Origin of the sequence: Streptomyces sp. NPDC015032 (assembly GCF_043080425.1) — a bacterium.
Taxonomy (GTDB): Bacteria; Actinomycetota; Actinomycetes; order Streptomycetales; family Streptomycetaceae; genus Streptomyces.
Window position 1 is genome coordinate 342,720 of sequence record NZ_JBIBVN010000002.1, and the last position, 113,303, is coordinate 456,022.

General features: G+C 71.0%; 103 protein-coding genes and 2 riboswitches (1 of these 105 only partly in view). Of the genes, 50 read left to right on the forward strand and 53 right to left on the reverse strand.

The window, feature by feature from the left end; genetic code table 11:
* The 3 genes in view from ACF08M_RS04425 to rsmH are tightly spaced (at most 49 nt apart) and all read right to left on the reverse strand, a layout consistent with a single transcriptional unit that may run on beyond the window.
* On the reverse strand, positions 1 to 1,496 hold the 5' portion of the coding sequence (locus ACF08M_RS04425) for a peptidoglycan D,D-transpeptidase FtsI family protein (RefSeq protein ID WP_392183718.1). 496 nt of this gene lie to the left of the window's left edge; 1,496 of the gene's 1,992 nt are visible here — the first part of the coding sequence; the start codon lies at positions 1,494 to 1,496; its stop codon lies beyond the left edge, outside the window.
* 4 nt (positions 1,497 to 1,500) lie between these two features.
* Positions 1,501 to 2,082 carry a septum formation initiator family protein gene (locus tag ACF08M_RS04430; protein WP_392183719.1) on the reverse strand — a complete coding sequence of 194 codons (582 nt, stop codon included), beginning with the start codon at positions 2,080 to 2,082 and terminating at the stop codon, positions 1,501 to 1,503.
* A 49-nt stretch (positions 2,083 to 2,131) separates the two neighbouring features.
* Entirely contained in the window at positions 2,132 to 3,097 is a 966-nt protein-coding gene (gene rsmH, locus ACF08M_RS04435; protein WP_392183720.1) for a 16S rRNA (cytosine(1402)-N(4))-methyltransferase RsmH, read from the reverse strand.
* Positions 3,098 to 3,474: 377 nt separating this feature from the next.
* Between rsmH and ACF08M_RS04440 the strand changes: the two genes are divergently transcribed.
* From ACF08M_RS04440 to ACF08M_RS04455, 4 genes are all read left to right on the forward strand, one after another.
* Positions 3,475 to 4,038, forward strand: a complete 564-nt coding sequence (locus tag ACF08M_RS04440; protein WP_392183721.1) for a beta-class carbonic anhydrase — start codon at positions 3,475 to 3,477, stop codon at positions 4,036 to 4,038.
* 244 nt (positions 4,039 to 4,282) lie between these two features.
* Positions 4,283 to 5,323, forward strand: a complete 1,041-nt coding sequence (locus tag ACF08M_RS04445; RefSeq protein ID WP_392183722.1) for an AAA family ATPase — start codon at positions 4,283 to 4,285, stop codon at positions 5,321 to 5,323.
* Positions 5,323 to 6,717, forward strand: a complete 1,395-nt coding sequence (locus ACF08M_RS04450) for a DUF58 domain-containing protein (RefSeq protein WP_392183723.1) — start codon at positions 5,323 to 5,325, stop codon at positions 6,715 to 6,717. The genes ACF08M_RS04445 and ACF08M_RS04450 overlap by 1 nt, the downstream gene beginning before the upstream one ends.
* Entirely contained in the window at positions 6,714 to 9,134 is a 2,421-nt protein-coding gene (locus tag ACF08M_RS04455) for a DUF3488 and DUF4129 domain-containing transglutaminase family protein (RefSeq protein ID WP_392183724.1), read from the forward strand. Before ACF08M_RS04450 ends, ACF08M_RS04455 begins: the two co-directional genes overlap by 4 nt.
* A gap of 808 nt (positions 9,135 to 9,942) precedes the next feature.
* On the opposite strand, the gene ACF08M_RS04460 is transcribed toward ACF08M_RS04455, so the two are convergent.
* The 3 genes from ACF08M_RS04460 to ACF08M_RS04470 form a co-directional block, all read right to left on the reverse strand.
* Positions 9,943 to 10,335 carry a DUF3040 domain-containing protein gene (locus ACF08M_RS04460; RefSeq protein WP_362204555.1) on the reverse strand — a complete coding sequence of 131 codons (393 nt, stop codon included), beginning with the start codon at positions 10,333 to 10,335 and terminating at the stop codon, positions 9,943 to 9,945.
* 322 nt (positions 10,336 to 10,657) lie between these two features.
* A complete protein-coding gene (locus tag ACF08M_RS04465) occupies positions 10,658 to 11,416 on the reverse strand; it encodes a class I SAM-dependent methyltransferase (RefSeq protein ID WP_392183725.1) in 759 nt (252 codons plus the stop codon).
* Positions 11,417 to 11,518: 102 nt separating this feature from the next.
* Positions 11,519 to 12,046 (reverse strand): SAV_6107 family HEPN domain-containing protein, encoded by a 528-nt coding sequence (locus tag ACF08M_RS04470; protein WP_392183726.1) that lies wholly within the window; start codon positions 12,044 to 12,046, stop codon positions 11,519 to 11,521.
* Between the two features lie 167 nt (positions 12,047 to 12,213).
* Between ACF08M_RS04470 and ACF08M_RS04475 the strand changes: the two genes are divergently transcribed.
* From ACF08M_RS04475 to ACF08M_RS04495, 5 genes are all read left to right on the forward strand, one after another.
* Positions 12,214 to 13,002: an ATP-binding cassette domain-containing protein gene (locus ACF08M_RS04475; RefSeq protein WP_392183727.1), complete on the forward strand. Its 789-nt coding sequence runs from the start codon at positions 12,214 to 12,216 to the stop codon at positions 13,000 to 13,002.
* A complete protein-coding gene (locus ACF08M_RS04480; protein ID WP_392183728.1) occupies positions 12,974 to 15,061 on the forward strand; it encodes a YhgE/Pip family protein in 2,088 nt (695 codons plus the stop codon). Before ACF08M_RS04475 ends, ACF08M_RS04480 begins: the two co-directional genes overlap by 29 nt.
* 29 nt (positions 15,062 to 15,090) lie before the next feature.
* Entirely contained in the window at positions 15,091 to 15,702 is a 612-nt protein-coding gene (locus ACF08M_RS04485; RefSeq protein WP_392183729.1) for a TetR/AcrR family transcriptional regulator, read from the forward strand.
* 378 nt (positions 15,703 to 16,080) lie between these two features.
* On the forward strand, positions 16,081 to 16,698 hold the full coding sequence (locus ACF08M_RS04490) for a DUF4126 domain-containing protein (protein WP_392183730.1): 618 nt from the start codon (positions 16,081 to 16,083) through the stop codon (positions 16,696 to 16,698).
* A 30-nt stretch (positions 16,699 to 16,728) separates the two neighbouring features.
* A complete protein-coding gene (locus ACF08M_RS04495) occupies positions 16,729 to 18,240 on the forward strand; it encodes a phytoene desaturase family protein (RefSeq protein WP_392183731.1) in 1,512 nt (503 codons plus the stop codon).
* Positions 18,241 to 18,307: 67 nt separating this feature from the next.
* On the opposite strand, the gene ACF08M_RS04500 is transcribed toward ACF08M_RS04495, so the two are convergent.
* The 5 genes from ACF08M_RS04500 to ACF08M_RS04520 all read right to left on the reverse strand — a co-directional run bounded on the left by ACF08M_RS04500 (position 18,308) and on the right by ACF08M_RS04520 (position 22,816).
* Complete coding sequence (locus ACF08M_RS04500) at positions 18,308 to 19,258, reverse strand: hypothetical protein (protein ID WP_392183732.1); 951 nt, start codon at positions 19,256 to 19,258, stop codon at positions 18,308 to 18,310.
* Between the two features lie 50 nt (positions 19,259 to 19,308).
* A complete protein-coding gene (metF, locus tag ACF08M_RS04505) occupies positions 19,309 to 20,226 on the reverse strand; it encodes a methylenetetrahydrofolate reductase [NAD(P)H] (RefSeq protein ID WP_392183733.1) in 918 nt (305 codons plus the stop codon).
* 99 nt (positions 20,227 to 20,325) lie between these two features.
* A complete protein-coding gene (gene thiE / locus ACF08M_RS04510) occupies positions 20,326 to 20,979 on the reverse strand; it encodes a thiamine phosphate synthase (protein ID WP_392183734.1) in 654 nt (217 codons plus the stop codon).
* 137 nt (positions 20,980 to 21,116) lie between these two features.
* Entirely contained in the window at positions 21,117 to 21,482 is a 366-nt protein-coding gene (locus tag ACF08M_RS04515; protein WP_392183735.1) for an Rv2175c family DNA-binding protein, read from the reverse strand.
* 71 nt (positions 21,483 to 21,553) lie between these two features.
* Positions 21,554 to 22,816: an NAD(P)/FAD-dependent oxidoreductase gene (locus ACF08M_RS04520; RefSeq protein WP_392183736.1), complete on the reverse strand. Its 1,263-nt coding sequence runs from the start codon at positions 22,814 to 22,816 to the stop codon at positions 21,554 to 21,556.
* A 138-nt stretch (positions 22,817 to 22,954) separates the two neighbouring features.
* Positions 22,955 to 23,068, forward strand: a riboswitch (TPP riboswitch).
* Between ACF08M_RS04520 and thiO the strand changes: the two genes are divergently transcribed.
* The 5 genes from thiO (at position 23,066) to ACF08M_RS04545 (ending at position 28,193) form a co-directional block, all read left to right on the forward strand.
* Entirely contained in the window at positions 23,066 to 24,247 is a 1,182-nt protein-coding gene (thiO, locus tag ACF08M_RS04525; RefSeq protein WP_392183737.1) for a glycine oxidase ThiO, read from the forward strand. (Overlaps the previous riboswitch by 3 nt.)
* Positions 24,244 to 24,510 (forward strand): sulfur carrier protein ThiS, encoded by a 267-nt coding sequence (thiS, locus tag ACF08M_RS04530; protein WP_392183738.1) that lies wholly within the window; start codon positions 24,244 to 24,246, stop codon positions 24,508 to 24,510. Before thiO ends, thiS begins: the two co-directional genes overlap by 4 nt.
* Before the next feature lies 1 nt (position 24,511).
* Positions 24,512 to 25,306: a thiazole synthase gene (locus tag ACF08M_RS04535; RefSeq protein WP_392183739.1), complete on the forward strand. Its 795-nt coding sequence runs from the start codon at positions 24,512 to 24,514 to the stop codon at positions 25,304 to 25,306.
* 112 nt (positions 25,307 to 25,418) lie between these two features.
* On the forward strand, positions 25,419 to 27,335 hold the full coding sequence (gene pknB, locus ACF08M_RS04540) for a Stk1 family PASTA domain-containing Ser/Thr kinase (RefSeq protein WP_392183740.1): 1,917 nt from the start codon (positions 25,419 to 25,421) through the stop codon (positions 27,333 to 27,335).
* A 6-nt stretch (positions 27,336 to 27,341) separates the two neighbouring features.
* Positions 27,342 to 28,193 carry a deoxyribonuclease IV gene (locus tag ACF08M_RS04545; RefSeq protein ID WP_392183741.1) on the forward strand — a complete coding sequence of 284 codons (852 nt, stop codon included), beginning with the start codon at positions 27,342 to 27,344 and terminating at the stop codon, positions 28,191 to 28,193.
* Positions 28,194 to 28,347: 154 nt separating this feature from the next.
* On the opposite strand, the gene ACF08M_RS04550 is transcribed toward ACF08M_RS04545, so the two are convergent.
* Positions 28,348 to 28,980: a sulfite oxidase-like oxidoreductase gene (locus ACF08M_RS04550; protein WP_392183742.1), complete on the reverse strand. Its 633-nt coding sequence runs from the start codon at positions 28,978 to 28,980 to the stop codon at positions 28,348 to 28,350.
* 154 nt (positions 28,981 to 29,134) lie between these two features.
* On the opposite strand from ACF08M_RS04550, the gene bfr reads away from it, so the two are divergent.
* Positions 29,135 to 29,614: a bacterioferritin gene (gene bfr, locus ACF08M_RS04555; protein ID WP_392183743.1), complete on the forward strand. Its 480-nt coding sequence runs from the start codon at positions 29,135 to 29,137 to the stop codon at positions 29,612 to 29,614.
* A gap of 82 nt (positions 29,615 to 29,696) precedes the next feature.
* On the opposite strand, the gene ACF08M_RS04560 is transcribed toward bfr, so the two are convergent.
* The gene (locus ACF08M_RS04560) at positions 29,697 to 30,005 is read right to left on the reverse strand and encodes a (2Fe-2S)-binding protein (RefSeq protein WP_392183744.1); all 309 of its coding nucleotides are present in this window, start codon (positions 30,003 to 30,005) and stop codon (positions 29,697 to 29,699) included.
* A 169-nt stretch (positions 30,006 to 30,174) separates the two neighbouring features.
* The gene (locus ACF08M_RS04565; protein ID WP_392183978.1) at positions 30,175 to 31,521 is read right to left on the reverse strand and encodes a class II 3-deoxy-7-phosphoheptulonate synthase; all 1,347 of its coding nucleotides are present in this window, start codon (positions 31,519 to 31,521) and stop codon (positions 30,175 to 30,177) included.
* Positions 31,522 to 31,624: 103 nt separating this feature from the next.
* Between ACF08M_RS04565 and ACF08M_RS04570 the strand changes: the two genes are divergently transcribed.
* The gene (locus ACF08M_RS04570; RefSeq protein ID WP_107408160.1) at positions 31,625 to 31,681 is read left to right on the forward strand and encodes a trp operon leader peptide; all 57 of its coding nucleotides are present in this window, start codon (positions 31,625 to 31,627) and stop codon (positions 31,679 to 31,681) included.
* Positions 31,682 to 31,775: 94 nt separating this feature from the next.
* The gene (locus tag ACF08M_RS04575; RefSeq protein WP_392183745.1) at positions 31,776 to 33,716 is read left to right on the forward strand and encodes an anthranilate synthase family protein; all 1,941 of its coding nucleotides are present in this window, start codon (positions 31,776 to 31,778) and stop codon (positions 33,714 to 33,716) included.
* Between the two features lie 35 nt (positions 33,717 to 33,751).
* Here ACF08M_RS04575 and ACF08M_RS04580 read toward each other — a convergent pair whose 3' ends face one another.
* The 4 genes from ACF08M_RS04580 to ACF08M_RS04595 form a co-directional block, all read right to left on the reverse strand.
* Complete coding sequence (locus ACF08M_RS04580) at positions 33,752 to 34,780, reverse strand: 6-phosphofructokinase (protein WP_392183746.1); 1,029 nt, start codon at positions 34,778 to 34,780, stop codon at positions 33,752 to 33,754.
* 111 nt (positions 34,781 to 34,891) lie between these two features.
* On the reverse strand, positions 34,892 to 35,584 hold the full coding sequence (locus tag ACF08M_RS04585; protein WP_392183747.1) for a response regulator: 693 nt from the start codon (positions 35,582 to 35,584) through the stop codon (positions 34,892 to 34,894).
* 75 nt (positions 35,585 to 35,659) lie between these two features.
* Entirely contained in the window at positions 35,660 to 36,910 is a 1,251-nt protein-coding gene (gene macS / locus ACF08M_RS04590) for a MacS family sensor histidine kinase (RefSeq protein WP_392183748.1), read from the reverse strand.
* A gap of 50 nt (positions 36,911 to 36,960) precedes the next feature.
* Entirely contained in the window at positions 36,961 to 37,704 is a 744-nt protein-coding gene (locus ACF08M_RS04595) for a lysophospholipid acyltransferase family protein (RefSeq protein WP_392183749.1), read from the reverse strand.
* A gap of 279 nt (positions 37,705 to 37,983) precedes the next feature.
* On the opposite strand from ACF08M_RS04595, the gene ACF08M_RS04600 reads away from it, so the two are divergent.
* Positions 37,984 to 38,763, forward strand: coding sequence for an alpha/beta hydrolase (locus ACF08M_RS04600; RefSeq protein WP_392183750.1), 780 nt, complete (start codon positions 37,984 to 37,986; stop codon positions 38,761 to 38,763).
* A complete protein-coding gene (locus ACF08M_RS04605) occupies positions 38,756 to 39,442 on the forward strand; it encodes a hypothetical protein (protein ID WP_392183751.1) in 687 nt (228 codons plus the stop codon). The genes ACF08M_RS04600 and ACF08M_RS04605 overlap by 8 nt, the downstream gene beginning before the upstream one ends.
* A gap of 29 nt (positions 39,443 to 39,471) precedes the next feature.
* Here the strand turns inward: ACF08M_RS04605 and ACF08M_RS04610 are convergent, their stop codons facing one another.
* The 6 genes from ACF08M_RS04610 to ACF08M_RS04635 all read right to left on the reverse strand — a co-directional run bounded on the left by ACF08M_RS04610 (position 39,472) and on the right by ACF08M_RS04635 (position 44,567).
* Entirely contained in the window at positions 39,472 to 40,254 is a 783-nt protein-coding gene (locus ACF08M_RS04610) for an endonuclease/exonuclease/phosphatase family protein (protein ID WP_392183752.1), read from the reverse strand.
* 80 nt (positions 40,255 to 40,334) lie between these two features.
* Positions 40,335 to 41,276 (reverse strand): ROK family glucokinase, encoded by a 942-nt coding sequence (locus ACF08M_RS04615; protein ID WP_392183753.1) that lies wholly within the window; start codon positions 41,274 to 41,276, stop codon positions 40,335 to 40,337.
* A gap of 74 nt (positions 41,277 to 41,350) precedes the next feature.
* Positions 41,351 to 41,809: a DUF5304 domain-containing protein gene (locus ACF08M_RS04620; protein WP_392183754.1), complete on the reverse strand. Its 459-nt coding sequence runs from the start codon at positions 41,807 to 41,809 to the stop codon at positions 41,351 to 41,353.
* 82 nt (positions 41,810 to 41,891) lie between these two features.
* The gene (locus ACF08M_RS04625) at positions 41,892 to 43,199 is read right to left on the reverse strand and encodes an ArsA family ATPase (RefSeq protein ID WP_392183755.1); all 1,308 of its coding nucleotides are present in this window, start codon (positions 43,197 to 43,199) and stop codon (positions 41,892 to 41,894) included.
* A 4-nt stretch (positions 43,200 to 43,203) separates the two neighbouring features.
* Entirely contained in the window at positions 43,204 to 43,653 is a 450-nt protein-coding gene (locus ACF08M_RS04630) for an SRPBCC family protein (RefSeq protein ID WP_362204460.1), read from the reverse strand.
* A gap of 107 nt (positions 43,654 to 43,760) precedes the next feature.
* Positions 43,761 to 44,567, reverse strand: coding sequence for a metallophosphoesterase (locus tag ACF08M_RS04635; protein ID WP_392183756.1), 807 nt, complete (start codon positions 44,565 to 44,567; stop codon positions 43,761 to 43,763).
* Between the two features lie 287 nt (positions 44,568 to 44,854).
* On the opposite strand from ACF08M_RS04635, the gene ACF08M_RS04640 reads away from it, so the two are divergent.
* Positions 44,855 to 46,651 (forward strand): AMP-dependent synthetase/ligase, encoded by a 1,797-nt coding sequence (locus ACF08M_RS04640; protein WP_392183757.1) that lies wholly within the window; start codon positions 44,855 to 44,857, stop codon positions 46,649 to 46,651.
* 205 nt (positions 46,652 to 46,856) lie between these two features.
* On the opposite strand, the gene ACF08M_RS04645 is transcribed toward ACF08M_RS04640, so the two are convergent.
* A complete protein-coding gene (locus ACF08M_RS04645; protein ID WP_392183758.1) occupies positions 46,857 to 47,999 on the reverse strand; it encodes a glycosyltransferase family 4 protein in 1,143 nt (380 codons plus the stop codon).
* A 143-nt stretch (positions 48,000 to 48,142) separates the two neighbouring features.
* Between ACF08M_RS04645 and ACF08M_RS04650 the strand changes: the two genes are divergently transcribed.
* Complete coding sequence (locus ACF08M_RS04650; RefSeq protein WP_392183759.1) at positions 48,143 to 49,390, forward strand: glycosyltransferase 87 family protein; 1,248 nt, start codon at positions 48,143 to 48,145, stop codon at positions 49,388 to 49,390.
* Positions 49,391 to 49,404: 14 nt separating this feature from the next.
* On the opposite strand, the gene ACF08M_RS04655 is transcribed toward ACF08M_RS04650, so the two are convergent.
* From ACF08M_RS04655 to ACF08M_RS04675, 5 genes are all read right to left on the reverse strand, one after another.
* Entirely contained in the window at positions 49,405 to 50,661 is a 1,257-nt protein-coding gene (locus ACF08M_RS04655; protein WP_392183760.1) for a hypothetical protein, read from the reverse strand.
* An 83-nt stretch (positions 50,662 to 50,744) separates the two neighbouring features.
* Entirely contained in the window at positions 50,745 to 51,776 is a 1,032-nt protein-coding gene (locus ACF08M_RS04660) for an NlpC/P60 family protein (protein WP_392183761.1), read from the reverse strand.
* A gap of 236 nt (positions 51,777 to 52,012) precedes the next feature.
* Positions 52,013 to 53,041, reverse strand: coding sequence for an NlpC/P60 family protein (locus tag ACF08M_RS04665; RefSeq protein ID WP_392183762.1), 1,029 nt, complete (start codon positions 53,039 to 53,041; stop codon positions 52,013 to 52,015).
* Between the two features lie 286 nt (positions 53,042 to 53,327).
* The gene (locus tag ACF08M_RS04670) at positions 53,328 to 54,689 is read right to left on the reverse strand and encodes an NYN domain-containing protein (protein WP_392183979.1); all 1,362 of its coding nucleotides are present in this window, start codon (positions 54,687 to 54,689) and stop codon (positions 53,328 to 53,330) included.
* A gap of 37 nt (positions 54,690 to 54,726) precedes the next feature.
* The gene (locus tag ACF08M_RS04675; protein ID WP_266745708.1) at positions 54,727 to 54,969 is read right to left on the reverse strand and encodes a hypothetical protein; all 243 of its coding nucleotides are present in this window, start codon (positions 54,967 to 54,969) and stop codon (positions 54,727 to 54,729) included.
* A gap of 161 nt (positions 54,970 to 55,130) precedes the next feature.
* Between ACF08M_RS04675 and ACF08M_RS04680 the strand changes: the two genes are divergently transcribed.
* A complete protein-coding gene (locus ACF08M_RS04680) occupies positions 55,131 to 55,883 on the forward strand; it encodes a rhomboid family intramembrane serine protease (protein ID WP_392183763.1) in 753 nt (250 codons plus the stop codon).
* Positions 55,880 to 56,161 (forward strand): Lrp/AsnC family transcriptional regulator, encoded by a 282-nt coding sequence (locus ACF08M_RS04685; protein WP_093543818.1) that lies wholly within the window; start codon positions 55,880 to 55,882, stop codon positions 56,159 to 56,161. Before ACF08M_RS04680 ends, ACF08M_RS04685 begins: the two co-directional genes overlap by 4 nt.
* 81 nt (positions 56,162 to 56,242) lie before the next feature.
* Here the strand turns inward: ACF08M_RS04685 and ACF08M_RS04690 are convergent, their stop codons facing one another.
* The 6 genes from ACF08M_RS04690 to ACF08M_RS04715 form a co-directional block, all read right to left on the reverse strand.
* Positions 56,243 to 57,619, reverse strand: coding sequence for an aminotransferase class V-fold PLP-dependent enzyme (locus ACF08M_RS04690; RefSeq protein ID WP_392183764.1), 1,377 nt, complete (start codon positions 57,617 to 57,619; stop codon positions 56,243 to 56,245).
* Between the two features lie 175 nt (positions 57,620 to 57,794).
* Positions 57,795 to 57,912: riboswitch (SAM riboswitch) on the reverse strand.
* Positions 57,913 to 58,020: 108 nt separating this feature from the next.
* Positions 58,021 to 59,085 (reverse strand): anthranilate phosphoribosyltransferase, encoded by a 1,065-nt coding sequence (gene trpD, locus ACF08M_RS04695; RefSeq protein ID WP_392183765.1) that lies wholly within the window; start codon positions 59,083 to 59,085, stop codon positions 58,021 to 58,023.
* 126 nt (positions 59,086 to 59,211) lie between these two features.
* Positions 59,212 to 60,837 (reverse strand): cytochrome bc complex cytochrome b subunit, encoded by a 1,626-nt coding sequence (locus tag ACF08M_RS04700; protein ID WP_392183766.1) that lies wholly within the window; start codon positions 60,835 to 60,837, stop codon positions 59,212 to 59,214.
* Complete coding sequence (locus ACF08M_RS04705; RefSeq protein ID WP_392183767.1) at positions 60,834 to 61,886, reverse strand: Rieske 2Fe-2S domain-containing protein; 1,053 nt, start codon at positions 61,884 to 61,886, stop codon at positions 60,834 to 60,836. Before ACF08M_RS04705 ends, ACF08M_RS04700 begins: the two co-directional genes overlap by 4 nt.
* Complete coding sequence (locus ACF08M_RS04710; RefSeq protein WP_392183768.1) at positions 61,883 to 62,692, reverse strand: c-type cytochrome; 810 nt, start codon at positions 62,690 to 62,692, stop codon at positions 61,883 to 61,885. Before ACF08M_RS04710 ends, ACF08M_RS04705 begins: the two co-directional genes overlap by 4 nt.
* A gap of 62 nt (positions 62,693 to 62,754) precedes the next feature.
* Positions 62,755 to 63,375, reverse strand: coding sequence for a heme-copper oxidase subunit III (locus ACF08M_RS04715; RefSeq protein WP_362204414.1), 621 nt, complete (start codon positions 63,373 to 63,375; stop codon positions 62,755 to 62,757).
* A 187-nt stretch (positions 63,376 to 63,562) separates the two neighbouring features.
* Between ACF08M_RS04715 and ACF08M_RS04720 the strand changes: the two genes are divergently transcribed.
* Positions 63,563 to 63,964: a hypothetical protein gene (locus tag ACF08M_RS04720; protein WP_392183769.1), complete on the forward strand. Its 402-nt coding sequence runs from the start codon at positions 63,563 to 63,565 to the stop codon at positions 63,962 to 63,964.
* Between the two features lie 69 nt (positions 63,965 to 64,033).
* Here ACF08M_RS04720 and ACF08M_RS04725 read toward each other — a convergent pair whose 3' ends face one another.
* From ACF08M_RS04725 to coxB, 4 genes are all read right to left on the reverse strand, one after another.
* Positions 64,034 to 65,293, reverse strand: a complete 1,260-nt coding sequence (locus ACF08M_RS04725; RefSeq protein WP_392183770.1) for an Ig-like domain-containing protein — start codon at positions 65,291 to 65,293, stop codon at positions 64,034 to 64,036.
* Between the two features lie 118 nt (positions 65,294 to 65,411).
* Entirely contained in the window at positions 65,412 to 65,810 is a 399-nt protein-coding gene (locus ACF08M_RS04730) for a cytochrome c oxidase subunit 4 (protein WP_392183771.1), read from the reverse strand.
* Positions 65,807 to 67,543, reverse strand: a complete 1,737-nt coding sequence (ctaD, locus tag ACF08M_RS04735) for a cytochrome c oxidase subunit I (RefSeq protein ID WP_392183772.1) — start codon at positions 67,541 to 67,543, stop codon at positions 65,807 to 65,809. Before ctaD ends, ACF08M_RS04730 begins: the two co-directional genes overlap by 4 nt.
* The gene (coxB, locus tag ACF08M_RS04740; protein WP_392183773.1) at positions 67,540 to 68,502 is read right to left on the reverse strand and encodes a cytochrome c oxidase subunit II; all 963 of its coding nucleotides are present in this window, start codon (positions 68,500 to 68,502) and stop codon (positions 67,540 to 67,542) included. The genes ctaD and coxB overlap by 4 nt, the downstream gene beginning before the upstream one ends.
* 263 nt (positions 68,503 to 68,765) lie before the next feature.
* Between coxB and ACF08M_RS04745 the strand changes: the two genes are divergently transcribed.
* On the forward strand, positions 68,766 to 70,160 hold the full coding sequence (locus ACF08M_RS04745; RefSeq protein WP_392183774.1) for a cysteine desulfurase/sulfurtransferase TusA family protein: 1,395 nt from the start codon (positions 68,766 to 68,768) through the stop codon (positions 70,158 to 70,160).
* A 39-nt stretch (positions 70,161 to 70,199) separates the two neighbouring features.
* On the opposite strand, the gene ACF08M_RS04750 is transcribed toward ACF08M_RS04745, so the two are convergent.
* On the reverse strand, positions 70,200 to 71,174 hold the full coding sequence (locus ACF08M_RS04750; protein ID WP_392183775.1) for a carbohydrate kinase family protein: 975 nt from the start codon (positions 71,172 to 71,174) through the stop codon (positions 70,200 to 70,202).
* A gap of 160 nt (positions 71,175 to 71,334) precedes the next feature.
* Between ACF08M_RS04750 and ACF08M_RS04755 the strand changes: the two genes are divergently transcribed.
* Positions 71,335 to 71,532: a hypothetical protein gene (locus ACF08M_RS04755; protein ID WP_392183776.1), complete on the forward strand. Its 198-nt coding sequence runs from the start codon at positions 71,335 to 71,337 to the stop codon at positions 71,530 to 71,532.
* A gap of 154 nt (positions 71,533 to 71,686) precedes the next feature.
* Positions 71,687 to 73,153 carry a hypothetical protein gene (locus ACF08M_RS04760; protein ID WP_392183777.1) on the forward strand — a complete coding sequence of 489 codons (1,467 nt, stop codon included), beginning with the start codon at positions 71,687 to 71,689 and terminating at the stop codon, positions 73,151 to 73,153.
* A 138-nt stretch (positions 73,154 to 73,291) separates the two neighbouring features.
* On the opposite strand, the gene ACF08M_RS04765 is transcribed toward ACF08M_RS04760, so the two are convergent.
* Entirely contained in the window at positions 73,292 to 73,648 is a 357-nt protein-coding gene (locus ACF08M_RS04765) for an iron-sulfur cluster assembly accessory protein (RefSeq protein WP_030933606.1), read from the reverse strand.
* Between the two features lie 234 nt (positions 73,649 to 73,882).
* Between ACF08M_RS04765 and nadA the strand changes: the two genes are divergently transcribed.
* The 3 genes from nadA (at position 73,883) to ACF08M_RS04780 (ending at position 76,534) form a co-directional block, all read left to right on the forward strand.
* Complete coding sequence (gene nadA, locus ACF08M_RS04770; RefSeq protein WP_392183778.1) at positions 73,883 to 75,091, forward strand: quinolinate synthase NadA; 1,209 nt, start codon at positions 73,883 to 73,885, stop codon at positions 75,089 to 75,091.
* Between the two features lie 473 nt (positions 75,092 to 75,564).
* Positions 75,565 to 75,855 (forward strand): hypothetical protein, encoded by a 291-nt coding sequence (locus ACF08M_RS04775; protein WP_392183779.1) that lies wholly within the window; start codon positions 75,565 to 75,567, stop codon positions 75,853 to 75,855.
* A 49-nt stretch (positions 75,856 to 75,904) separates the two neighbouring features.
* Positions 75,905 to 76,534, forward strand: coding sequence for a hypothetical protein (locus ACF08M_RS04780; RefSeq protein ID WP_392183780.1), 630 nt, complete (start codon positions 75,905 to 75,907; stop codon positions 76,532 to 76,534).
* 220 nt (positions 76,535 to 76,754) lie between these two features.
* Here the strand turns inward: ACF08M_RS04780 and ACF08M_RS04785 are convergent, their stop codons facing one another.
* Positions 76,755 to 77,087 (reverse strand): hypothetical protein, encoded by a 333-nt coding sequence (locus tag ACF08M_RS04785; protein ID WP_392183781.1) that lies wholly within the window; start codon positions 77,085 to 77,087, stop codon positions 76,755 to 76,757.
* A gap of 148 nt (positions 77,088 to 77,235) precedes the next feature.
* Between ACF08M_RS04785 and ACF08M_RS04790 the strand changes: the two genes are divergently transcribed.
* Both ACF08M_RS04790 and ACF08M_RS04795 read left to right on the forward strand, forming a co-directional pair.
* Positions 77,236 to 78,081 carry a Scr1 family TA system antitoxin-like transcriptional regulator gene (locus tag ACF08M_RS04790; protein ID WP_392183782.1) on the forward strand — a complete coding sequence of 282 codons (846 nt, stop codon included), beginning with the start codon at positions 77,236 to 77,238 and terminating at the stop codon, positions 78,079 to 78,081.
* On the forward strand, positions 78,060 to 78,254 hold the full coding sequence (locus ACF08M_RS04795; RefSeq protein WP_392183783.1) for a DUF397 domain-containing protein: 195 nt from the start codon (positions 78,060 to 78,062) through the stop codon (positions 78,252 to 78,254). The genes ACF08M_RS04790 and ACF08M_RS04795 overlap by 22 nt, the downstream gene beginning before the upstream one ends.
* An 88-nt stretch (positions 78,255 to 78,342) precedes the next feature.
* Here ACF08M_RS04795 and ACF08M_RS04800 read toward each other — a convergent pair whose 3' ends face one another.
* The 5 genes from ACF08M_RS04800 to ACF08M_RS04820 all read right to left on the reverse strand — a co-directional run bounded on the left by ACF08M_RS04800 (position 78,343) and on the right by ACF08M_RS04820 (position 84,956).
* On the reverse strand, positions 78,343 to 81,486 hold the full coding sequence (locus ACF08M_RS04800; RefSeq protein ID WP_392183784.1) for an efflux RND transporter permease subunit: 3,144 nt from the start codon (positions 81,484 to 81,486) through the stop codon (positions 78,343 to 78,345).
* 164 nt (positions 81,487 to 81,650) lie between these two features.
* Positions 81,651 to 82,346: a response regulator gene (locus tag ACF08M_RS04805; RefSeq protein ID WP_392183785.1), complete on the reverse strand. Its 696-nt coding sequence runs from the start codon at positions 82,344 to 82,346 to the stop codon at positions 81,651 to 81,653.
* Entirely contained in the window at positions 82,343 to 83,617 is a 1,275-nt protein-coding gene (locus ACF08M_RS04810; RefSeq protein ID WP_392183786.1) for a histidine kinase, read from the reverse strand. The genes ACF08M_RS04805 and ACF08M_RS04810 overlap by 4 nt, the downstream gene beginning before the upstream one ends.
* 268 nt (positions 83,618 to 83,885) lie before the next feature.
* The gene (locus ACF08M_RS04815; protein ID WP_392183787.1) at positions 83,886 to 84,164 is read right to left on the reverse strand and encodes a hypothetical protein; all 279 of its coding nucleotides are present in this window, start codon (positions 84,162 to 84,164) and stop codon (positions 83,886 to 83,888) included.
* A 9-nt stretch (positions 84,165 to 84,173) separates the two neighbouring features.
* The gene (locus tag ACF08M_RS04820; RefSeq protein ID WP_093893567.1) at positions 84,174 to 84,956 is read right to left on the reverse strand and encodes a PspA/IM30 family protein; all 783 of its coding nucleotides are present in this window, start codon (positions 84,954 to 84,956) and stop codon (positions 84,174 to 84,176) included.
* Positions 84,957 to 85,252: 296 nt separating this feature from the next.
* Between ACF08M_RS04820 and ACF08M_RS04825 the strand changes: the two genes are divergently transcribed.
* The 3 genes from ACF08M_RS04825 (at position 85,253) to ACF08M_RS04835 (ending at position 87,898) form a co-directional block, all read left to right on the forward strand.
* Entirely contained in the window at positions 85,253 to 85,852 is a 600-nt protein-coding gene (locus tag ACF08M_RS04825) for a DUF3043 domain-containing protein (RefSeq protein WP_392183980.1), read from the forward strand.
* 119 nt (positions 85,853 to 85,971) lie between these two features.
* Positions 85,972 to 86,706 (forward strand): class I SAM-dependent methyltransferase, encoded by a 735-nt coding sequence (locus tag ACF08M_RS04830; RefSeq protein ID WP_392183981.1) that lies wholly within the window; start codon positions 85,972 to 85,974, stop codon positions 86,704 to 86,706.
* A gap of 115 nt (positions 86,707 to 86,821) precedes the next feature.
* Complete coding sequence (locus ACF08M_RS04835) at positions 86,822 to 87,898, forward strand: S1C family serine protease (RefSeq protein WP_392183788.1); 1,077 nt, start codon at positions 86,822 to 86,824, stop codon at positions 87,896 to 87,898.
* Positions 87,899 to 88,051: 153 nt separating this feature from the next.
* On the opposite strand, the gene ACF08M_RS04840 is transcribed toward ACF08M_RS04835, so the two are convergent.
* Positions 88,052 to 88,261, reverse strand: a complete 210-nt coding sequence (locus ACF08M_RS04840) for a hypothetical protein (RefSeq protein ID WP_392183789.1) — start codon at positions 88,259 to 88,261, stop codon at positions 88,052 to 88,054.
* A gap of 128 nt (positions 88,262 to 88,389) precedes the next feature.
* Between ACF08M_RS04840 and ACF08M_RS04845 the strand changes: the two genes are divergently transcribed.
* The 5 genes from ACF08M_RS04845 (at position 88,390) to ACF08M_RS04865 (ending at position 94,357) form a co-directional block, all read left to right on the forward strand.
* Entirely contained in the window at positions 88,390 to 89,592 is a 1,203-nt protein-coding gene (locus tag ACF08M_RS04845; protein WP_392183790.1) for a bifunctional adenosylcobinamide kinase/adenosylcobinamide-phosphate guanylyltransferase, read from the forward strand.
* A 60-nt stretch (positions 89,593 to 89,652) separates the two neighbouring features.
* Complete coding sequence (locus ACF08M_RS04850) at positions 89,653 to 90,492, forward strand: class I SAM-dependent methyltransferase (protein WP_392183791.1); 840 nt, start codon at positions 89,653 to 89,655, stop codon at positions 90,490 to 90,492.
* Between the two features lie 95 nt (positions 90,493 to 90,587).
* Entirely contained in the window at positions 90,588 to 91,700 is a 1,113-nt protein-coding gene (cobT, locus tag ACF08M_RS04855) for a nicotinate-nucleotide--dimethylbenzimidazole phosphoribosyltransferase (protein WP_392183982.1), read from the forward strand.
* A gap of 84 nt (positions 91,701 to 91,784) precedes the next feature.
* Entirely contained in the window at positions 91,785 to 93,590 is a 1,806-nt protein-coding gene (locus ACF08M_RS04860) for a phosphatidylglycerol lysyltransferase domain-containing protein (RefSeq protein WP_392183792.1), read from the forward strand.
* On the forward strand, positions 93,587 to 94,357 hold the full coding sequence (locus ACF08M_RS04865) for a hypothetical protein (protein WP_392183793.1): 771 nt from the start codon (positions 93,587 to 93,589) through the stop codon (positions 94,355 to 94,357). Before ACF08M_RS04860 ends, ACF08M_RS04865 begins: the two co-directional genes overlap by 4 nt.
* Here ACF08M_RS04865 and ACF08M_RS04870 read toward each other — a convergent pair.
* Positions 94,264 to 95,025: a hypothetical protein gene (locus ACF08M_RS04870; RefSeq protein ID WP_392183794.1), complete on the reverse strand. Its 762-nt coding sequence runs from the start codon at positions 95,023 to 95,025 to the stop codon at positions 94,264 to 94,266. The two genes, ACF08M_RS04865 and ACF08M_RS04870, sit on opposite strands and share 94 nt — an antisense overlap.
* 88 nt (positions 95,026 to 95,113) lie before the next feature.
* Between ACF08M_RS04870 and ACF08M_RS04875 the strand changes: the two genes are divergently transcribed.
* A complete protein-coding gene (locus ACF08M_RS04875) occupies positions 95,114 to 95,893 on the forward strand; it encodes an adenosylcobinamide-GDP ribazoletransferase (RefSeq protein ID WP_392183795.1) in 780 nt (259 codons plus the stop codon).
* Between the two features lie 83 nt (positions 95,894 to 95,976).
* Here the strand turns inward: ACF08M_RS04875 and ACF08M_RS04880 are convergent, their stop codons facing one another.
* A complete protein-coding gene (locus ACF08M_RS04880) occupies positions 95,977 to 96,807 on the reverse strand; it encodes an endo alpha-1,4 polygalactosaminidase (RefSeq protein ID WP_392183796.1) in 831 nt (276 codons plus the stop codon).
* A 259-nt stretch (positions 96,808 to 97,066) separates the two neighbouring features.
* On the opposite strand from ACF08M_RS04880, the gene ACF08M_RS04885 reads away from it, so the two are divergent.
* From ACF08M_RS04885 to ACF08M_RS04915, 7 genes are all read left to right on the forward strand, one after another.
* Positions 97,067 to 98,623, forward strand: coding sequence for a leucyl aminopeptidase (locus tag ACF08M_RS04885; RefSeq protein WP_392183797.1), 1,557 nt, complete (start codon positions 97,067 to 97,069; stop codon positions 98,621 to 98,623).
* 326 nt (positions 98,624 to 98,949) lie between these two features.
* A complete protein-coding gene (lpdA, locus tag ACF08M_RS04890) occupies positions 98,950 to 100,338 on the forward strand; it encodes a dihydrolipoyl dehydrogenase (RefSeq protein ID WP_392183798.1) in 1,389 nt (462 codons plus the stop codon).
* Positions 100,339 to 100,398: 60 nt separating this feature from the next.
* Positions 100,399 to 102,201 carry a 2-oxoglutarate dehydrogenase, E2 component, dihydrolipoamide succinyltransferase gene (gene sucB, locus ACF08M_RS04895; RefSeq protein ID WP_392183799.1) on the forward strand — a complete coding sequence of 601 codons (1,803 nt, stop codon included), beginning with the start codon at positions 100,399 to 100,401 and terminating at the stop codon, positions 102,199 to 102,201.
* A 356-nt stretch (positions 102,202 to 102,557) separates the two neighbouring features.
* Positions 102,558 to 103,181, forward strand: coding sequence for a GntR family transcriptional regulator (locus ACF08M_RS04900; protein WP_392183800.1), 624 nt, complete (start codon positions 102,558 to 102,560; stop codon positions 103,179 to 103,181).
* Between the two features lie 326 nt (positions 103,182 to 103,507).
* Positions 103,508 to 106,177 (forward strand): pyruvate dehydrogenase (acetyl-transferring), homodimeric type, encoded by a 2,670-nt coding sequence (gene aceE, locus ACF08M_RS04905; RefSeq protein ID WP_392183801.1) that lies wholly within the window; start codon positions 103,508 to 103,510, stop codon positions 106,175 to 106,177.
* 137 nt (positions 106,178 to 106,314) lie between these two features.
* Entirely contained in the window at positions 106,315 to 107,286 is a 972-nt protein-coding gene (locus ACF08M_RS04910; RefSeq protein ID WP_392183802.1) for a helix-turn-helix transcriptional regulator, read from the forward strand.
* A 61-nt stretch (positions 107,287 to 107,347) separates the two neighbouring features.
* On the forward strand, positions 107,348 to 107,869 hold the full coding sequence (locus ACF08M_RS04915) for a DUF4240 domain-containing protein (protein WP_392183983.1): 522 nt from the start codon (positions 107,348 to 107,350) through the stop codon (positions 107,867 to 107,869).
* A 269-nt stretch (positions 107,870 to 108,138) separates the two neighbouring features.
* On the opposite strand, the gene ACF08M_RS04920 is transcribed toward ACF08M_RS04915, so the two are convergent.
* Entirely contained in the window at positions 108,139 to 108,666 is a 528-nt protein-coding gene (locus ACF08M_RS04920) for a GNAT family N-acetyltransferase (RefSeq protein WP_392183803.1), read from the reverse strand.
* A 135-nt stretch (positions 108,667 to 108,801) separates the two neighbouring features.
* Between ACF08M_RS04920 and ACF08M_RS04925 the strand changes: the two genes are divergently transcribed.
* Complete coding sequence (locus ACF08M_RS04925; protein WP_392183804.1) at positions 108,802 to 109,701, forward strand: TIGR01777 family oxidoreductase; 900 nt, start codon at positions 108,802 to 108,804, stop codon at positions 109,699 to 109,701.
* Between the two features lie 226 nt (positions 109,702 to 109,927).
* Positions 109,928 to 111,238, forward strand: coding sequence for an FAD-dependent oxidoreductase (locus tag ACF08M_RS04930; protein WP_392183805.1), 1,311 nt, complete (start codon positions 109,928 to 109,930; stop codon positions 111,236 to 111,238).
* A 105-nt stretch (positions 111,239 to 111,343) separates the two neighbouring features.
* On the opposite strand, the gene ACF08M_RS04935 is transcribed toward ACF08M_RS04930, so the two are convergent.
* Positions 111,344 to 113,158 (reverse strand): regulator, encoded by a 1,815-nt coding sequence (locus tag ACF08M_RS04935; RefSeq protein WP_392183806.1) that lies wholly within the window; start codon positions 113,156 to 113,158, stop codon positions 111,344 to 111,346.
* Positions 113,159 to 113,303: the final 145 nt, after the last annotated feature.

A 113,303-nucleotide genomic window follows, 5' to 3' on the forward strand; every position in this document is an offset into this window, starting at 1 on the left:
GCCTGCATGGCGTTGAGCGAGAGGCCCTGTCCGAACGGGATCGTGTACTGCTGCGAGGTCGACCAGTCCCCGGGCTTGGCGAGGATGCCGGGGGTCTCGCCCGGGTAGTCGAGACCGGTCGGCGAGCCGATCCCGAACTTGCGCAGGTAGGAGTAGAGAACGCGGTTGGCCTCGGCCTGGGTCCTGCCGAGCTCTCCGGTGGCCAGGATGGTGCCGATGTTGCTGGATTTGGCGAGTACGCCGTTGAGTGTCAGGTACCAGGTGGGGTGGTCGATGTCGTCCTTGAAGAGCCGGTCGCCTCGGTGCAGCCGGTTGGGGACGGTGACGTGGGTGCCGGGGGTGGCAACGCCCTCCTCCAGCACGGCGGCCATGGACATGACCTTGCTGGTGGAGCCGGGCTCGTACACGTCCTGGAGGGCCGCGTTGCCCAGCGACGCCGCGTCGGCCCGCGAGAGGTCGTTGGGGTCGAAGCCGGGTGCGTTGGCCATGGCGAGGACCTCGCCGGTCCTGGTGTTCTGCACGACCACGTAGCCGCGGTCCGCCTTGGACTTCTTCACCTGGTCGGTGATGGCCCGCTGGGCGGCCCACTGGATGTCGCGGTCGATGGTCAGCTCGATGTCGGACCCGGCGACGGCCGGGACCTCCTGGGTGCCCGCGGTGGGCACCCGCCGGCCGCCGGACTGGGCGTACTTGATCTTGCCGTCCTCGCCCGCCAGCTCCTTGTCCAGCTGCGATTCGAGGCCGCCCGCGCCCTTGCCGTCGGCGTTGACATAACCCAGTATTCCGGCGGCGAGCTCTCCGTTGGGGTAGACGCGTTTGGTGGTCGACTCCTGGAAGACCCCGGCCAGCACGTTGGCTCCGGGACCGCCGGCCGCCTTGTCCTTCGCGGCCTTTTCGGCGAAGACGGACTTGAGGTCCTTGATCTGGTTCCAGACCTGCGGGGTCTGGCGACGGGCCAGGACGGTGTACCGGCCCTTCTTGGACAGTTTCGCGGTCAGCCCGGCGGCGTCGGTGCCGAGGATCGGGGCGAGGAGCGCCGCCGCCTGCCGGGGCGCGTCGGGGGCCTTGCTGAATTCGGGCGTGAACATCGACGGGTCGGCGGTGATGTCGTACGCGTCGACGCTCGTGGCCAGCGCGATGCCGCTGCGGTCGGTGATCTGGCCGCGCTCGGCCGAGATCGTGTAGCTGAGGTAGCGGTTCTTCTCGGCCTTGGCCGCGTACGCGTTGGCGTCGACGGCCTGGACCTGGAGGAGCCGGACGACGAACACCAGCATGACGAGGGTCAGAGCGAAGCTGACCAGCCGGAGCCGGGGGCGCGGGTTGCCGAGGCGGAGGACGCGCGCGGGACGGTTGCGGGGCGCACGGGGCGCCGGGCGCCGGGGTGCCGGGGAGGAGGGGCGGCGGGCGGCGGGCCGGGGGCGGGCCTGGCCGCCGGCGGCGCCGCGGGGGCGCGCGGGGCCGGGGACCCGGCGGCGCGGTGGTTCCTTGGGAGACACTGCGTCACCTGCCGGGGCTGGTCGGGGGCTGGTCTGCCGGGGTACGCGGCCCGGCGGGCGGGGCCGCGGAGGTGCTGGGTTTCACGGACCCGCCCGAGAGGGCGGACGGTGCCGCGGAAGAGTGCGAGGGCGAGCCGGTGGCCGGAGCAGGGGCGCCGGCGGACGGTGCGGTCGCGGGGGGACCGGACTTCCGCCGCGGCGGCGCCGGGGCCGGCTCGGCGGTGGACTCCGCCGGTACACCGCGGACCGTACCGTCCGGGCCGAGGAAGACGGGGCTGCCGCCGGGCACCATGCCCAGTTCACGGGCGCGCCGCTCCAGGGCATCCGGCTTGGAGTAGTTGTCGACGTCGTTCTGGAGGGCCTGCTGCTCGTCGGTGAGCTCGGTGGTCCGCTTCTTCAGCTCGCTCAGCCTGAACGATCCTTCGTTCAGGGCCGAGTTGAGCACCAGGAGCGTGATCAGACCGCCGCCGAGGAGCAGCACGACCAGCAGCACGAAGGGGGTACGGGCCGCGTTGCTGGGCCCGGACGGCATCAGCCGGGCGAGCCGCGCCGCTCGCCCTCTCAACTGCCCGGCCGCTCTGTTCACCGCGCCGCCCCGGGCGTCACCGGTGTCCGGACTCCCGGACGCCGGACCCTCATCGTTCCTCCTCGCGGATCCGCTGGGCGCCGCGCAGCCGGGCGGGAGCGGCGCGCCGGTTCTCGGCGACCTCCTCCTCCGTGGGCAGCTCGGCGCCGCGGGTCAGCAGCTTCAGCCGGGGCTGGTAGCGCTCGGGGACCACCGGCAGTCCGGGCGGCGCGGTCGTGGCGGCGCCCGCCGCGAAGACCTGCTTGACCAGCCGGTCCTCCAGCGAGTGGTAGGAGAGGACGGCGATGCGGCCGCCGACCGCGAGGCTCTGCACGGCGGCCGGAATGGCCCGCTCCAGAACGGCGAGCTCGCCGTTGACCTCGATGCGCAGTGCCTGGAAGGTGCGCTTGGCGGGGTTGCCGCCGGTGCGCTTGGCGGCCTGCGGCAGCGAGTCGCGGATCAGCTCGACGAGCCGGGCGCTGTTGCTGAACGGCTCCTTCTCGCGCTCGCGCACGATCGCGGACACGATCCGCTTGGCCTGCTTCTCCTCGCCGTACGCCCGCAGGATCCGCACCAGTTCGCCCGGCGGATAGGTGTTCAGCACCTCGGCCGCGCTGATGCCGGCCGTCTGGTCCATGCGCATGTCGAGCGGGGCGTCCTGGGCGTACGCGAATCCGCGGTCGGCCTCGTCCAGCTGCATGGAGGAGACGCCGAGGTCGAAGAGGACGCCCTGGACCTTCGGGACGCCGAGCCGGGCGAGCACCTCGGGCAGTTCGTCGTAGACCGCGTGCACCAGGGTGGCCCGGTCTCCGTACGGGGCGAGCCGCTCGCCGGAGAGCCGCAGCGCCTCCTTGTCCCGGTCCAGCGCGATCAGGTGCGCGGAGGGGAAGGAGGAGAGCAGCGCCTCGCTGTGTCCGCCGAGGCCGAGGGTGCAGTCGACGACCACGGGCCGCTGCGGTCCCGGCGCCTCCAGAGCCGGAGCCAACAGATCCAGGCACCGCTGGAGCATCACCGGGACGTGTCGGGTCTGGCTCATGCGCCCTCTCAGGCTCAGGTCCCGTGCGGTGGCACGTACGGCCTGGTCCCCGCCCGCTCGGAAGGGGAGGACGGCCGGCGCCGGGGAAGAGGCGTCGGCCGACCGGCGAGCGGGAGAGGGCCGGACCGTACGTACGCCGCACACGGGGGAAATCTACGGAATGTGCAGGGTGTCAGTACTTCCCGTCACTTTAGTCCACCCTGCCATTCGATCGATTCCCGATCAATCAGCCGGACAGCGCGTCGCCCCGCCCCCGGTTCACCCGGCCGGATGAACAACTGCGAAGCTTGTGGGTTACCTCACAACAAGCCTCGTTGACGTTCTTTGTCCCTTCCCACAGCACGACGCGGCCACCGCCGGGAGCTAACGTCATATCCATGTCGACTTCCGCACACTCTTCCACCGGGCCTTCCGCGCCCCCCGCCGACCGGGCGCGCCCGGGAGGCACGGTCACCGACCGCCTCGTCGAGGCGAACACCCGGTACGCCGCCGGATTCGAGGACCCCGGCATGGACGCCAAGCCGGTGCTGCGCGTCGCCGTGGTCGCCTGCATGGACGCCCGGCTCGACCTGCACGACGCGCTCGGCCTGTCGCTCGGCGACTGCCACACCATCCGCAACGCGGGCGGTGTGGTCACCGATGACGTGATCCGTTCGCTGACCATCAGCCAGCGGGCCCTGGGCACCCGCAGCGTCATACTCATTCATCACACGAACTGCGGCCTGGAATCGATCACCGAGGAGTTCCGCCAGGAACTGGAGGTGGAGGTCGGCCAGCGTCCGGTCTGGGCGGTCGAGGCGTACAAGGACGCGGACCAGGACGTACGGCAGTCGATGCAGCGCGTACGCACCTCGCCGTTCCTGCTGCACACCGACGACGTCCGCGGCTTCGTCTTCGATGTGACCAGCGGACTGCTGCGCGAGATCCTTCCCGTCTCCTGACCGTCCGGGTGCCCCCCACAAGGAGTCGACAACTCCACCGAACCCGACATATCGCCCCGACTTATCCACAGGCGAGTGACACGAAGCGGTAACGGCAACAAGAATGCGCGTGTGGCATTGCGCCGGGACGTTCCCGGCGGGGTGTCCGTGTTTCGGGGTGGGCCGGGCCGCTGCGCGCGCGACGGCCCGTGACTGGGGAATCCCCTGCTCCTGGTGAGCGCGGGACAGGGCCGAGGAGGGCCGGGTGACGACCTATGACGATCGAGCGAGCCTCACAGATCTGACCACGACTGCGGAGCGGGTGCGCAGGTCGGTGGAGAGCGTGATCGAGGGCAAGCCCGAGGTCGTACGGCTTTCGCTGACCGTACTGCTGGCGGAGGGGCATCTCCTCATCGAGGATGTCCCCGGCGTCGGCAAGACGATGCTGGCCAAGGCGCTGGCACGGTCCATCGACTGCTCGGTGCGGCGCATCCAGTTCACGCCGGACCTGCTGCCTTCGGACATCACCGGTGTGTCCGTCTTCGACCAGCAGCGACGCGACTTCGAGTTCAAGCCTGGCGCGATCTTCGCCCAGATCGTGATCGGCGACGAGATCAACCGGGCCTCGCCGAAGACCCAGTCGGCGCTGCTGGAGTCGATGGAGGAACGCCAGGTCACCATCGACGGGCACACCTACGAGCTGCCCGATCCGTTCATGGTGGTGGCCACCCAGAACCCGGTGGAGATGGAGGGCACCTATCCGCTGCCCGAGGCCCAGCGTGACCGGTTCATGGCGCGGGTGTCGATCGGCTATCCGAGTGCGGACGCCGAGCTTCGGATGCTCGATGTGCACGGCGGGATCCCGCCGCTCGACGATCTGCAGCCGGTGGCCCACGCCCACGACATCGTGAAGCTGATCGACGCGGTACGGACGGTCCATGTGGCCGACGCCGTACGACGGTACGCGGTGGAGCTCGTCGCGGCCACCCGCAGCCACCCCGATCTCAGGCTCGGCGCCTCGCCGCGGGCCACCCTTCATCTGCTGCGCGCGGCGAAGGCGTCCGCCGCACTGGGCGGCCGGGACTACTGTCTGCCGGACGATGTGCAGGCGCTGGCGGCCCCGGTGCTCGCGCACCGGCTGCTGCCGACGGCACAGGCCCAGCTGAACCGCCGTACCGCCGAGCAGGTCGTCCTGGAGATCCTCCAGCAGACACCGGTGCCGACCGCCGGTGCCCAGGTGCACCCCCAGCACCACCCGGGCCGACCGGCGTACGGCCGGCCGCAGTCCGGCGTACGGCGGGTGTGATGGCTGCCGGGGGGCCGGCCGCGGGGGACGACGGCGACGACAGGGGTGATCTGCGGGCCGCTCTGAGCGGCCTGACCACGCGTGGGCGGTCCTTCCTCGCGGCCGGTGTCGCCGCGGCGGTCTGCGCCTATGTGCTGGGCCAGGCGGACCTGCTGCGGGTCGGGCTGCTGCTCGCCGCGCTGCCGCTGGTCTGTGTGGTGGTGCTCATCCGTACCCGCTACCGGGTCGCCGGCACCAGGCGGCTCTCGCCGTCCAGGGTTCCCGCGGGCACGGAGGCGAGGGTCCATCTGCGGATGGAGAATGTGTCCCGGTTGCCGACCGGGCTGCTGATGCTGCAGGACCGGGTGCCCTATGTGCTCGGGCCGCGGCCCCGGTTCGTGCTGGACCGGGTGGAGTCGGGCGGCCGTCGCGAGGTGTCCTACCGGGTGCGGTCGGATCTGCGTGGGCGTTATCCGCTGGGACCGCTGCAGCTGCGGCTGAGCGATCCGTTCGGGATGTGCGAGCTGACCCGTTCGTTCAGCGCGTACGACACCCTCGTCGTCATTCCGCGGACCGAGCCGCTGCCGCCGGTGCGGCTGGCGGGCGAGGCCTCGGGGTACGGCGAGGGGCGGCAGCGCTCCCTGGCGCTGGCCGGTGACGACGACGTGATTCCGCGCGGATACCGCCACGGCGACGATCTGCGCCGCGTCCACTGGCGGTCCACCGCGCGCTACGGCGAGCTGATGGTGCGCCGCGAGGAGCAGCCGCAGCGGGCCCGGTGCACGGTGCTGCTGGACACCCGGCGGATCGCCTATCAGGGGTCGGGGCCCGACTCCGCCTTCGAGTGGGCGGTGTCCGGGGCCGCGTCCACGCTGGTGCACATGCTGGAGCGCGGCTTCGCCGTCCGGCTGCTGACCGACGACGGGAACGCGGTTCCGGGCGAGGGCGAGGGAGGCTTCGCCGGGTCGACGCAGGAGTCGGCCGACTCCGCGGGGCTGATGATGGACACCCTGGCAGTGGTCGACCACTCCGACGGAGGCGGCCTGTCGCGCGCGTACGACGTGCTGCGCGGCGGCAACGAGGGACTGCTGATCGCGTTCTTCGGCGATCTGGACGAGGAGCAGGCGGCGGTGGCGGCCAGGATGCGGCAGCGCAGTGGCGGTGCCGTCGCGTTCGTACTGGGCAGCTCGGCCTGGGTGTACGACGACGCCCCGCCCACGGGGGCGGACGCGGCGTTCGAACGGCGGCTCCGGATGCTGCGCGAATCGGGCTGGACGGCGGTGGCGGTGACGCCCGGGACGGGTCTCACCCCCTACTGGCAGCAAGCGGCGGGACATCCCGGCGTGACGACTCCGTCCGCCGCCGTCGGCGGCGCCACAGGTGACACGACAGGTTTCTCCGGGGGATGGTCATGAGCGGTCGCGGTCGGCTGACGCTGTGCGCCTTCGCGGCGACGCTGATGGCGGCGGGCTCGCTGCTGCCACTGGTCGAGCCCGCCGGGTGGATCCTGCAGGCGGCGTTGCTGCTGGGGGTCCAGAGCGGGATGGGCGCGCTCGCCCGCCGGGTGCCCATGCCCCGGATGCTGATCGTCGCGACGCAGGCGGTGGTCACGCTGGTCCTGCTCACGGTGGTCTTCGCCAGGGGGCAGGCGCTGATCGGTGTCCTGCCCGGTCCGGAGGCCGTCCAGCAGCTCGCACATCTGCTGGCGTCGGGCGCCGATGATGTCAGCAGGTACGCGGCTCCGGCGCCCGTGACGGACGGCATCCGGCTGATGCTGATCGGCGGTGTCCTGCTGGTCGGCCTGGTCGTGGACGCCCTCGCTGTGACGTTCCGCAGCGCGGCCCCGGCCGGTCTGCCGCTTCTCGCCCTGTACTCGGTCGCCGCGGGACTCTCCGAGGGCGGAGCGGACTGGCTCTGGTTCCTGCTCGCGGCCGGTGGCTATCTGCTGCTTCTGCTGGCCGAGGGCCGGGACCGGCTCTCCCAGTGGGGGCGGGTCTTCGGCGGAGCGACCGGCTCCCGGGGCGGTCCGGCGGCCGGTGCGGCGATCTCCGACGGCCGCCCGACGGCCCCGGTCCGCACCGGACGCCGCATCGGTGCGCTGGCGCTGGGGATCTCTCTGTTCGTACCGGCGGCGCTGCCCGCACTCGACAGCGGTCTGCTGGCCGGTACGGGCGGCGAGGGCGGCAAGGGGGGCGGCGGCACCATCTCCGCGGTGAACCCCCTGGTCTCGTTGCAGGACAACCTGAACCAGCCGGAGAACCGGGAGGTGATGTCCTACCGCACCAATTCCGCCGACCCGCAGGACTTCTATCTGCGGATCCTGGCCCTGGACCAGTTCAACGGGAACGAGTGGCGGCCCTCCACACGCCGGCTGAAGAGTGTGCCGAAGCGGCTCCCGGACCCGGAGGGGCTCGACCCGGATGTCATGGTCACGGAAGTCAGCTCGAACATCTCCGCGTCCCGCTCCTACCAGCAGACCTATCTGCCGCTCCCCTACCCCGCGACCGAGGTCAGGATCGGCGGACGCTGGCGGTACGAGCCGACGGGACGGACCCTCGTCGGTGACGGCGGGGAGACGACCCGTGGTGCGCAGTACGAGGTCTCCAGTCTGGTGGTCCGGCCGACCGCCGATCAGCTCGCCGCGGCGGGAGCCGCACCGGCCGCTCTGCAGCGCGAGTACACCCGCGTTCCCGACTCCCTGCCGAAGGTGGTCGGACAGACCGCGGACCAGGTGACAAGGGGTGCGAGCAACGACTACGAGCGGGCGGTGAAGCTGCAGAACTTCTTCGCCTCGGAGGGCGGCTTCAGCTACGACACGTCGGTGAACTCGGGCACCGGGAGCACGGCGATCGGCCGGTTCCTGAAGGAGAAGCGGGGCTTCTGTGTCCACTTCTCGTTCACGATGGCCGCGATGGCGCGGACGCTGGGCATTCCGGCCCGGGTCGCGGTGGGCTTCACACCCGGCACCCAGCAGTCGAACGGTTCGATGTCGGTGGGGCTGCGCGACGCGCACGCCTGGCCGGAGCTGTACTTCGAGGGTGTCGGGTGGACCCGTTTCGAGCCGACCCCGACGCGGGGCAGCGCCCCGTCCTACACCCAGCCGGACGCCCCGACGGGCGACACGGCCGACCCGGCTCAGCCGGAGGAGGGCCCCTCGGCCGCTCCGACGGTCGGCCCGTCCGTCGAGGAGAGCTGCCCGGCCCAGATGCGCAAGCAGGGCGAGTGCGGCAGCTCGGCGGCGCCGGGGGTGGTGGCCCCGACGGATTCCGGGACGCCCCCGGGCACCATTCTCGGGGTGGTTCTGGGAGCGTTGGTGATCCTGATACTGCCGCTGCTGCCGCTGCTGTGGCGGCTTCGGGTGCGCAAGCACAGGCTGAACTTCTCCGCAGGGCGCACGCCGGCGGATGCAACGGCCAGAACGCTGGCGGCCTGGCAGGAGATCATCGACACGGCGTGGGACCACGGCATCGGGCCGGACGACTCCCTGACGCCGCGCAGGGCGGCGGCCCGGGTGGTGCGGCTGGGGCAGCTCGAACCCGACGGGGCCGCCGCGGTGCACCGGGTGGCGGGGGCGGTGGAGCAGGTGCTCTACGCCCCGGAGCCCCGGTCGGGTACCGGGCTCACGGAGGATGTGGAGGCGGTACGGGCGGGCCTGCGGGCGTCGGCCGGCCGGTTCGCCCGGGCCCGCGCGGTCGTGGCACCACGCTCGGCTGTTCGGGTGATCTGGGCGGCAGCCGACCGCTGGACGGCGTTCACCGGCAGGTGGGCGGCTCGGTGGGGCCGGGTGCGGTGGACGGGTTGGCTGCGACGGCCGTCCCGGCAGCAGGGGTGAGCGGGAGGAACATGCACAGGGCGCCCGCAAGGACGGCGCTGTCCGCCCCGTTTCGGCAGGGGGAGTAACGGGATCCGGGCGGGACGGCCGCGAGGATGGTGCGGCCGTTCCGCCCGGGGCGAATGGAGGAAGACGTCAGCAGGGTGCCCGCAAGGATGATGCGGCCGTCCCGCCGGCAAGGCTGACGGGACAGGCATGGGCCTGCGGCCCGCCTCCGTCCTCGATCCCCGACCGGGCCGGCCGGCAGGCAGGCGCCCTGGTCCGCCCGGCACCCGCACGCCCTCCGTACACCGGTGAGTGGACGGGCCGGGCCCGGCGCTCCCCGTACCTCGCCGGCAGCCCTCACGGCCCCGTGGGCCGCTCAGCGGGCCCGGCGAAGGGAGGACGGCGAGCGGCCGACGGGACCAGCCTTCCCCTGTGCCCGCCCACTCGTCCGCTCCCCCACCCGCCTCGGCGGCGAATCAACGCGAATCGCCCTGGCCCTCTCCCTGGCCGCCCGGCACCCGCTCGCTCCCGACAGCAAGCAGGCCCAGCCCTCCCCTGCACCGCCCGCCGACGTTCCGCCGCCCTCTCGCCTTTGGTCCTCCCGCCCCCGGCAACGGACAAGGCCCGGCCCCACCGCAAGGCCCGGTCACGGCAGCCCCCTGTCCCCCTGCCCCCTGGATGGCCGTACGGGCTGGAGGATTTCCCGGGCCTGCCCGGGGCCGAAGGCAAAGCCGGGGAGGACGGCCGGCCCGGCCTTACCCGGGCACGCGTGAGGGGCGGCTGCGAAACCGCGGCCGCCCCTCACCCGAAGACTGTCCGGGCCCTATTGGCCCTGCTCGTCACGGCGGCGCTGCCACCGCTGCTCGATCCGGTTCATCACGGTCCGGCGCTGCCTGGGCCGACGGCTGTCGCCACCGCCTCCGGCTGCCTGTCGCTCGCCCGGCTTGGGCGCCTTGCGCCAGCCCGTGACCGCAAGGACCGCACAGCCGAGCATGACGAGAAACCCCACCACGCTGATCCAGATCTGCTGGGCGACCATTCCGGCCATGAGGAGCGCGATACCCACCAGGAAGCCTGCGACCGCCTGGTAGACCCGTCGCCGGGTATACGTACGCAGCCCGCTTCCCTCGAGCGCTGTAGCGAACTTGGGATCTTCGGCGTACAGCGCTCGCTCCATTTGCTCGAGCATTCGCTGCTCGTGCTCCGAGAGCGGCACGGAGTCCTCCTCGTTGTCGGCCGCGGGGGGCGGCCGGTATGCGGCCCTTCCAGGATAGGCAGGGAATCGCCCCCGTGAAACCCGCCCTCTTTTTGCCAATCAGCCAGTCCGGGCCGCCACGACGGCTCGGCTGCTGAGGCGTAGATTCCCCAACCTCCGATCCGTCATGCCGGATGGTGTCCCCCGATCATACGGGGCGCAGCCCCCGATCGGGGGTCCTGGGCCGTACTCCATCTGCGGCTGCTTCCCTGATCAGCCGTGCTACAGCCGCGCTACCACTCGCCCGCGGCCACGCCCGGCCGCGCTGCGTGCCCGGAATGCCTCAGGCGCGCTTCGTGCCCAGTACATGCAGCTGCGTCGCGACCGCGTGGAAGGCGGGCAGCTCGGCCGCCGCCGCCTCCAGCTTGAGCAGGGCATCCATGGCACCGGGCTCGGTGTCCACCAGGACCCCCGGTACGAGGTCGGCGAAGACCCGTACGCCGTGGACCGCACCGACCTCGACATCGGCCGCGGAGACCAGCTCGGTGAGCTGCTCCACGGTGTAGCGCCGGGGTACCGGGTCGCCCGCGCCCCAGCGGCCCGCCGGGTCGCCGAGCGCCTGCCGGGCCTCGGTGAAGTGCCCGGCGAGCGCCCGGGCCAGGACGGCGCCGCCCAGCCCGGCGGCGAGCAGGCTGAGCGCACCCGCCGGACGGAGCGCCTCGACCGCGTTGCGCACGCCCTCGGCGGGGTCGTCCACGTACTCCAGGACTCCGTGGCACAACACCGCGTCGTAACCACCGCGCTCGACCACGTCGAACAGGCCGTGGATGTCGCCCTGGACTCCGTGGACCCGGTCGGCGACCCCGGCCTCGGCGGCGCGGCGCTCCAGGGCGAAGAGCGCGTTCGGGCTGGGGTCGACGACGGTGACCCGGTGGCCGAGGCGGGCCACCGGGACCGCGAAGTTGCCGGTGCCGCCGCCGGTGTCCAGAACATCCAGGGCGTCCCTGCCGGTCGCCTTGACCTGATGGTCGAGGGCGTCCTTCAGCACCTCCCAGACCACGGCGGTACGGAGGGAGGCGCGGGGGCGCAGCTGGTCCGACACGGCAGATGACTCCTCGGCACGGTGCCGCCGCTGACGGCGGAGCGTGAACAGTGCAGGTGGTGCAGGTGCTGTCCACCCTATTGCCTCGCGCCGCCGTCGCCGTCATCCCGCGTCGGGCCGCTCCTTGCGGGCCTGTGGGAGCACCGGCTGAAGCACCAGCAGCCGCTCGACCAGGCGCAGGAACATCCCCGCGTCACGCAGCAGGTCGTCGGCGTCCCGTCGGCTGGCCGCACCCGGTATGCCGGCTTCCGCGCGGGCCCTGCGGCGGGCACCGGAGGCGAACAGCGCGCTCCATTCGGTCAGTTCGGGAGCTATTTCCGGGAGGACCTCCCAGGCGCTGCGGATCCGCTCCCGGCGGCGCCTGGAGGTCTCGGGGCGGCCCCGCGCGGCGAGCACGGCGGCGGCGGTGCGCAGCGCGGCGAGGTGGGCGGTGGCGTACCGCTCGTTCGGAACATCGAGAACGGCGGCCTCGTCGAGGCCGGCGCGGGCCTGGGCGAGCAGATCGAGTGCGGCGGGCGGCGCCGTGGTGCGGCGCGGAACGGGATGGAGATCGCTTGCCGGGCCGGTCAGTGAGGGGGCAGGGCCGTCTGCGCGGCGCCGCGGTGCGGCTGCTGCGGACGAGTGGGCCATGACGAAACCTCCTGTCTCGTGTAACGGCTCCGTGGCCGTATGCATCCATCGTGGCGGGCACCACTGACAATCGACCTAGCCCACCCCCTGACCTGCGCTTTTGCTTCGATTGCGAGTTCGGGCTACATTTTTGGACTGACTGGTCAGTTCAAAACAAGGGAGAGTCTGTGGACAGCCCGCACGGGGCAGCTGTCACCGCCGAGGATCTCGGGCTCAAGGGACCGCGCGGCTGGGCCTTCCGGGGCGTGGACATCAAGGCCGGGCCCGGCGCGCTGGTGGCCGTCGAGGGCCCGTCCGGCTCCGGCCGTACCTGCCTGCTGCTCGCCCTCACCGGCCGGATGCGCCCCACCGAGGGCCGGGCGGAGATCGGCGGACTGCGCCTGCCGCGCAAGATGGCCGCCGTACGCCGCATCAGCGCACTGGGCCCGGTGACCGGGGTCAGCGAGCTCGACCCCGCCTTCACCGTCGCCGAGCACCTGCGCGAGCGAGCCCTGTTGCAGCGCCGCTTCGACGGTTCGCTGCGCGCTCTGCTGCGTCCCCGCGCCGAGCGCGTCGCCGCCGCACGGGGGCGGATCGACGCGGCGCTGGAAGCCGCCGGACTCGACCTCGCCACCCTGCCCAGGGCCGAGCGGACCTCCGTACGGGATCTGGAACGGCTGGAGGCGCTGCGGCTGTCCATCGCCCTCGCGCTGATCGGCCGGCCCCGGCTGCTCGCGGTGGACGACACCGATCTCAAGCTCTCCGACGCCGAACGCGCCGAGGCCTGGGAGCTGCTGCGGTCCGTCGCCGATGGCGGCACGACCGTGCTGGCCGTGTGCAGCCAGGCGCCCGAGGACGCCATCACCGTACGTACCGACACCACTGCCGCGCCGGCGGACACACAGGATGCCGCGGCCGCGGAGACCACGACCGAGGAGGGACCGGCCGATGCGTTCGCCGAGACTGGCCGCGCTTGAGCTGAGGCGCTTCGGCAGGGGAAAGCTGCCGGTCGCCGCACTGATCGCGCTCCTGCTGCTGCCGCTGCTCTACGGCGCCCTGTACCTGTGCTCCTTCTGGGACCCGTACGGCCGCCTCGACAAGATCCCGGTCGCACTCGTCAACAACGACAAGGGCGCCTCCGCCGCCGGTAAGCGCATCGCGGTCGGCGACGAGATCACCGGCAAGCTCCTCGACTCCAAGACCTTCGAGTGGCACGAGGTGAGTTCCGCCGAGGCCCACAAGGGCGTCGAGGACGGTACGTACTACCTCTCGCTCACCATGCCGTCGGACTTCAGCGAGCGGATCGCCTCCAGTTCGGGCGACTCCCCGGAGACCAGCGCGCTCCAGGTGCGGACCAACGACGCCAACAACTACATCGTCGGGCAGATCTCCCGGTCGGTCTTCTCCGAAGTGCGCACCGCCGCGTCGACCAACACCTCACGCAACTTCCTCGACCAGATCTTCATCAGCTTCTCCGACCTCCACGACGCCACGGCGAAGGCGGCCAAGGGTGCCGACGACCTCAAGGGCGGCATCGGCAAGGCGAAGAAGGGTTCGCAGGATCTCGCGGACGGGCTGAAGAACGCCAAGGACGGCAGCAGCAACCTGGCCGGTGGGATCGTCAAACTGGACAAGGGCGCCGACGACCTGGCAACCGGCTCCCGGCAGGTCGCCGACGGCACCCAGCTGCTCGCCGACAAGGTCAACGGCGTGGCGGCCGACGTCCGCCCGTTCCTGAAGGACAACGGCAAGTCCATCGGCGACACCGCCCGGCTGGTCTCGGACTCCACGCAGACCGTGCGGGACAACCTCGACCTGTTGGTGAAGGCGGCGCCCACCGCGGCCACCACCGCCCACACGGCCTCCGGCGAACTGACCGAGGTCTACCGCACCAGCTGCACGGAGCAGCCGCCCGCCGACCCCACCGTCTGCCCGCCGCTGAAGCGCGCGAAGACAGCGGCGGCCGACGTCGCGAAGGTCGCCGACGAGGTGAATACGCTGGTCACGAACCAGAACGGCGACCTGAAGAAACTGCGCGCCCAGCTGACCACGCTGCAGCAGCAGGCCAACGACCTGGCCGGGAGCGCACCGCGCCTGGACAAGGACCTGAAGTCCGCCGTGGAGAAGGTCAACGCGCTCAACACCGGTGCCCACAAGGTCGCCAAGGGAGCCAACGAACTGCACACCGGCCTGGCCACGGCCAGGACGGGCTCCGCCGACCTGGACAGCGGCGTGAGCAACCTCAAGAAGGGCGCGGCCGACCTGGACGGCGGGCTGATCCGGCTCGGTGACGGCTCGACCACCCTCGCCGAGGGACTCAACGACGGCGTCGGCCAGATCCCCGACTACGACAAGAAGGACCGCGACGCGCGTACGGAGGTCATGGCCGATCCGGTGCAGCTGGCCTCCAAGTCGCTGCACGCGGCCCCCAACTACGGCACCGGCTTCGCCCCTTACTTCATCCCGCTCTCCCTCTGGGTCGGCGCGATGGTGGCGTACATGCTGATCCAGCCGCTCAACCGGCGCGCGCTCGCCGCAGGGGCCTCCGCCTGGCGGATCGCCTTCGCGGGATGGCTGCCGGTGGCCGCGATCGGACTGCTGCAGGTGGCCGCCCTGATGTCCGTACTGCACTGGGGACTCGGGCTGCAGATGACCCGTGCCGCCGGGACGATCGGCTTCCTCGCGCTGGTGACCTGCTGCTTCGCTGCGATCGTGCAGTGGCTCAACGCCCGGTTCGGAGCTGCGGGACGCATCCTCGTGCTCGCGGTGCTGATGCTCCAGCTGACTTCGGCCGGGGGTACGTATCCCGTCCAGACCAGCCCCGGATTCTTCAACGCGATCCACCCCTACCTGCCGATGAGTTACGTCGTCGAGGGGCTGCGCCGGCTGATCACGGGCGGCGGCCTCGGCCCGGTCTGGCAGGCCGTCGCGGTGCTGCTGGCCTTCACGGCGGGGGCGCTCGCCCTGACCGCGGTCGCCGCACGCCGCAAGCAGGTGTGGACCCTGGACCGGCTTCATCCGGAGCTGAGCCTGTGAGCGGGTCCAAACCTGTGAGAATCAGGGGCATGGAAAGCAGTAGCACCACGCGCCGCCAGGCCACCCGGCAGAAGCTCTACGAGGCGGCCGTGACTCTCATCGCCGAGAAGGGCTTCTCGGCGACCACGGTGGACGAGATCGCCGAGCGCGCCGGGGTCGCCAAGGGCACGGTCTACTACAACTTCAAGAGCAAGACCGAACTCTTCGAGGAGTTGCTGCGCCACGGCGTCGGGCTGCTCACGGCATCGCTGCGCTCCGCGGCCGAGGAGACCGGGGAGCACGGCGGCAGCAGGGTCGAGGCCCTGGACGCGATGATCAGGGCCGGTCTGGCCTTCATCGACCGCTACCCGGCCTTCACCCAGCTGTACGTCGCCGAGCTGTGGCGCACCAACCGGGCCTGGCAGGGCACCCTCCTGGTGGTGCGTCGGGAGGCCGTCGCCGTGGTCGAGGGGGTGCTGCGCGAGGGGGTGGAGAACGGCGAGCTCAGCGAGGAGATCGACATCCCGCTGACGGCGGCCGCCCTGGTCGGCATGGTGCTGGTGGCCGCCCTCGACTGGCAGGCGTTCCAGCCGGAGCGGTCGATCGACGATGTGCACTCGGCGCTGTCGCTGCTGCTGCACGGGCGGGTCAGCGGACGCTGATCCCGGCGGCGGGGTGCCGCTCCTGCGGTTCCCCGTCCGGACATGCGAAGGCGCCGGTCCGGTGAGGCTCGATCCCCCCGAGCCTGCGCCGGACCGGCGTCTTCCGTGCTGCCGGAGAGCATTCCCCCGCGACCCCCGTTTCCCCCTGGTCCCGGGCTCTCCGTCGTACTCCCCCGTTCAGGAGAAGTGCCGCATCCGTTCCGCCGCCCCGTGCCGGCGGTGCCGGTGCCGCGCCCCTCTCCGTGGGCTCCACTCTCCCGTCCGCGCAGGTCGGAACCCATCCGCACAGCTACTCATCTCCTTGCCTAGGTACGGATACTCAGAGCTGAGCACCGATCCCCGCCCCGGGCCGCACACCATCTGGTTACGATCGCGTCCGTGTCCGTACTCCCTCTGGTGTTCACAAGCGGCTGGGCGAGCGGGATCAACGCCTACGCGGTGGTCCTGCTGCTCGGTGTCTTCGGCGCGACCGGTCTGAGCGACGAGGTGCCCGCGTCGCTGCAGCGCACCGATGTCCTGGTCGTGGCCGCGGTGCTCTTCCTGTGCGAGGCGGTGGCGGACAAGATCCCGTATGTCGACTCTGTCTGGGACTCGGCGCACATCGTCATCCGGCCGGTCGCCGGGGCCGTCGTGGCGGCGCTGCTGGCCGGGGAGAGCGGTTCGCTGCCGGAGCTCGCGGCCGGGGCCGTCGGTGGTTCCACCGCGCTGATGAGTCATCTGGTGAAGGCGGGCACCAGGATGGCGGTCAACACCTCCCCCGAACCGTTCAGCAATGTCGTGGTGAGCACGGCCGAGGACCTGGGCGTCGCGGGGATCGTCACCTTCGCGATTTTCCATCCGCTGGTGGCAGCGGTCATCGCCGGGACGTTCCTGCTGCTCGGCATGGTGGTACTGGCCTTCCTGGCCTCCAAGATCCGCCGCTTCCTGCGCCGCAGGGCGCAGCGCCGCGAGGAGAAACGCCTGGCCGGAGCCGCTTCGCACTGGCCACTGGACTGAGTGTCGGAGGTGGCCGTTAAGGTCACTGACATGGCACGTATTGCGGTGATCGGCGCCGGGATGGGCGCGATGGCGGCGGCCGCCCGGCTCGCCGTGGCAGGCCACCGGGTGACGGTGTACGAGCGGTCCGGGACCTTCGGCGGCTCGGTCGGGCGGTACGCCCATGAGGGCTTCGCCTTCGACACCGGCCCCGCGCTGCTGCATCTGCCCGCGGTCTACCGGGACTTGTTCGTGAAGACGGGCAAGGAACCGCTGGAGCGGTGCGTCACCATGACCCAGGTCGATCCGGCGAGCCGCCACGTCTTCGCGGACGGCACGGCGGTCTCGCTGCCGAACGCGTCACGGGCCGGGGTGGTCTCCGCCCTGGACAGCGCGCTCGGCGGCGGGGCGGGCGCGGCCTGGGGCGAGTTCCTCGACCGGGCGCGCGATGCCTGGGACCGCTCCCGGCGTCCGCTGCTCGAAGAGCCGCTGCGCTCCGACTGGCAGGTGCTCGGCCGGGATCCGTATCCGGCGCTCCGGCAGCGCCGCCTGCTGCGCGCCGCCCGGCAGGCGGGCACGGTCGCCGAGATCGGCGCCTGGGAGCTGCCGGACCCCCGGCTGGCCACGCTTCTCGACGGGTACGCCCTGTCGTACGGACTCGACCCGCTGCGTGCGCCGGCGGCGGCCGCCCTGCTGCCGTACATGGAGGAGACCTTCGGCAGCTGGTACGTCTCCGGTGGGATCCGGGCCCTGGCACAGGCGGTGTACGAGCGGTGTCTGGCCAGGAAGGTGGAGTTCGTCTTCGGCGCCGAGGTGGCCCGGGTCGTCGAGAAGGACGGCCGGGCGGCGGGCGTCGAGCTCGTGGACGGGACGGTTGCCGAGGCCGGTCATGTGGTGCTGGGAGCCCGTCCGCGTCCGGGCCTGGTACCCGGTCAGGAACTGTGGCGGGACGGCGACGTGGGGGTGCGGCCGGGCCAGGGGGTGGTGCCGGGTCGGTTCCTGGTCCTGCTGTCGCTGCGCGGCGCCCGGCCCGCGGATGCCGTGCACCGGACCCTGGTGCATCCGGCGGACGGCGCGGCGGAGCGCGAGGCGGTGTTCGGTGGCGGGCTCGCCGGCCGTCCCACGGTGACGGTGCTGCGCCCGGACGACCCGTCGACCCGCCCCGACGACGCGCACGAGGCGGTGACGCTGATGGCGACGGTCGCCCCGCACGGTGCGGTCGACTGGACGGACCCGGCGTTGCGCGAGCGGTGCGCCGACACGCTGATCGAGGTGGCCGGCGCCGCCGTGCCCGGCATACGGGAGCGGCTGCTCCACGCCGAGGTGCGGACCCCTGCTGAGACGGCGGCGGCCACCGGGACCGAGGGCGGCTCGGTACCCGCCCCCGCGCTCGCCGGGGCGCAGGGCGCGTATCTGCATCCGGGCAACCGCACCCGGCTGCCGGGGCTCTACGCCGCGGGCGGCTGGTCGCACCCGGGCGGTGGGCTCGCCCATGCGGGAATGTCGGGGGCGCTGGTCGCCGGGCTGATCGTCGAGGGGGACGGGTTCCGGGGCTCCCAGTGAGGGAGAAGCGGGCGGACGCACCGCCCGCCGTCTCCTCAGCGGCCCTCCGCCCCCTGCCGGACCGTCGTCAGTAGCGGTGCTGCTGCTCGTCGTAGCCGTTGCCGTTGCCGTTGCCGTTGCCGTTGCCGTAGCCGTTCGGGTACGGGGTGGGCTGCGCGGGCTGCTCCGCAGGCGTGGACGGGTACTGCTCGCCCTCGCGCTGCTGCGGCACCCAGACACCACCGGGCGGTGTCTCGGGGTGCTGCTGGGCGTGCGGGTCCGCGGCGTACTGCTGGGGGCCGTCGTAGCCGTTGCCGTAGCCGTCGTACGGGGCGTACTGCGTGGAGCCACCGGTGGCGCCGGTCCCGATGTACGGGTCGGAGTACGCGGCGTACTGCTGCTCGCCGGTGCCGTAGTCGTACTGCCCCTGCCCCTGCCCCTGTCCGGCGAAGGAGTCCTGGCCGCCGAAGGAGTCCTGCCCCGGCGCCGGGTACGAGGGGTTGGCATAGGGGTCGTACGCGGCGTACTGCGGCTGCTGATCCATCTGTCCGCCCGGGCCCTGCTGCGACCGCTGATGAGCGTGGTAGACGCCGTACTGCCCGGTGTCGTCCGGCAGCGGCTCCGGCGCGTAGACCGCGGCCCCGGGTGCCTCGGACGACGCTGCGGTGGTGTCGGCACGCTCCGGGATCCGCTCGTCGTGCTCCATCTCCAGGCCCGACACCTCGAGTTTGGGCTCTCGGCTCTCCCGGCCGCCCCCGCCCCGGCGGCGACGGCTCGCGCCGGGCCTGCCCCCTATCGCCCAGCCGGTGGAGAAGCCGCGCCGGAAGGACAGCGTGACGTACGTCTGACCGGTCGCGAACGCGATCGCGCCGACGGCGATGACGATCACGGACGGTATCAGCACGCCGACGACCACACAGCCGAAGCCCGCGAAGGCGAGCAGACGCCAGCGAAGCCGCGCCTTGTACTGCAGAAGCACCTCGCCCAGCAGCCACAGCGCGACTATTCCGAACGCGATGTAGAGGACCGTCCAGCCCATGCCCGCCCCCTCCTACGGCCACCGCCCCGGATCGCGGCGGGTACGGCCGGTCACGACTGCTTGTGCAGTCCGAGATTCTCGTAGATTTCGAGCGTCGCGGTCGAGTTGTTGAGCGTGATGAAGTGCAGTCCGGGCACACCCTCGGATCGCAGCCTCGCGCAGAACTGCGTTGCGAAGTCGATGCCAATGGAGCGTACAGCGGCGGGGTCGTCCTTGGCTGCGAGGATGCGTTCTTTCAGAGAGGAAGGGAAAGAAGCGTTGCTGAGCTGCGCAAACCGGTCCAACTGCTTGACGCTGGTCAGCGGCATGACCTCGGGGATGATCGGGGTTTCGCAACCCGCAGCGACCACGCGGTCACGCATCCGCAGATAGTCCTCCGGATTGAAGAACATCTGCGTGATCGCATAGTCGGCTCCGGCCCGGCACTTGTCCACGAAATGCCGGATGTCGGTGTCCCAGTCGGTCGAGCGCGGGTGCATCTCGGGAAATGCGGCGACGCCGACACAGAAATCGCCGGATTCCTTGATGAGCCGGACCAGATCGGCGGCGTACCGCACGCCCTGCGGGTGCTTGACCCACTCACCCATCGGGTCGCCGGGCGGGTCGCCGCGCACGGCGAGGATGTTCCGGATCCCGGCGTCGGCGTACTGCCCGATCATGTTGCGCAGCTCGGCGACGGAGTGGTTGACCGCCGTGAGGTGCGCGACCGGGGTGAGCGTGGAATCGGCGGCGATCTGCTGCGTGGCCTTGACCGTCCCTGCCCGGGTGGAGCCACCGGCCCCGTAGGTCACGGAGACGAAGCTCGGCCCCACCGCCTCGACGCGCCGCAGCGCGTTCCAGAGATTCCGTTCGCCCTTCTCGGTCTTGGGCGCCCAGAACTCGAACGAATACGAAGTCTTGCCGGACGCGAGGAGCTCACGCACCGTGCGCGCGTGATCCGTCCTGGTAGAAGGTGTGCCAAGGGCCATATGGGCAGGTTAACCAGAGCGCGACGGCCACAGGACCAGACCAGCACTAATTGCCCGAATTGACTGGTTGTTTGTCCATCCTTCGGACATCTGGCCGGATCACGCTCCGGCGCGCGCCCGGATTCGCCCGGCCAGCCCGGCGGCGGCCGCCGCCGGATCGTCGGCCTCGGTGATCGCCCGTACGACGACCACCCGGCGCGCTCCGGCGTCCAGCACCTCGTCGAGGTTGCCCGCGTCGATACCGCCGATGGCGAACCATGGGCGCCGGGTGCCGAGCGAGGCGGCGTAACGCACGAGGTCCAGGCCCGGGGCATGGCGGCCGGGCTTGGTCGGCGTGGGCCAGCACGGACCGGTGCAGAAGTAGTCCACGCCCGGTTCGGCGACGGCCGCGTCGACCTCGGACTCGGAGTGCGTGGAGCGGCCGATCAGCACGTCCTCGCCGATGATGGCGCGCCCGGCGGGGACCGGCAGGTCGCCCTGGCCGAGGTGCAGCACATCGGAGCCGATGGCGTGGGCGACATCGGCCCGGTCGTTCACCGCGAGAAGCTTCCCGTGGCGCCTGCAGGCGTCGGCGAAGACCTCCAGGTGTCCGAGCTCCTCCGCCGCCTCCATGCCCTTGTCGCGCAGCTGGACGATGTCCACCCCATGGGACAGGACGGCGTCGAGGAACGCGGGAAGGTCGCCCTGGCGCTTGCGGGCGTCCGTGCACAGATACAGCCGGGCGTCGGACAGCGGCGCGCTGGGCGTGGGCATGGTGCGAGTCCCCCTGGAGAGCATTGCGGAACGGGAAGGCGGTGGAACAGGAAGGCATGGTGGAGCGGACGCCGGATCCGGCGCGGGGTGCGGGCCGCACGGTGCTGCGCGGCCCGCACCTCACGGACGGCCGGCGGTCAGACGGCGAGCGCCTGGGCGCGGCGCTTCACCTCTGTGCCGCGGTTCTCACTCAGTGCCTGGGCAGGGGTGCCCGGCAGGGTCGGGTCGGGGGTGAAGAGCCATTCCAGCATCTCTTCGTCGTTGTAGCCGTCGTCCCTCAGGAGCGTCAGGGTGCCGGAGAGGCCCTTGACCACCTTGTCGCCGTCGATGAAGGCGGCAGGCACCTGGAGCGCCCGGTTCTCACCACGGCGCACGGCGATGAGCTGGCCCTCCTTGACCAGCTGCCGCACGCGCGTCACCTCGACACCGAGCATTTCGGCGATGTCGGGGAGGTGGAGCCAGGCGGGGACGAGAGCATCGATCTTTGCGTCAATCTCGGTCACAGGGACAAGCGTGCCATCCCGGACCGACAGTCGGTAGCCGGGCCGACCGTACGGGGCGCCGGGGTACGCCGTCAGAGGGTCGCCGACTTGAGGGGTACGGAGGGGTCGGCGGCGCGCGCCGGATCGAGGCGGGCGCCGGCCTCGATGAGTCTGCGTCCCTGCGCCAGGTCGCGCGGCCGGCCGACGGCGAGAACCGCGACCAGGACGCCGTCGCGCAGCCAGCACACCGACCAGGCGGGGCCGGTGGGTTCACCGCGCCACAGCAGGGTGTCGGCGCCCCTGTGGTGGCCCGCGTACTGCACGAACCGGTCGAACTGCTCGGACCAGAAGTACGGGACGGGGTCGTACGTCCGCGGCGCCGGGTCACCGCCGGTCGCGGCGGCGATGATGTTGGCGGCGGCGGTCCGGGGACCCTGGAGGGCGTTGTCCCAGTGGTGGACGAGCAGGCGTTCGCCGTACCGGGCGGAGGGGAACGAGGCGCAGTCGCCGACCGCGTACACATCGGGCAGCGAGGTGCGCAGCGCACTGTCGGCGGTCACCGATCCGTCGGTGCCGAGCGCGATGCCGGAGCCGGCCAGCCAGCCGGTGGCGGGCCGTGCGCCGATTCCGACGACGACCGCTCCGGCCAGGATCTCGCGGCCGTCCGCGAGGATCACCCGGCCCGGCTCGATGCGGGCGACCCGGGCTCCGGTGAGGAGTTCGGCGCCGGTCTCGGCGTACCAGGCGGTCATCGGGGCGGCGACCTCGGCCGGCATCGCGCCCGCGAGGGGCCGGTCGGCGGCCTCGACGACGGTGACCGCGCAGCCCGCGGCGCGGGCCGCGGTGGCGAACTCGGCGCCGATCCAGCCCGCTCCGACGACCACGACGCCGTGCTGCTCGTCGAGGACGGGGCGCAGTCGTGCCGCGTCGTCGAGGGTACGCAGCAGGTGGACTCCGGGAACGCCTTCGGTACCGGGCAGGACGACCGGTTCGGCACCGGTCGCGATCACCAGGAAGTCGTAGGGCACGGGTCCCGACGGGGTGTCCAGCTCATGCGCGCCGGGGCGCACGCCGGTGACTTCCCGGCCCAGTCGCAGATCGATGTCCAGCGCCTCGAAGTCGACGTCGAACGCCGAGTTCTCGGCCTTGCCGAGCAGTACCGCCTTGGACAGCGGGGGCCGGTCGTAGGGCTGGTGCGGTTCGGCGCCGATCAGGGTGACGGGGCCGGCGAAGCCCTGTTCCCGCAGGGCCACCGCCGTCTGTACGCCGGCCATGCCCGCGCCGACCACGACGACACGGTGCTCTGCCGACAGGACGGGGCGCTCCGGCCGCTGCGACTGCTGCTGCTCGCTCACCCGTACACCATAAGCACCTGACGATTCATCAGGACAGGGGGACCTCTTCCATGGCGCCCGTCCCGCTCCCCCGAGCGAACGGGCCACGGTGGCTGCTCCCTTACCGGGTCCGGCGGGCGGGGTTTAGGGTGGCCGACGTAAAACACTCGCGGGAGCCCGGACGCACCGGGCTGAGAGGGAGGCTGGGGCGGCCTCCGACCGTACGAACCTGATCCGGGTCATGCCGGCGAAGGGAGGGGCTGGACGCCCATGCGTTCTTCTCGGAACGGAAACGGATCCGACGTCCTGGTCATCGGGGGCGGGATCATCGGTCTGGTGACCGCCTGGCGGGCCGCGCAACGCGGACTGCGCACCGCGGTCGTCGACCCCGAACCCGGCGGCGGAGCCGCTCAAGTGGCGGCCGGCATGCTGGCCGCCGTCACCGAACTCCACTACGGCGAGCAGATGCTGCTGGGCCTCAATGTCGCCTCGGCCGCGCGCTATCCGGCCTTCGCGGCCGAACTGGAGGCGGCGAGCGGGCGGGAGACCGGCTTCCGTGCCTGCGGCACCCTGGCCGTCGCGCTGGACTCCGACGACCGTGCCCATCTGCGGGAGCTGCACGCCCTGCAGCGGCGTTCGGGCCTGGAGTCGGAGTGGCTCAGTGGCCGCGACTGCCGCCGCCTGGAGCCCATGCTCGCGCCCGGTGTCCGCGGCGGTCTGCGGGTCGACGGAGACCACCAGATCGATCCGCGCCGGCTGGCCGCCGCGCTGCTGACCGCCTGCGAGCGGGCCGGGGTGGTCCTCCACCGCGGCTGGGTGGAGCGCCTGACGGTCGTCCACGACCGGGCCGCCGGAGCCGTGCTCGCCGGGGGTACGGAGCTCGGCGCCGACCAGGTCGTACTCGCCGCGGGCAGCCTCAGCGGCCGGCTCCCGGGGCTGCCGGACGAGGCCGTGCCGCCGGTCCGGCCGGTGAAGGGGCAGGTGCTGCGGCTGACCGTGCCCGCCCCGTACGCGCCCTTCCTCACCCGGACCGTCCGGGCCGTGGTCCGGGGCAGTCATGTCTATCTCGTCCCACGCGCGAACGGCGAACTGGTCGTCGGCGCCACCAGCGAGGAAATGGGCTGGGACACCACCGTCACCGCGGGCGGCGTCTACGAACTGCTGCGGGACGCCCACGAGCTGGTGCCCGGCATCACCGAGCTGCCGCTCACCGAGACCCGGGCCGGACTGCGCCCCGCCTCCCCCGACAACGCCCCACTGCTCGGCCCCACCCCCCTGCCCGGCCTCCACCTCGCCACCGGCCACCATCGCAACGGGGTGCTGCTCGCGCCCGTCACCGGTGACGCCATGGCCGCCCTGCTGGCCGACGGCGAACTGCCCGAGGTGGCCCGCCCCTTCACCCCGCACCGTTTCCTGCCCGCCGCCCCCGTACGTCAGGAGCAGCCCGCATGACCGAGCCCGCACCGCTCTCCGCGCCCGGCTCCCCCTCCCCCTCCCCCGCCGGGCCCGCGCCCCTCTCCGTGTCCGTGAACGGCGAGGTGCGCGTGCTCCCCGCGGGCACCACCCTCGACGCCCTCGTCGCCACGCTGACCGCCGCGCACTCCGGCGTCGCGGCCGCGGTCAACGAGACCGTCGTCCCGCGCGGCCGGTGGTCCACCGCCACGCTCGGTGACGGTGACCGCGTCGAGGTCCTGACCGCGGTCCAGGGAGGCTGACGTGTCCGACGACCTCTTCGCCCTCGGCGACGCCGCCTTCGGCTCCCGGCTGATCATGGGAACCGGCGGGGCGCCCAGCCTCGACGTGCTGGAACGCTCGCTGACCGCCTCCGGCACCGAGCTGACCACCGTGGCGATGCGTCGCCTCGATCCGACCGTGCAGGGCTCGGTGCTCTCCGTCCTCCGGCGCCTCTCCATCCGCGTCCTGCCGAACACGGCGGGCTGCTTCACCGCGGGCGAGGCGGTGCTGACCGCCAGGCTGGCCCGCGAAGCGCTCGGCACCGACTGGATCAAGCTGGAGGTGGTGGCCGACGAGCGGACCCTGCTGCCCGACCCGATCGAGCTGCTGGACGCCGCGGAGACCCTGGTGGACGACGGGTTCACCGTGCTGCCCTACACCAATGACGACCCGGTCCTGGCCCGCAGGCTCCAGGACGTGGGGTGCGCGGCGGTCATGCCGCTCGGCTCCCCCATCGGCTCCGGCCTCGGCATCCGCAATCCGCACAATTTCCAGCTGATCGTCGAGCAGGCCCGGGTGCCGGTGATTCTCGACGCGGGCGCCGGGACGGCCTCGGACGCGGCGCTCGCGATGGAGCTGGGGTGCGCGGCGGTGATGCTGGCGTCCGCGGTGACCCGGGCCCAGGAGCCCGAGCTGATGGCCGCAGCGATGCGGCACGCGGTGGCGGGCGGGCGGCTGGCGTACCGCGCGGGCCGGATCCCGCGCCGGCACTTCGCCGAGGCCTCGTCGCCGGTGGAGGGGCGTGCGGCGCTGGACCCGGAGCGCCCGGCCTTCTGACCCACCGGGCCGCCGGCGACCGCATGTCCCTGTCACGGCTCGGCTGCAGTACGGCCCCGGGGCCGCTCCGGCCCGTCGGACGTGTCCCGTGGCGACTCGTAGACTCGCATGCGTGGATACGACCCTCCAGGACCCTCTCGTCGGGCAGCTGCTCGACGGCCGCTACCGCGTCGATGCCCGCATCGCCGTGGGCGGCATGGCCACGGTCTACCGGGCCATGGACACCCGGCTCGACCGGGTGCTCGCCCTCAAGGTGATGCACCCGGCGCTCGCCACCGACGCCTCGTTCGTCGAGCGCTTCATCCGCGAGGCCAAGTCCGTGGCCCGGCTCGCGCACCCCAATGTGGTCGCGGTCTTCGACCAGGGCGCCCAGGGGCAGTACGTCTACCTCGCGATGGAGTACGTCGCGGGCTGCACCCTGCGCGACGTGCTGCGCGACCGCGGCGCCCTGCAGCCGAGAGCCGCACTGGACATCCTGGAGCCGGTCCTCGCCGCCCTCGGCGCCGCGCACCGGGCGGGCTTCGTGCACCGCGACATGAAGCCGGAGAACGTCCTCATAGGGGACGACGGCCGGGTCAAGGTCGCCGACTTCGGTCTCGTACGGGCGGTGGGCACCGTCACCAACACCACCGGGTCCGTCCTGGGCACCGTCTCCTATCTCGCCCCCGAGCAGATAGAGAACGGCACGGCGGACACCCGTACCGATGTGTACGCCTGCGGTGTCGTCCTGTACGAAATGCTGACCGGTTCCAAGCCGCGCGCCGGCGACACCCCCGCCCAGGTCATCTACCAGCACCTCAACGAGGACGTCCCGGCCCCGTCGGCCGCCGTCCCGGGGCTCCCGGTCGCACTCGACGACCTGGTGGCGAGCGCCACCGCCCGTAACCCCGAGGTCCGCCCGTTCGACGCGGTGGCACTGCTCGCCGAGACCCGCGAGGCCCGCTCCGGCCTCACCGACGCCCAGCTCGACGCCGCACCGCCGCAGGCCCTGGCCGAGGCGCACGACGCCGCCGAGGACCGTACGAGTGTGATCCCGCGGCTGCTCCCGGCCGGCCAGGGCGTCGCCCATCACACCAGCCGGCTGGAGCTGCCCCCGCCGGTACCGCCGCGGCCCGCACGGCGCGGACGGTGGTTCCCCGGCCCACGGCGCTCCGTCCTGGCCGCGGTCGTCGCCGTACTGCTGGTACTGGGGGTCGGCACCGGTGTCTGGTACATCAATTCCGGGCAGTTCACCCGGGTCCCCTCCCTGCTCAACCAGACCGAGAAGACCGCCCAGCAGCGGCTCTCGGACGCGGGTCTGGAGCTCAAGGACGTCAAGCGGTCCTACAGCGACACCGTGGAGCGCGGCAAGGTCATCAGCAGCGACCCGAAGTCCGGCGCCCGTATCCGGGGGAACGACGCGGTGACGCTCGTCGTCTCGCGCGGCCCCGAGATCGTGAAGGTGCCCGATGTCCAAGGCCTCGCGCTCGCCGATGCCAAACGTGATCTGAAGGAGGCCGGCCTGGTGCCCGGCATGGTCACCAAGGAGTTCAGCGAGGAGACGGCACGGGGCGAGGTGATCCGTACGGAACCCGCGGCGGGCACCGAGCGTCACACGGACTCCGCGGTCGCCCTGGTGGTCAGCAAGGGTGCACCGGTCGACGTCCCCGATGTCACCGGGCTGTCCGTCAAGGACGCCACCGCCGCGCTGGACGAGCAGGGTCTGAAGGCCGAGGTGCTGCCCGACCGGGTCAACTCCCCCGAGGTCGCGGGCGACATCGCCCATCAGTCACCGGGCCAGGGCAGCCGGGCCGCCGAGGGCGACACCATCACGCTCACGGTCTCCAAGGGGCCGCGGATGATCGGCGTCCCGGACGTCACCGGCAAGAATCTCGACGACGCCAGGAGCGAGCTGGAGGACGCGGGCTTCGAGGTCAAGGTCGACCGCCCGTTCCTCTCCTTCAGTGACACGATCGCGAGCCAGTCCGTCGAGGGCGGCAAGCAGGCCCCCGAGGGCAGCACCATCACCATCACGACCAAGGGACTCTAGATCCACATGCGCAACCCCGTCGGCGGCCATGTTCCCGTGGCCGGCGGCCTCGCCAAGGTCGGCCTTCCCTACGCCCGCGAGATGGGGGCGGAGGCCGTCCAGGTCTTCGTCGCCAACCCGCGCGGCTGGGCGACGCCCGTCGGCAGCCCGGCCCAGGACGAGCAGTTCCGCGCCGAGTGCGCCGCCGCATCCCTACCCGCCTACGTCCACGCCCCGTATCTGATCAACTTCGGCTCCCACACCGAGGCCACCGTCGAGAAGTCCGTGGAATCGCTGCGCCACTCACTGCGCCGGGCCCGGGAGATCGGTGCCCTGGGCGTCGTGGTGCACACCGGTTCGGCGACCGGCGGCCGCCCGCGCGAGCAGGCCCTCGCACAGGTACGTACACACATGCGGCCGCTCCTGGACGAGCTGACGCACGACGACGACCCGTATCTGCTGCTGGAGTCGACCGCCGGACAGGGATCCTCGCTCTGCTCGCGGACCTGGGACTTCGGGCCGTACTTCGAGGCACTCGATGCCCACCCCAGGCTCGGCATCTGCCTCGACACCTGCCACATCTACGCGGCCGGCCACGATCTGGCGGGCCCGTCGGGGATGCACCGGACGCTGGACCTGCTGGTGGACACGGTCGGCGAAGGCCGGCTGAAACTGATCCATGCCAATGACTCCAAGGACGTGGCGGGGGCCCACAAGGACCGCCACGAGAACATCGGCGCCGGGCACATCGGCGAGGAACCGTTCCGGGAGCTGTTCTCGCACCCGGCGACCGTCGGCGTACCGCTGATCATCGAGACTCCGGGCGGCAAGGAAGGTCATGCGGCGGACGTGGCGCGGCTGAAGGGACTGCGCGGCTGAAAGAGCTGCGCGCCGGGGGGCGAGCGCGCCTCGCCCCACACCGAATTCCTCATGGAGAAGTACCCCATGGGGGTATACGGTCGCCCGGGGCAAGGGCCACGCGATGGTGCACCGGTTCCACCGCTGAGGACGGACCGGCACGCAAGCGCCCAGGTCAGAGCTCGGGACCGTCCCCGGGCCCCTCCTGGTACGAGTAACGCTGCTCGCGCCACGGATCGCCGATGTTGTGGTAGCCGCGCTCCTCCCAGAAGCCGCGGCGGTCGGCCGTCATGTACTCGACACCGCGGACCCATTTGGGGCCCTTCCAGGCGTAGAGGTGCGGCACGATCAGCCGGAGCGGGAAGCCGTGCTCGGCGGTGAGCAGCTCACCACCCTTGTGAGTGGCGAAAAGTGTTCGGTCCGAGGCGAAGTCGGAGAGCCGCAGATTCGAGCTGAACCCGTACTCGGCCCAGACCATCACATGGGTGACGCTCGGCGCGGGGGGCGCGAGTTCCAGGATCGTACGGGCGAGCACGCCGCCCCATTCGGCGCCGAGCATGCTGAATTTGGTGACGCAGTGCAGGTCGGCGACGACCGAGGAGAACGGCAGCACCGAGAATTCCTCGTGATTCCAGCAGTGCTTCTCACCGTCCGCCGTGGCACCGAAGACCCGGAACTCCCAGCGGTCGGGCTTGAACTTGGGCACGGGCCCGTAGTGGGTAACCGGCCAACCACGCTGGAGTCGCTGTCCCGGCGGAAGCTCGGACTGCTCTGACGCGCGGTTTTCCCGGCTTTCCGGCTGACCCATGCCTCCATGGTGACAGACAGGCAGGGGTGGTCCCGACCAAGGCAGGGGCAATCCGGGCAACTCATACTAAGCATGCACTTACTGGACGATCACCGGGTGCGGTGCGAGGATGCGGCCAACTTGCCCCGTTCACCGGTTGGAAGGAGCCTCTGCGATGCAGGGCGACCCCGAGGTCCTTGAGTTCCTGAACGAGCAGCTGACCGCCGAATTGACCGCCATCAACCAGTACTTCCTGCATGCGAAGATGCAGGACAACTTCGGCTGGACGAAGCTCGCGAAGTACACCCGCTCCGAGTCGTTCGACGAGATGAAGCACGCGGAGATCCTCACGGACCGCATCCTCTTCCTCGATGGACTGCCCAACTATCAGCGGCTGTTCCATGTGCGGGTGGGGCAGACCGTCACCGAGATGTTCCAGGCCGACCGCCAGGTCGAGGTGGAGGCCATCGACCGCCTCAAGCGCGGGATCGAGCTGATGCGCGGCAAGGGCGACATCACGTCCGCAAACATCTTTGAGTCGATCCTGGCCGACGAGGAGGAGCACATCGACTACCTCGACACCCAGCTGGAGCTGGTCGAGAAGCTCGGCGAGCCGCTCTACATCGCCCAGCAGATCGAGCAGCCGGACAGCTAAGGGCTGTCCCGTGATCCCTGGTGGATCAGACCCCGCGAGTCCCGTGCAATCCGGGTGAAACGCCCTGGGACTGCCGCGCGGATCAGGCCGCTTCGGAGAACCGGGGGCCTGGGCCCACGCCCGGGGCGCTGCCGGGAGCGACGCCCGGGCCGGTCCCGGCAGCGGCCTCCGTACCGGCTTCGCCGGTGGTGCCGGGCACCCGCTTCCGGTCGAGCAGCTCGCGGCGCGGGCAGGCGCCACGGCCGAGCACGGCCTGGATGGCGCGGACGCAGCCGCCGCAGTCCGTGCCCGCCTTGCAGGCGGAGGCGATCTGCCGGGGCGTACAGGCCCCGGCGTCCGCATGCTCCTTGACCTGCTTCTCCGTGATGCCGAAGCACGAGCAGACGTACATGCGGTTCACCTCCCGGCGGGATGGGTCGTTACTGCCACCCCGTTGATCGGTGAGGCTAACCTAACCTTACCCGGCGCCGCAGGTGCTTGAAAGCCTCCGAACGCCCTGTGGGGCACGGATCACATCGATCCGTGCCCCACAGTCGTATGCGTGCCACCTGCGGTGACGGCTACTGGTCCCGGTACATCTCGGCGACCAGGAACGCCAGGTCGAGGGACTGGCTGCGGTTGAGCCGCGGGTCGCAGGCCGTCTCGTAGCGCTGGTGCAGATCGTCCACGAAGATCTCGTGTCCGCCACCGACGCACTCGGTGACATCGTCACCAGTGAGCTCGACATGGATGCCGCCCGGGTGCGTACCGAGGCCCTTGTGGACCTCGAAGAAGCCCTTGACCTCGTCCAGGACGTCGTCGAAGCGACGGGTCTTGTGGCCGGAGGCGGCCTCGAAGGTGTTGCCGTGCATCGGGTCGGTCACCCACACCACGGTGGCGCCGGAGGCAGTGACCTTCTCGACCAGATCGGGCAGCTTGTCGCGGACCTTGTCGGCACCCATGCGGACGATGAAGGTCAGCCGGCCGGGCTCGCGCTCGGGGTCGAGGCGTTCGATGTAGCCGAGCGCCTCGTCGACGGTGGTCGTCGGACCGAGCTTGACACCGATGGGGTTACGGATCTTCGAGGCGAACTCGATGTGCGCCCCGTCCATCTGCCGGGTGCGCTCACCGATCCAGACCATGTGCCCGGAGGTGTCGTACAGCCGGCCGGTGCGCGAATCGGTGCGGGTCAGTGCCGACTCGTAGTCCAGCAGCAGGCCCTCGTGCGAGGAGTAGAACTCCACCGCCTTGAACTCGCCCGGGTCCGTACCGCACGCCTTCATGAAGTTCAGCGCGTTGTCGATCTCGCGGGCGAGCGCCTCGTAGCGCTGGCCGGAGGGCGACGACTTCACGAAGTCCTGGTTCCAGGCGTGCACCTGGCGCAGGTCGGCGTAACCGCCGGTGGTGAAGGCGCGGACCAGGTTCAGCGTGGAAGCGGATGCGTGGTACATCTGCTTCAGCCGCTCCGGGTCCGGGACGCGGGCCTCCTCGGTGAAGGCGAAGCCGTTGACCGAGTCGCCGCGGTAGGTCGGCAGGGTGACGCCGTCGCGGGTCTCGGTCGGCTTGGAGCGCGGCTTGGAGTACTGCCCGGCGATCCGGCCCACCTTGACGACGGGCACGGAGGCCGCGTAGGTCAGGACGGCGCTCATCTGGAGCAGCGTCTTCAGCTTGGCCCGGATGTGCTCGGCCGACACGGCGTCGAAGGCCTCGGCGCAGTCACCGCCCTGCAGCAGGAACGCCTCGCCCTTGGCGACGGCTCCCATGCGGGCACGCAGCTGGTCGCACTCGCCCGCGAAGACGAGCGGCGGATACGACGCGAGGTCCGCGAGTACATCGCGCAGAGCCTCGGCATCGGGGTACTCGGGCTGCTGCGCCGCGGGAAGGTCTCGCCAGGTGTGGCCACCGGCGACGGAGGTATTGGCGTTCACGGTCACACGGACAACATTACGGGGTCCGGCGGTTCGTCCATCCGTAAGCTCAATAGTTGAGACGCGCGCTCGGATGACGAGCTCATCCGTTAGGGTTCGGAACATGTTCGCGCAGACAAACCAGAACTGGTGGTGGACCGCTCATCCGGCGGCCCACTGATCGATCGCGCGCAACAGACCACGCGAAGGCCGCCCGAGGGGCGGCCTTCTCTGCGTTCCGGAAGCCGTTCCTCCCTCCGGAAGGAACACCCCCGATGTCTCAGCCTCACCGCACCGACCTCGTCATCGAGAAGCTCCTGAGTGACGACTGCCCGCCGTTCGCGCTGCTGCGCAGGCGCACCCCCGGCCGCGACCACGGCACCGTCGAGGTGCTGATCGGCCGGGTACGGGAGGCGGACCGGCTCGCCGACCTCCCGGTCGGCGCGCTGCCGTCTCTCGCCCTGGTGCCGTTCCGGCAGATCGCCGAGCGCGGATTCGATGTGCGCGACGACGGGACGCCCCTGTCCGTGCTGGTCGCCGAGGAGACGTACGAGCTGCCGCTCGCCGAGGTGCTGGACCGCCTGCCGGGCCATGACGTGCGGGTCGAGGGCGGCGAATTCGACGTCCCGGACGAGGAGTACGCGGGGATCGTCCGGCGGGTCGTCGAGGACGAGATCGGGCAGGGCGAGGGCGCGAACTTCGTCGTCCGGCGGACCTTCCGGGGCGAGATCCCCGGCTTCGGCCGGGCGGACGCGCTGGCCCTCTTCCGGCGGTTGCTGGCCGGTGAGCGGGGCGCGTACTGGACGTTCGTCGTCCACACGGGCGACGGCGGGCCCGAAGGGTCCTCCGCATCGGGGCGGCGGGCCTCGGGCGGGCGCACGCTCGTCGGCGCGAGCCCCGAGGTGCATGTGCGGATGTCCGGCGGGACGGTCGTGATGAACCCGATCAGCGGCACGTACCGCTACCCCGCCGGGGGCCCGACCGCCGAAGGTCTGCTGGCCTTCCTCGCCGACCGCAAGGAGCGGGACGAGCTCTCCATGGTGGTCGACGAGGAACTCAAGATGATGTGCACCGTCGGTGACATGGGCGGGGTGGTGGTCGGACCGCGGCTCAAGGAGATGGCCCATCTCGCGCACACGGAGTACGAACTGCGCGGGCGCTCCTCGCTGGATGTGCGGGAGGTGCTGAAGGAGACGATGTTCGCGGCGACGGTCACCGGCTCCCCGGTGCAGAACGCCTGCCGGGTGATCGAACGGTACGAGCCTGGCGGGCGCGGCTACTACGCGGGCGCGCTGGCGCTGCTGCGGCAGGAGCCGGGCGGGGCGCAGACCCTGGACTCGCCGATCCTGATCCGTACCGCCGACATCGCGGCCGACGGGCGGTTGCGGGTAGCGGTCGGGGCGACGCTCGTACGCCATTCCGACCCGGACAGCGAGGTCGCCGAGACCCACGCGAAGGCAGCCGGGGTGCTGGCCGCACTGGGGGTGCGGCCGGGCCGGCCGCGGGAGGGGGCGACGCGTGCGCAGCTGGCCGGGGACCCGCGGGTGCAGGCGGCGCTGGAATCCCGGCGGGACGGCCTGGCGCCGTTCTGGCTGCGGATGCAGGAGCGCACCCACGAGCTGTCCGGCCATGCGCTGGTGATCGACGGGGAGGACACCTTCACCGCGATGCTGGCGCATCTGCTGCGCTCATCGGGTCTGGAGGTGTCGGTGCACCGCTTCGACGAGCCGGGGCTGCGCGAGCGCGTACGGGCGCACGCGGGTCCGGTCGTACTGGGCCCCGGGCCCGGGAATCCGGGTGACACGGCCGATCCGAAGATGCGGATGCTGCGCGAGTTCGCCGCGGAACTGGTCCGTGACCACCGGCACGGTCTGCTGGGGGTCTGTCTCGGCCACGAGCTGATCGCGGCGGAGCTGGGTCTGGAGATCGTCCGCAAGACCGTGCCGCACCAGGGCGCCCAGACCCGGATCGAGCTGTTCGGACGGCCCGAGACGGTCGGCTTCTACAACAGCTTCACCGCGCGCTGCGACGACGGCGCGGCCACCGAGCTGGCGGCGCACGGGGTCGAGGCGAGCCTGGACGCGGCGACCGGGGAGCTGCACGCGCTGCGCGGACCGGGCTTCGCCTCGGTGCAGTTCCACCCGGAGTCGGTGCTGACCCTGCGCGGCGCGACGATCGTGGCCGAACTGCTGGCGGGGCTGCCGGTCGTCGGCTGACCGGGACGGACGGACCCCGGAGGAGCTCCGGGGTCTCAGCCGAAGAAGACACCGGCCTCCGCGTAGAGGGCCGGATCGACCGTCTTGAGCCGGGCGGTCGCCTCCGCGATCGGCACCCGCACGATGTCGGTGCCCTTCAGGGCGACCATGGCGCCGAAGTCCCCGTCGTGCACGGCGTCGATGGCGTGCAGGCCGAAGCGGGTGGCCAGCCAGCGGTCGAAGGCGCTGGGGGTGCCGCCGCGCTGGACATGACCGAGGACGGTCGTTCTGGCCTCCTTGCCGGTCCGGCTCCCGATCTGCGCGGCCAGCCATTCGCCCACGCCGGAGAGCCGGACATGACCGAAGGAGTCGTGCGATCCGTCCTTGAGAATCATCTCGCCCCGCGCGGGCACGGCCCCTTCGGCCACCACCACTATCGGCGCGTAGCTCGCTCCGAACCGGGAGGTCACCCAGGAGCAGACCTGCTCGATGTCGAAGCGCTGTTCCGGGATGAGGATGACGTTCGCACCGCCGGCCAGCCCCGCGTGGAGCGCGATCCAGCCCGCATGACGGCCCATCACCTCGACGACGAGGACGCGCATATGGGACTCGGCCGTGGTGTGCAGACGGTCGATGGCCTCGGTCGCGATGGAGACGGCCGTGTCGAAGCCGAAGGTGTAGTCGGTGGCGGAGAGGTCGTTGTCGATGGTCTTGGGAACGCCGACGCACCTGATGCCGTGCTCGCCGGCCAGGGTCGCCGCCACGCCGAGGGTGTCCTCGCCGCCGATCGCGATGAGTGAATCGACGCCGTACGCGGCGAGGTTGTCCCTGATCCGGCGGACGCCGTGCTCCGCGCCGAGCGGATTGGTGCGCGAGGAACCGAGGATGGTGCCGCCGCGCGGCAGGATGCCGCGCACCGCCGGGACGGAGAGCGGCACCGTCACACCCTCCAGCGGGCCGCGCCAGCCGTCCCGGAATCCGATGAAGTCGTAGCCGTACTCCTGCACGCCCTTGCGGACGATGGCGCGGATGACCGCGTTGAGCCCGGGGCAGTCACCGCCGCCGGTCAGTACTCCGACCCGCATGGAAGCGTCCCTTCGCCGAAGTGAGCCCCCCGGCAACCACGCTAAGGGTGATTCAGGTCACTCAGGAATGGAGTGGAGGGAGCAGATTCGGCGCAGTCCGGGCGCGTTGGGTCAGGCGTCGTCGAGGCCGCGCTCGATCGCGTACCGCACGAGCTCCACCCGATTGTGCAGCTGGAGCTTGCCCAGGGTGTTCTGGACATGGTTCTGGACGGTGCGGTGCGAGATGACCAGACGTTCGGCGATCTGCTTGTACGAGAGCCCCTTGGCGACCAGCCGCAGCACCTCGGTCTCGCGCTCGGTGAGCTGCGGTGCCTTGGGTTCGTCGGACGCGACGGGAGCGGGGTCCGAGGCGAGCCTGCGGTATTCGCCGAGGACCAGTCCGGCCAGGCCGGGGGTGAAGACGGGGTCGCCGGCGGCGGTGGACCGCACGGCCTCGGTCAGCTCCTGCGTACTGGCCGACTTGAGCAGATATCCGGTGGCGCCGGACTTGACCGCCTCCAGTACGTCGGCGTGCTCGCCGCTCGCGGAGAGCACCAGCACCCGCAGTCCGGGGTGGGAGCCGACGAGCTCCTTGCAGACCTGTACGCCGGGCATGCCGGGCAGATTGAGGTCGAGCACGAGGACATCGGGGGTGGCGGCCTTCGCCCTGCGGACGGCCTGCGGTCCGTCACCGGCGGTCGCCACCACCTCGAAACCGGACTCGGAGAGATCGCGGGCCACCGCGTCGCGCCACATCGGGTGATCGTCGACCACCATCACCCTGATGGCCCGTTCCCCGGTGTCCAAGATGTTCTCCGTGCTCATCTGCCTGACCCTGCCTTCCCCCGCGAAACCTGTGAAATCTGTCAATCTGCGAATCTGTGAAATCCGTGGAACCTTCTAGGCTCTTGAAGCCCTGGAGGCCTTCGGGACCTTCAACTCGACCTCGGTGCCCTGGCCGGGCACCGAAATCAACTCTGCCGTGCCGCCCAGGTCACGCAGCCGCCCCCGGATCGACAGGGCCACCCCCATCCGCCCCTCCCCCTCCGCCTGGGCGAGCCGCCCTTCCGGAATGCCGGGGCCGTCGTCCCGGACCGTCACGATCACCTCGTCCGGCCAGTCCTCGACGAGGATCCAGGCCTGGGCGTTCTCCCCCGCATGGACCCTGACATTGTCCAGGGCGGCACCGACAGCGGCCGCCAGCTCCTTCGCCGCCGCCGGAGCGAGCAGCACCGGGGCACCGGGCTCCGCGAAGCTGACCCGGGAGCCGGCGCGCGGGGCGAGCAGGGAGCGCAGATCGCACTCGGCCCGCCCGGCCCGCCCGGCCGCCCCGGCCGCCCCGGCCGCCCCGTCCTCTTCGTCGTCGACCTCGACGCTGCGGACCACGGCGCCCTCCGCGGCGTCCTCGGAGACCCGGGTGGTGGCCACGAGCCCGCTGGAGACCAGGGTGCGCAGCGCGACTTCCTGCTCGCCCGCCATCCGGCCCAGCTCGGCGGCCTCGCCGCCCAGCGCCGTGCCACGGCGCTGCACCATCGCGAGCACCTGGAGCACGCTGTCGTGGATGTCGCGGGCCAGCCGTTCCCGTTCGCGGGTGGCGGCCTCGATCTCCAGGGCGCGGGCGAGGGTGCGCTCACTGGCCCGGGCCACCTCGACGACGTAACCGATGGCGATGGAGGCGACCCAGACCAGCAGGACGTTGTGGAAGGTGTCCCGGCTCGGCTCGCCGCGCTCGATGATGTTGACGACGGCGACGAAGGTGGAAGCCACGGCCGCCCAGCGCCAGCCGCCCTTGATGGCGAAGGCCAGCACGGAGCCCGCCGTCCAGATGGACGGCAGCGTCGGGCCGTCGACGTGCTGGGCTTCGAAGTCGGCGAGCGGGGTGAGGAGGATGCCGGTGAGGGCGAGCGCCAGGTCGGCGACGAGGAAGCGCTTGGTGCAGGCGACGGCGCCCGCGACCTTCGGAAGGGTGCCGAGCGTCCAGGCCGCCATCACCGCCAGGAAGGCGATGGCCACCCACGGCCGGTCGTACCGGTCCCGGCCGAAGACGGCGAGCAGAACCGCGTAGAGCATCGTCAGAATGCGGTACGCCGTCAGCGCACGCCACAGCGGCTGCTCGACCGACATCCGTACGACCCGCTCGCGCCTGGCCACTTCCCCACCCCCCGGACGGAAACGACGCGGTTACCCGCCGAACCGTTCCGTCACTTCCGCGTTCCGGATTCTCCGCCCGCGCGCTTCTCCTCCTCGGCGCGGCGCTTCGCCTCGTCCGCGATCTGCCGCTTGGCGGCGGTCGCGTAGATGTCGACGTACTCCTGGCCGGAGAGCTTCATGATCTCGTACATCACCTCGTCGGTGACCGAGCGCAGGATGAAGCGGTCCCCCTCCATGCCGTGGTAGCGGCTGAAGTCGAGCGGTTTGCCGATCCTGATCCCCGGGCGCATCAGCTTGGGCATCAGCTGGCCGGGCGGCTGGATCTTCTCCGTGTCGATCATCGCGACGGGGATGACGGGAGCTCCGGTGGCCAGCGCCACCCTGGCGAGTCCGCCGGGCTTGCCCCGGTAGAGGCGGCCGTCGGGCGAGCGGGTGCCTTCCGGGTAGATACCGAAGAGCCCGCCGCTCTCGATGACCTCGATGCCCGCCTTGATGGCCGCCTCACCGGCGCCGCGGGCACCCGAGCGGTCCACCGGGAGCTGGCCGACGCCCTTGAAGAAGGCGGCGGTCAGTTTGCCCTTCACGCCCGGTCCGGTGAAGTACTCGGACTTGGCGATGAAGGTGACCTTGCGGTCCAGGACGGCCGGCAGGAAGAAGGAGTCGGAGAACGACAGGTGGTTGCTCGCGAGGATCGCCGGTCCCTGCGCGGGGATGTTCTCCAGGCCCTCCACCCATGGCCGGAAGGCAAGCTTCAGGCCCCCGCCGATGGAGAACTTCATTGCGCCGTAGATCAACTCGGGTGCCTCCTGTGTGCTGTCGCACTGACCTTAACCCGTGCGGTCGTCCGCGCTCCCGCCCGGCGTGGAAGCGAATCGGTGCCCCGGGCCGTACGGGCACCGGTCGGTGACGACGTCCCCGGTCGGTGTCGGTGGCGTCCTCGGTCGGTTTCAGTGACGGCCCTGGCCGGTGTCGGTGACGGCCCTGGTCGGTGTCAGTCCGGTCGCGTACGGTGAAGTAATCCTTCTGCGCTCCCCCTTTCGCTCCCCTTCGAGCCTCACGAACAGGAGACCCCGGTGCCGGTCCTGCCTGGAGCCGAGCCGTTCCGCCACGAGGGCGGAGAGGTCGGCGTCCTTCTCTGTCACGGATTTACCGGCTCCCCGCAGTCGCTGCGCCCCTGGGCCGACTATCTGGCGGAGCGCGGGCTCACCGTGTCGCTGCCGCTGCTGCCCGGTCACGGCACCCGCTGGGAGGACATGCAGATCACCGGCTGGCAGGACTGGTACGCGGAGGTGGACCGGGAGCTGCGCGCCCTGCTGGAGCGGTGCGCCCAGGTCTTCGTCTTCGGCCTCTCCATGGGAGGCGCGCTGACGTTGCGGCTGGCGGCGAAGCACGGGGACGCGATCAGCGGTCTGGTGCTCGTCAATCCGGCGAACAAGGTGCACGGCCTGTCGGCGTACGCGCTGCCGGTCGCCCGCCATCTGGTCCGGACGACGAAGGGGCTGGCCAGCGACATCGCCCTGGCGGGCTCCGCCGAGATCGGATATGACCGGGTGCCGCTGCACGCGGCGCATTCGCTGCGGAAGTTCTTCCGTCTGGTCGACGCCGAGCTGCCGCAGGTCACCCAGCCGATCGTCCTGCTGCACAGCCCGCAGGACCATGTCGTGCCGCCCGCCGACTCGGCCCGGATCCTCAGCCGGGTGTCCTCGACGGACGTCGAGGAGATCCTGCTGGAACAGAGCTACCACGTGGCGACGTTGGACCACGATGCGGAGCGGATCTTCGACGAGAGCCACCGGTTCATCGGCCGCCTCGCTCCGAGCGTCGGAAAGAAGGGGAGCACGTCAGGTGGCTGAGCACGACGCGGAGCGCGCGGGCAGCGAGGAGGGGCGCGAGCCCCTTCCCACGGAAGGAACGCCCGTTCCCGAGGACGGTACGGGCACGGGCCCGCAGGATGCCGCTGCCGCCCGGACGGCGCCGGGTGCCGACGGCGACCGGCCCGAGCCGTCGGTCGACGAGAACGCCGCGTGGGAAGCGATCGTCGCGGGATACGGCGATGAACCGCCGGACCCGCCGGGCGCCAAGCCGTTCAGGTCGATCGAGGACCTCGCGCTGCTGGAGGACGGTCAGCCGGGCGCCCCGGACCCGGACAAGGGAATCGGAAAGAAACCCCCGAAGCCGCCGGAGAAGCCGCTCGGCAGCTCGATCGTGTTCGCGCCCGGCGTCGCCGGCCCGCGCGACTACGAGGTCACCGAGCCGAAGGACGGCGGTCTCGACGACAGCGACGAGGGGCATTTCGTCCCCCCGGAGCCGCCGCCGCTGCCGGAGGCCGATGTCACGACGAAGTTCGCCTGGCTCGCGGTCGTGGGCGGTCCGGTGCTGATGCTGGTCGCGGTGCTGCTGCGGTGGGACATGACCTGGTGGCTCACGACAATCTGCATCGGCGGCTTCCTGGGCGGCTTCGTCACGCTGGTGGCGCGCATGGACGACGACGACGAGGACGGCGACGACCCGGGCCGCGGCGCGGTGGTCTGAGGCGGACAGGCTCTGAGGCGGACAGGCTCTCAGGCCGCTGCGGCGCCGCGCGGCCCGGACCCGGCCGCGGGCACCCGTAGGGCCGCCAGCACCGGCAGATGGTCCGTGGCCGTCCGCAGGTCCGCGTCGGTGACACCGGGCAGTCCCGCGGGGACACCGCAGCCGAGCACCTCGATCCCGCCCGTCGCGAACACCGCGTCGATGCGCCGCTGCGGGCGGTCCGTCGAGAAGGTGTTCCCGGCGCCCCACGGCCGTACGGCCCAGCAGTCCTGGAGCCGCCCGGCCAGCCGCCGGAACGCGACCCCGGTCGGTACGTCGTTGAGGTCTCCGGCCGCGATGGCGTGCTCGACACCCATCGCGTCCAGCTGTTCCAGCAACAGCTCGGTCTGGGCCAGGCGTTCGTCGCGCCGCAGGCTCAGATGGAAGCTCAGCAGGCCGAGCCGGGTGCCCGCGATCCGTACCACCGACGTGGCGAAGCCCCTGCGGTGCAGTCCGGGGGTGAGCGGCAGCAGGACGTCCTCCGTGCGCTCCACCGTGGCCCGCAGCGAGCAGAGCAGCAGCGGCCCGGCCGCCGTGGCGCCGCCGCCGAGGACGACCAGGCCGGTGCGGGCCGCGAGCCAGGCGGCGCGCTTGCGCCAGCGGAAGAATCGCGGTGCTTCCTGGATGAGGACGAGGTCGGGGGCGCAGGCGCCGATGACGCGGGCCAGCGCCTCGCAGTCGTCGCGCATCGACCGGATGTTGTAACCGAGCACTCTGATGACGGCCGAACCATCCGGCTCGGTACGGGAGTCGGGCAATGGCGTCAGGACCATACGTCTCACGATACGACGGACGCCCGTCGTGCCCCTGCGGGGCGCGACGGGCGTCCGGTTCTGTCCGGTTCCGGGGAGGCTCAGCCCTGGCGGGCCAGGTCCGCCGCTCCCACCAGCCCGGCCTTGCCGCCCAGTTGGGCCGCGAGCACCTGGGCGTGCGGGCGCCACTCGCCGCCGATCAGCCAGCGCCGGAACGACTTGCGGATCGGGTCGAGGACGAGGTCGCCCTCGTCCGACACCCCGCCGCCGACGATGAACGCGGACGGGTCGAACAGCGAGGCGAGGTCGGCGAGTCCGGCGCCGGCCCAGCGGGCCAGCTCGCGGAACGAGTCGATCGCCACCGGGTCGCCCTGCCGGGCGGCCGCGCTGATGTGCTTGCCCTCGATGCCGTCCACCGTGCCGTCGCCCAGCGAGAGCAGGATCGTGGCGCTCGAAGGGGTGGCGTTGGCGCGCTGCTTCGCATACCGGACGAGTGCCCGCCCGGACGCGTACTGCTCCCAGCAGCCCTGGCTGCCGCAGCCGCAGAGCAGCCCGTCCGGGACGACCCGGACGTGACCGAACTCGGCGGCCACGCCGAAGCGTCCGCGGCGCAGCTTGTTGCCGATGATGATGCCGCCGCCGAGCCCGGTGCCGAGCGTGATGCAGATGACGTCGTCGTGGCCCTGTCCGGCGCCGAAGCGGTACTCGCCCCAGGCGGCGGCGTTGGCATCGTTCTCGACGACGACCGGAAGGCCGACGCGCTGTTCGACCTTGTCCTTGAGCGGCTCGTGCCGCCAGTTGATGTTCGGTGCGAACAGCACGGTGGCGCGCTTGTCGTCGACGTATCCGGCGGCGCCGATGCCGACGGCCTCGATCTGGTGGCCCTCGCTCGCGCCGGACACGGCCGCCGCGATCGCGTCCACGATGCCTTCGGCCGTCGGCGGGGTCGGCACCTTGAATGTCGAGAGGATCCGGCCCTCTTCGTCGACCACTCCAGCTGCGATCTTCGTGCCGCCGATATCGACGCCGATGGTGAGTCCCATGAATCCCTCAGTTCCGGTCGAGCCCCGCTGCGGCCAACGGTACCCGAGCCGGGGACCCGGCCCCTCCGCGCAGATCAGTCCAGGTCGATGTGTTCGCCGGTGGCCGGTCCCTCGTCGCGGGGGTCGGTGGGGTCGCCGGCCTTCTTCTCCGTGCCTGCGGGATCCCCTGCGCCCCGCGTCCAGCGGCGTTCCTGGCCTTCCACCGCGGAGCGGTAGGCGGCGAGGAGTTCGCTGCCGGCCGCGGCGATGTGGTCGAAGACATCCGGATTGCGTTCGATGACGGGCTCGACGACGGACTTCGCCTGCTTGATGATCTGCTGCACGGTGCCCTGGGCCGCCGCGCCGAGGAGCGGCGTCTGGAGGGACGAGACCTTGTCGGCCACGGCGTCGACCAGCTTGCGCAACTCATCGGCGGCGGTGCCGGGCGGCGGGCCGTGCTGGGCACGGCGGCGGGCCTTCTCCGCTTCGAGGTCCTCGGCGCAGGCCTTCGCCCACGCGTCGTCGTCGGCGGGACGATCGGTGGCTTCGCTCATGGCGGACTCCTGCGACGTGGTTTGCCTGCGGTGCGCATACGGGGCACGTAATACCGACGTTACCCGAACCGTGACGCGCCGTTCAGCTCGTCCGGGGCCAGAGACCGGGGTCCGGTGTGAACCTGACGCGGAGCACGCCGTCGGTGAGGGCCGCTCCGGAGACGGTGCAGCGGCGCAGCCCGGACTCCAGGGGGACGATCCGGTGGAACGGGCCCACGGTGAGGAGCAGTTCGTCGCCGCGGCGCACCAGCTGGAGGTCCTTCTTGGCGGCGCCGGGCAGCGGCAGGCACCAGACGAGGACCGGGTCGCCGTCGCCGGACCGCGGGGCGGCCACCGTCCGGGCGCCGGGCCGCAGTCCGTCGAGGGCGTCCGGGGCCTCGATCCACCACGGGTCGTCGGCCCGGCCGGGACCGCGGTCGTCCAGTTCCGCGGCGAGCCCGTCGCCCTCGAAGGGGCCGCCGCCGGTGCCCGCTCCCTCGAAGACGGTGCGGCCGGCCCCGGTGTCGAGGAGGGCGAGGTCGTCCGGGCCGCGCGGGTCGCGGCCGAGGTGGGGCACTTCGCACAGGGCCGCCGCGGGCACCCATTCCTCGTACCAGTGGTCGATGGTCTTCTCCTGCTGTGCGGCGAGGGCGGCGAACCAGGGGTCGCCGGAGTGCCGGGGCAGTACCCGGTTCGCCACGAGGGTGTCGACGCGCAGTCCGTGCAGGGCGAGCCCGGTGCGGGCGGTGCGCAGGGCGTCCTCGGCGGCGGGGCCGGGCTCGGCGACCAGCCGGAGCGTGGTGCCGCGGTCCTCGATCAGCGCCTGGACGGCGGCCAGCTCCGTGTCCTTGCGGGCGGCGGCCTCGTACAGCCACTGGGCGGGCATGGGTACACCGGCGAGCTGGGCGAGCATCGGGCGCAGGGCGCGTGCGGCCTGGCGTTCCTGGGGCAGGAGGCGGCGCAGATAACGGCGCAGCTGTTCGGGCAGGGCGAGCACGGCGAGCGCTTCGCGCAGCGGCGGCAGGTCGACGACGAGGAGGTCGTGGCCGCCTTCCGGCCAGTCGCCCTCGGCGGCGCGGCGCAGGGTGTGCAGGAGGGCGAGCTGGGCGCTGCCGGGGAGTTCGGTGAGTTCCTCGCCGTCCAGGCGGTTCCCGCCGAGCAGGTCGAGCACGCCGGAGGCCCGCTCCTGGAGTGCGAGGAGTTCGCCGCGGAAGTGCTCGCCGGAGTCGATACGGGCGGACCACAGACCGTCGGCGACCTCGGCCGGTTCCGTGTCCGCGGGGAAGCCGGGTATGGCGTCGGCGGAAAGGAGCAGGGTGCGGCGGCCCCGGCGGGCCGCTGCCAGCGCGGTCGCCGCCGCGACGGTGGTACGGCCCGCGCCGCCGGGGCCGGTGACGAGAACCGTACGCACCGGGTCAGGCCTTCGGGACGGACTCGACGCGCTTCTTCAGACCGGCCAGGGCACGGTCGATGATGACCTTCTCCGCCTTGCGCTTGATCATGCCGAGCATCGGGATCTTGACGTCGACGGTCAGCCGGTAGGTGACCTCGGTGCGGTCGCCGTCGCCGAGCGGGGCCAGTGCGTAGGAGCCGTCGATGGCACGCAGCATCTGGGACTTGACGAGGGTCCAGCTGACCTCGTAGTCGCCGATCCAGGTGTACGCGAGAGTGTGGTCGTCCTTGATCGCTCCGGCGTCGAGGACGAGCCGGACCTTCTCGGCGCGGCCCCGGTCGTCGGTGGCGAGGATCTCGGCCTCCTTGACCTCGCCGGTCCACTCCGGATAGCGGGCGAAGTCGGCGATCACTCCCATGACGTCGGCCGGCGCCGCCTCGATCGTGATGCTCGAGCTGGTGTGTTCAGCCATCGCCGTGGCTCCTCCAGTGCGGTGTACCGGTGCGTCGGCAGAAGACTGCCGTCAGAAGGCTATCGCGTGTGCGCGGCGTCCCGGCCCAGGGTCCGGCGCCGGTGCGGTCACCACTCCAGGGCCCAGGGCCTGCCGGTGGACGCGAAGTGGCCGACGTTCACGCACTCGGTGGCACCGATCCGCATCCGCCGGACCAGGGGCTGGTGGACGTGGCCGAAGAGCGCGTACCGGGGGCGGGTCCGGCGGATGGCGTCGAGCAGGGCCCGGCTGCCTCGTTCGAAGCGGCGTGCGACCGTGTCGTACGTCAGCTCCGGCACATCGGGCGGGATGTGGGTGCAGAGCACGTCGACCGGGCCGATCGCCTCGATCTTGGCCGCGTACTCCTCGTCGCTGATCTCGTACGGGGTGTTCATCGGGGTCTTCAGGCCGCCGCCGACGAAGCCGAGGACGCGGCCGCCGATCTCGACGCGGTCGCCGTCGAGGACCGTGGTGCCCGGGCGTGCGTACTCGGGCCACAGGCCGGGGATGTCGACGTTGCCGTAGGTGGCGTACGTCGGGGTGGGGAAGGCCGGGAAGAGCTCGGCGTACTGCTTGCGCACCGCCGAGACGATCGCGGCGTTGCGGTCCATGCCCGCCCACAGGCCGCGGCCGAACTCCCGGGCCTCCTCGAAGCGGCGGGCGGTGCGCAGTTCGACGATCCGGTCGGCGTTCTCCACACCGAAGAGATCGGGGAAGATGCCGCGCGAGTGGTCGGCGTAGTCGAGGAAGAGCACCAGGTCACCCAGGCAGATCAGGGCATCGGCGCCGTTCCCGGCACGGGCCAGGGCCTCGGTGTTTCCGTGCACGTCACTGACCACATGAACACGGGTGCGCCGCGCGGTCGGGATTCCTTCGCTGTTCGGTCCGGCTGGCATGCCGATCACCCTAGGACTCCGCCGTCCACCTGGGTAGAGGCCGCCGGACCTGCGGCTGCCTCCGGCCGAAAACGGCGGTGGACTACTGTGCGCCCAAGGATCACGGTGGTGTGTGACGCACAAGACATCTGGCCGGAACCCCTGTCGGGAACCGAGTACTGGTGGGTAACGTCCGGGCAGTCCGGCAGTCCAGTCGTGCTCACCCCACTGAGCACCTGCCAATCTGGAACCGCAGCCGGTGCGTCGCACGGAGCCGTGGCACCGGAGCCCGATGAGGAGCAGCAGTCTTGCGCGAGTTCAGCCTTCCGGCCCTGTACGAGGTTCCCTCGGACGGCAACCTGACGGATCTCATCCGCCGCAATGCCGCTCAGCATCCCGACGTCGCGGTGATGAGCCGCAAGGTGGCGGGCGGGTGGACCGATGTCGACGCCACCCAGTTCCTGGCCGAGGTCAGAGGCGTCGCCAAGGGCCTGATCGCCGCGGGAGTCGGGGCGGGCGACCGGGTGGCCCTGCTCTCCCGTACCCGCTACGAGTGGGTACTGCTCGACTTCGCGATCTGGAGCGCGGGCGCGGTCACCGTTCCGGTGTACGAGACGAGCTCGCCCGAGCAGATCCAGTGGATCCTCGGCGACTCCGGCGCCGCGCTGTGCGTCGTGGAGTCCGGGGCGAACCAGGACTCCGTGGTCTCGGTCCAGGCGGATCTGCCGGAGCTGAAGGGGATCTGGCAGATCGAGGACGACGCGATCAGCCGGTTGACGGCGATCGGCGCGGACGTCTCCGACGAGACCCTCGACCTGCGGATGGCGAGCGCCAAGGCGGACGACCCGGCCACCATCGTCTATACCTCGGGCACCACGGGCCGCCCCAAGGGCTGTGTGCTCACGCACCGCAGCTTCTTCGCGGAGTGCGGCAATGCGGTGGAACGGCTGAAGCCCCTCTTCCGTACCGGCGAGCGCTCGGTGCTGCTCTTCCTGCCCGCCGCGCATGTCTTCGGACGGCTGGTCGAGGTGGCCTCGGTGATGGCGCCGATCAAGCTCGGCTGCGTACCGGACGTCAAGAACCTCACCGATGAACTGGCCTCATTCCGGCCGACGTTGATCCTCGGTGTGCCGCGGGTCTTCGAGAAGGTCTACAACGCGGCGCGCGCCAAGGCGCAGGCCGACGGCAAGGGCGGCATCTTCGACCGGGCCGCGAACACCGCGATCACGTACAGCCGCTCGCTGAGTACCCCTCAGGGCCCGTCCCTGGGACTGAAGTTCAAGCACAAGATCTTCGACCGGCTGGTCTACGGCAAGCTGCGGGCCGTGCTCGGCGGCCGCGGCGAGTACGCGATCTCCGGCGGTGCGCCGCTGGGCGAGCGGCTCGGCCACTTCTACCGCGGTATCGGCTTCACCGTCCTGGAGGGCTACGGCCTCACCGAGTCCTGCGCGGCCACCGCCTTCAATCCGTGGGACCGGCAGAAGATCGGTACGGTCGGCCAGCCGCTGCCCGGCTCGGTCGTCCGGATCGCCGACGACGGCGAGGTGCTGCTGCACGGCGAGCACCTGTTCACCGGCTACTGGAACAACGAGGCGGCGACGGCCGACGCACTGGCGGACGGCTGGTTCCACACGGGCGACATCGGCACGCTCGACGAGGACGGCTATCTCTCGATCACCGGCCGCAAGAAGGAGATCATCGTGACCGCGGGCGGCAAGAACGTCGCGCCCGCGGTGATCGAGGACCGCATCCGCGGGCACGCCCTGGTCGCCGAGTGCATGGTGGTCGGCGACGGACGGCCGTTCGTGGGCGCACTGATCACCGTGGACGAGGAGTTCCTGGGCCGCTGGGCCGAGGAGCACGGCAAGCCGGCCGGTGCGACGGCCGCGTCGCTGTGCGAGGACCCGGAGCTGCTGGCCGAGGTGCAGCGGGCGGTGGACGACGGGAACGCCGCGGTGTCCAAGGCGGAGTCGGTACGCAAGTTCCGCATCCTGCCCTCCCAGTTCACCGAGGAGGCGGGCCACATCACCCCGTCGCTGAAGCTGAAGCGGAATGTGGTGGCGAAGGACTTCGCGGACGAGATCGAGGCGATCTACCAGCGCTGACGGAAGGCTGCCGGGACTGAAGGCCGTCTTCCGGAGCGTGGCGGCCGTCCACCGGAGCGGACCAGTCGGCGGGCGTGCCGTGGCCGGGCGGCGGTGCCGCCGCCCGCCGCGGCACGGGAACACCGCCACGCGTGTGACGGGAACACCGCCGCGCGTGGGACGGGGCCGGCCCGGGCGGTGCTCGACCGAACCGGCCCGGGCCCTCTCAGAGCAGCGCCTTGAGCCTCTCGGCCAGCAGGTCCCAGCGCCACTTCTCCTCGACCCAGGCCCGCCCCCGCTCCCCCATCCGTTGTCGCAGCTCCGGGTCGCGGAGCAGGGTGACGATCCGTTCGGCCGACTCCTCCGCCGAACCGCCGCGCACCACCCACCCGGTCTCGCCGTCGAGCACGGCGTCCGGCGCGCCGCCCGAGTCACCCGCCACCACCGGCAGCCCGGTCGCGGACGCCTCCAGGAAGACGATGCCGAGGCCCTCCACATCCAGACCGCCACGACGGGTCCGGCACGGCATGGCGAAGACATCGCCCGCGCCGCAATGGGCGGGCAGCTCGGCCCACGGCACCGGCCCGGTGAAGCGCACCGAGTCCGCGACCCCCGTCTCGGCGGCCAGCCGCTTCAACTCCTGGGCGTACGGCCCGCCGCCGACGATCAGCAGCACCGCGTCCGGTACCTGCGCCAGGATCGCGGGCATCGCGAGGATCAGCGTGTCCTGGCCCTTGCGCGGCACGAGCCGTGACACGCAGACGACGACGGGCCGGTCGGAGAGCCCGAGCCGGGCCCTGACCAGGTCCCCGCCGGAGTCCGGGTGGAAGGTCTTCTCGTCGACGCCGGGCGGCAGCTGGACCATGCGGTCCGCCGCCTCGGGGGTGAGCACGGCGGCGATCCGGGAGCGGGTGTACTCCCCCAGATAGGTGATCGTGTCCGTGGTTTCACCGATCTGTCGCAGCAGCTGCCGGGCCGCGGGCAGCTGGGCCCAGCCCGCCTCGTGTCCGTGCGTGGTGGCGACCAGGCGCCGGGCACCGGCCTTGCGCAGCGCCGGTGCCATCAGCCCGAGCGGGGCCGCGGCGCCGAACCACACGGAGGTGCAGCCGTGTATGCGCAGCAGCTGCGTGGCGCGCCGGGTGACCCGCGGGGTCGGGAGCAGCATCGTCGTACGATCGCGGACGACGGTGAAGGGCTGCTCGGCGTCGAAGGCGGCGGTGGCCGCGACGCCTTCGGGTCCGCGCTTCCAGGTGGAGGCGTAGACGACGATCTGTCCGGGGTCCAGGCGCAGTGCCATGTTGTGCAGGAACGCCTGGATGCCGCCGGGGCGGGGCGGGAAGTCGTTGGTCACGATCAGGGTCTTGTCCATCCCGGCCGACAGTACCGGGCGGCCGTCGCGATGGCTCTCGCACAGGCCGGCGGGCATCATGGCTCCTCGTACCACCGGGTTCCCGCCGACCTACGCGCCGGGTGCCCATCGGTCCACCCACCGACGAAACGGATGAGGCGGTCATGACCGGACCGACCGGCACACGGCTCGCTCTCGCGGTCTGGGCCCTCACCAGGTTCGTGCTGCTGCTGTGCGTCACCCGGGTGATCCCGCCGTCCGGACCGGACGTGACCAGTGATGTCTCGGTGATCTACCACGGCTGGTCCGAGGTCCTGAAGACCGGTACGTACCCGCGTTCCGACGTCGCCTGGCAGTACCCGCCCCTCGCCGCGCTCGCCGTCCTCTCCCCCGCTCTGCTGCCGTTCCTGGGGTACGCCTCGGCCTTCTTCGTCCTCGCCTTCCTGTGCGACGGGCTGGTGCTGGGGCTGCTGCTGTACACGGGCCGCGGGGCCGGCCGGCGGACGGCGGGCGCCTGGGTGTGGGTGGCCGGGGTGCCACTGCTCGGTACGACCGCGTACGCCCGGTACGACGTGATGGTGACGGCGGTGGCGGTGGCGGCGCTGCTGGCGGGGGTACGGCATCCGCGGGTGCTGGGGGCGCTGGCCGCCGTCGGCGCGCTGCTGAAGGTGTGGCCGGCGCTGGTTCTGGCCGGTACCGCGCGCGGGCCGCGGACGCGCCGGGCGTGGACGGCCGCGGCGGCGACGGCGGCCGGGCTGCTGGTGGTGTGCACCGTGGCGATGCCCGGTGCGCTGGCCTTTCTCGGCTTCCAGCGGGACCGGGGCACCGAGGTCGAGTCGCTGGGGGCGCTGGTCTTCCACGTGTGGCGGCAGTTCGGCTGGCGGGGCCGGGTGGAGCTGCACTACGGCTCCATGGAGTTCCTGGGGCCGCAGGTGCCGCTGGTGAGCACGCTCGCCCTCGGTCTGTCCGTCGTCGCCCTCGGCTGGCTGCTGGTGTGGCGGCTGCGGGCCCGCGACTTCCGGGTGAGCACCCCGGCCGACGCGGCGTTCGCGGCGGTTCTGCTGTTCACGACGACGAGCCGGGTGCTCAGCCCGCAGTACATGCTCTGGCTGGTCGGCCTGGCGGCGGTCTGCCTGGTCTTCCGTGAGAGCCGGATAGTGCTGCCGACCGGTCTGGTGCTGCTCGCCACGGGCCTCACGCAGTGGGAGTTCCCGTTCGGGTTCGTCCATGTGGTGAGCAGTGATGCGACGGGCCTGACGCTGATGCTCCTGCGCAACGGCCTGCTGGTCGCGGCGACGCTCACCGCCTGCCGGCGGCTGTGGCGGCAGACGGTGAACGGTGCGCCGCAGGGCGGCGGGCCCCCGGCCGCCGTGTCCGGTGCCGGCCACGAGGCAGAACCGGTCGGCTCCTGAACCGTGTGCCGTGCTCAGCCGAGCCGGGAGCGCAGGTGGTCCCGCCAGAGCGCGGTGAAGTCCCGCGGCGTCGTGGCGAGCACGTCGCGCATGGCCTGCTCCACCGCTCCGGACCGCCCCGAGTGCCCTCCGACGGCCCGGTAGAAGGCGAACAGCTTCTCCTCGCCCCAGTGGTCGGCGATCAGCTCGCAGGCCAGCCAGCCGCCCTCGTACGCCTTCGCCAGGCGTGCGGGGTCGCCCGTGAAGCCGAAGTCCTCGTCCGCGGGGAGCCCGGCGGGCAGCTCGCCGCGCCCGACGGCGTCGGCCAGTTCCGGCGCGGCCTGTGCGGCGGTACGGTCCTCGGCGCGGTAGGCCGCCCAGTCGGCGAAGCCCTCGGAGAGCCAGGCCGGGGTGGCGGCGGAGGTGTGGGCGCGGGTGGCGACATGGGTGATCTCGTGGGTGAGGACGATCCGTCGCCCGAGGGCGCTGAGCAGGCCGTACGCCTGCGGGTTGACGGTCACCCGGTCCGCGGGCGCCCGGTCCGGGCCGCCGGTCCGCCCGGTGGTGACGGCCGCGATGCCCCGGTAGTTCGCCGCCGGTGACCCCAGCAGCCCCGCCATGTCCTCCACGGTGCGCGGTACGAGCACCAGCACGCGGCCGGCCCAGCCTTCCGGCCAGGCACCGGAGACGGCGGGCACCGCGCGGTCCGCGGTCCGGGCGATCCCGCGCAGCTCCTGCTCCGTGCGGCCGACCCCGAGGACGAGGCTGTGCTCTCCGTGTGCCACCCGCACGTCGCCCTGCTGCCAGAGCTGCCCGCCGCCGTCCCTGCCCGCCCGGTCGCCGGTGATGTACCAGCGGCCGTCCGCCCGGTCCCGCCTCAGATCGATCACCCGGTCCACGGAGACCGGGGCGGCGTCGTAGCCACTGATCCCGTAGCGCAGCCGGACGTCCGCGGTGGCCCGGTCGGTGCCCTGTCCGGTCACGTCCGTCAGCCGGTACGTCCACGAGCTCAGTGGTACGTCCGCGAGGTTGTCCAGCTCCCGGCGCTGGGCCGTGCGCAGCCCGGTGGCGTGCGGGTCCACGACGGCCACGTAGGCGTCCGCGTCGTGGGCCCGCACGGCGGCCGCGCGGCGGTCCAGGGTGGCCCGGATGCCCTGGTCGGCGGAGTCCGGCGCGGCGCCGCCGTCGGGAGCCGTGCAGGCGGCGGCGAACAGCAGCCCGGCGAGCAGTGCTCCCGCCGTGCGCCGTCCTCCGTCCCGTCCCCGCCGTGCGGTACGCCGTCTGCCGGTCACCCGGTCGAGGGTACGGGTCACGACCTCGCCCGCGATGACCGGCGGCGTCGCGGTGTCCGGGGCCTCCGTCTCCGGCGTTGTCGTCAGACGCGGGTGACCGATGAGACGGGCATCATGCCGACGGGGTCGTAGCGCACCGGGGCGCCGGGGTACGGGGCGTGGATGACCTGGCCGTTGCCGACGTACATGCCGATGTGGCCGGCATCCGCGCGGTAGGCGACCAGGTCGCCCGGGCGGGCCTCGGAGAGCGGCACCATGTGCCCCGCGTACCGCTGGGCCTGCGAGGTGCGCGGCAGGCTGACCCCGGCCTGGGCGTACGCCCACTGCATCAGCCCGGAACAGTCGAACGCGGCGGGTCCGTTGGCCCCCCAGATGTACGGGCGGCCCAGTGCCTGGCGGACCGCCGTCACGGCGACGGCCGCCCGTGCGGAGCCGGCCGGCAGACCGGCCGTCGCCGGGAACGTGTCGTAGCGGCCGGAGCGCGAGGCCCGCTCGAAATCCGCCCGTTCGGCGTCGGGCAGCGCGTCCAGCAGCTGTCTGGCCCGGGCGAGCTTCTGCTCGACGGTCCGCTTGTGGCGGGTGGCGGCCGCGCGGTTGCGCTCCAGCTCGGCCAGCGCCCGGGCGGCCTCCGTACGCGTCTGCGCGAGTCCGCGCTGCGTCTGCTGGAGTTCCCGCAGCTCGGTCGCCTGATGCTCGGTCAGACGGTCCAGGGTGGCCGCCCGGTCGAGATAGGTGTCCGGGTCGGAGGAGAGCAGCAGGACGAGCGAGGGGTCGAGGCCGCCCGAGCGGTACTGCGCGCTCGCCGCCGAACCGAGCGCCGTACGCATCCGGTTGAGGTGTTCCTGGCCGCGGGCCGCCCGGTCCCTGGCCCGGTTCACCTCGCCGCGCAGCCGGCCGGCGCTCTCCTCGGCCTCGTTGTACTGCTCGGTGGCCCGCTCGGCCTCGCTGTACAGCCGGTCGACCCGGGCCTTGGCGCTCCGGGACGTGTCCTGCGGGTCGGCGTTGGCCGTGGCCGCCCCGAGCGTGGCGGCCGCGGTGGCCGCCGCGGCCGACAGGACGGTGATCCGGGCACCCTGGTTGAGGCCGGGCTGTGTGGAACGGCGATGGGACACCACAGGACGCCGCACTCCCTTCCGCTGTACGCAGATGTGCGCAGCCCCTGCCGCCCGGGGCGGGCGGACCGACGACGGGAGCTGCACAGCAGGCAGACAGTAGTCGGACGATCACGGAGCGACCAAAGGCCGCGCCGGGCGGACGGGCGGCGAAAACAGGAACGCCCCGGCGGTGACCTGTGGTCTCCGCCGGGGCGCGCTGCCTGTGCGGGCGCGGGAATTCGCCCGTTCGGGCGTCGTCAGCCGACGCGCACGCCGAACTGGAAGCTGCCCATGGTGTTCATCGACTCATAGCGGACGACCGTGCCCGTGTACGGGGCGTGCAGGACGGTGTTGTTGCCCGCGTAGAGGCCCACGTGAGAGGTGTTGTTGAAGAAGACCAGGTCGCCCGGCTTCAGCGCGCTGCGCCCGATCCGGGCGCCGTCGTTGACCTGGGTGTACGTGACCCGGGAGATGGAGACGTTGGCCTGGGCGTAGGCCCACTGGGTCAGCCCGGAGCAGTCGAACGCGGCGGGGCCGGTGCCACCGCGCTGGTACGGCTTGCCCACCTGGCTGGAGGCGGCGTTCAGGGCGGCGGCACCCCGGGCGGAGGCGGGGACCTCCTTGCCCAGCTCGACGCGGTCGCCCGCGTCGCGGCTGGCACGCTTCTGGTCCTCGCGCATCTTCGTGCGCTCGGCTTCGGTCATCGAGTTGAGCAGGCGCTGCGTCTCGGCCAGCTTGTCCTGGAGCTTCTTCTTCTTCGCGCCGAGCGTCTTGCGCACGTCCTCGAGGTCACCGAGCTTGTCCTGGGCCTCCTTGCGCTGCTGCGCGAGAACCCGCTGCTTCTCCTGGATCTTCTCCAGGGCCTCGGTCTGCTTGGCCGTCAGCTGGTCGAGGGCCGAGGCCTCGTCGAGGAAGGTGTCCGGGTTGGACGAGAGGAAGAGCTGCACCGACGGGTCGAGCCCACCGGAGCGGTACTGCGCCGCGGCGAGCGAACCGAGGCCGTTGCGCAGGGTGTTGATCTCCTGCTGGCCGCGGGCCACCTTGTCCTGCAGCGCGCTGACTTCCTTCTCCAGCTTCTGCTGCTTCTCCTTGGCGCCGTAGTACTGCTCGTTGGCCTCGCCGGCCTCGTGGCCGAGCTTCTCGACCTTCTCCTTGACCTCGCCCTTGGAGGGTTTCGGGTCGGCCTGGGCCGCCTGGGAGGTCAGCGCCATGGCCGCGGCGGCGGTTGCGGTGAGCACGGTCACACGGGCGCGGCTCGGCTGCTTGGGACGACGGTGGGACGCCACGAAGGCGAGCTCCTTCTTCCTCGAGCCGCCTACCGGGCTGTGGGGGGACCTGAATCCCCGGCTCCGTGCACATCACGGACGCGGCGGTTCCTTCGCCGTCACCCCGGATGGGTGATCGACCGTGCGAAGGTTCGAGGCCCGACCCTAGTGACCAACTTGTGATCAGTTCAAATCCTCACAAGAAAAATCTCATCACAGGACACACTTCTTTACCCACATCACACGCGGTGTAGCGGTGACTTGACGGTCCGTTCCCCGATTTCCGTCGAGTCCCGGCAAAGCACCGTCAGACCCGCGAAAGCCGCTTCAGGAGCAAGACGGACGCAACGGGCCTGGCGCCCGCCTTCGCCACTCCGTCGGCGACTTCGCGGTCGGTGGAGACCACCACGACCGGCCGTCCCGGCGGTTCGGCCCGCGCCAGCTGACGGATGAGTTCATCGGCGGTCACACCGGGCTTGCTGAACAGCACCCGGACCCCGCGCGGCGGTGCGAGCAGTACCGGAGCTGCCAGTTCGGCCCCGTCGAAGACACAGGTCATCTCCGCACCGGTCTGCGCCGCGAGCACCGCGAGACCGCCCAGCAGCCGCAACCGCTGCTTCTCCAGCGGCAGCTGCGGATAGCCGGTCTTGGTGACGTTGTAGCCGTCCACGATCAGATGCGCCTGCGGCAGCGCGAGCAACTGGTCGAGCAGGGCCGGATCGGTCTCCGAAAGAGCCCTGGCCGCAATGTCCTTGGGCGACATCCGGCCCGGCTCGACCGCGTCGGCGCTGTCCGCGGGACGCATCGACGAGGGCGGCAGAGCCAGTTCACGACGGAGCCCGCGGGCCGCGTCGAGCACCGTGTCCAACAGCAGCCGCAGCCGCATGTCCTCGACCGACCGGCCTTCCCTGGCGGCCCTGCGGCCCGCCTCGACGGCCGCCTCGGCCTCACCGAGCCGCGCCTTGAGCCGACGGGTCTCGCTCTCGGCCGCGGAGACCTGGGCGGCGGCCTCGGACCGTACGGTCTCGTACTCGGCCCGGCTGCGGCGCAGCGCGGCCTCGCCGCGCTTGACCTCATTGACGGCACTGCGCAGTTTGCGCTGAAGGGAGTCGGCTTCCTTGCGGGCCGCATCCAGCTCGGCGCGGAGCCGCTCGGTCTCGCTCCTCGTGTGGGAGCGGGAGTGGGCGAGCTCCTCGCGCAGCCGCTCCAGTTCGCGGCGGCTCTCCTCGTCGGCACGCTCGGCGTCGGCCCGCTGGGCCTCCTCACCGGCTGCCGCGACCAGCTTCACCCAGCCGGCCGGGCGCAGCACATAGGCGGCCGCGGCCACGTCGACGGGGTCGGCGGCGGCGGGCGGCGAACCGGCCTCCAGCGCGGCGGCCAGCTCCGGCTGCCCTTCCCTGAGCAGTTCACCGATGCGCTGCCGGAACAGGGCGTCGCCCTCCAGGGCGGCCGCCATCGCGTTCCCGGCGAACTTGGCGCGCCGGGTCGGAGTGAAACGGGCGTACTGCCTCAGCTGGGCCGGGAGTTCGGTGAGCGTGAGGCCGCCGAACGCGTCCGAGACCAGTGCGACGACCCGTCGTCGCACGGCTTCGGGCAGCGGGCGGTCGAGCGCCTCGACGGCGTCGCCGGCCGCCTCGGCCGACTCTGCGCCGCTAGCGGGCTGCTCCACCATCCGTCACCCCATATTGTCTGTCCGGGCGGCTCCCTCAGGAGTCGGCACCCGGCCTGGCCACCAGTTCGATCTGATCCACCGCGTTGCACCAACGGCACCGCACCGACTCGATGGTCTCACTGACCACCTCGCGTTCCTCGACGGTGGACTCCCCGGCCAGGTCGAGATGGACGTACTCGACGACCTTGGAGGAGCGTGTCACGTCGAAACGCGTGAGGTTTCCGCAGAGCGTGCAGCGCCAGCGGGTCCCGTCGGTCGGCTGGGGAACCGTCGTCATCGTGCGTCCTCTTTCGTCGAGCCTCGTGCTGCCTGCTTCAAGGATCTCGCGGTGCGCCGTCGAACTGCGGATGTCCTGCCGTAACCCTACGGCCTCGGTGCGTCCCCCCGACACGGCGAGGCGCTCTGTCCCGTTCCCTCCGCTTGCGTCATGCTCTGTTCATGATCGATCGGCGTGCTGCGGCCGGCAGGTTGACCAGGGGGCTCCTACGGATGGTCACCTCGGGCGGACCATCGGTGACCCATGCCCTGATCGCCTTGTGCTGTCTGGTGTTCCTGATCAGCCCGCTCTCCGGGCTCAACCCGCCCTCCGGCACCGCCGACGCCCTGCTCGCCGCCCAGGCCGGGTACTTCGAACGCTGGGGCGTGATCCCGAGCGAGCTGTGGGCAGGCTCCGCACACGCCCTGCTCACCCCTCTCACCGCCCTCTTCGTGCACGGCAGCTGGCTGCATCTGCTCGGCAACATGCTCTTCCTGTACGTGTTCGGGGCGATGGCCGAGGAGTTCATGGGGCGTGCCGAGTTCACCTTCTTCTACGTCGCCTGCGGCTATCTCGCCCTGGTCGCCTACGCCGCCGCGCACGCCGCGTCCGACCAGACCCTCGTCGGCGCGTCGGGGGCGATCTCGGCGGTGCTCGGGGCGTTCCTCTACCTGTTCCCCAGGGCCCGGGTCACCAGTCTGTTCCCGTTCCTCTTCTTCCTGCCGCTGCGTTTCCCCGCCTGGATTGTGCTGATCTTCTGGTTCGTCCTGCAGTGGCTGGCGGTCCAGGGCGCGGGCAGCGGAGGGCCGGGGGTGGCCTATCTGGCCCATGTGGTCGGCTTCGCCCTCGGCTTCCTCTACGCCTGGGGACGCTATCGGCGTACGGATAGAGTGAAGTCACCAGCCACGGCCACCGAGGGAGAAAGCCAGCCGTGATCACCGCGATCGTGCTCATCAAAACCAGCGTGGACCGGATTCCCGAGATCGCCGAGGCCATCGCCGCGCTGGACAGCGTCAGCGAGGTCTTCTCGGTCACCGGTACGTACGACCTGATCGCCATGGTCCGGGTGGCCAAGCACGACGACCTGGCGGACGTCATCCCCGGCCGGATCAGCAAGATCCCCGGCGTCGAGGCCACCGACACGCATGTGGCCTTCCGTACGTACTCGCAGCATGACCTGGAGGCCGCCTTCGCCATCGGCCTCGACGCGTAGGTACGCCGCTCACCGCGGCGTGACACCCCGGTGAGGGACGGGGCTCGACCGCTCCTCCCCCGCCGAGGTGTCACGTGGCCGTCAGAGCTGTGTCGTACCCCGGTCCGGGACGCAGCGGCCGCCCTCGGTGCGGTACTTCCACCGGGCGCCCTTGCTCACCAGCTCCTTGACCGCGCGGACGAAGCGCTCGATGTGCTCGTCCGGCGTACCGGCTCCGAAGCTCACGCGGATCGCGTTGAGCGAGAGCTCCCCCGGCACGGCCTCCGGCGCGCCGCACTCGCCGGCCTCCTGCGGGTCGCTGCCCAGCAGGGTGCGGACCAGCGGGTGGGCGCAGAACAGTCCGTCGCGGACCCCGATGCCGTACTCGGCGGAGAGCGCGGCGGCGAAGTGCGAGCTGTTCCAGCCCTCCACGACGAAGGAGATGACGCCGACCCGCGGGGCGTCGTCACCGAACAGCGAGAGCACCTTGACCTCGGGGACATCGGCGAGACCGGCCCGGACGGCGGTGACGAGGTGCTGCTCCCGGGCGACCAGAGTGCCGAAGCCCGCCTCGGTGAGCGCCTTGCAGGCGGAGGCGATGGAGTACACGCCGATGACATTGGGCGAACCGGCCTCGTGGCGGGCGGCGGTGGAGTGCCACTCGACGTCCACGCCGCCGTCGGTGCGGCGCGCGACCGTGCGCGAGGCGCCGCCGCCGGCCAGGTACGGCTCGGCCTCCTGCAGCCAGTCGGCCCGGCCCGCGAGCACCCCCGAGCCGAACGGCGCGTACAGCTTGTGCCCGGAGAAGGCGACCCAGTCGACGTCCAGCTCCGCGATGTCGACGGGGTGGTGCGGGGCGAGCTGGGCGGCGTCCAGCACGATCCGGGCACCGTGCGCGTGCGCGGCGGCGGCCAGCTCCTTCACCGGCCACAGCTCGCCGGTGACGTTGGAGGCGCCGGTGACGCAGACCAGCGCGGGGCCGTAGGGCTCACGGTCGGCGAGCGCGCGCTCCAGCGTCTCGACGGCCTGCGCCGGGGTACGCGGGGCGTTCAGGTAGGTCACCCGGGCGTCGCGCCACGGGAGCAGCGAGGCGTGGTGCTCGGTCTCGTACACGAAGACCTGGCAGTCGGCGGGGACGACGGCGGCCAGCAGGTTGAGGGAGTCGGTGGTCGAGCGGGTGAAGATCACCTGGTCGTCGGCGCGGCAGCCGAGGAACTCCGCGACGGTCGCTCGGCTGTTCTCGAAGAGGTCCGTGGAGAGCTGCGAGAGGTAACCGGCCCCGCGGTGGACACTGCCGTAGTACGGGGCGTACGCGGCGACGTCGTCCCAGACGCGTTGCAGGGCAGGGGCGCTGGCGGCGTAGTCGAGAGCGGCGTACGCGACCTCACCACCCGTGACCAGCGGAACCATGACGTTCTCGCCCAGAACCGGCAGAGGGGCACAAAGCGACTGGTCGGCGGCAGCGGTGAAGACAGACATGGCGAACTCCCGTATCAGGCAGGCGAATCGCGTGCGCCGACGGATGCACGGCAGCACAGCGGAGAGAGAAAAAGGGTGTGCGGAGGAGGGCCGGGAAGCCCTATCGCATTCGCTTGCTCACAAGAGACTCCCTAGGGACCAGGACCCCGGGGGCTGGCATTCACAGATGCCGAGGGGCCCGCGCTTGCCGCAGACCTCGCTGCCTACGGCCTGGTCTTCACCCGGGGCACCCCGCCACGGACGGAGGGTTGCCGGACAGCGGGCCGGGGCCGTAGTCGCTGTCACTCATGACCTGCCCAGCATCTTGCCATACGTACGTCGACGCGCAAGGCGCGGTCCAGGATCCGGACCGCGCCCTGCGTCACATTCCGTCCGCTCAGAGCCTGTCGGGTGACAGGCTCTCAGGCGTTGCTGACCGCCACCCAGCGCTCCAGCGCCCGCCGGGCCGCCCCCGAGTCGATGGACTCGGCGGCCTTGGCGATCCCGGCGGCGAGCTGCTCGTTCAGCGTGCCGTCCATCGGGTTCAGAGCCACCAGCGCCGCCGCGGAGTTGAGCAGCACGGCCTCCCGTACGGGCCCGTGCTCGCCGGCCAGCACCCGGCGGGCCACATCCGCGTTGTACGAGGCGTCGGCGCCGCGCAGCGCCTGCGCCGGCACCAGCTCCAGACCGACGTCGCGCGGGTCGAAGACCTCCTCGCGCACCGATCCGTCCCGGACCACCCAGACCCGCGAGGTCGCGGTCGTCGCCAGCTCGTCCAGGCCGTCGTCGCCGCGGAAGACCAGCGCCGAATTGCCGCGCTCGGCGAGGACGCCGGCGACGATGGGGGCCATCCGCAGGTCGGCGACGCCGATCGCCTGGGAGCGGACCCTGGCCGGGTTGGTGAGCGGCCCGAGGATGTTGAACGTCGTCGGGGCGCCGAGCTCCTTGCGGGCTCTGGCGGCGTACCGCAGGGCGGGGTGGAACTTCACCGCGAAACAGAAGGTGATGCCCGCCGCCTCGGCGACCTCGACGACCCGCTGCGCGCTGAGCTCCAGATTGACGCCGAGCTTCTCCAGCACGTCGGAGGAGCCGCTCGCCGAGGAGGAGGCGCGGTTGCCGTGCTTGACGACCTTGGCGCCGGTACCCGCGATGACGATCGCCGACATCGTGGAGATGTTGACCGTCTTGGCGAGGTCGCCGCCGGTGCCGACGATGTCGACCGTGCGACCGGGTACGTGGATCGTGTGGGCGTGCTCGTACATCGCGCGCACCAGGCCCGACACCTCGTCGACCGTCTCGCCCTTGGCACGCAGGGCCACCGCGAAACCGGCGATCTGCACATCGGTCGCCTCACCGCTCATGATGCGGTCCATCGCCCACGCGGTGTCGTCCGCGCTCAGGTCCTCGCCGCGCAGCAGCGGATTCAGCACGCCGGGCCAGGAACGGTCCGCCACGCTGTCGCCGCCGACCGGGGTCACAACGTTCATGGTCCGCTCCTGGGGGTCCACAGCCGATATAAGGGGATGACCTCCACCCTATCGAGCGCCGGGGACAGCGAAGAGCCCCGTCCATCGGGTGGACGGGGCTCCTGCTGTGGCGATCAGTTCAGGCGATCAGTGGTGACCGTGGCCGCTGGTGATCTCCTTGTACTCCTCGGCGGTGGGCTTGGCGATCTGGTTGTCCTCGCCGTAGTAGCCCTTGCTGAGCTTGGCGCGCAGCTTCTGCAGGGCGGACACCTTGCGCTCGACACCGTTCTCGTCGACCGTCGGGCCGATCTCGACCGGCTGGTACTGGTCATGCGCGGTGAGCGTGTGCAGCTGCTCCGGACCGAGCGGCTCGTGGATCTCGACGAACTCACCGTGCGGCAGGCGCTTGATGATGCCGGACTCGCGCCCGTGCAGCACCTTCTCCTTGTCGCGGCGCTGGAGGCCGAGGCAGATCCGGCGGGTGGCGATGAACGCGAGGACCGGGCCGACGAAGATGAAGATCCGGACGAACCAGGAGATGGCGTTCAACGACAGGTGGAAGTGCGTGGCCCATAGGTCGTTGCCACCGCCGATGAAGACGATGACGTACTCGGTGATCCAGGCGACACCGAAGGCCGTCCGGGTCGGGGCGTTGCGCGGGCGGTCCAGGATGTGGTGCTCGCGCTTGTCCCCGGTGATCCAGGACTCGACGAACGGGTAGACCGCGATGATCGCGAGTACCAGTCCGAAGGCCATCAGCGGGATGAACACACCCAGGACGAGCGTGTGACCCCAGAGGTTGATCTCCCAGCCAGGCATCACTCGGATCAGACCCTCGGCGAAGCCCATGTACCAGTCGGGCTGGGCGCCGGTGGACACCTGGTCCGGGCGGTACGGGCCGATGGCCCAGATCGGGTTGATCGAGGCGATGGCCGCGATGACGGCGATGATGCCGAAGACCAGGAAGAAGAAGCCACCGGCCTTCGCCATGTACACCGGCATGAGCGGCATGCCGACGACGTTCTTGTTGGTGCGGCCAGGACCCGCGAACTGCGTGTGCTTGTGGTAGAAGACCAGGATCAGGTGCGCCACCAGCAGGCCGAGCATGATGCCCGGCAGCAGCAGGATGTGGATCGAGTAGAACCGGGCGACGAAGTCGTGACCGGGGAACTCTCCGCCGAACAGGAACATCGAGATGTACGTGCCGACGACCGGCATCGACAGGATCGCGCCCTGGGTGAAGCGGACACCCGTACCGGACAGCAGGTCGTCCGGGAGCGAGTAGCCGGTGAAACCGGTGAACATGCCCAGCACGAACAGCAGGAAGCCGAACACCCAGTTGATCTCACGCGGCTTGCGGAACGCACCCGTGAAGAAGACGCGCATCATGTGCACGAACATGCCGGCCAGGAAGATCAGCGCGGCCCAGTGGTGGATCTGGCGAACCAGCAGACCACCGCGGACGTCGAAGCTGATGTCCAGTGTCGAGGCATAGGCCTCGGACATCTTGATGCCCTGCATCGGCTCGTACGAGCCGTGGTACACGACCTCGTTCATGCTCGGGTGGAAGAACAGCGTCAGGTAGACACCCGTGATGATGATGATGATGAAGCTGTAGAGGGCGACTTCACCGAGCATGAAGGACCAGTGGTCCGGGAAGATCTTGCGCATGTTGGCCTTGGCCAGGGAGTAGATCCCGAGCCGGCCGTCCGCCCAGTCGGCCACCCGCTCACCGGCGGGCGCCTTGCGCTGTGTGTCGGTCGCAGTACTCATCCGCGCTCCCAGAATGCAGGACCGACGGGCTCTTCGAAGTCACCGAGCGCCTCGAGGTTGCCCTCGCTGTTGACACCGATCCGCAGCTGCGGAAGGGCGTGACCGGCCGGACCGAAGATGACGCGGGCGCCGTCGGAGAGGTCGAAGGTGGACTGGTGGCACGGGCAGAGCACGTGGTGCGTCTGCTGCTCGTACAGGCTGATCGGGCAGCCGACGTGGGTGCAGATCTTGGAGAAGGCCACGATGCCCTCGTGGGCCCACTCGCGCTCGCGCTTGTCCTTGATGTTGCCCGGCTCGATGCGGATGATCATCAGCGCGGCCTTGGCGATCTGGTTCTGGAAGTCCTCCGCCTCCTCCGACAGGCCCTCGGGCATGGCGAAGGTCAGCGAACCGACCGCGACGTCCTCGGGACGCAGCGGCTCCATCGTGTTCATGTTGATGAGCTGCTTGCCCTTGGACCACAGGGTCTTGCGGAGCTTCTTCTCCGGCAGCGGACCGAGGTCGCGCAGCAGCACCACACCGGAGAGCGGCACCAGGGCCAGCGCACCGAACATGGTGTTGCGGATCAGCTTGCGCCGGCCGAGCGCGGACTCCTCGGCACCGGCCGCGAAGTCCGCGAGGACCTTCGCCTTCACCTCGGGCGTGGCCTCGATGGCGTGCCGGTCGTCGGCGACCTCCACGTCGGACATCAGGGTGCGTGCCCAGTGGACGGCACCGGCGCCGATCGCGAAGAGGGCCACGCCCAGGGTCAGACCCAGGGAGAAGTTGAGCGCGCTCACATGGCCGAAGGGCCAGATGAACACGATCTTGTCGACCGGGAAGATGACGTACGAGGCGATGAAGGCGACCGTGGCCAGCATGGACACGGTGAACATGAGCGCGACGGTGCGCTCGGAGCGCTTCGCGGCACGTTCGTCGATGTCCTGGATGCGCGGCTTGTGGGCCGGCAGCCCGGGGTCGGCGAACGGGTCGTCCGCGACCTTTACCGCGCCGTGCGCGGCGCCCTGCTCAGCAGGCAGGTTCTCGTCTGGAATCTCTTGGCTACTCATGACTTCTTGGCCTTAGCGGTGTGGGCCGCGACCCAAATGGCAAGTGCGATCAGTGCGCCGAGCCCGAAGATCCAGGCGAACAGGCCCTCGCTGACCGGCCCCAGGCCGCCCAGCGTGAGACCGCCCGGGTTCTCGGTCTGGGCGCCGTTCACGGTCTGGACGTACGCGATGATGTCCCGCTTCTGCTGCTCGGGCATCGTCGTGTCCGGGAAGGACGGCATGCTCTGCGGGCCGGTCTGCATGGCCTCGTAGAGGTGCTTCGGGTCCACGCCTTCGAGGCTGGGCGCGTACTTGCCGTTCGTCAGCGCACCGCCCTGGCCGGTGAAGTTGTGACACTGCGCGCAGTTCGTACGGAACAGCTCGCCACCCTTGGCGATGTCCGCGCCCTCAGGGCTGACCTGGCTCTTGGTCGGAACGACCGGACCGGCGCCGAGCGACGCGACGTACGCCGCGAGCTGGTCGATCTCGGCCTGGCTGTAGATGACCTTCTTCTTCGGTACCTGGGCACCCGGCTGCTGCGCCGGCATACGGCCCGTACCGACCTGGAAGTCCACGGCGGCGGAGCCCACGCCGACCAGGCTCGGCCCGTCGGTGGTCCCCTGACCGCCGGTTCCGTGGCAGCTGGCGCAACCGACGGAGTACAGCTTCTTGCCCTCGTCGATGGCAAGGGACTGGGCGGTGTCGTCGGCCTGCGCCTTACTCGCGGGCGCAAACGCGGCGTACAGCCCCCCAGTGGCCGCCAGCGCGAGGAGTAGTACGACGACCGCCGCCAACGGATGGCGTCGTCGTGCGGAGAGCTTTTTCACGGATTACCCCGGTGTCAGGATCTTCTGCGTCGATGCTGGATGTGGTTCGGGTTCGAGCCCGGTTACTTGATCATGTAGATCGTGGCGAACAGGCCGATCCACACGACATCGACGAAGTGCCAGTAATAGGACACGACGATGGCTGCGGTCGCCTGCTCGTGGGTGAACCTCTTGGCTGCGTACGTCCTGCCCAGAACGAGCAGGAAGGCGATGAGACCGCCTGTCACGTGCAGCCCGTGGAAGCCGGTCGTCAGGTAGAACACCGAGCCGTACGGGTCGGAGGACAGCGAGAGGCCGTCCTTCTTCACCAGCTCGGTGTACTCGAAGACCTGGCCTCCGATGAAGATCGCACCCATCACGAAAGTGATCACGAACCAGGTACGGAGCTTCTTCACATCGCCCCGCTCCGCGGCGAAGACGCCGAGCTGGCAGGTGAGTGAGGAGAGCACCAGGATTGTGGTGTTCGTCGCCGAGAACGGGAAGTTCAGGGCCGAAGCCATTTCCTTCCAGTGCTCCGGTCCGGTCACCGATCGCAGGGTGAAGTACATCGCGAAGAGGGCCGCGAAGAACATCAGCTCGGAACTCAACCAGATGATGGTTCCGACGCTGGTGAGGTTCGGTCGATTGACCGACGGGTGCGCGTGCCCGGTTTCTACTGTCGTTGCTGTCGCCACGACCGACATTATGTCGGTCCCTTATCCCGCCCTCACCCCGGGGGGTGCCGTTCGGTGTGTCAACAGGGTGTGCCCTCCTCTAACAGCCGATGAATCCGCTGTCCCGGGCGGTGCTGACAGGCCATCGGGCGGAGTACGATCCGCGCATCGGTTCATGCCCGGAAAGCCCCGAAGACACAGATGTCACGGAGGAACAATGCAGCCGACCGCCACGGTCCTGGTCTACAGCGACGACGCCAACATCCGTGAGCAGGTGAGGCTGGCAGCCGGGCGCAGGCCCGCGGCCGACGTACCACCGGTGGAGTTCCTGGAGTGCGCCACGCTGCCCGCTGTCCTGGACGCGCTGGACAACGGCGGCATCGACGTCTGCGTCCTGGACGGCGAGACGGCTCCCGCGGGCGGCATGGGCGTCTGCCGGCAGATCAAGGACGAGATCTTCCACTGCCCGCCGGTGCTGTTGCTGATGGGGCGCCCCCAGGACGCCTGGCTGGCCACCTGGAGCCGTGCGGACGCCGCGGTGACCCTGCCGGTCGAACCGGTCGAGTTCGCGGACGCCCTGGCGTCCCTGCTGCGCAGCAGGGACTGCGTGAACGCCTGAGAGCCGCCGCGGCCCCGGCCGCGGCCCCACGCATGCTCCTGCTGGGGATGAACGCACTCCCCGGGCCGGTCAGACCTCGGGGCGCAGCCGCGCCGCCTGGATGGTGTCCGAGCGGTCCGGGGTGGCGTTCTTCTGCAGCGCGCTGCCCTGCTGCCATTTCGCCCAGGACAGGTTCCAGTCGCCGAAGCCGTTGTCGAACGGCGTCATCGTCTCGCCCTGGCTGCCGACGACCTGGACGATGTCGCCCGTGCGCACGGTGTTGAAGAACCACTCGGCGAGGCTGGTGCTCATGCCCGTACAGCCGTGGCTGACGTTCGCGAGCCCCTGCGAACCGGTGGACCAGGGGGCCGCGTGCACGTACTCGCCGCTCCAGGTGACGCGGGTCGCGTAGTAGACCAGCAGATCGTACGAGTCGTCCGAGCCCTCCGAGATGCCGATCGTCTCTCCGCGCATCCGTACGGAGTACTCCTTGCTCAGCACGACCTTGACGCCGTTCCGGGTGGAGAAGCCGGGCTTGCCGGTGGTCACCGGAATGGTGTTGACCACTTTCCCGTTGCGCTTGACGGTCATCGTGTGCGCGGCGGCGTCGGTGATGGCCTCGACGCGGTCGCCCGTGGTGAGCTTCAGCGCCTTCGCCGGGGCTCCGTAGAGGGCGTTGGTGACCTTGATGCCGGCCAGGCCGCTGGTCACGTCGATGGTGGCCTTGGCGGGCCAGTACTCCTTGGGCCGGTAGTGCAGGTTCTTGTCGTCGACCCAGTACCAGGAGCCGGTCACGGCGGGCGTGGAGCGGACCCGCAGGGCACGCTCCACGATGGCCCTGGACGCCTTGTCCTTGACCGGCGTGCTGAGTTCCGCCGTGATGGGCTGTCCGACGCCGTAGGTGCCCGCCTCGGGGCCGAAGGTGACCTTCAGGAGCTTCTTGGCCCGGACGGCGGCGGTGTCGAAGGAGAGCGTGCGGCTGCCCGGGTCTCCGTCGTCGTCCTCCATGCTGACCCGGACCGTGTAGTGGGCGCCCGCGGCGAGCGGTGAGGTGGAGTGCCAGCGCTTCCCGTCGGCGTCGAGCTCACCGGCCACATGGCGTCCGATCGCGTCCACGGCCGACACGTCCGTGATCCGGCCGTCGTCGCCGACGGTGACTTCGAGCGGCTTGTCGGAGTCGGCCTTCTTGTCGCCCGCGGGGATGTTGGAGGAGATCTCGTCCACCGCGTCGTACGGTTTCGCCGCGAGCGGGTGGCTGTCGGACCCCCCGCACGCGGTCACACCTGCGACCAGGGTCACGACCAGCAGAGTGCTGCTCACTACGGGGCGGAAGCGCGGCGTGTGGTTCATGAACACACGCTATGGAGATTCATCCCAATCAGCACGCAATGTGACTGCAAACGGGGGGCCCGTACCTCTTTTGGTGGAGAAGTACGGGCCCCCCGTCAGGTGGAGCGGTGACGCGAGGTCACTGGGTGCGGTTCTCACCGCGGTAGTACTCGAAGACCCAGCCGAACAGACCGATCAGGAGCATCGGGGCCGAGAAGTAGAGCAGCCACCAGCCGAAGACGATGCCCAGGAAGGCGAGGGCGCCGCCGACGGCCAGCGAGAGCGGCTGCCAGCTGTGCGGGGAGAAGAACCCCACCTCGCCGGCCTCGTCCGCGACATCGGCCTCCTTGTTGTCCTGAGCCATGGCGTCGACCCGCTGCGCCGTGAAGGCCAGGTAGAAGCCGATCATGACGCTCAGGCCGAAGGCCAGGACGAGCGCGGTGGTACCGGCAGGCTCCTTCGACCACACGCCATACGTGATGGCCATGGCGAGCATGAAGACGCTCAGCCAGAGGAACATCTTGCCCTGGATCTTCACTTGCCGGCCTCCTTGCCACCAGCGAGGGCCTTGTCACCCTCGGAGGGGTGCTCCAGCAGTTCGAGCGCCGCGATCTCCGGGTGGTGCAGGTCGAACGCCGGGGATTCGGAACGGATCCGCGGCAGGGTGAGGAAGTTGTGCCGCGGCGGCGGGCAGGAGGTCGCCCACTCCAGCGAACGGCCGTAACCCCACGGGTCGTCGACCTCGATCTTCTTGCCGTACTTGGCGGTCTTCCACACGTTGTAGAAGAACGGCAGCATCGACAGGCCGAGCAGGAACGAGGAGATCGTCGAGATCGTGTTCAGCGCGGTGAAACCGTCCGCGGCGAGGTAGTCCGCGTAACGACGCGGCATGCCCTCGGCACCCAGCCAGTGCTGCACCAGGAACGTGCCGTGGAAGCCCACGAACAGCGTCCAGAACGTGATCTTGCCGAGCCGCTCGTCCAGCATCTTCCCGGTGAACTTCGGCCACCAGAAGTGGAATCCGGAGAACATCGCGAAGACCACGGTGCCGAAGACGACGTAGTGGAAGTGCGCGACGACGAAGTACGAGTCCGAGACGTGGAAGTCCAGCGGCGGCGACGCCAGGATCACACCGGTCAGACCACCGAAGGTGAAGGTGATCAGGAAGCCGATGGCCCAGAGCATCGGTGTCTCGAAGGACAGCGATCCCTTCCACATCGTGCCGATCCAGTTGAAGAACTTCACGCCGGTCGGTACCGCGATGAGGAAGGTCATGAACGAGAAGAACGGCAACAGCACACCGCCGGTGACGTACATGTGGTGCGCCCACACGGTCACCGAGAGGCCTGCGATGGCGATCGTCGCGCTGATCAGGCCGATGTAGCCGAACATCGGCTTTCGACTGAAGACCGGAATCACTTCGGAAATGATTCCGAAGAATGGCAAGGCAATGATGTACACCTCTGGATGGCCGAAGAACCAGAAGAGGTGTTGCCAGAGCAATGCGCCGCCATTGGACGCATCGAATACATGCGCACCGAATTTACGGTCCGCCTCCAGCGCGAAGAGCGCGGCGGCGAGAACCGGGAAGGCCAGCAGGACCAGCACACCGGTCAGCAGGACGTTCCAGACGAAGATCGGCATGCGGAACATCGTCATGCCGGGGGCGCGCATGCAGATGATCGTGGTGATGAAGTTGACCGAGCCGAGGATCGTGCCGAAGCCGGAGAAGGCCAGACCCATGATCCACATATCGGCGCCGATACCCGGCGAACGGACCGTGTCCGAGAGCGGGGAGTAGGCGAACCAGCCGAAGTCCGCAGCACCCTGCGGGGTGAGGAACCCGGCCACCGCGATGAGCGAGCCGAAGAGGTACAGCCAGTACGCGAACATGTTCAGCCGCGGGAACGCCACGTCGGGCGCGCCGATCTGCAACGGCATGATCCAGTTCGCGAATCCGGCGAACAGCGGCGTCGCGAACATCAGCAGCATGATCGTGCCGTGCATCGTGAACGCCTGGTTGAACTGCTCGTTCGACATGATCTGCGTGCCGGGACGGGCCAGTTCGGCGCGCATGAAGAGCGCCATCAGACCGCCGATGCAGAAGAACGCGAACGATGTGACCAGGTACATCGTGCCGATCGTCTTGTGGTCAGTGGTGGTCAACCACTTGATGACGACGTTTCCCGGCTGCTTGCGCCGGACCGGCAGCTCGTCCTCGTACGAGTCGTCTGCTGCCGCGGCACCCTGAGGTTCATTGAGGATGCTCACAGTTTGTTCGTCTCCGCATTCCTGGCCGGGTCAGTCTGCTCGATGCCGGCCGGCACGTAGCCCGTCTGGCCCTTCTTCGCCAGCTCCTTGAGGTGCGCCTGGTAGCGCTCCGGAGAGACGATCTTGACGTTGAAGAGCATCCGGGAGTGGTCGACGCCACAGAGCTCGGCGCACTTGCCCATGAAGGTGCCCTCCTCCTTGGGAGTCACCTCGAAGGCGTTGGTGTGGCCCGGAATGACATCCTGCTTCATGAGGAACGGCACCACCCAGAAGGAGTGGATGACGTCACGCGAAGTCAGAACGAACCGGACCTTCTCACCCTTCGGCAGCCACAGGGTCGGACCCGGGTTGCCGTTCTGCGGATTCCGCGTTCCCGGGATGCCGTAGTCGTAGACGCCCTCGGCCCCCTTGGGGAAGTCCTTGCGGAACCGGTCGGGGATGGCGTCGAGCTCCTTGGGGATCTCGTTGCCCGTGGCGGTCGAGCCGTCCACGTTCTCGATGTAGTTGAATCCCCAGCTCCACTGATAGCCGACCACGTTGATGGTGTGGGCGGGCTTCGGGGAGAGCTCGAGGAGCTTCGATTCATCGCGCGCGGTGAAGTAGAACAACACCGAGACGATGATCAGCGGGACCACGGTGTACAACGCCTCGATGGGCATGTTGTACCGGGTCTGCGGGGGAACTTCGACCTTGGTGCGGCTGCGCCGGTGGAAGATGATCATCCACAGGATCAGGCCCCAGACCAGCACGCCCGTGGCGAGCGCTGCCGCCCACGAGCCCTGCCAGAGGGAAAGAATCCGTGGTGCCTCTTCCGTTACCGGAGTGGGCATACCAAGGCGAGGGAAGTCCTTGTATGTGCAACCGGTGGCGGTCGCCAGGACCAGGCCCGCAGTCAGCACCTGCGGCAGCTTCCGCCGCATCGGGCGCCGCGACGAGCGGTCGGAGCCGTTGGGACTCACGTAGCGCCTTCCCGAGAGTCTCGCCCGCGCGGTCGGCGCGGCCGTTTGTCTGGTCGGTCGCCGCCCTGACACGGGCAGGGGTTTGGATGTTTATGCGGACCAAACCCTACTGGACGCTATTTGGGGCCGCGCGGGGAGGGTGCCCAACGCGCCGCCCGACTCCCCGAAGGGGTGGAATACGGGCCTCCGGCCGTCATCTGACGCCCTCTCTCCTGGCCGTCCGAGCGGCCCGCACCGGGCCCGGTGCGGGCTAGCGTGGTGGTGTGCCCTACTTCGACGCCGCTTCTTCCGCCCCCCTGCACCCCGTCGCCCGCCAGGCGCTGCTTGCCGCGCTGGACGAGGGGTGGGCCGACCCGGCCAGGCTCTACCGCGAGGGGCGCCGGGCCCGGCTGCTGCTCGACGCCGCCCGGGAGGCCGCCGCGGAGACCGTCGGGTGCCGTCCCGACGAGCTCACGTTCACTCCTTCGGGGACCCGGGCGGTGCACTCCGGAATCTCCGGAGCCCTCGCGGGACGTCGGCGTGTCGGCCGCCACCTGGTCGTCTCCTCGGTCGAGCACTCGTCGGTGCTCCATTCGGCCGCCGCCCATGAGGCGCAGGGTGGATCGGTCTTCGAGGTCGCTGTCGACCGGTCGGGAACGGTGAGCGCGGCGGCGTACGCGGACGCGCTGCGCGAGGACACCGCGCTGGCCTGTCTGCAGTCCGCCAATCACGAGGTCGGCACCGAGCAGCCGGTGGCCGAGGTGGCGGAGGTCTGCCGGGCGGCGGGGGTGCCTCTGCTGGTGGACGCCGCACAGTCGCTGGGCTGGGGGCCGGTGCCGGACGGCTGGTCGCTGCTGGCGGCCAGTGCGCACAAGTGGGGCGGGCCCTCGGGGATCGGGCTGCTGGCGGTGCGCAAGGGGGTGCGGTTCGCGGCTCAAGGACCGGCCGACGAGCGGGAGTCCGGTCGGGCCGCGGGGTTCGAGAACCTTCCGGCGATCGTGGCCGCGGCGGCGTCGCTGCGGGCGGTACGGGCGGAGGCAGCGGCCGAGTCCGTACGGCTGCGGGCGCTGGTGGACCGCATCAGGGCCCGGGTGCCGCAGTCGGTGCCCGATGTGGAGGTGGTCGGCGATCCGGTGCGGCGGCTGCCGCATCTGGTGACCTTCTCCTGTCTCTATGTCGACGGAGAGACACTGCTCCATGAACTGGACCGGGCCGGTTTCTCCGTATCATCCGGTTCCTCCTGCACCAGCAGCACGCTGATTCCGAGCCATGTGCTCAAGGCGATGGGAGTGCTGTCGGAGGGGAACGTACGGGTGTCGCTGCCGGCCGGCACGGCGGACGAGGACGTCGACCGCTTCCTGGACGTGCTGCCCCGGGTGGTGGCGGAGGTACGGGAGAGGCTGGGGGCACCCGTTCCGGCCGCCCCCTCCCCCTCCCCCTCCCCCGCCGCGGCCGCGTCCCTGGTGGTCGATGCTCTCGGGAGGCGGTGCCCGATCCCCGTGATCGAGCTCGCGAAGGTGATCGGGGAGGTACCGCCGGGCGGAACGGTGACCGTGCTCTCCGACGACGAGGCAGCGCGCCTGGACATCCCTGCCTGGTGCACGATGCGCGAGCAGGAGTACGTGGGCGAGGAGCCGGCGGACCGCGGCTCGGCCTATGTGGTCCGCCGGCTCGTCTGAGCCTGGCGGTCAACCGACAGGCTCTGAGGCTCTCCGGGGTCAGGCCAGGTGCGTGTGGACCTCGGCGGCGGCTTCGTGACCGTACGCCTTGGTGAAGCGGTCCATGAAGTGGGCGCGGCGCAGGGTGTACTCCTGGGTACCGACGGTCTCGATGACCAGGGTGGCGAGCATGCAGCCGACCTGGGCGGCGCGCTCCAGGCCGACGCCCCAGGCGAGGCCGGAGAGGAAGCCGGCGCGGAAGGCGTCGCCGACACCGGTCGGATCGGCCTTGATCTCCTCCTCCGGGCAGCCGACCTCGATGGCCTCGTGGCCGGCCCGCTCGATCCGGACACCGCGGGAGCCGAGCGTGGTGACCCGGTGGCCGACCTTGGCCAGGATCTGCTCGTCGCTCCAGCCGGTCTTGGACTCGATGAGCCCCTTCTCGTACTCGTTGGAGAAGAGGTACGTGGCGCCGTCGAGGAGGATCCGGATCTCGTCGCCGTCCATCCGGGCGATCTGCTGCGAGAAGTCCGCGGCGAACGGGATGCCGCGCGAGCGGCACTCCTCGGTGTGGCGGAGCATCCCCTCGGGGTCGTCGGCGCCGATGGAGACGAGGTCGAGGCCGCCGACGCGGTCGGCGACGGCCTGCAGCTCGATGAGCCGGGCCTCGCTCATCGCGCCCGTGTAGAAGGAGCCGATCTGGTTGTGGTCCGCGTCCGTCGTGCAGACGAAGCGGGCGGTGTGCAGGACCTCGGAGATCCGGACCGAGCCCGTGTCCACGCCGTGGCGGTCGAGCCAGGCACGGTACTCGTCGAAGTCGGAGCCCGCGGCACCGACCAGGATCGGGCTGGTGCCCAGCAGGCCCATACCGAAGCAGATATTGGCGGCGACACCGCCCCGGCGCACGTCGAGGTTGTCGACCAGGAAGGAGAGCGAGACCGTGTGCAGCTGATCCGCGACCAGCTGGTCGGCAAATCGGCCGGGGAAGGTCATGAGGTGATCGGTGGCGATGGAGCCGGTGACTGCGATTCGCACGGGGAAACTGCTCCTGCGGAGATCGGGGGGAACGGGTGACTGCGTTCCCGGGGCGTCGTGACAGTTCACGCTACCCGCTCCCCGCGCTCTCCCTGAAGGGGAGGAAACTACCCGATAGTAGGGCTTTCTTCTCAGGGTATGCGATGCCTACGGTGCGGTTATGCCGAACCACAGCGCCACGCGCGAGTCCGAGATCAGCCTGGCCGAGCTGCGCGGTGACTGCGCGCGGATGGCTCCGCACTGGGTGGTCCCCGCGAAGCCCGCCCCCGCTCCGGTCGCCCCGTCCCTGATCCACGGGGTGACGGTGCCGGCCGCCTCCGCGCGGCTGATCGACGCCATGTCCGAGTACGGCGACTGAGGAACGGCCGGCGTCAACTTCGCGTCGCGGCCGCCGCCCGCCGAGGGAACCGTACGCCCCTGCGCCCCGTCCCACCGTTGTCCCCGCCCTGGGGACGGGACGGACAGGCCCGGTGACGGCCTGTGACGGCAGCGCAGGCGAAGGAGCGGATCCGGTGAGCACCGAGCGACCCGACAACGATGTGACCGGCCCCCGGCGGCGTTCGCCGCTCGCCGTGGCCTCGGTGGCAGCGGCCGTACTGCTGGCCGGGGGCGGCGGTGCGTACTGGGCCGCGACCGCTGCGGACGGCGACGGCCGGAGCAGCGACAGCGCGGCGGGCGGCGCGGAGCGCACCCCTCGCCCACTGGCCCTGGACGAGCACGGGGGCAGCGGAGCAGTGCCCGACGGGCCCTCCCGGGGCATCGCGATCGGCGAGCCCGACCCGCACGGCGGCCGGGTGGTCTACCGCGCCTCCGCCGAGCTGCCCGGCGGGCCGGGTACGGCGGCGGTGCACCGCGCGGAGGGAACGGTCACCGGGGCGGAGGTGGCCCGGCTGGCGAAGGCGCTGGGCCTGGAGGGCACACCGCGGGCGGAGGGCACGTTCTGGAAGGTGGGGTCCGACGGGGACGGCTCGAATCCGTTCCTCCGGGTGGAGAAGCAGGCTCCCGGAACCTGGAGCTTCACCCGGCACGGCTCCGGGGGCACGGACAACTGCCCGAAGGGCGCGACCTGTTCGACCGGAGAGATCGCGCCGGGCGGCACCGGCTCGCCGGTGAGCGAGAGCGCCGCCAGGGCTGCCGCGACGCCGGTCCTGAAGGCGGTGGGCCAGGACGACGCCGCCCTCGACGCCCGCCAGCTCATGGGATCGGTACGGGTGGTGAACGCCGACCCGAAGGTCGGCGGACTTCCCACCTACGGCTGGTCGACCGGTATCCAGGTGGGCCCGGACGGTGAAGTGGTCGGTGGCAGCGGGCAGTTGAAGGCCCCGAAGAAGGGCGACAGCTATCCGGTGATCAGCGCGGGCGAGGCGCTGAAGCAGCTGAACGGGGCGACGTCCCGGACGGACGGGCACGCGGAGATCGGCGGCTGTGCCACCCCCGTACCGCTCCAGGATGGCCTGAAATCGCCGGAGGTCCACTGCGGGACGCGGACCGGTGCGGAGCGGCCGACGACGACCGTGACCATCGACAAGGCGGTGTTCGGGCTGACGAAACAGTACGTGGCGGGCAAGCAGACGCTCGTACCGTCCTGGCTCTTCTCGGTACGGCCGGCCGCGGGCGGCACGGGCGCCACCGTGTCGCAGATCGCCGTGGACCCCGCGTACCTGACGAAGGACGCACCCTCCCCGACGGCCCCGTCCCCGGGGGACGCCGCAAAGCCCTCGCGGCAGATCCTGTCGTACAGCGCCGACGGGCGGACCCTGTCGGTGACGTTCTGGGGCGGGGTGTGCAGCACGTACGGGGCGAGCGCGGCCGAGGACGGGAAGACGGTGCGGGTGACGGTGACGGAGTCGGAGCCGGCCGGGAAGAAGGCCTGCATCGCGATCGCCAAGGAGCTGACCCGGACGGTGACCCTGGACGCGCCGCTCGGCGACCGGACGGTGGTCGACGCGGCGTCGGGCGGCAACGTGCCCCGCGCCTGATGACCCCGCGCCTGACGACCGCACCCGTGGCGCATGCGTGACGCATGACGAAGGCCGGCGGCCCCGGAATCCGGGGCCGCCGGCCTTTGTGTGCCGCTGTGTGGTTCCGCCGCTGCCTTCAGGGCCGAACGAGTGCCCCTAGCTGAAGGAGTCGCCGCAGGCACAGGAGCCCGTGGCGTTGGGGTTGTCGATCGTGAAGCCCTGCTTCTCGATGGTGTCCACGAAGTCGATGGAGGCGCCGCCCAGGTACGGGGCGCTCATCCGGTCGGTGACGACCTTGACGCCGTCGAAGTCCTTCACGACATCGCCGTCGAGCGAACGCTCGTCGAAGAAGAGCTGGTAGCGCAGGCCCGAGCAGCCGCCGGGCTGGACAGCGACGCGCAGCGCCAGGTCGTCACGGCCTTCCTGCTCCAGCAGGCCCTTGACCTTGGCTGCGGCGGCGTCGGACAGGAGGATGCCGTCGCTCACGGTGGTGGTCTCGTCCGATACGGACATCTGCTTCTCTCCCGGGTTGTACGGAGACTGCTTGCCGACGTTGCAACCGACGGGACCGCGGATTCATTCCGGGCCAAGCGCTTGCCTGTTCCATTCATGCTCGCACACCGGCCGTCCCGGGGGATGCGTCACATCGACACTATGGCCATCGTCAAAGTGACGTGAACCGGATATGATAGATAACGTCAATTAGACGAAAAGGCTTTCGTAGAAGCTTTCAGCAGAGAAGAAAGGGTGCGTGACGTGACCACGGCCCACCCCGTCCAGGATCTCGACGTCCAGCCGACGCCCCTCGCCCTGCTCCTGCTCGGCCGCGAGGCCGACCCGAGGAGCGAGCGCGGCGTCGAGTGTCCCGGCGACCTCCCTTCCCCGTCCGACCCGGACCTGGTGGAGCGTGCCCGCGCGGCCAAGGAGAAGCTCGGGGACAAGGTGTTCGTCCTCGGTCACCACTACCAGCGCGACGAGGTCATCCAGTTCGCGGACGTCACCGGCGACTCCTTCAAGCTCGCCCGGGACGCGGCCGCGCGCCCGGAGGCGGAGTACATCGTCTTCTGCGGTGTGCACTTCATGGCGGAGTCCGCGGACATCCTGACCACCGACGACCAGAAGGTCGTGCTGCCGGACCTGGCGGCGGGCTGCTCCATGGCCGACATGGCCACCGCCGAGCAGGTCGCCGAGTGCTGGGACGTGCTGACCGAGGCCGGGGTCGCCGAGCAGGTCGTGCCGGTCTCGTACATGAACTCCTCCGCCGACATCAAGGCCTTCACCGGCAGGCACGGCGGCACGATCTGCACGTCGTCCAATGCGAAGCGGGCGCTGGAGTGGGCCTTCGAGCAGAGGGAGCCCTCGGCAGCCAAGGTGCTCTTCCTGCCCGACCAGCACCTGGGCCGGAACACCGCGGTCCGGGACATGGGCATGTCGCTGGAGGACTGTGTCCTCTACAACCCGCACAAGCCGAACGGCGGCCTGACCGCCGAGGAACTGCGCAACGCGAAGATGATCCTCTGGCGCGGGCACTGCTCGGTGCACGGCCGCTTCTCGGTCGAGTCCGTCGACGACGTGCGCGAGCGGATACCGGGCGTCAACGTCCTGGTGCACCCGGAGTGCAAGCACGAGGTCGTGGCGGCGGCGGACTACGTCGGCTCGACGGAGTACATCATCAAGGCCCTGGAGGCGGCTCCGGCCGGCTCGAAGTGGGCGATCGGCACCGAGCTGAACCTGGTGCGCCGCCTGGCGAACCGGTTCGCGGCCGACGACAAGGAGATCGTCTTCCTCGACAAGACGGTGTGCTTCTGCTCGACGATGAACCGCATCGACCTGCCGCACCTGGTGTGGGCGCTGGAGTCGCTGGCCGAGGGGAACCTGGTCAACCGGATCGAGGTCGACCCGGAGACGGAGAAGTACGCGAAGCTGGCGCTGGAGCGGATGCTGGCGCTGCCGTAGCCGGTTCTGTACGCACGGATGCCGGTCGGGCCGAGTGCCGCCCGACCGGCATCCGCGCGTCCCACCCGCAACTGCGCTGCCGCACCCACAACTTGCCCAGGCCCTCGATACACCCGGCCGGTCCCGGCGACGCCGCCCTCCCCAGGTGCCGGTCGGTCCAGCAGCTGGCATCAGGACGTCCGGCCTCATGGTGCACCCGCGGCAACGCGGAGCACCGCGGCGCGGGCCAGGCAGCCACGGACGGGCGCAGCCACATCAGTGGCCTCGTGGCGGCCGGGTAATCGGCCTTCCTGGCCAATCAATTCGTGTGTGGGGCCGAAGAGTCACTCGTCCGGGGGCAAGGGAACCGATCCTGCCGACGAAGACGGCGTAGGACCGGCCGGGACGTGGCACGGTCCGGTCATGAAGATGATCAGGGTCCTGGCCCCAGCTGCCGTGGCTGCCGTACTTGTTGCCGGGCCGGTGCCCGAAGCGTGAAGGCGGAGTGCGAGCAGACCGATCCCGAGGGGCGGGTGATCCCCACTCGGTACGGCGATGCCGATCTCGGCTGGAATCACTTCTCCGGCAAGCACAACATCCGCAAGTGCCGGGTCGTCGACGCGGCTCTGGCAGGGAAGGCGGACAAGAAGAGCGGGGGGCGCCTGGAGTACTACGGGGTCGCCCGCAACGGCGCCCGGTTCGTCAAGGTCGTCGTCATCGTGCAGTACGCCCGCCGCACGGCTGACGGGGAGTACGACGCGGGCAGGGCAAGAAGATCGGCGTGATCACGGCCTACTGCAAGGGCGTCAACAAGTGCCCGGCCTGGATCAATCAGTGAGCTGGACGTGCGGGGAGACGGTCGAGCAGCAGGCGTACCTCACACGCTTCCTTCTCGACTACACGGCGGCATCTCTCGTCGGCGGGACCTTCCTGCGTGGGGTGCTGCCGACGCGGGACGCGGTCCGGGTCGTGACCGGTACCGGCGACGCCATGGCGCCAGATGCTCTGGTCGTCTACGAAGTGCCACTGATGGACGACGATGACGAGCCGGTCACCGCCCCGCTGGTGCTGGGCTGGGCACGCACACTCGCAGCCGGCGACCCACCGCATCCCGACGCGTCCGTGATGGGCATGGCTCTGGTCCGGGTGAACACCTCCGCCGTCGAGCCCGCCCCGCCGACAAGCACGGACCGGGTGCTGCGCGTGCTGCGGACACTGGCCTGGCCGTCCACCGAGACACCGCCGAGCCCTCCGCTGTGCGGCTTCCTCCTCGACCAGGAGGACGGCATGCGGCTCTACATCGCGGTCGAGGAAGCCAACGGCCTCATCGCCGTGGACGTACGCCTCACCGGCGCGCTGACCGCCCTGCTCGCCGCACTCCCCACGCTCGTACACGAGAAGGAACGCTGGACACCCGATACCGACCCGCACTGCACCCACGCGATCGACCTCACCGCCTGGTGACAACCGGCCGGCCGACGACCGGCATACCCGGGAACGCCCCGCGCGCATGGAAGGACAGATCCCACTGCCAGGAAGCGGAACCGCCCGGGAGACGAGGAGCAGACGGCCGGTGGCCACTGGTCCGCAGGGGCGGACAGCCGGCCTCCCGCGAGGCTCAACGCGACTGATCGTTTCGGCACTGACGGTCAGCAGTGCCACCAAGAGGCCACCGGGCCCTTGGCTAGAAGACCCCGGTTGCGTCGTCCTCCGCAAGCGTGAGCCCGGCTTCCAGACGCTCTCCCCGGCTCGTGGCGATCCGCAAGGTATCCCGCAGCGACTCCGCGAGCCGCACCCCGGCGAACCGCAACTCCCGCTCCCCCACCACTGCTTCGGCCAGCAGCGCCCGCGCCTCGGCGAGTACGTACTCGGCGGAGTCGAGCAGATCCGCCTCCACCTCGTCGGCCAACCGCGACATCCGGCTGTACGGGTCGTCGGTGCTCAGGTAGCACGGCGCCCCGTTCTGGTTGACCCACGGGAGCATCCGCATGAGCCGCCCCTTCGCATCGAACATCATGTCGTCACTGCCTCCGTTCGAGGGGCGCCCTGGCGCCCTGCCGCACACGCTGGTTACCGTGTGCCGCAATCGTCGCGCTGCAGCGCGTCACGCCAACAGGGTCGCCCTGTCCCGGCCTTGAGAGCGGGACATACGGAAGGCGCGCACCATGACGTTCAAACCTCAGCCCCTGACCCCGTACCTCTCCGCCCGCCACTACTTCGGCTCCGAGCAACGCCGCCATCGCGAACTCGCCGATCTCTCCCTCGTGCAGCTGGCGGACATCCTGAACTCCAGCAAGAGCACACTCGCCCGGATCGAGACCGCGGAGCTCATGCCTCCGCCGGACATTCCGGGTCGGCTCGACGCGGCATTCGGCACGGACAAGCACTTCCACGGGCTGTACGAGCTGGCCAAGAAGGAAATTCATCCGGACCGGTACCGCCGGTACATGGACTTCGAGTCCAAAGCCGAAGTCATAGAGCAGTACGGGGCGCAGGCCCTGCCAGGTCTGCTTCAGACCGAGGCGTACGCGCGCGAATTCCTTCGCTGCCAAAAAGACTTGAGTCCGGATCAAGTTGAACAACGAGTCGCGGCACGAATGTTACGGCAGGAGAGGCAGCGCTCTGATACACCCCCCTTCCGGTGGGCGATCATCGACGAAGCCGCGCTGCGGAGGCAGATGGGCAGCCCCGCGTCCATGCGTGAGCAGCTGGCTTCACTGCTCGACCAAGTCGATACTCCGGACAGTAATATTCAAGTGATGCCGTTCAGCGCGGGACTCCACTCGCTCATGGGCGGCGCGCTGACTTTGCTGACACTCGCCGACGGCACCCGGGTCGCCTACGAGGAGGGCATCCAGGCCGGTCACCTCTACGAGGATCCGACCAGGGTGGAGAAGTGGCGGCGGCAGTACGAGGTGCTGCGGGCCAATGCGCTCTCCCTGCCCGAGTCGGCGCTCATGATCCGGACGGTTATGGAGGGCTACACACCATGCGACACACCCCCGAGCTGAGCACCGCCCACTGGCGCAAGAGCAGCTACAGCAACTCCAACGGGGGCGAGTGCGTCGAGATCGCCGACGACTTCCCCGGCATCATCCCCGTACGCGACAGCAAGAACCCCACCGGCCCCACGCTCCTCATCCCCACCCCCGCCTGGAACGACTTCGTCACCTCCCTCAAGTAGGGCGCGGAAAGGCAGAAATAGCGGAATCAGCAGAACGGCCTGTCCCACGCTCCCGCGTGGGACAGGCCGTTCGCCTTTTCAGGGTCTGCTACACGCCGGACGGCTCCGCCTCGCGGACGTCCTCGGCCGGCGCCACGACGCCCGCCTTCTTCGCCCGCTTGATGGCCTTCTTCTTCGCGCGGCGCTCCTTGCGGAGCTCCACCATCGCGTAGAGCGTCGGCACCAGGAGCAGGGTGAGCAGCGTCGAAGTGACCAGGCCGCCGATCACCACGACCGCGAGCGGCTGCGAGATGAAGCCGCCCTCGCCGGTGACGCCGAGCGCCATCGGGAGCAGGGCGAAGATCGTCGCGAGTGCCGTCATCAGGATCGGGCGGAGCCGGTGGCGGCCGCCCTCGATGACCGCTTCGACGATGCCCATGCCCTGCGTCCGGTACTGGTTGATCAGGTCGATCAGCACGATCGCGTTGGTCACCACGATGCCGATCAGCATCAGCATGCCGATCATGGCCGGGACGCCCATCGGGGTGCCGGTGACCACGAGCAGGCCGATCGCGCCGGTGGCCGCGAACGGGACGGAGACCAGCAGGATCAGCGGCTGGATCAGGGACTTGAAGGTCGCCACCAGCAGCATGAAGACGATCGCGATCGCGGCCAGCATGGCCAGGCCGAGCTTCAGGAACGCGTCGCTCTGGTCCTCGGAGACACCGCCGATGGTGGCGGTGGCGCCGTCCGGGAGCTTCAGCGCGTTGATCTTCGTCTGGAGCGAGGCGCTGACCGCGCCGGTGTTGTCACCGGTGGGCTTGGCGGTGATGGTCGCGGCGCGCTGGCCGTCGATCCGGGTCATCGAGACCGGTCCGGGGACCAGCTCGACGTCGGCGATCTGGCCGAGCTTCACCGGGCCGAGCGGGAGGTTCTTCAGCTCGGCCATCGTGGTCGCCGGGTGGGCGGACCTGATGACGACGTCCCGCTCGGTGTTGTCCATGATCGCCTTGCCGGACGGGGTGCCGCGCACCGCTCCGGCGACGGCCGCGCCGAGCGTGGTCTCGTTGAAACCGGCTTCCGCAGCCTTGGCGTTGGCCTTGACCGAGATCCGCGGCACGCTCTGCGCCAGGTCGCTCTGGACGTCGGTGACGTCCTTGAGCTTGGCCACCTCGGCGCGCACCTCTTCGGAGGCCTTCTTCAGGACGTCCGCGTCGGCGGCCTTGACCACGACGCTGAGGTCCTGGCTGCCGAAGCCGCCGCCCGCGGAGATGGTGGTGTCACCGATGCCGTCGAGCTTGCCGAACTCCGTGTCGAGGCGCTTCTGCACGGCCTCGGAGTCGCCCGCGTCCTTCAGGGTTACCTGGTACGAGGCCTGGTTGGAGCCCGTGCTGCCGCCGAAGGCCGCCATGAAGCCGGAGGAACCGACGGTGACCTGGTAGTCCTTGACGCCCTTGTCGGCGGTGAGGACCTTCTCGACCTTCTTGGCTGCCGCGTCGGCGGCCGCCAGGCTGGTGCCGGGGGTCAGCTCCTGCTTGATGGAGAGGACTTCCTGCTCGCCCTGGTCGAAGAAGTTGGTCTTCAGCAGCGGGGCCATGCCGAAGGTGCCGAGCAGCACCACGACGGCGATGACGATGCTGGTGATGCGGCGCCGGGTCGCGAAGCCCAGCACCGGGACGTACAGCCGCTGGAGCCGGCTGCGGGCTTCCTTCTCCTCGGCCTTGCGCCGGGCCTCGTCCGGGTTCTCGGTGCTGCCCTCCGGGGCGCGCAGGAACCAGTACGACAGGACGGGGACGACGGTCAGCGAGACCAGCAGGGAGGCCAGCAGGGCCGCGGTGACGGTCAGCGAGAACGAGCCGAAGAGCTCGCCGACCATGCCGCCGACGAGACCGATCGGCAGGAAGACGGCGACCGTGGTGAGGGTCGAGGAGGTGACCGCGCCGGCCACTTCCTTCACCGCGGTGATGATCGCCGACTGGCGCTCCTCCCCGTAGCCGAGGTGACGCTTGATGTTCTCCAGCACCACGATCGAGTCGTCGACGACTCGGCCGATCGCGATGGTCAGCGCGCCGAGCGTGAGCATGTTGAGCGACAGGTCGCGGGTCCAGAGCACGATCAGCGCGAGGACCACGGAGAGCGGGATGGAGACCGCGGTGACCAGGGTCGAGCGCAGCGAGGCGAGGAAGACCAGGATCACGATGACCGCGAAGAGGAGACCGAGCGCGCCCTCGGTGGTCAGACCGGAGATCGCCTTGGAGACGGCGGGACCCTGGTCGGAGACGACGGTCAGTTCGGCGCCCTTGCCGAGGTCCTTGCGGAGGTCGGGGAGCTTGTCCTTGACCGCGTCCGAGATGGCGACGGCGCTGCCGTCCTTGTCCATCGTGGCCACCACGGCGAGGCTCGGCTTGCCGTTGGTGCGGGTGATGGAGACCGCGGTGGACGGCTCCTGCTTCACCGTGGCGATGTCACCGACGCGGACCGGCTCGCCGGGCTTGCCCGTCGCCGGGTCCTGGCCGGTGACCCGCAGGTCCTTGATCTGCTTCAGGGAGGTGAAGGCGCCGCCGACCTGGATGGTGCGGCTCTTGCCCGACTCGGAGAAGGAACCGGCGGGGACGGTCGCACCGCCCGCCTGGAGCGCCTGGGAGAGCGTCACGGCGTTCAGACCGGCGGCGGCGAGCTTTTTGTCGTCGGGGGTGATGGAGACCTGGAGGTCCCGCACGCCGTCGATGCTGACCTGGCCGACGCCGTCGATGTCCTCCAGTGCGGGGACGACGGTGCGGTCCAGCTGGTCGGCGAGCGCCTGCTGGTCCTTGTCGGAGGTGACGGCGAGGACGACGGTCGGGATGTCGTCCGTCGAACCCGCGACGACCTGCGGGTCCACCGAGTCGGGAAGCTGGGCGCGGGCGCGGTTCACCGCCTGCTGGATGTCGGCGACGAGCTGCTTGGTGCCCTCGCTGCCGAAGTCGAAGGTCGCCATGATGACGGCGTTGCCCTCGCTGGCGGTCGAGGTGGTGCCGGTGACGCCGTCGACGGCCTTGATGGAATTTTCGAGCGGTTCGACGACCTGCTTCTCGACCACATCGGGGGACGCACCCTGATAGGGGGCGAGCACCGACACCATCGGGAGTTCGATGGTGGGCAGCAGCTGCTGCTTGAGCTGCGGGATCGCGATCGCTCCGAATATGAGGGCGACGATCGAGATCAGTCCGATCAGGGCCCGTTGCGCGAGGCTGAATCTGGACAGCCAGGACATGGGTGGGTCTCTCTTCTGTGGCGTACGCGGCAGATGGGCGGGCGGCTGGGGGACAGACCCGACCCACCTATACGATCGCCGACCCGCAAGGGCTCGGGCGTCGGCCCAGAGTCGCTTTCTTATGCCGCGCATACCGCAGGTGGAGTACGCCGAATCTCCACCTGTTACTCCACCCGGGGGCGCACCAGGCCCGATTCATAGGCAATTACTACCAATTGAGCCCGGTCCCGGGCGCCCAGCTTCGCCATCGCCCTGTTCACATGTGTCTTGACGGTGAGCGGGCTGACCACGAGCCGTTCGGCGATCTCGTCGTTGGAGTGGCCGCCCGCGACCAGGACCAGCACCTCGCGCTCGCGGCCGGTGAGCGCGTCGAGCCGCTCGGAGTACTCTGCGGCGCTCGGCCCGTCGCCGTCCGAACTGCCGCCCTGCGCAAGGAAGGTGGCGATCAGGCCCTTGGTCGCGGCGGGCGAGAGCAGCGCCTCGCCGCCCGCGGCGACACGGATGGCGTTGAGCAGTTCCTCCGGTTCCGCCCCTTTCCCGAGAAAGCCGGATGCCCCGGCCCGTAGCGACTGCACCACGTACTCGTCCACCTCGAAGGTGGTGAGCATGACGACCCGTACGTCCGCCAGCGCGGGATCGGCGCTGATCATGCGGGTCGCGGCGAGTCCGTCCGTACCGGGCATCCGGATGTCCATCAGCACCACGTCGGCGCGGGTCGACCGGGCGAGCTCGACGGCCTGTGCGCCGTCCGCCGCCTCGCCGACCACCTCCATGTCGGACTCCGAGTCGACCAGCACCCGGAACGCGCTGCGCAGCAGCGCCTGGTCGTCGACGAGCAGCACCTTGATGGGCATGGTCATGCGTTCTCCCCCGTCCGGCCCGCCGCGCCCGGCTCCTCCGGCTCTGCCGCCCGGGCCTCGACGGGCAGGATCGCATGGACCCGGAATCCGCCGCCGTAGCGGGGCCCGACGGTGAGGGAGCCGCCGAGTGCGGTGACCCGTTCGCGCATGCCGAGGAGGCCATGGCCGCCGCCGTCGCCGTCGCCGCCACCGGCGTCGCGGCAGCCCCCGCCCGAGCCGTTGTCGATGACGGTGATCTCGGCCGTGGCCCCGACCCGTACGACGCTCACCTCGGCCTTCGCCCCGGGGCCCGCGTGCTTGCGCACATTGGTCAGCGCCTCCTGGATCACCCGGTAGGCGGCCAGGTCGACGGCTGCGGGCAGCGGGGGCCGCCGGTCGGTGCAGGCCACCTCGACCGGGAGTCCGGCCCGTCGGACGGTGTCCACCAGCTCGCCGAGGACCGCGAGCCCCGGCGCCGGTTCGGTCGGCGCCTCCGGGTCGCCGGACTGGCGCAACAGCCCGACGGTGGCCCGCAGTTCGTCGAGCGCGGAGCGGCTGGCCTCCCGGACGTGGGCCAGTGCCTCCTTGGCCTGGTCGGGGCGCTTGTCCATGACGTGGGCGGCCACCCCGGCCTGGACGTTGACGAGGGCGATGTGGTGGGCGACGACGTCGTGCAGATCGCGGGCGATCCGCAGCCGCTCCTCGGCGACCCGCCGCCGGGCCTCCTCGTCGCGGGTGCGCTCGGCCCGTTCGGCGCGCTCCCTGATCGCGTCGACGAAGGCGCGCTGGGAGCGGACGGCGTCCCCTACCGCGCAGGCCATGCCGGTCCACGCGAAGACGCCGAAGCTCTCCTGGCTGTACCAGGGCGCCGGGCCGAGCAGCATCGCGGCCGCCGTCAGCACGGCCGTGGTCAGCAGACCGACCCGCCAGGTGGTGGGCCGGTCGGTGCGGGAGGCGACGGTGTACAGCGCGACGACGGTGCTCATCGCCACGGGCGCGGGCGGATCGGATCTCACCAGTTCGATGACCGTCAGCCCGGCGGTGGCCGCGAGCACCGCCCTGGGATTGCGCCGCCGCCAGATGAGCGCCACGGCACCGAGCAGCATCAGGAGCACACCGCTCGCCTCGGGCGGGTGGATGTTGAAGGTGGGCTCATTCGGTGTGCGCGGATGGACGAACGACCCGATGATCATGGCCACGAGTGCGGCCAGGGCGAGCGCGGAGTCCAGCGCGAGGGGATGGTCGCGCAGCCAGTGCCGGACGCGCAGAACCCTGGTTCCGAGGGTGGTCACGTCAAGCTACGTTACGGCGTGTCGCGCGGGAACCGGTCCGGGTCGTACGGAGAAAGGTCGTACGGGGAGGGTTCGTCGTACGGGGAGGGGTCGTACGGGGGGCGGCGTACAGAGAAAGGTCGTACGGAGAAAGCGGGACCGAGCGCGCCGGACCGCAAGGGCGCCGCGCCGGGGACACGGTCGTGCCCCGTGGCCGGCGGACCGGACACGGGGCACGGAATCGTGCGGGTGCTCGCGAGTGCGTGCGAGTGCTGGAGTGCGACCGGCGTCAGCCGGGGATCAGTCCGTCGTCCCGGAGCATGGTGCGCACCTCTTCGAGGGTCGCGTCGGGCGACGGGAGGATCAGCTCGGACGGCTCCAGGGAGTCGTCCGGCAAGGGCTCACCGAGCTCGCGCACCCTGGCAAGGAGCGTGTGGAGAGTGGAGCGGAAGCCGGGGCCGTCGCCGCTCTCCACCTCGGCGAGCAGTTCGTCGTCGAGCCTGTTGAGCTCGGCGAGATGGCTGTCGGCCAGGACCACCTGGCCCTCCCCCATGATCCGTACGATCATGACGCTGCCTTAACTCTTGTCGAACCTGTGCGGGGACTGCGACGACTGCTGCTGCGCCGCGTCCTGCGGGCCGCCCTCGATCGCCTGCTGCTGGGTGGAGCCGCCGGCCAGCTCGGCCTTCATGCGCTGCAACTCCAGCTCCACATCCGTACCACCGGAGATCCGGTCCAGCTCGGCGGCGATGTCGTCCTTCGCCGTCCCGGTCGGGTCGTCCAGGGCGCCGGAGGCGAGCAGCTCGTCGATCGCGCCGGCCCGGGCCTGCAGCTGCTGGGTCTTGTCCTCGGCCCGCTGGATCGCCAGGCCGACATCGCCCATCTCCTCGGAGATCCCGGAGAATGCCTCGCCGATCCGGGTCTGCGCCTGGGCCGCGGTGTAGGTGGCCTTGATGGTCTCCTTCTTGGTACGGAAGGCATCGACCTTGGCCTGCAGCCGCTGGGCCGCGAGAGTGAGCTTCTCCTCCTCGCCCTGCAGCGTGGTGTGCTGCGTCTCCAGGTCGGTGACCTGCTGCTGGAGCGCGGCACGCCGGGACAGCGCCTCGCGGGCCAGGTCCTCGCGGCCGAGCGCGAGCGCCTTGCGGCCCTGGTCCTCCAGCTTGGACGACTGTCCCTGCAGCTGATTCAGCTGCAGCTCCAGCCGCTTGCGCGAGGTCGCCACATCGGCGACGCCGCGGCGCACCTTCTGAAGCAGCTCCAGCTGCTTCTGGTACGAGTAATCGAGGGTCTCGCGCGGATCCTCGGCCCGGTCAAGGGCCTTGTTTGCCTTCGCGCGGAAGATCATCCCCATACGCTTCATGACACCGCTCATGGGCTTCGCGCGCCCCCTTCTGACGGACTGAGCTCCAGCACTCCAACAGAACCCACAGTACGGGCCCTGCCTCTATTACCGCACTGTTCGAGCCCAGATGTGCTCCTCCCCAAGGACGACTGCGCCCGGTCACCACTCCGGCCCAGGGAGTAGGTGGCGGTCAGGGAAACCGGTGGCGTCGTCCGTGCGGAACCCCTGCGGACACCTGCAAGGACGCGGGCCGTTGCCGGATCGTTCCCGGCCGGTCTGGGGTCGCGGCGATCGAACCCGTACCCTTGGGCCTTGTGTTCCGTAGCCGTTCGAAGGAAGAGAAGGCGCCCACCGGCAAGGTGACGGCGGACCTCTCCAAGCAGCCCCGCGACCCGCAGGCCCCCAAAGGTCGCCCCACCCCCAAGCGCAGCGATGCCCAGTCGCAGCGCCGTCGTGCCTCCAGTGGCGCGCCGCTCGACCGCAAGGAGGCCATGAAGCGGCAACGCGAAGCGCGCCGGGTCGACATGGCCAAGCAGCGCGAGGCGCTCGCCAGTGGCGACGAGCGCTATCTGCCGGCTCGCGACAAGGGCCCGGTGCGGCGCTTCGTCCGCAACTACGTGGACTCGCGCTTCTGCATCGCGGAGTTCTTCCTTCCGCTCGCCGTGATCATTCTGATCCTCAGTGTGATCCAGGTACAGAACATCCAGACCATCTCGCTGCTGCTCTGGCTCCTCGTGATCGTGCTGATCGTCATCGACTCGATCGGTCTCGCGTTCCGCCTGAAGAAGCAGCTGAACGAACGCTTCGCCGATACGCCGAAGCGTGGCGCGGTCGCCTACGGCCTGATGCGCACGCTTCAGATGCGTCGGCTCCGGTTGCCGAAGCCGCAGGTCAAGCGCGGAGAGCGGCCCTGAGTACGGATATCTCCGGCTCGGTCGGCGGACCGTCCGCCGGCCCGCCGGAGGGCGCTGCCCCCGTTGCCGTCACCGGAATTTCGGGAGCCTCCCCGACCTGGCTGAAAGGGCTCGGCGGGCTGCGCAACACGGTCCGCCAGGAGCTCGTCGCCCGCCAGCTCGACGAGCAGATAGCCGCCCGCTTCCCGGTCGGGCAGCGGCTGCGGATCCTCGACGTCGGCATGGGCCAGGGCACCCAGGCGCTGCGTCTGGCCAGGGCCGGGCACACCGTGACGGGCCTGGAGCCCGATGCCGGGATGCTGCGGGTGGCCCGCGAGTCGCTCGGCAGCGAACCGGCGGGCATCCGCGAGCGGGTCCGGCTGATCGAGGGCGACGGCCTGGACACCGGGGTGCACTTCCTGCCCGGCAGCTTCGACGTGGTGCTCTGCCACGGCGTGCTGATGTACGTCCAGGAGCCGGACGCGATGCTGGCCGGCCTGGCCCGGATGCTGGCCCCGGGCGGGCTGCTCTCGCTGCTCGTACGGAACGCCGGCGCGCTGGCGATGCGCCCCGGGACGGCTGGGGACTGGGACGCGGCGCTGGCCGCCTTCGACACGGATACGTGCACCAACCGGCTGGGCCTCCCGGTGCGGGCCGACCGGCTCGACGCCCTGACGGCCACGCTCGCCGGAATCGCGGCACCCCTGCACGCCTGGTACGGGGTCCGCGTCTTCACGGACAACGTGAGCAACGACGTGGAACTGCCGGCCGCCGCCGAACTGGAGCGGGTGCTGGCCGCGGAGGACCGGGCCGGGCGGACGGACCCGTACCGCGGGGTGGCCGCGCTGCTGCATCTGTGCGGGGTGCGGGGCTAAGAGCCTGTCGGGGCTGTCCGTTTGGATCAGGCCCGTTCGGGGCGGGGCCGGGGTGCGGCGCCCGGTCGGCCGAATCCAGCGGGCCGCCGGGAACACCAGAAGTGACAATCCGGACATGGATGCATTCCACTTCCGCAGCCGTGCGCGCCAGGTGCTCCTGCCCCTGACCGCGGGGCTCTGTGTCATCGCCCTGGTGAGCGGCTGCTCGGCCACGAAGTCCGATTCGCCGAAGGCCGATCCCTCCGCGTCTCCCCCCGCTCCCCGGGCCGCCGGTGATCTGCAGAGCGCATACGAGGCCGTGATCAAGAACGTGCTGCCGTCGGTCGTGCAGATCGAAGCGGGCAACAGCCTGGGCTCCGGCGTCGTCTACGACTCCAAGGGCCATATCGTCACCAATGCCCATGTGGTCGACACCGAGAGGACATTCAGGGTCACCGTCGCGACCGGCGAAAAGGTACTGGGCGCCTCGCTCGTCGCCTCCTATCCGGAACAGGATCTGGCCGTCATCAAGCTGGACAGCGTTCCGAAGGGACTGAAACCGGCGAAGTTCGGCAACTCGGACAAGGTCGAGGTGGGACAGATCGTGCTGGCGATGGGCTCGCCGCTCGGGCTGTCCTCCAGCGTCACCCAGGGCATCGTCTCGGCGCTCGGCCGGACCGTCAGCGAGAACCGCACGAGCGGTGGCACGGGCGCGACGATCGCGAACATGGTGCAGACCTCGGCCGCGATCAACCCGGGCAACAGCGGCGGTGCACTGGTCAACCTGAACAGCGAGGTGATCGGCATCCCGACGCTGGGGGCGATCGACCCGCAGATGGGTGACAGCGCGGCACCGGGAATCGGGTTCGCGATCCCCGTCTCGATGGTGAAGACGATCGCCGATCAGATCATCAAGAGCGGCAAGGTCACGGACTCGGGCCGGGCCGCACTGAACATCACCGGGCGCACGGTCGTCGACGTGAACTACCGGCCGGCCGGGGTCGCGCTGGTCAGCGTGGTGAAGGGCGGCGCCGCGGACAAGGCGGGGCTGCAGGCCGGCGACATCATCACCGCGCTCGGCGATGTGCCGGTCACGACGATCACGTCCCTGTCGGAGGCGCTGGCCTCGGACAAACCGGGCCAGAAGGTCACGGTGACGTATCTGCGCAACGGGGCGGAGAAGACGGCGCGGGTCACCCTGGGCGAGATCTAGACCGTTGCAGTACGAGGTCCCGGACGGCGACGGCGACGAGAGCCCGGGCACTGCGGACGGGTACGGACTCCGCCCCACGCGCGCGGATCTCAGCCGTACGGGCCCGGGGGCGCAGCCTCGGGCCCGTACGTTGCTCGCGCGTACGGGGCGGGGTCAGCCCTGGTCCGCCTGGAGGCTCATGGGGCCGTAGACCTTCGTCGAGTCCTCGAAGAGCGTCACCTGGTCCGCCCCTCCGTCGAGGAGTTCCTTCCAGTACTCGCCGATCCAGGACTCCGCATCACCCTGCGTAGTGAATTCCTCCGCCTGCAGGGCCGGCTCCGTCTCCGTACCGTCGGACTTCTCGAACCGCCACGTCCACGCCATGTCCGCCTCCTGGGTCGCTTTGCTGCCCGCAGCCTAGTGCCTCGGACCCGTGCGGGTACGGGGCTCGCGCCCGTCCGGACCACCCCCAAGTCGCGCACCCGTGGCGCGGACGCGGCAGGATCGGAGGCGTGGAACTGACTCTGCTCGGCACCGGAGCCCCCGACGGGCTGCCGCGCCCCGAATGTCCCTGCGCCGCCTGCGCCACCGCCCGCGGGGCGCGCTCGCGGGCCGCGACCGCCTTGCTGGTCGACGACGCGCTGCTGCTGGATCTCACCCCGGGCGCCGTGTTCGCGGCTGCCCGTGCGGGGCACTCGCTCACCGGCGTGCGGCAGGTGCTGCTCACCCATCCGCACGACGGGCCCGCCGTGGAGCTGCCCGCCGGACTGCCTCCGGCGGGACGGGTGCCGGACGGGCGGGAACTGACGCTGATCAGCGGGCACCGGGTACGGGCGGTGCCGATGGACGCGCCGGGCACGGGTTACGAGGTGACCGCGCCGGAGGGCGTACGGCTGCTCTACCTGCCGCCCGGCGCCGCGCCCTCCGGCCTCACGGACCCGGCGCCCCAGCCGTACGACATGGTGGTCGGCGACGTGGTCGGGCGGCCGGACGCGGTGGCGCGGCTGCGGGCCGTCGGGGCGATCGGTCCCACCACCGGGATCGTCGCCGTCCATCTGGACCACGACGCGCCGCCCGGCGCGGAGCTGGACCGGCGGCTCGCGGCGTCCGGCGCGCGGGCCGTGCCGGACGGGACGACGCTGGTGGTGGGCGAGTACCACGCGGCGTCGGTGGTACCGCGGCGCACGCTGGTGACGGGCGGTGCCCGGTCGGGGAAGTCCGTGGAGGCCGAGCGGCGCCTGGAGACGTTCCCCGAGGTGGTGTACGTGGCGACCGGTGGCAGCAGGGAGGGGGACGCGGAGTGGGCGGCCCGGGTCGGGCTGCACCGGGAACGCAGGCCCGCCGCCTGGCGCACCGAGGAGACCTGTGAGCTGGTGGAACTGCTGGAGTCGGACGGGCCTGCGCTGCTGATCGACTGCCTGTCGCTGTGGCTGACGGACGCGATGGACCGGGTGCGCGCCTGGGACGACGCGGCGTGGGCGGACGGCGGCGAGAGCGCGCTGCGGGAGCGGACCGCCGAGCTGGTCGCCGCGGTCCGCGGGACGCGGCGCACGGTCGTCGCCGTGACCAACGAGACGGGCTCGGGAGTGGTGCCCGCGACGGCCGCCGGGCGGCGGTTCCGGGACGAGCTGGGCCGGTTGAACGCCGCGTTCGCCGACGAGTGCGAACAGGTGCTGCTGGTGGTGGCCGGGCAGGTGCTGACGCTGCGCGGCTGACCGGAGCACGCGAACGGCGGGGCGGGAACAGAACGGAGACGCGGAAAAGGAGGAGCGGACATGGCACGTGTGCGACCGATGCTGAGCGGGGTTCCCGAGACCTTGCTGTGGACGCTCTACAACCGGGCGTACGAGGCGGGGCAGCGTTATCCGGTGCTGGACGACCCGATGGCGCTGCGGCTGATGGAGGATCTGGACTACCCCTTCGAGGAGCGGTTCGGGCGGCCGAACGCGTTCCACTCGCAGGCCCAGGGGCTGCGCTCGCGCTGCTTCGACCTGGCCGTGCAGCGCTACCTCGCCGACCGTCCGCAGGCCACCGTGGTCGCGCTCGGCGACGGCCTGGAGACCGGTTTCTGGCGGGTGGACAACGGCCGGCTGAACTGGCTGAGCGTGGAGCTTCCGGAGGTCGCCGAGCTGCGGCGGGCACTGCTGCCCGCCTCGGACCGGCTGCGCACCCTGTCCCGGTCGGCGACCGATCTGTCCTGGCTGGACGAGGTCGAGGATCCGGAGGGCCGCGGTGTGGCCGTCACGACGCAGGGGCTGTTGATGTACCTGCCCCCCGCGGAGGTACGGAGGATCCTGGCGGCCTGCGCCGAGCGATTGCCCGGCGGCGTCCTCGTCCTGGACACGATGGCGCGCTGGCTGGCCAGGGGCACGATGGCCGGCACCTCGAAGGTCGGCGGGATGACCATTCCGCCGATGCGATGGGCGATGAACCCCGGCGAGCGGCACAAGCTGCGCGGTGCGCACCCGGCGATCACCGAGGTGCGGGCGCTGCGGCTGCCCCGGGGACGGGGCGCGATGGGCGAGCTGATCCGGCTCCAGTCGCTGCTCCCGGGGCTGCGGACCCTGACACCCGCGATGACGCAACTGCGGTTCGGGTACGGGTCCCCGCACTGACCGGACGTCAGAAACACGGCGGGTACTGTTCCGCAGTGAGCCCGCCGCCGGGCTCGACGGCCCACTCCACGTATCGACCCGCGAGGCAGACCCCCGTGAATCTGGACGACTTCTCCGACCTGATCGAACGCCCCGACGGCGGCGTACGGCGCGACGCCGAGGAACGCCGGGAGCGCCTGGTCGTTCCTCCGGGCGCCCTCGGGCGCCTGGACGAGCTGGGCGAATGGCTCTCGGCCGCCCAGCAGTCCGTACCGGTCAAGGCGATCGAGCAACCGCGTGTGGTGCTCTTCGCCGGTGATCACGGGGTTGCCGGACTGGGTGTCTCCGGGCGCCCGGCCGGGAGTGCGCACGAGCTGGTGAGAGCCACGCTGGACGGCGCGACTCCGCTCGCCGTGCTGGCCCGCCGGTTCGGCGTACCGGTACGGATCGTCGACGCCGGTCTGGACTGCGACCCGGAGCTGCTGCCCGAGCCGGTGGTACGTCACCGGGTGCGGCGCGGCAGCGGCCGGATCGACGTCGAGGACGCGCTGACGGCCGAGGAGGCCGAGCAGGCGGTGCGTCTGGGGATGGCGATCGCGGACGAGGAGGCCGACTCGGGCACCGATCTGGTGGTGCTCGGCGATCTGAGCGTCGGCGGTACGACGGCCGCGGCCACGCTGATCGCGGCGCTGTGCGGCACGGATGCCTCGGTGGTCACCGGACGCGGTGGCGCGGGGATCGACGATCTGGCCTGGATGCGCAAGTGCGCGGCGATCCGGGACGCGCTGCGACGGGCCCGGCCGGTCCTCGGTGACCAGCTGGAGCTGCTGGCCACGGTGGGCGGTGCCGATCTGGCGGCGACGACCGGGTTCCTGCTGCAGTGCGCGGTGCGCAGGCTGCCGGTGATCCTGGACGGTGTGGTCTCGGCGGCCTGTGCGCTGGTGGGTCAGCGCGCGGCCTTCCGGGCGCCGGACTGGTGGCTGGCGGGTCAGGCGAGCGGCGAGCCGGCGCAGGCCAAGGCCCTGGACCGGATGGCACTCAACCCCTTGCTGGACCACGGCGTCATCGTCGGTGAAGGAAGTGGGGCATTGCTCGCACTTCCGCTTGTTCGGGCCGCGGCCGCGCTGGCGGCGGAGCTGCCCGAGCGCCCATCTGTCGCCGACGAGAAGGACGGCGCCGGCGAAGAGACCGAGGGAAGCGACGCGGACGGCGACGCGACCGACGGCTGACGGACCCGGCGCAGCTGCGGCCGCCGCACACCGGCCGCAGCGCAGCCTCCTCCTGCAGCGCGATGCACCATATGATCGCTTTTCATGGGAGAGGTCCGATTGGCTACCGACGAAACCCGGCGGGACAGCACCCGGGCACCGAGCACGGTCCGGTCACGCCGCAGTGCCGCGTTCGCCATCTGGTATCTGCGCGTCGTGTCGTTCATCAATTTCCTGAGCGCCGTCTCGGTCAGCCTCGGCAATGATCTGCGCCGTCACAACACCGAGAACTACTTCACCCCGTACCTGCTCACCGCAGGCTTCTCCTCCGGGGTGGTCGCGCTCTTCCTCGCGATCACCATGCGCCGCCGCAAGCGGGCCGCCTGGATCGTGAACATGGTGGTGAGCAGTCTTCTGCTGCTCCTCTTCGCCCTGGTGATCCCGTTCCCGGAGGTCCGGCAGTATCCGCAGAACTGGATCTCGCTGGCGCTGACCGCCGCGTTCGTCCTGGCGCTCGCCCTCGGCCGGCGCGAGTTCTACGCGAAGGGCGACCGGTCCAACCCGAAGCTGGCCGCCGCCGTCGCGGCCGGCGGCCTGCTGGTCACCTCGCTGATCGCCGCGGGCCTGGTCGCCCTCACCAACACCGCGCACGACGGCTACCGCTCGTCCTTCCTGGACCGCTGGCGCTACGGCGCCCTGCGGCTGGTCTCGGTCGCCGCCAACGATGCCGATTTCCCCGGGATCACCACGCCCGGCTGGGTCAACGTCACGATCAACATCCTCTCCACCCTGCTGCTGATCGCCGTCGTCTACGCGGCGTTCCGGTCCCGCCGGGCCGTCGACCCGATCACCCCCGAGGACGAGGCCGGGCTGCGCGCGCTGCTCGACAAGCACGGTGACCGGGACTCGCTCGGCTACTTCGCGCTGCGCCGGGAGAAGAGCGTCGTCTGGTCACCGACCGGGAAGGCCGCCGTCGCCTACCGAGTGGTCGGCGGGGTCTCGCTCGCCTCCGGTGATCCCATCGGCGACCCGGAGGCCTGGCCGGGGGCGATCGAGCCATGGCTGGCCGAGGCCCGCGAACACGGCTGGATCCCGGCGGTGATGGGGGTGAGCGAAGAGGGCGGCACCATTTACGCGCGGCACGGCCTGGACGCCCTGGAGCTGGGCGACGAAGCGATCGTGGAGACCGCCGAGTTCACCCTCGAAGGACGGGCGATGCGGACCGTCCGCCAGGCGTACAACCGGGTCAGGCGCGCCGGGTACGAGGTGACCGTGCGCCGGCACGCCGACATCCCCGAAGACGAGATGGCCGAACTGGTGCGGCGCGCCGACGACTGGCGCGACGGGGCGACCGAGCGCGGCTTCTCCATGGCACTGGGCCGGCTCGGCGATCCGGCCGACGGACAGTGCGTGATGCTCGAATGCCGCAATGCACCCGCCGAAGAGGGCGGCGCGCCGGGCGAATTGCGCGCCGTACTGAGCTTTGTGCCGTGGGGGCCGAACGGCCTCTCGCTGGACCTGATGCGCCGCGACCGGGACTCCGAGAACGGCCTGATGGAGTTCATGGTCATCGAACTCCTGCAGCGCGCCGCGGAGATCGGGATCACCCAGGTCTCGCTGAACTTCGCGATGTTCCGGTCCGTCTTCGAGCGGGGTTCACGGCTCGGCGCCGGACCGGTGCTGAGGCTGTGGCGCTCCATGCTCAGCTTCTTCTCGCGCTGGTGGCAGATCGAGTCGCTCTACCGCGCCAACGCCAAGTACCGACCGATCTGGGAGCCACGCTTCCTGCTCTTCGAGAAGAGCTCCGACCTGCCGCGCATCGGCATCGCCGCGGGCCGTGCGGAAGGGTTCCTGGAGGCGCCCGGTCTGCCCAAGTGGCTGCACCGCTCGCACCTCGGGACCGGTGGATGAGACCCGTACGAGCGCTGCGCGGGGCAGCCCGCCGCGAATGGGGTCCGCTCCTTGCCACCGTACGCGCGGGGCTCACCGCCTCCCGGCTGCGGGCGATCTGGATGACGCTCGCCGCGGTCTGCCTGACGGCACTGCTCCACACGGTGCAGAACCAGTCGTGGGGCTTCGGTGCGGTGCATGCGCTCGGGACCGTACGGGTCGAGGACCCGTTATGGCAGGCCCTGCTGCGTACGCCGTTGTCGCTGTTCGTCCCGGCGCTGGACCTGCCGGTGCGGGGGGCGCTGGGGCAGATCCTGGTGGTGTTCGGAACCGCCGAGATCTGCCTGGGCCGCAGGCGCACACTCGCGATCGCGTACACCGCGACGCTGGCCGGGACGCTGTACGCGCGGATCGGCGTCGCGCTCGGCCCGGACGGGCTGTTCGGGCTGCCCGCCTCCGACGCCCGGATCGTGGACACCGGCCCGTCGGCGGCGGTGGTCGGTCTCGCCGTCTACGTGTGCTGCCTCTACCGGGCCTGGTTCACCGACGCACTGGTGATCGCGGCGATGGTGGTCGAGGTGGCCCTCAAGAACAATCTGGCCGGCAAGGAGCATCTGGCAGCGATCGCCGTGGTGCTCGTGCTGTGCGCGGTCACGGCGATCCGGCACCGGCGCCGGCATCCGCGCCGCCTGGATCAGGGTTTGCGTCCGGAGACCGGAGCCCGGTCCGGTGCCCCGCCGATCAGGTCCTCGAATCTGCGGCGCGGGCCCACCCAGCGCACATCGTGATGGTAGGCGCGCAGCACCGCCCGGGCACGGGCGCGGTGGCGGTTGCGGTAGAAGCGCCTCGCCCACATCGAGGTCGGCCGGGCCAGCCGGATCGCCCCGATCAGCGCGACGAACGGGACGAGGGTGCCGACGACCGCGAGCCGCGCCTTGCCCTTGAACAAGGAGATGAGCACGAAGCCGAAGTTGATGAGCAGGGTCAGGACGACCCCGGACCTGCTCTGCTGCTCGTCACTGCTCAGTTCGTTCACGCCGAGCGGTGAGAATCCGGCCAGGACCAGCAGCACCAGTGCCGCGGTGAGGACCACCGCCTCCACGCTCTGGCGGCCCTCCTCGGTCCAGTACACGTCGTCGAGGTGGAGGATCAGGGCGAACTCGTCCAGCACCAGCCCCGCGCCCATGCCGAAGATCACCGCGCAGATCCCGGCGGTCACCCCATGGCGTCCGCTGGCGACCGCCCCGAAGCCGCCGACGACGCTCAGCACCACACCGGGCACCACGTGGTGAACATGGACTCCGCCGGGCGTGATGTTGCGGAACGGCCCCTTCCCCGCCCTGATCATCCGGGTGATGAACCGGGTGACGGCAAAGGTGAGCACGAAGGCGGCCAGGGCGAGGAGCAGCGGCAGCTTTCCCGGCTCGACGATGTTCTGATCGAACCAGTGACCCATGCCACCCACCCCCGATAAGCCGCTTTTGCTGCGTTCTGTCGTGTTATGACCAATCTATCGGTCCGTCACAGCGATTAGCCTGCGCGCCGTGACCTCCCTGAACAGCCACGGCCTGCGCTTCGCCTTCGGCACCCTGACCGTGCTTCCCGTCCGCGTCACCCGCTGGGACCGCGGCACCGCCCGCACCGGGATGATGTGGGCGCCGCTCGCCGGTCTCGTCGTGGGGCTCCTCGCGGCGGTGCCCGGCGGCCTGTTGCTGCTGCTCGGTTCCGGTCCGCTGCTCGCCGCGGTCGCCTCCGCCGCCGTGCCCGCGGTGCTGACCCGGGGACTGCACCTGGACGGCCTCGCGGACACCGCCGACGGCCTGGGCAGCGGCAAACCCGCCGACGACGCCCTGCGGATCATGAAGCGGTCGGACATCGGGCCGTTCGGCGTGATCACCCTGCTGTTCGTGCTGCTGGCCCAGGTCGCGGTCCTCGACCAGTTGTACGGGCAGAGCTGGGCGCGCGGCGCGGTGGCGGCGGCCGTCGCCGCGGTCACCGCCCGGCTGGCGCTCACCCTGGCCTCCCGGCAGGGCGTACCGGCGGCCCGCCCGGAAGGGCTGGGCGCGGCGGTGGCGGGGACGGTCACGGTCCGGGCCGCGGTGGCGGTCGGGGCCGCCGTGGTCGCGGCCTGCGCGGGTGCCGGGGCGCTCCTCGGCGGGTACGGGGCGCTGCACCACGCCCTCGCCGCCCTCGCCGCGCTCGGGGCCGCCCAGCTCCTGCTGCGGCACTGCGTGCGGCGCTTCGGCGGGGTGACCGGCGATGTCTTCGGCGCGCTGGCGGAGACGGCGGCGACAGCGGTCCTGGTGGTGCTGGCGCTCGGTTAGGGCCTTTCGTTTGGATCAGGCCGGGCTCGCGGGGCCTGATCCAAACGAAAGGCCCCAGGTCCTGCCCGACCGGCCGTACGGTTCTAGGTACGCGGCGCGGGGCACGCCTGACGCCACACACCCAGTTCGTACTTCTTCCGCAGCGAGCTGAGCCCCAGCCGCTCCGACGCGGCACAGAACCGGTCGACCGGCAGCTCGTACTCCACATGGAAGACGGCCTTGCCCGCCTTCACGAACGGTGTGAGGGCCTCGCACTCGTCGTACTGCGCGCACTGCTCATTGACCGCGAAGTCGAAGTCCGGCACCAGTTCCGGGATCTGGCCGAGGTCGTTCTTCAGGCCGACGGCGAGTCCGTGGCGGTGGGCGATACGGGCGATGAGCCGGTTGTAGCGCAACTGGTCGTCGGCGGTCAGCGGGAAGCCCGTGCGGTTGCGGTAGCCGTCCATGTTGTCGGGTTCCACCGCATCGAACCCCTTCTTCGCGCACATCTCGATCCGCGCCTCCATCAGCGGCTCCAGGACGTCCGTACGGCGGATGTCGAGCCACTGCTCGCCCTCCCAGCCGTTGCCCTTGCCCCGTACCGAGGCGGGGAACTTCCCGGCGTCCGGGCGGAATTCCTCCCAGGCGCCGGTGGAGAGGTAGCAGATCACCTTGCGGCCCCGGCGGTGCAGATCGGCGACGGCCGACGCCTTGTGGTCGAAGCCGTCGATGTCGTAGACCGGGACGTCCACCGTGGGGTCCAGCCGTCCGGAGAGCTGCCACTGCCAGCCGATGCCCGGCTCCGGCCGCCAGCGGCCCTCCGGGGCCTTCTCCGGCGCCGAGGTGCAGCCGGTCAGCAGGGCCAGCAGCATCAGTACGGTGGCCGGCAGCGCCGGTCCCGGTCGCGTCACGTGTGCAGCCTCACGGGCGCGCATGGTTCTCCCCCTGTAGATCCGGTATCGGCAACGACCCTACTTCCACGGTCCGTTCCAGCCGCACGGGCCCGGATCCCGCTGCCCGGAACCACCGCCGGGACGCCACGACAGGCCATCGACGGCCCGCCGCCGTGATCCCGCGGCAACGGCGCGCGTAGGCTCATTCCCGGCACATTGCGGCGGCGTCTACGATGCGCCGGGCACGGTCGGCCCACCCCTCGACCGACAACGAACTCAACGGAAGCGAGATTTCACCACCGTGACTGCTCTCACTCTCAGCACTGCCGGTGCGGTGACGCTGCGCGCCGACGCACTCGTCGTCGGCGTCGCCAAGGGCGCTGGATCCAAGTCCGGGGACCTGGTCCTCGCACCGGGCGCCGAGGCCGTGGACAAGGCGTTCGACGGAAAGCTCGCCACCGTCCTGCGGGCCCTGGGCGCCGCGGGTGCCGAGGGCGAGGTGACCAAGCTCCCCGCGCCCGACGGCCTCAAGGTCCCGGTCGTCATCGCGGTCGGCCTCGGCTCCGTCCCGAAGAAGGACGAGGCGTACGACGCCGAGGCGCTGCGCCGGGCCGCGGGCGCGGCCGCCCGCGCCCTCGCCGGTTCGAAGAAGGCCGGCTTCGCGCTGCCCATCGCCTCCGCCGAGGACGCCGGGGCGGTCTCCGAGGGCGCGCTCCTCGGCGCGTACGCCTTCACCGCGTACCAGGGCGGCGAGAACAAGCTGGCGCCCAAGAACAAGAAGAACGGCAACGGCCCGAAGGCGCCGCTCGGCGAGGTCGCCCTGCTCGGCGCCAAGCCGCGCGACAAGGCGTTCAAGGCGGCCGCCGACCGTGCCCTCGCGGTCGTCGAGGAGATCAACCGCGCCCGCGACCTGATCAACACCCCGCCGAACGACCTGTACCCCGAGTCCTTCGCCGCCGTGGCCACCGCCGCGGGCAAGGAGCACGGCATCAAGGTGCAGGTCCTCGACGAGAAGGCACTCGTCAAGGGCGGCTTCGGCGGCCTGCTGGGCGTCGGGCAGGGCTCGGCCCACGGCCCGCGCCTGGTCAAGCTCGCCTACACGCACCCGAAGGCGGAGAAGACCCTGGCCCTGGTCGGCAAGGGCATCACCTACGACTCGGGCGGCATCTCGCTGAAGCCGGCCGGCCACAACGAGACGATGAAGTGCGACATGAGCGGCGCCGCCGCCGTGTTCGCGAGCGTCGTCGCGGCCGCCCGTCTGGGTCTTAAGGTCAATGTCACCGGCTGGCTGGCGCTCGCCGAGAACATGCCGTCGGGCAACGCCACCCGCCCCGGTGACGTGCTGCGCATGTACAGCGGCAAGACCGTCGAGGTCCTGAACACGGACGCCGAGGGCCGGCTCGTCCTCGCCGACGCGCTGACCCGCGCCTCGGAGGAGAACCCGGACGCGATCGTCGACGTGGCGACCCTGACCGGCGCCATGGTGCTGGCGCTGGGCAACCGCACCTTCGGCATCATGGCGAACGACGACGCCTTCCGCACCTCCGTCCACGAGATCGCCGAGGAGGTCGGCGAGGCCTCCTGGCCGATGCCGCTCCCCGCCGACCTGCGCAAGGGCATGGACTCCCCGACCGCCGACATCGCCAACATGGGCGAGCGGATGGGCGGCGGCCTGGTGGCCGGTCTGTTCCTGCAGGAGTTCGTGGGCGAGGGCATCGCCTGGGCGCACCTGGACATCGCGGGCCCGGCCTTCCACGAGGGCGCGCCGTACGGCTACACGCCGAAGGGCGGCACCGGTTCCGCGGTCCGCACGCTGGTGAGGCTGGCGGAGCGCACCGCGGCCGGGGACCTCGGCTGAGGCCACGGCTGACCTACGGCCCCGGGCATACGTCCGGGGCCGTAGGCGTTCCTCCCGTGGCATCGCGGCACGGATCCGACCGGTTTCGCTCTCAACGAAATCCGTTGGCCTCTACGCAGCGGTAACCACCTGAGACGGATGATCGTCCGTCTCAGACCCGGGCCCCGCGTCCCGCCCGCCGTCAACAAGTGCGAAGATGGGTTCTCGGCAGGACAGGGCCCCCACCACAGGGCCGAATAACAAAAGCGGCCGAACACCAGCCGACCGGCCGGTCATCCCCCAGCGACGGGGCCCGGCGTACGGCGCACATGCATGGAGGACGTGACGTGGCGAACGACGCCAGCACCGTTTTCGACCTAGTGATCCTCGGCGGTGGTAGCGGCGGTTACGCCGCGGCCCTGCGCGGAGCGCAGCTGGGCCTGGACGTCGCTCTGATCGAGAAGGGCAAGGTCGGCGGCACCTGCCTGCACAACGGCTGCATCCCCACGAAGGCCCTGCTGCACGCCGGCGAGATCGCCGACCAGGCGCGCGAGGCCGACCAGTTCGGTGTCAAGGCCACCTTCGAGGGCATCGACATCAAGGCCGTCCACAAGTACAAGGACGACGTGATCTCGGGCCTGTACAAGGGTCTGCAGGGTCTCATCGCCTCGCGCAAGGTCACCTACATCGAGGGTGAGGGCCGGCTCTCCTCCCCCACCTCGGTGGATGTGAACGGCCAGCGCGTCCAGGGCCGCCACGTGCTGCTCGCGACCGGCTCCGTGCCGAAGTCGCTGCCGGGCCTGGAGATCGACGGCAACCGCATCATCTCCTCGGACCACGCGCTGAAGCTCGACCGCGTCCCGAAGTCCGCGATCGTGCTGGGCGGCGGCGTCATCGGCGTCGAGTTCGCCTCGGCGTGGACCTCCTTCGGCACCGACGTCACGGTCATCGAGGGCCTGAAGCACCTCGTCCCGGTCGAGGACGAGAACAGCTCGAAGCTTCTTGAGCGCGCCTTCCGCAAGCGCGGCATCAAGTTCAACCTCGGTACGTTCTTCCAGAGCGCCGAGTACACGCAGGACGGCGTCCGCGTGACCCTCGCCGACGGCAAGACCTTCGAGGCGGAGGTGCTGCTGGTCGCCATCGGCCGCGGCCCGGTCTCGCAGGGCCTGGGCTACGAGGAGGCCGGCGTCGCGATGGACCGCGGCTACGTCCTGGTCGACGAGTACATGCAGACCAACGTGCCCACCATCTCGGCCGTGGGTGACCTGGCCCCGACGCTCCAGCTCGCGCACGTCGGCTTCGCCGAGGGCATCCTGGTAGCGGAGCGGCTGGCCGGTCTGAAGACCGTTCCGATCGATTACGACGGTGTCCCGCGGGTGACGTACTGCCACCCCGAGGTCGCCTCCGTGGGCATCACCGAGGCCAAGGCCAAGGAGCTCTACGGCGCGGACAAGGTCGTCGCCCTGAAGTACAACCTCGCGGGCAACGGCAAGAGCAAGATCCTCAAGACCGCGGGCGAGATCAAGCTCGTCCAGGTCAAGGACGGTGCCGTGGTCGGCGTCCACATGGTCGGTGACCGTATGGGCGAGCAGGTCGGCGAAGCCCAGCTGATCTACAACTGGGAGGCGCTGCCCGCCGAGGTCGCGCAGCTGATCCACGCCCACCCGACGCAGAACGAGGCGATGGGCGAGGCTCACCTGGCCCTGGCCGGCAAGCCTCTGCACTCCCACGACTGACCAGTCGACCGGGCGCGACGACCGACCACTTCCGCACTTTCGTAAGGAGCAACTGAAACCATGTCGGTTTCCGTAACCCTTCCGGCGCTCGGCGAGAGCGTCACCGAGGGCACTGTCACCCGCTGGCTAAAGGCCGAGGGCGAGCGCGTCGAGGCCGACGAGCCGCTGCTCGAGGTGTCGACCGACAAGGTCGACACCGAGATCCCGGCCCCCGCGGCCGGCATCCTCGCCGCCATCAAGGTCGCCGAGGACGAGACCGTCGAGGTCGGCGCCGAGCTGGCCGTCATCGACGACGGCACGGGTGCGCCCGTCGCCGCCGCGGCTCCGGCCGCCGAGCCCGCAGCCGCCCCTGCCCCGGCGCCGGTCGCCGAGGCCCCGGCCGCCGCACCGGTCGCCGCCCCGGCCCCCGTGGCCGAGGCTCCGGCCGCCGCACCGGCCGGTGGCGCCGCCGGTACCGACGTCACCCTCCCGGCGCTCGGCGAGAGCGTCACCGAGGGCACCGTCACCCGCTGGCTGAAGGAGGTCGGCGAGGAGGTCACGGAGGACGAGCCCCTCCTGGAGGTCTCCACGGACAAGGTCGACACCGAGATCCCGGCCCCGGTTTCCGGTGTGCTGCTGGAGATCGTCGTCGCCGAGGACGAGACCGCCGAGGTCGGCGCCAAGCTCGCCGTCATCGGTGCCCCGGGTGCCGCTCCGGCGGCTGCCCCGGCTCCGGCCGCGCCGGCACCCGCCGCCGCCGCTCCGGCTCCGGTCACCCCGGCCGCCCCGGCACCCGTAGCCGCTCCGGCCGCCCCGGCACCGGCACCGGCCCCGGTGGCACCCGCCGCCCCGGTCGCCGTTCCCGCCCCGGCCGCTCCGGCGCCCGTCGCCGCCCCGGCTCCGGTCACCCCGGCCGCCCCGGCCGCGGCCTCCATTGACGACGGCGCGTACGTCACGCCGCTCGTCCGCAAGCTCGCCTCCGAGAGCGGAGTCGACCTGGGCGCGGTCAAGGGCACCGGCGTCGGCGGCCGTATCCGCAAGCAGGACGTCGTCGCCGCCGCGGAGGCCGCCAAGGCCGCCGCTGCCGCTCCGGCCCCCGTCGCCGCTGCGACTGCCGGCGGCCCTGCGGCCTCGAAGGCGCCGAAGCTGGAGGTGTCCCCGCTGCGCGGTCAGACGGTCAAGATGACCCGCATGCGCAAGGTCATCGGCGACAACATGATGAAGGCGCTGCACTCGCAGGCCCAGCTGACCTCGGTCGTCGAGGTCGACATCACCAAGCTGATGAAGCTGCGCAACCAGGCGAAGGCCGCGTTCGCCGCCCGCGAGGGCGTCAAGCTGTCCCCGATGCCGTTCTTCGTGAAGGCGGCGGCCCAGGCGCTGAAGGCCCACCCGGTCATCAACGCCCGGATCAACGAGGACGAGGGCACCATCACGTACTTCGACTCGGAGAACATCGGCATCGCCGTGGACGCCGAGAAGGGTCTGATGACCCCGGTCATCAAGGGTGCGGGCGACCTGAACATCGCCGGCATCTCGAAGAAGACCGCCGAGCTGGCCGGCAAGGCCCGCGGTGGCGGCCTGACGCCGGACGACATGTCCGGTGCCACCTTCACCATCAGCAACACCGGCTCGCGCGGTGCGCTGTTCGACACCGTCATCGTGCCGCCGAACCAGGCAGCCATCCTGGGCATCGGTGCCACGGTCCGCCGCCCGGTGGTCATCGACCACCCGGACCTCGGCGAGACGATCGTGGTGCGCGACATGACGTACCTCTCGCTCTCCTACGACCACCGTCTGGTGGACGGCGCGGACGCCGCCCGCTACCTGACCGCGGTCAAGGCGATCCTGGAGGCCGGCGAGTTCGAGGTCGAGCTCGGTCTCTGAGCACCACGGTTGTAACCAGCCTCACCGGCGGCGCCCCCGTCCGGATCCCTTCCGGACGGGGGCGCCGCCGTATTGTCCCCTTGGACAGGGCTGTCCCGTAATCTCTGGTGGGTCAGCGCGCGGCCTCGGACGCGGTGTACCGCAAGGCGGAGGGACGTCCGCATACTGGATGCATTCGGACGTTCCGGCAACGCGGCGAGAATGGGGCCTCCCCTGCTCCAGCGCAGCCGAGAGCGTGGGGAGGCAGTTGTCGTCGTGCGCCCGTCAGGGATGACGGGACAGCCCTTGGACACCACCGGTCGCCCCGGCAGCCGTGATGGCGCAGACAGCACCGGTTTGCCCCGAAGGAGCCCCTCATGACCCCGCCCGTCGTCCACTCGCTGCGCGAACAGATCCGCGAGCACATCGTGGACGGGATCGTCAGCGGGCGCTGGAAGCCGGGCGAACGCATCGTGGAACGCCGGATCGCCACCGAGCTGGAGGTCAGTCAGACGCCCGTGCGCGAGGCGCTGCGGGAGCTGGAGACGCTGCGGCTGATCGAGTCGGCGCCCAACAAGGGCGTACGGGTCCGCAACCTCACCGCGGCCGATCTGGAGGAGAGCTATCCGGTGCGGGCCGGTCTGGAGCAGATCGCCGCGGAACTGGCGGCCGGGGCGCTCGGCGAGGACTGCTCGCGCCTCGCGCCGCACGTGGCGGCGCTCTACGAGGCGGACCGGCTGGCCGACGGCGAGGCGCAGGTGCGGCACACGGTCGCGTTCCACCGCGAGATGGTGCGGGCCGCCGGGAACGCCGTACTGCTGCACACCTGGGAGGGGCTGGGCATCGAGGTGTTCACCGCCCTGTCCATCCGGTGGCTGGGCACGGTGCAGAAGTCGTACGCGGAGGAGCACGAGGCGCTCATCGAGGCGTTCCTGCGGAAGGACCCGGACATCGGAGCGCTGGTCAAGGCACATGTGCTCGGCTGCGCGCCGCGCGCCTGAGAGCCTGTCGGGTGACCTCTGAGGAAGGCACGCGCCACCGGCCGCGGAGCGTACGTTCCTGGCGTCCGAGGGGTGTGGGCATCTGTCTCCGGGGGTGCTCGTCCGTGCAGGTGGACGCCCCTTTTGCACCCTAAATCCCGTCACTCCGTGCCCGGTTTCGCGGCACCGAATGCCACTTTCTCCATATCGAGAAGTTTTGCCATTCATCCTTTGATCGATCATCGATCGGCACCTTAGAGTTCACTACGCGGGCCCACCGGCCCCATCGCCCTGTCCTGCCAGCCAGGGCCTTTCTCCACCCCCCTCCACTCCGGAAGGCGGCGATCATGACCGACCCCGTAGGAAAGCTTCCGAGCGAGCTCGACCAGCTCCCGGACCGTGACCCCGAGGAGACCGCCGAATGGGCGGCCTCCCTGGATGCCGTCACCAAGGCCGCGGGCCCGCACCGCGCCGCGTACCTGATGCGCCGCTCGCTCCAGCACGCCGAGGGCGCCGGTCTCGCGCTGCCCAAGCTGCTGGAGACCGATTACGTCAACTCCATCCCGACCGCCGCCGAGCCCGTGTTCGACGGCGACCTGGAAATGGAGTCCCGGATCACCGCCTGGAACCGCTGGAACGCGGCCGCGATGGTCACCCGCGGCTCCCGGCTCGGCGTCGGCGGCCACATCGCCACCTTCGCCTCGGCGGCCTGGCTGTACGAGACCGGCTTCAACCACTTCTTCCGCGGCAAGGAGGGGGACGGCTCCGGCGACCAGCTCTACATCCAGGGCCACGCCTCCCCCGGCATCTACGCCCGCGCCTTCCTCGACGGGCGGCTCAGTGAGCAGCAGCTCGACAACTTCCGCCAGGAGGCGGGCGGCGACGGTCTGCCGTCCTACCCGCACCCGCGGCGGCTGCCCTGGCTGTGGGAGTTCCCCACCGTGTCGATGGGTCTCGGCCCGCTCTCGGCGATCTACCAGGCGCGCTTCAACCGCTACCTGACCAACCGCAACATCAAGGACACGTCGAACTCGCACGTCTGGGCCTTCCTCGGCGACGGCGAGATGGACGAGCCCGAGGCGACCGCGGCCCTCGCCCTCGCGGCGCGTGAGCGGCTCGACAACCTGACCTTCGTCATCAACTGCAACCTGCAGCGCCTCGACGGCCCGGTCCGCGCCAACTTCCGCGTGGTCCAGGAGCTGGAGGGTGCGTTCCGCGGCGCCGGCTGGAACGTCGTCAAGACGCTCTGGGGCACCGCCTGGGACGAGCTGTTCCAGCTGGACACCACCGGTGCGCTGGTCCGCCGGCTCCGGGAGGTCCCGGACGCGCAGTTCCAGACGTACGCCACCCGCGACGTCGCGTACATCCGCGAGCACTTCTTCGGCGCCGAGCCCGCGCTCGCCGAGCTGGCGAAGCTGCTCACCGACGCGAAGATCGCCGAATGCTTCCACACCTCGCGCGGCGGCCACGAGGCCCGCAAGGTGTACGCGGCGTACAAGGCCGCTCTCGAACACAAGGGCGCGCCGACCGTGATCCTCGCCCAGACGGTGAAGGGCTACACGCTCGGTCCCGGCTTCGAGTCGCGCAACGCCAACCACCAGATGAAGAAGCTCTCCGGCAAGGAGTTCCGCGCCATGCGGGACCTGCTGGAGCTGCCGATCCCGGACTCGAAGCTCGACGACGGCCTGGTGCCCTACGGCCACCCGGGCGCCGACTCCCCCGAGGTCCGCTACCTCCAGGAGCGCCGCGCCGCCCTCGGCGGTCCCGCCCCGGCCCGCCGGGTCCACGCGGTGGCGCTGCCCGAGCCCGACGAGCGTGCGTTCGCCGCGCTGAAGAAGGGCTCCGGCAAGCAGGAGCTGGCCACCACGATGGCGTTCGTGCGCCTGGCCAAGGACCTGATGCGGGACAAGGAGACCGGCAGGCGCTGGGTTCCGATCGTTCCCGACGAGGCGCGCACCTTCGGCATGGAGGCACTGTTCCCGTCGGCCGGCATCTACTCGCCGCTGGGGCAGACGTACGACCCGGTCGACCGCGACCAGCTGATGTACTACAAGGAAGCCACGGACGGCCAGGTCCTCAACGAGGGCATCACCGAGGCCGGCGCGCTGGCCGACTTCATCGCCGCGTCCACGTCGTACGCGACGCACGGCGAGCCGATGATCCCCTTCTACATCTTCTACTCGATGTTCGGCTGGCAGCGTACGGGCGACCAGTTCTGGCAGCTCGGCGACCAGCTCGGCCGCGGCTTCGTGGTCGGCGCCACGGCGGGCCGTACGACGCTGACGGGCGAGGGCCTCCAGCACGCGGACGGCCACTCCCATCTGCTCGCCTCCACGAACCCGGCCGCGCTCAACTACGACCCGGCGTTCGCGTACGAGATCGCGGTGATCGTCAAGGACGGTCTGCGCCGGATGTACGGCCCCGAGGCCGAGGACGTCTTCTACTACCTGACGGTCTACAACGAGCCGAAGCCGCAGCCCGCGATGCCGGAAGGCGTCGAGGAGGGCATCGTCAAGGGCCTCTACCGTTTCAAGGAGGGCACGCCCGCGACGGCGGACGCCCCGCGCGTCCAGCTGCTGGCCTCCGGCACGGCGATCCACTGGATCCTGGAGGCGCAGGAGCTGCTGGCCGCGGACTGGGGCATCACGGCCGACGTCTGGTCCGCCACCTCGTGGGGCGAGCTGCGCCGTGAGGCGCTGGAGTGCGACGAGGCGCTGCTCCGCGGTGAGCAGCGGGTGCCGTACGTGACCCAGGCGCTGGAGGGCGCACCGGGTCCGGTCCTCGCGGTCAGCGACTGGATGCGGCAGGTCCCGGACCAGATCAGCCAGTGGGTGGAGCAGGACTGGTCCTCGCTCGGTACGGACGGCTTCGGGCTCTCCGACACCCGCGACGCGGCCCGCCGCCACTTCGGCGTCGACGCCCAGTCGATCACGGTCGCGGCCCTGGCCCAGCTGGCCCGCCGCGGCGAGGTGACCTCGTCCGCGGTCAAGGACGCCCGGGAGCGGTACGGGCTGTGACGTGAGGAGGCGGCCGGGTGCGCCCGGCCGCCGATCCGCCGGGCGGACCCGAGAACCGGGCCCGCCCGGCGACCGCGGCATCCTCCGGGCCGCCCCGCGGGGGAGGACGGCACGTGACTCGCGGCCACAATGGCCGTATGCGCGCTGCCCGTCTCATCAAAATGGTGCTGCTCCTGCAGTCCCGCCCCGCCATGACCGCCGCCGAGCTCGCCCAGGAGCTGGGGGTGTCCGAGCGGACCGTCACCCGGGACGCCCAGGCGCTCTCCGAAGCGGGTGTCCCGGTGTACGCGGACCGGGGCCGGGCCGGGGGCTACCGGCTGGTCGGCGGGTATCGCACGCGCCTCACCGGGCTCGCCCGCAACGAGGCCGAGGCGCTCTTCCTCTCCGGACTGCCGTCCGCCCTGCGCGAGATGGGCCTGGAGGACGCCGCGTCCGCGGCCCGGCTCAAGGTGTCGGCGGCGCTGCTCCCCTCCCTGCGGGACGCCTCGGCCAGTGCCGGCCGGCGCTTCCACCTGGACGCTCCCGGCTGGTACCAGGAGCCCGTCACCCCCGAGCTGCTGCCCGCCGTCGCGGAGGCGGTCTGGGACGACCGGATCGTCCACGCCCGCTACCGTCGCAGCGGCCGGGACGGCGAGGTGGAGCGGGAGCTGGCCCCGTACGGGCTCGTCCTGAAGGCCGGGGTCTGGTATCTCTGCGCCCGGGTGGCGGAGAACTTCCGGGTGTACCGGATCGACCGGTTCTCGGCCGTCGCGGTGTCGGACGAGCGGTTCGCGCGCGACGAGGCGTTCGACCTGCCGGGGTTCTGGGACGAGCGGGCCGCGCAGTTCGCCCGCTCGCTCCTGCGTACCGAGGTGACGGTACGGGTGTCGGCGGAGGGTGTACGCCGACTGCCGTACGCGATGGACCGTTCGGCGGTCCACGACGCGCTGGAAGCGGCGGGACCGGCCGATACGCAGGGGCGGCTCACGGTCACTCTGCCGGTCGAGTCCCTCGATATCGCGTACGGCCAACTACTGATGCTGGGGCCGGAGTTGGAAGTCCTCGAACCGGCCGCGCTGCGGGCCCGTTTCGCCGCCGCCGCCGAACGTCTGCGCGACCTCTATCGCTGAGGGTTTCTTTTCCCCGCGTCCGCGTGCGTCGCCCGATGCCGGGGCCGATGCTTGACCCGTGATGGACGAGACGGAGTTCTGGGAGATCGTCGACAGCACCCGCGAGGCCGCCGAGGGCGACCCCGAGGACCAGGCCGACCTGCTGGTCGAACGGCTGGTACGGCTCGATCCCGAAGCCGTGCTGGATTTCGCCAGGCACTTCGAGGCCCGTTACAACCGCGCGTACCGCTGGGAGCTGTGGGGCGCCGCCGCCGTGCTGCTCGACGGCGCGGGCGACGACGCCTTCGACTTCTTCCGCTGCTGGCTGATCGGGCAGGGCCGGGAGGTCTTCGAGGGCGCACTGCACGATCCGGACAGCCTCGCCGACCTCCTCGACGACTTCGACGCGGAGGCCGACGGGGAGGCCGAGGATCTCGGCTACGCCGCCGACGAGGCGTACGAGCAGCTCACCGGCGTGGTCGCCCCGGACCTCGGCCTGCCGCCCCAGCCCACGGAGCCGGTGGGCACCCCTTTCCGGCTTGACGACGACGGGGTCCTGGCGGCGCGCTACCCCGCGCTCTGGGAGCGGTTCGGGGCCGGCTGAGCCCGCCCGGGCCCCCGCCGCCCCGCCGCCCCGCCGTCGCAAGGGCTGAGGGCCTGTCGGGTGACCTTCGGTCGGGTAGCGGGCGCGGTCTGGTGCGTGCGATTCCAAGGCGCCGGGATGTCCTTGGATGGGGTCTCCCCTGCTCGAACAAAGCCGAGAGCTTGGGGAAGGAGCTACTTGGACATCTCGGCAACGCGGGAAGCGTGCGTGCCAGGGCGTGGCCGCCCGATCAGAGGTCACCCGACAGGCTCTGAGCGGGACCCAGGCGGTCACGGGGCGAGCGAGCGGCCCATCATGACGTCGTCGACGTAACGCCCGCCGAGGAAGAACTCACCGGGCAGCACACCCTCGACGACGAACCCCTCCGACTCGTAGAGGGCCCGCGCGGGTGCGTTGTGCCCGAGCACCCGGAGCGTCATCCGGTTCGCCCCGTCGCTCCGCGCGGCCACGAACGCGGCCCGCAGCAGGTGTCTGGCGACGCCGCGGCCGCGCGCCCAGTCGGCCACGGCGAGGCCCTGTATCTGCCGGACATGGACGTTGCAGGCCAGCGGGGTCGGCGGGACCAGCCTGAGGTACCCGGCGAGGCACACCTCTCCGGGCGCCCTCTCCCCCTCGGCCACGAGGAGGTCCTCGGGCTTGTGACGGTCGTCGAAGAACGGGGCGTACGGCGGCTGCGGCTTCGGTGTGACCGCGTGCAGCGTCGACCAGGTGGAACGGTCGAGTTCACCGAGAGCGGCTTCGTCGGCGAGAACCGCGGGACGTATGGGGCGGACCGGACTGGTGTGGATCTCGGGCATGCGCGCCACTGTGCCACGGCTCCCCCTCGCCGGTCAGCCCCGTTTCTTCGCCGCCCGGAGCGGATCGCGACGCGCGAGGGGCCGTCCGGCACGGCGGGCGGGGCGCGCCCGGGGCCCCTGCGGCAGGATGGCCCCATGTCACACACCCGTATCGCTGTCACCGGAGCATCCGGACTCATCGGCGCGGCGCTGGTGCGCTCGCTGCGGGCCGACGGGCACGAGGTCGTACGCCTGGTGCGGCACCCGGCGCGGGCCGGCGACGAGGTGGAGTGGGACCCCGGGCGCCGGTACGTCGATGTCGCGGGCCTGGTGGGCTGCGATGCCGTCGTCCATCTCGCCGGGGCCGGCGTCGGCGACCACCGCTGGACACCGGCGTACAAGCGGGAGATCCGGGACAGCCGGGTACTCGGGACGACGGCGATCGCCGAGGCCGTCGCCTCGCTGGACGTACCACCGAAGGTGCTGCTGTCCGGATCGGCCATCGGCTACTACGGCGACACCGGGGACCGCGCGGTCGACGAGAGCGCCCCGGCCGGCGAGGGCTTCCTGCCGTCCGTGTGCGTGGAGTGGGAGGCGGCCACGGCCGCCGCCCAGGAGGCGGGCGTACGGACGGTGCACGCGCGCACCGGTCTGGTGGTCGCGCGGGAGGGCGGGGCCTGGGGCCGGCTCTTCCCGCTGTTCCGCGCGGGGCTCGGCGGGCGGCTGGGCAACGGACGCCAGTACTGGAGTTTCATCGCACTGCACGACGAGGTCGCGGCCCTGCGCCACATCCTCGACACCGAGGCCCTGTCGGGTCCGGTGAACCTGACCGGCCCCGACCCCGTCACCAATGGCGAGGTGACGGCCGCGATGGGACGGGTGCTGCGCCGCCCCACGCTCTTCACCGCGCCGGCACCGGCCCTGCGGGTCGCCCTCGGGGACTTCGCCGCGGACGTGCTCGGCAGCCAGCGGGTGCTGCCGGGCCGGCTGCTGGACTCGGGCTTCATGTTCGCCTTCCCGGGGATCGACTCGGCCATCCGCGCGGCGCTGCGCTGAGCGCACGGACTACGTGCCGGCGGACGCCGGAGCCCGTCCTGCCGGGCCCCGGCCCCCGCGTCCGCCGCGGATTCGGACGGACGTGCGACCCCGTGCAACGGTGCCCCCGGTGCGCGCGACTGCGCCCGCACCGGGCACCCTCCTAGCCTCCTTGCGAACTCGGGCATTCCGGGGGCCAGGCGGGGGCAAGAGCCTCCCAGCAGTTGCGCCGACTCGGGGAGGGCACGTGCTCAGCTCGGCACACCACGCGGACGTCGTCATCATCGGGGCCGGGATCGCCGGCCTGTCAGCCGCTCACCTGCTGACCAGCGCAGGGGTGAGTGTCAGCGTCCTGGAGGCCGCCCCCCGGATCGGCGGCCGGATGACCACCGCCGAAACGGACGGCTTCCTGCTCGACCGCACCGGCCCCCTGCTCAGCACCTCGTATCCGGAACTCCGCCTGATGCCCGCCCTCGAAGGGCTCGTCCTGTGCACCTTCGCACCGGGGGTGCTCGTCCACAGCGCGGGCCGTCAGTACCGGACCGGCGATGTACGGGGCGCGCGGGGCGCATTCAAGGCAGCGCGCGCCCTGGCAAGCGCCCTCCGGCCGCCGATGGGCGGGCCGATCGACCAGGCCCGGCTGGGCGCCGCCCTGGCCCGGCTCGCCGCCACCCCGGCCGCCCGTGTCCTGGCCCGGCCCGAACAGACCGCGCTCGCCGCCCTGTCCCACCGCGGCCTGCCCTCCCGTACGGTCGACGGCTTCCTGCGTCCGCTGCTCACCGCACTGCTCAGCGACCCGGAACTCACCACATCCAGCCGGTGCGCCGATCTCGCGCTGCGCGACTACGCGCGCGGCAGGATCTGCGTGCCCGCGGGCGGTTCGGGGAGGCTGCCCGAACTGCTCGCGGCCGCGCTGCCGCCCGGCACCGTACGGACGGGCGTGCATGTCACGGCTGCCGACATCACCTCGGTCCGCACGAAGGAGCACGGCGAACTGGGCTGCCGTTCCCTGCTGTTGGCGACCGGCGCGGGCGCCGCCGCCGGACTGCTGCCCGGCCTGCGCACCCCGTCCTTCCACCCCGTGACGGTCCTTCACCACACCGCCCCCGCTCCCCCGCCGACCGGCGCCTCGCTGTTGCTGGACGCCGACCGCTCGGGCCCCGTCGCCCACACCGCGGTGATGAGCGCGGTCGACCCGTCGCGCGCCCCGCACGGCCGGACCCTGATCAGCTCGACGGTGCTCGGCACCCCGCCGCCCGGCCTGGACCGCGCGGTCCGCACCCATCTCGCCGCCCTGTACGGGACCCCCACCGACGACTGGGAGCTGCTGGCCTCCCACCACGATCCCGAGGCGGTCCCGGCGATGCCCGCCCCGCACGATCTGCGCCGCCCCGTCCGGCTGCTCGCCGGCCTGTACGTGTGCGGCGACCACCGCGACACGAGCACGGTCCAGGGCGCCCTGTTCTCGGGCCGCCGCGCGGCCGAGGCGATCCTCACCGACCTGGGCGTACGGCCGGGATACGGGAACGGGACGGCGGCACTGCCCGAAGCGGCGTAGAGCCCGTGCGCCCGGGCGGCGGACGGCCGGGCGCACATCGCCCGTCGATACGGACAGGGCGGCCCGTGCACCTGGGCGGCGGGCCCGGAGCGTGCGGGCGCGGGCTCACCCCAGCGCGGCGACCCGTTCGCGGTACCCCCGCACCGCGGCCGCCTCGCGGTACGGCTCCAGGCGGCGCTCGAAGTCCTGTACGTACTCCGTCGCGCGCACCGAACGCATCTCGGTCGCCTGCTGCGCCGCCTCGGCACCGAGCAGGCACGCCTGGTCGAGCTCGCCGAGCCCGAGCCGCGCGCAGGCCAGCACCACCCGGCAGAACAGCCTGCTGCGGGCGTACGCCGGGGCGCGCAGCTGGAGGGAGCGCTCCGCGTGCTGCGCCGCGGCCTTGTACTGCTGCAGATCCCGGTGACAGTGCCCGAACTCGTCGGCGAGCTGGGCCTCGTCGAAGTGACGCGCCCAGTGCGGCGCCTCGTCCCCGTGCCGGGCGATCTCCAGCGCGCGTTCCGCCCGTGCCAGCGAGGCGGTGCAGTGCCTGGCCTCGCCGAGCACCCCGTGACCGCGTGCCTCGACGGCGTGCAGCAGGGCCTGGACGACGGGCGGCGCCGACGAACCGATGCCCTGCTGGGCGACTCGGGCCAGTTGCACGGCCTCCCTGCCGTGTCCCAGGTAGACCGCCTGCCGGCTCATGGTGATCAGGACGTAGCTGCCGTACGCACGGTCCCCGGCGGCCTGGGCGAGCCGCAGCGCCTGGACGAAGTACCGCTGGGCGAGCCCGTGGGCCGCGATGTCGTACGAGGTCCAGCCCGCCAGCCGGGTCAGATCGGCGGCGGCGGAGAAGAGCCTGCGCCCGGTCGCCTCGCCGTACGTCCCGCGCAGCATCGGCTCCGTCTCGTGCTCCAGATACCGGACGAGGGCCTGCCGGGCGTGGCCGCCGCCGTAGGCGTTGTCGAGGGTGCGGAAGAGTTCACCGACCGAGCGCAGGGCGGCGACGTCTCCCAGGCCGACCCGCTGGCCGGAGCCCCGGTCGGACTGCCGCTGCCGGGGGACCCCGGGGGCCGCCGGCAGCCCTGCCGCCAGGGCGGCGGGAGCGGCCGGGGGCGCGGGGGTCCCGGAAGGTGCGGGCGGTCCGGAGGGCCGGGACGGGACCGGTCCCCGGACCCCGCTCCGGCCGGCCGCACCGGCCGCGCCCGTACCGCTGTGGCCGCTGCCACCGCGCCGCTGCGCGCCGGGTAACCCCTGCGACGCGATCCCCCGCGCCCCGCCGGGCCCGCCGGGCCACGCCGGACCACCGGCCCCGGCGGCCCCCGCCGTTCCCGTACCCCCGAAGGCTCCCGGGGCCCCCGCGGCCTCACCGCCCCCGGCAGGCCTGCCGAACCCTCCGGCCGCACGCGCGCCACCGGTCACCTGGGCGCCGCCGGCCGCGCGGCTCGCGGCGGCCCCGCCCGGCGCCGATGGCGCGGACTCGGTTCCCCGTCCCACCCACTCGTCGGCCCGGCCGATCAGCCAGTCCCGGCTGGGGACGACGAGCCCGGCCGGGGTGAAGGCGATCTTGCGGAGCTCCGCAGGGCTGCCCGAGTCCTTCCGCCACAGCCCGCTGACGATGTCGACCGCCTCGGCCGGCGTGGCCGCGAACTCCAGTCCCGCGTAGACGGGGGCGCACGCGTCGAGGCCCAGATCCTGCGCGGACAGGCGGCGTCCGAGCCGCCGGGTGAAGACCTCGGCGATCAGCGCGGGGGTGGTCCCGCGCGGCTGTTGGCCACGTAACCAGCGGGTCACGGACGTCTTGTCGTACCGCAGATCGAGGCCGTGCTCAAGACCGAGTTGATCCACTCTGCGGGCGAGGCCGGCGTTGGAGAATCCGGCCTCGGAGATGAGCGAGGCGAGTCGGCGGTTGGGGGTGCGCTGCGGAGGTCGTTCCGACATCAGCTGTACGGTCTCCTGACCTTCGGGGCCTTGGGGGGCAGCCCTAATGGAACGGCGCGAATTTAGCGGCCTCTGCCGTGGCCACAGCCACCTTCACCCCGCTTTCATCCGATCGTGTGAGGATTGGGGGCGGCGCTGACGGGAA

Excerpts from the sequence above, each read along its gene's own strand:
- rsmH (WP_392183720.1), bottom strand. The coding sequence starts at position 3,097 with ATGAGCCAGACCCGACACGTCCCGGTGATGCTCCAGCGGTGCCTGGAT.
- ACF08M_RS04440 (WP_392183721.1), top strand. The coding sequence starts at position 3,475 with ATGTCGACTTCCGCACACTCTTCCACCGGGCCTTCCGCGCCCCCCGCC.
- ACF08M_RS04450 (WP_392183723.1), top strand. The coding sequence starts at position 5,323 with ATGGCTGCCGGGGGGCCGGCCGCGGGGGACGACGGCGACGACAGGGGT.
- ACF08M_RS04455 (WP_392183724.1), top strand. The coding sequence starts at position 6,714 with ATGAGCGGTCGCGGTCGGCTGACGCTGTGCGCCTTCGCGGCGACGCTG.
- ACF08M_RS04470 (WP_392183726.1), bottom strand. The coding sequence starts at position 12,046 with ATGGCCCACTCGTCCGCAGCAGCCGCACCGCGGCGCCGCGCAGACGGC.
- ACF08M_RS04480 (WP_392183728.1), top strand. The coding sequence starts at position 12,974 with ATGCGTTCGCCGAGACTGGCCGCGCTTGAGCTGAGGCGCTTCGGCAGG.
- ACF08M_RS04485 (WP_392183729.1), top strand. The coding sequence starts at position 15,091 with ATGGAAAGCAGTAGCACCACGCGCCGCCAGGCCACCCGGCAGAAGCTC.
- ACF08M_RS04495 (WP_392183731.1), top strand. The coding sequence starts at position 16,729 with ATGGCACGTATTGCGGTGATCGGCGCCGGGATGGGCGCGATGGCGGCG.
- ACF08M_RS04500 (WP_392183732.1), bottom strand. The coding sequence starts at position 19,258 with ATGGGCTGGACGGTCCTCTACATCGCGTTCGGAATAGTCGCGCTGTGG.
- metF (WP_392183733.1), bottom strand. The coding sequence starts at position 20,226 with ATGGCCCTTGGCACACCTTCTACCAGGACGGATCACGCGCGCACGGTG.
- thiE (WP_392183734.1), bottom strand. The coding sequence starts at position 20,979 with ATGCCCACGCCCAGCGCGCCGCTGTCCGACGCCCGGCTGTATCTGTGC.
- thiO (WP_392183737.1), top strand. The coding sequence starts at position 23,066 with ATGCGTTCTTCTCGGAACGGAAACGGATCCGACGTCCTGGTCATCGGG.
- thiS (WP_392183738.1), top strand. The coding sequence starts at position 24,244 with ATGACCGAGCCCGCACCGCTCTCCGCGCCCGGCTCCCCCTCCCCCTCC.
- ACF08M_RS04545 (WP_392183741.1), top strand. The coding sequence starts at position 27,342 with ATGCGCAACCCCGTCGGCGGCCATGTTCCCGTGGCCGGCGGCCTCGCC.
- ACF08M_RS04550 (WP_392183742.1), bottom strand. The coding sequence starts at position 28,980 with ATGGGTCAGCCGGAAAGCCGGGAAAACCGCGCGTCAGAGCAGTCCGAG.
- bfr (WP_392183743.1), top strand. The coding sequence starts at position 29,135 with ATGCAGGGCGACCCCGAGGTCCTTGAGTTCCTGAACGAGCAGCTGACC.
- ACF08M_RS04560 (WP_392183744.1), bottom strand. The coding sequence starts at position 30,005 with ATGTACGTCTGCTCGTGCTTCGGCATCACGGAGAAGCAGGTCAAGGAG.
- ACF08M_RS04575 (WP_392183745.1), top strand. The coding sequence starts at position 31,776 with ATGTCTCAGCCTCACCGCACCGACCTCGTCATCGAGAAGCTCCTGAGT.
- ACF08M_RS04580 (WP_392183746.1), bottom strand. The coding sequence starts at position 34,780 with ATGCGGGTCGGAGTACTGACCGGCGGCGGTGACTGCCCCGGGCTCAAC.
- ACF08M_RS04585 (WP_392183747.1), bottom strand. The coding sequence starts at position 35,584 with ATGAGCACGGAGAACATCTTGGACACCGGGGAACGGGCCATCAGGGTG.
- ACF08M_RS04610 (WP_392183752.1), bottom strand. The coding sequence starts at position 40,254 with ATGGTCCTGACGCCATTGCCCGACTCCCGTACCGAGCCGGATGGTTCG.
- ACF08M_RS04615 (WP_392183753.1), bottom strand. The coding sequence starts at position 41,276 with ATGGGACTCACCATCGGCGTCGATATCGGCGGCACGAAGATCGCAGCT.
- ACF08M_RS04620 (WP_392183754.1), bottom strand. The coding sequence starts at position 41,809 with ATGAGCGAAGCCACCGATCGTCCCGCCGACGACGACGCGTGGGCGAAG.
- ACF08M_RS04630 (WP_362204460.1), bottom strand. The coding sequence starts at position 43,653 with ATGGCTGAACACACCAGCTCGAGCATCACGATCGAGGCGGCGCCGGCC.
- ACF08M_RS04635 (WP_392183756.1), bottom strand. The coding sequence starts at position 44,567 with ATGCCAGCCGGACCGAACAGCGAAGGAATCCCGACCGCGCGGCGCACC.
- ACF08M_RS04645 (WP_392183758.1), bottom strand. The coding sequence starts at position 47,999 with ATGGACAAGACCCTGATCGTGACCAACGACTTCCCGCCCCGCCCCGGC.
- ACF08M_RS04650 (WP_392183759.1), top strand. The coding sequence starts at position 48,143 with ATGACCGGACCGACCGGCACACGGCTCGCTCTCGCGGTCTGGGCCCTC.
- ACF08M_RS04675 (WP_266745708.1), bottom strand. The coding sequence starts at position 54,969 with ATGACGACGGTTCCCCAGCCGACCGACGGGACCCGCTGGCGCTGCACG.
- ACF08M_RS04680 (WP_392183763.1), top strand. The coding sequence starts at position 55,131 with ATGATCGATCGGCGTGCTGCGGCCGGCAGGTTGACCAGGGGGCTCCTA.
- ACF08M_RS04690 (WP_392183764.1), bottom strand. The coding sequence starts at position 57,619 with ATGTCTGTCTTCACCGCTGCCGCCGACCAGTCGCTTTGTGCCCCTCTG.
- trpD (WP_392183765.1), bottom strand. The coding sequence starts at position 59,085 with ATGAACGTTGTGACCCCGGTCGGCGGCGACAGCGTGGCGGACCGTTCC.
- ACF08M_RS04700 (WP_392183766.1), bottom strand. The coding sequence starts at position 60,837 with ATGAGTACTGCGACCGACACACAGCGCAAGGCGCCCGCCGGTGAGCGG.
- ACF08M_RS04705 (WP_392183767.1), bottom strand. The coding sequence starts at position 61,886 with ATGAGTAGCCAAGAGATTCCAGACGAGAACCTGCCTGCTGAGCAGGGC.
- ACF08M_RS04715 (WP_362204414.1), bottom strand. The coding sequence starts at position 63,375 with ATGTCGGTCGTGGCGACAGCAACGACAGTAGAAACCGGGCACGCGCAC.
- ACF08M_RS04720 (WP_392183769.1), top strand. The coding sequence starts at position 63,563 with ATGCAGCCGACCGCCACGGTCCTGGTCTACAGCGACGACGCCAACATC.
- ACF08M_RS04725 (WP_392183770.1), bottom strand. The coding sequence starts at position 65,293 with ATGAACCACACGCCGCGCTTCCGCCCCGTAGTGAGCAGCACTCTGCTG.
- ACF08M_RS04755 (WP_392183776.1), top strand. The coding sequence starts at position 71,335 with ATGCCGAACCACAGCGCCACGCGCGAGTCCGAGATCAGCCTGGCCGAG.
- ACF08M_RS04765 (WP_030933606.1), bottom strand. The coding sequence starts at position 73,648 with ATGTCCGTATCGGACGAGACCACCACCGTGAGCGACGGCATCCTCCTG.
- ACF08M_RS04785 (WP_392183781.1), bottom strand. The coding sequence starts at position 77,087 with ATGATGTTCGATGCGAAGGGGCGGCTCATGCGGATGCTCCCGTGGGTC.
- ACF08M_RS04790 (WP_392183782.1), top strand. The coding sequence starts at position 77,236 with ATGACGTTCAAACCTCAGCCCCTGACCCCGTACCTCTCCGCCCGCCAC.
- ACF08M_RS04795 (WP_392183783.1), top strand. The coding sequence starts at position 78,060 with ATGCGACACACCCCCGAGCTGAGCACCGCCCACTGGCGCAAGAGCAGC.
- ACF08M_RS04800 (WP_392183784.1), bottom strand. The coding sequence starts at position 81,486 with ATGTCCTGGCTGTCCAGATTCAGCCTCGCGCAACGGGCCCTGATCGGA.
- ACF08M_RS04805 (WP_392183785.1), bottom strand. The coding sequence starts at position 82,346 with ATGACCATGCCCATCAAGGTGCTGCTCGTCGACGACCAGGCGCTGCTG.
- ACF08M_RS04815 (WP_392183787.1), bottom strand. The coding sequence starts at position 84,164 with ATGATCGTACGGATCATGGGGGAGGGCCAGGTGGTCCTGGCCGACAGC.
- ACF08M_RS04820 (WP_093893567.1), bottom strand. The coding sequence starts at position 84,956 with ATGAAGCGTATGGGGATGATCTTCCGCGCGAAGGCAAACAAGGCCCTT.
- ACF08M_RS04835 (WP_392183788.1), top strand. The coding sequence starts at position 86,822 with ATGGATGCATTCCACTTCCGCAGCCGTGCGCGCCAGGTGCTCCTGCCC.
- ACF08M_RS04840 (WP_392183789.1), bottom strand. The coding sequence starts at position 88,261 with ATGGCGTGGACGTGGCGGTTCGAGAAGTCCGACGGTACGGAGACGGAG.
- ACF08M_RS04850 (WP_392183791.1), top strand. The coding sequence starts at position 89,653 with ATGGCACGTGTGCGACCGATGCTGAGCGGGGTTCCCGAGACCTTGCTG.
- ACF08M_RS04860 (WP_392183792.1), top strand. The coding sequence starts at position 91,785 with ATGGGAGAGGTCCGATTGGCTACCGACGAAACCCGGCGGGACAGCACC.
- ACF08M_RS04865 (WP_392183793.1), top strand. The coding sequence starts at position 93,587 with ATGAGACCCGTACGAGCGCTGCGCGGGGCAGCCCGCCGCGAATGGGGT.
- ACF08M_RS04870 (WP_392183794.1), bottom strand. The coding sequence starts at position 95,025 with ATGGGTCACTGGTTCGATCAGAACATCGTCGAGCCGGGAAAGCTGCCG.
- ACF08M_RS04880 (WP_392183796.1), bottom strand. The coding sequence starts at position 96,807 with ATGCGCGCCCGTGAGGCTGCACACGTGACGCGACCGGGACCGGCGCTG.
- sucB (WP_392183799.1), top strand. The coding sequence starts at position 100,399 with ATGTCGGTTTCCGTAACCCTTCCGGCGCTCGGCGAGAGCGTCACCGAG.
- ACF08M_RS04900 (WP_392183800.1), top strand. The coding sequence starts at position 102,558 with ATGACCCCGCCCGTCGTCCACTCGCTGCGCGAACAGATCCGCGAGCAC.
- aceE (WP_392183801.1), top strand. The coding sequence starts at position 103,508 with ATGACCGACCCCGTAGGAAAGCTTCCGAGCGAGCTCGACCAGCTCCCG.
- ACF08M_RS04910 (WP_392183802.1), top strand. The coding sequence starts at position 106,315 with ATGCGCGCTGCCCGTCTCATCAAAATGGTGCTGCTCCTGCAGTCCCGC.
- ACF08M_RS04915 (WP_392183983.1), top strand. The coding sequence starts at position 107,348 with ATGGACGAGACGGAGTTCTGGGAGATCGTCGACAGCACCCGCGAGGCC.
- ACF08M_RS04920 (WP_392183803.1), bottom strand. The coding sequence starts at position 108,666 with ATGCCCGAGATCCACACCAGTCCGGTCCGCCCCATACGTCCCGCGGTT.
- ACF08M_RS04925 (WP_392183804.1), top strand. The coding sequence starts at position 108,802 with ATGTCACACACCCGTATCGCTGTCACCGGAGCATCCGGACTCATCGGC.
- ACF08M_RS04935 (WP_392183806.1), bottom strand. The coding sequence starts at position 113,158 with ATGTCGGAACGACCTCCGCAGCGCACCCCCAACCGCCGACTCGCCTCG.